This window comes from Armatimonadota bacterium (genome assembly GCA_031432545.1).
GTDB classification, from domain to species: domain Bacteria; phylum Sysuimicrobiota; class Sysuimicrobiia; order Sysuimicrobiales; family Sysuimicrobiaceae; genus Caldifonticola; species Caldifonticola tengchongensis.
Genome location: JAVKGX010000001.1, coordinates 57,509 through 169,297, shown reverse-complemented (window position 1 = coordinate 169,297; position 111,789 = coordinate 57,509). Strand labels below are relative to the sequence as shown.

119 protein-coding genes, 1 tRNA gene and 1 other RNA gene (2 of these 121 only partly in view) are annotated in these 111,789 nt (G+C 69.3%); 49 read left to right on the top strand and 72 right to left on the bottom strand.

The annotated features are described in order from the left end of the window. Positions 1–486: the 3' portion of a hypothetical protein gene (locus QN163_00870; protein MDR5682570.1), read on the top strand. Its footprint begins 30 nt before the window's first position; only the last 486 of its 516 coding nucleotides appear in the window; the start codon falls outside the window, past its left edge; its stop codon occupies positions 484–486. A gap of 71 nt (positions 487–557) precedes the next feature. Further along, positions 558–929, top strand: coding sequence for an ACT domain-containing protein (locus QN163_00865; GenBank protein MDR5682569.1), 372 nt, complete (start codon positions 558–560; stop codon positions 927–929). Positions 930–959: 30 nt separating this feature from the next. On the opposite strand, the gene QN163_00860 is transcribed toward QN163_00865, so the two are convergent. The 4 genes from QN163_00860 to QN163_00845 form a co-directional block, all read right to left on the bottom strand. Beyond that, positions 960–1,784, bottom strand: coding sequence for a QueT transporter family protein (locus QN163_00860; GenBank protein ID MDR5682568.1), 825 nt, complete (start codon positions 1,782–1,784; stop codon positions 960–962). Positions 1,785–1,841: 57 nt separating this feature from the next. After that, positions 1,842–2,621 carry an energy-coupling factor transporter transmembrane component T gene (locus QN163_00855; GenBank protein MDR5682567.1) on the bottom strand — a complete coding sequence of 260 codons (780 nt, stop codon included), beginning with the start codon at positions 2,619–2,621 and terminating at the stop codon, positions 1,842–1,844. Positions 2,622–2,634: 13 nt separating this feature from the next. Continuing rightward, complete coding sequence (locus QN163_00850; protein ID MDR5682566.1) at positions 2,635–4,350, bottom strand: energy-coupling factor transporter ATPase; 1,716 nt, start codon at positions 4,348–4,350, stop codon at positions 2,635–2,637. 76 nt (positions 4,351–4,426) lie between these two features. After that, positions 4,427–4,627, bottom strand: coding sequence for a hypothetical protein (locus tag QN163_00845; GenBank protein MDR5682565.1), 201 nt, complete (start codon positions 4,625–4,627; stop codon positions 4,427–4,429). 148 nt (positions 4,628–4,775) lie between these two features. On the opposite strand from QN163_00845, the gene QN163_00840 reads away from it, so the two are divergent. After that, a complete protein-coding gene (locus QN163_00840) occupies positions 4,776–5,084 on the top strand; it encodes a cupin domain-containing protein (protein MDR5682564.1) in 309 nt (102 codons plus the stop codon). 35 nt (positions 5,085–5,119) lie between these two features. On the opposite strand, the gene QN163_00835 is transcribed toward QN163_00840, so the two are convergent. After that, positions 5,120–5,875, bottom strand: a complete 756-nt coding sequence (locus QN163_00835) for a thermonuclease family protein (GenBank protein MDR5682563.1) — start codon at positions 5,873–5,875, stop codon at positions 5,120–5,122. A 64-nt stretch (positions 5,876–5,939) separates the two neighbouring features. Beyond that, positions 5,940–7,160 carry a S8 family peptidase gene (locus QN163_00830; GenBank protein ID MDR5682562.1) on the bottom strand — a complete coding sequence of 407 codons (1,221 nt, stop codon included), beginning with the start codon at positions 7,158–7,160 and terminating at the stop codon, positions 5,940–5,942. A gap of 217 nt (positions 7,161–7,377) precedes the next feature. On the opposite strand from QN163_00830, the gene QN163_00825 reads away from it, so the two are divergent. Beyond that, entirely contained in the window at positions 7,378–8,025 is a 648-nt protein-coding gene (locus QN163_00825; protein ID MDR5682561.1) for a class II aldolase/adducin family protein, read from the top strand. Between the two features lie 79 nt (positions 8,026–8,104). After that, positions 8,105–8,199: transfer RNA gene (locus QN163_00820), tRNA-Ser, on the top strand. 7 nt (positions 8,200–8,206) lie between these two features. Here QN163_00820 and QN163_00815 read toward each other — a convergent pair. The 6 genes from QN163_00815 to QN163_00790 all read right to left on the bottom strand — a co-directional run bounded on the left by QN163_00815 (position 8,207) and on the right by QN163_00790 (position 14,354). Next, positions 8,207–9,286, bottom strand: a complete 1,080-nt coding sequence (locus QN163_00815; protein ID MDR5682560.1) for a calcium/sodium antiporter — start codon at positions 9,284–9,286, stop codon at positions 8,207–8,209. Between the two features lie 16 nt (positions 9,287–9,302). Then, positions 9,303–10,073: an amino acid ABC transporter ATP-binding protein gene (locus QN163_00810; GenBank protein ID MDR5682559.1), complete on the bottom strand. Its 771-nt coding sequence runs from the start codon at positions 10,071–10,073 to the stop codon at positions 9,303–9,305. Then, on the bottom strand, positions 10,073–11,296 hold the full coding sequence (locus tag QN163_00805; GenBank protein MDR5682558.1) for an amino acid ABC transporter permease: 1,224 nt from the start codon (positions 11,294–11,296) through the stop codon (positions 10,073–10,075). Before QN163_00805 ends, QN163_00810 begins: the two co-directional genes overlap by 1 nt. After that, positions 11,293–12,471: an ABC transporter permease subunit gene (locus QN163_00800; GenBank protein ID MDR5682557.1), complete on the bottom strand. Its 1,179-nt coding sequence runs from the start codon at positions 12,469–12,471 to the stop codon at positions 11,293–11,295. Before QN163_00800 ends, QN163_00805 begins: the two co-directional genes overlap by 4 nt. A 24-nt stretch (positions 12,472–12,495) precedes the next feature. Further along, positions 12,496–13,548: an amino acid ABC transporter substrate-binding protein gene (locus tag QN163_00795; GenBank protein ID MDR5682556.1), complete on the bottom strand. Its 1,053-nt coding sequence runs from the start codon at positions 13,546–13,548 to the stop codon at positions 12,496–12,498. Between the two features lie 116 nt (positions 13,549–13,664). Next, positions 13,665–14,354 (bottom strand): MarR family winged helix-turn-helix transcriptional regulator, encoded by a 690-nt coding sequence (locus QN163_00790; GenBank protein ID MDR5682555.1) that lies wholly within the window; start codon positions 14,352–14,354, stop codon positions 13,665–13,667. Between the two features lie 193 nt (positions 14,355–14,547). Between QN163_00790 and ffs the strand changes: the two genes are divergently transcribed. Continuing rightward, positions 14,548–14,813: signal recognition particle sRNA large type (gene ffs, locus QN163_00785), an RNA gene on the top strand. A 252-nt stretch (positions 14,814–15,065) separates the two neighbouring features. Continuing rightward, positions 15,066–16,022 (top strand): hypothetical protein, encoded by a 957-nt coding sequence (locus tag QN163_00780; protein MDR5682554.1) that lies wholly within the window; start codon positions 15,066–15,068, stop codon positions 16,020–16,022. A 60-nt stretch (positions 16,023–16,082) separates the two neighbouring features. On the opposite strand, the gene QN163_00775 is transcribed toward QN163_00780, so the two are convergent. Continuing rightward, positions 16,083–16,964, bottom strand: a complete 882-nt coding sequence (locus QN163_00775) for a CPBP family intramembrane glutamic endopeptidase (protein MDR5682553.1) — start codon at positions 16,962–16,964, stop codon at positions 16,083–16,085. A gap of 88 nt (positions 16,965–17,052) precedes the next feature. On the opposite strand from QN163_00775, the gene dnaX reads away from it, so the two are divergent. The 4 genes from dnaX to QN163_00755 all read left to right on the top strand — a co-directional run bounded on the left by dnaX (position 17,053) and on the right by QN163_00755 (position 20,209). Beyond that, positions 17,053–18,705, top strand: coding sequence for a DNA polymerase III subunit gamma/tau (gene dnaX, locus QN163_00770; protein MDR5682552.1), 1,653 nt, complete (start codon positions 17,053–17,055; stop codon positions 18,703–18,705). A 25-nt stretch (positions 18,706–18,730) separates the two neighbouring features. Then, a complete protein-coding gene (locus QN163_00765; GenBank protein ID MDR5682551.1) occupies positions 18,731–19,045 on the top strand; it encodes a YbaB/EbfC family nucleoid-associated protein in 315 nt (104 codons plus the stop codon). A 30-nt stretch (positions 19,046–19,075) separates the two neighbouring features. Next, positions 19,076–19,672 (top strand): recombination mediator RecR, encoded by a 597-nt coding sequence (recR, locus tag QN163_00760; protein ID MDR5682550.1) that lies wholly within the window; start codon positions 19,076–19,078, stop codon positions 19,670–19,672. 66 nt (positions 19,673–19,738) lie between these two features. Further along, positions 19,739–20,209, top strand: a complete 471-nt coding sequence (locus QN163_00755; GenBank protein ID MDR5682549.1) for a ribonuclease H-like YkuK family protein — start codon at positions 19,739–19,741, stop codon at positions 20,207–20,209. A 12-nt stretch (positions 20,210–20,221) separates the two neighbouring features. On the opposite strand, the gene QN163_00750 is transcribed toward QN163_00755, so the two are convergent. The 8 genes from QN163_00750 to QN163_00715 all read right to left on the bottom strand — a co-directional run bounded on the left by QN163_00750 (position 20,222) and on the right by QN163_00715 (position 29,629). Beyond that, on the bottom strand, positions 20,222–21,928 hold the full coding sequence (locus QN163_00750) for an HD domain-containing phosphohydrolase (protein MDR5682548.1): 1,707 nt from the start codon (positions 21,926–21,928) through the stop codon (positions 20,222–20,224). Between the two features lie 147 nt (positions 21,929–22,075). Continuing rightward, entirely contained in the window at positions 22,076–23,563 is a 1,488-nt protein-coding gene (gene gcvPB, locus QN163_00745) for an aminomethyl-transferring glycine dehydrogenase subunit GcvPB (protein MDR5682547.1), read from the bottom strand. Positions 23,564–23,579: 16 nt separating this feature from the next. Then, on the bottom strand, positions 23,580–24,959 hold the full coding sequence (gene gcvPA / locus QN163_00740; protein MDR5682546.1) for an aminomethyl-transferring glycine dehydrogenase subunit GcvPA: 1,380 nt from the start codon (positions 24,957–24,959) through the stop codon (positions 23,580–23,582). Positions 24,960–24,972: 13 nt separating this feature from the next. Next, the gene (gcvH, locus tag QN163_00735; protein MDR5682545.1) at positions 24,973–25,353 is read right to left on the bottom strand and encodes a glycine cleavage system protein GcvH; all 381 of its coding nucleotides are present in this window, start codon (positions 25,351–25,353) and stop codon (positions 24,973–24,975) included. Positions 25,354–25,423: 70 nt separating this feature from the next. Next, entirely contained in the window at positions 25,424–26,980 is a 1,557-nt protein-coding gene (gcvT, locus tag QN163_00730) for a glycine cleavage system aminomethyltransferase GcvT (GenBank protein ID MDR5682544.1), read from the bottom strand. Then, positions 26,970–27,635 carry a phosphoribosyltransferase family protein gene (locus tag QN163_00725; GenBank protein MDR5682543.1) on the bottom strand — a complete coding sequence of 222 codons (666 nt, stop codon included), beginning with the start codon at positions 27,633–27,635 and terminating at the stop codon, positions 26,970–26,972. Before QN163_00725 ends, gcvT begins: the two co-directional genes overlap by 11 nt. Before the next feature lie 36 nt (positions 27,636–27,671). Continuing rightward, entirely contained in the window at positions 27,672–28,133 is a 462-nt protein-coding gene (locus QN163_00720; GenBank protein ID MDR5682542.1) for a DUF4446 family protein, read from the bottom strand. A gap of 68 nt (positions 28,134–28,201) precedes the next feature. Continuing rightward, positions 28,202–29,629 carry a pyridoxal-dependent decarboxylase gene (locus tag QN163_00715; GenBank protein ID MDR5682541.1) on the bottom strand — a complete coding sequence of 476 codons (1,428 nt, stop codon included), beginning with the start codon at positions 29,627–29,629 and terminating at the stop codon, positions 28,202–28,204. An 80-nt stretch (positions 29,630–29,709) separates the two neighbouring features. Here QN163_00715 and QN163_00710 point away from each other — a divergent pair, with 80 nt between their 5' ends. Continuing rightward, the gene (locus tag QN163_00710) at positions 29,710–30,960 is read left to right on the top strand and encodes a GGDEF domain-containing protein (protein ID MDR5682540.1); all 1,251 of its coding nucleotides are present in this window, start codon (positions 29,710–29,712) and stop codon (positions 30,958–30,960) included. On the opposite strand, the gene QN163_00705 is transcribed toward QN163_00710, so the two are convergent. The 10 genes from QN163_00705 to rpmH all read right to left on the bottom strand — a co-directional run bounded on the left by QN163_00705 (position 30,957) and on the right by rpmH (position 37,680). After that, positions 30,957–31,523: an HDIG domain-containing protein gene (locus QN163_00705; protein ID MDR5682539.1), complete on the bottom strand. Its 567-nt coding sequence runs from the start codon at positions 31,521–31,523 to the stop codon at positions 30,957–30,959. The two genes, QN163_00710 and QN163_00705, sit on opposite strands and share 4 nt — an antisense overlap. 64 nt (positions 31,524–31,587) lie before the next feature. Next, positions 31,588–32,805 (bottom strand): Xaa-Pro peptidase family protein, encoded by a 1,218-nt coding sequence (locus tag QN163_00700; protein ID MDR5682538.1) that lies wholly within the window; start codon positions 32,803–32,805, stop codon positions 31,588–31,590. Between the two features lie 57 nt (positions 32,806–32,862). Continuing rightward, positions 32,863–33,747: a ParB/RepB/Spo0J family partition protein gene (locus QN163_00695; GenBank protein MDR5682537.1), complete on the bottom strand. Its 885-nt coding sequence runs from the start codon at positions 33,745–33,747 to the stop codon at positions 32,863–32,865. Between the two features lie 2 nt (positions 33,748–33,749). After that, positions 33,750–34,577, bottom strand: coding sequence for an AAA family ATPase (locus tag QN163_00690; GenBank protein MDR5682536.1), 828 nt, complete (start codon positions 34,575–34,577; stop codon positions 33,750–33,752). 134 nt (positions 34,578–34,711) lie between these two features. After that, positions 34,712–35,320, bottom strand: a complete 609-nt coding sequence (gene rsmG, locus QN163_00685; GenBank protein MDR5682535.1) for a 16S rRNA (guanine(527)-N(7))-methyltransferase RsmG — start codon at positions 35,318–35,320, stop codon at positions 34,712–34,714. Then, positions 35,317–36,060 carry an RNA-binding cell elongation regulator Jag/EloR gene (gene jag / locus QN163_00680; GenBank protein ID MDR5682534.1) on the bottom strand — a complete coding sequence of 248 codons (744 nt, stop codon included), beginning with the start codon at positions 36,058–36,060 and terminating at the stop codon, positions 35,317–35,319. Before jag ends, rsmG begins: the two co-directional genes overlap by 4 nt. Beyond that, on the bottom strand, positions 36,057–36,863 hold the full coding sequence (locus QN163_00675) for a YidC/Oxa1 family membrane protein insertase (protein ID MDR5682533.1): 807 nt from the start codon (positions 36,861–36,863) through the stop codon (positions 36,057–36,059). The genes jag and QN163_00675 overlap by 4 nt, the downstream gene beginning before the upstream one ends. Before the next feature lie 28 nt (positions 36,864–36,891). After that, a complete protein-coding gene (yidD, locus tag QN163_00670; protein MDR5682532.1) occupies positions 36,892–37,146 on the bottom strand; it encodes a membrane protein insertion efficiency factor YidD in 255 nt (84 codons plus the stop codon). Beyond that, complete coding sequence (gene rnpA, locus QN163_00665) at positions 37,124–37,531, bottom strand: ribonuclease P protein component (GenBank protein ID MDR5682531.1); 408 nt, start codon at positions 37,529–37,531, stop codon at positions 37,124–37,126. Before rnpA ends, yidD begins: the two co-directional genes overlap by 23 nt. A 14-nt stretch (positions 37,532–37,545) precedes the next feature. Continuing rightward, positions 37,546–37,680 (bottom strand): 50S ribosomal protein L34, encoded by a 135-nt coding sequence (gene rpmH, locus QN163_00660; GenBank protein MDR5682530.1) that lies wholly within the window; start codon positions 37,678–37,680, stop codon positions 37,546–37,548. Between the two features lie 503 nt (positions 37,681–38,183). Here rpmH and QN163_00655 point away from each other — a divergent pair. The 15 genes from QN163_00655 to QN163_00585 all read left to right on the top strand — a co-directional run bounded on the left by QN163_00655 (position 38,184) and on the right by QN163_00585 (position 51,442). Further along, complete coding sequence (locus tag QN163_00655) at positions 38,184–38,966, top strand: ATP-binding protein (protein MDR5682529.1); 783 nt, start codon at positions 38,184–38,186, stop codon at positions 38,964–38,966. An 81-nt stretch (positions 38,967–39,047) separates the two neighbouring features. Next, complete coding sequence (dnaA, locus tag QN163_00650) at positions 39,048–40,409, top strand: chromosomal replication initiator protein DnaA (protein ID MDR5682528.1); 1,362 nt, start codon at positions 39,048–39,050, stop codon at positions 40,407–40,409. A gap of 231 nt (positions 40,410–40,640) precedes the next feature. After that, positions 40,641–41,744 carry a DNA polymerase III subunit beta gene (dnaN, locus tag QN163_00645; GenBank protein ID MDR5682527.1) on the top strand — a complete coding sequence of 368 codons (1,104 nt, stop codon included), beginning with the start codon at positions 40,641–40,643 and terminating at the stop codon, positions 41,742–41,744. A gap of 6 nt (positions 41,745–41,750) precedes the next feature. Further along, positions 41,751–41,987, top strand: a complete 237-nt coding sequence (locus QN163_00640) for an RNA-binding S4 domain-containing protein (protein ID MDR5682526.1) — start codon at positions 41,751–41,753, stop codon at positions 41,985–41,987. Beyond that, positions 41,987–43,027 (top strand): DNA replication/repair protein RecF, encoded by a 1,041-nt coding sequence (locus QN163_00635; GenBank protein MDR5682525.1) that lies wholly within the window; start codon positions 41,987–41,989, stop codon positions 43,025–43,027. The genes QN163_00640 and QN163_00635 overlap by 1 nt, the downstream gene beginning before the upstream one ends. 14 nt (positions 43,028–43,041) lie before the next feature. Beyond that, positions 43,042–43,611: a DUF721 domain-containing protein gene (locus QN163_00630; GenBank protein ID MDR5682524.1), complete on the top strand. Its 570-nt coding sequence runs from the start codon at positions 43,042–43,044 to the stop codon at positions 43,609–43,611. A 6-nt stretch (positions 43,612–43,617) separates the two neighbouring features. Further along, positions 43,618–43,869 carry a DUF370 domain-containing protein gene (locus QN163_00625; protein MDR5682523.1) on the top strand — a complete coding sequence of 84 codons (252 nt, stop codon included), beginning with the start codon at positions 43,618–43,620 and terminating at the stop codon, positions 43,867–43,869. A gap of 235 nt (positions 43,870–44,104) precedes the next feature. After that, a complete protein-coding gene (gyrB, locus tag QN163_00620; GenBank protein MDR5682522.1) occupies positions 44,105–45,997 on the top strand; it encodes a DNA topoisomerase (ATP-hydrolyzing) subunit B in 1,893 nt (630 codons plus the stop codon). A gap of 71 nt (positions 45,998–46,068) precedes the next feature. Next, the gene (gene gyrA, locus QN163_00615) at positions 46,069–48,504 is read left to right on the top strand and encodes a DNA gyrase subunit A (protein MDR5682521.1); all 2,436 of its coding nucleotides are present in this window, start codon (positions 46,069–46,071) and stop codon (positions 48,502–48,504) included. A gap of 70 nt (positions 48,505–48,574) precedes the next feature. After that, positions 48,575–48,847 (top strand): HU family DNA-binding protein, encoded by a 273-nt coding sequence (locus QN163_00610; GenBank protein ID MDR5682520.1) that lies wholly within the window; start codon positions 48,575–48,577, stop codon positions 48,845–48,847. A gap of 125 nt (positions 48,848–48,972) precedes the next feature. Continuing rightward, complete coding sequence (locus QN163_00605; protein MDR5682519.1) at positions 48,973–49,797, top strand: hypothetical protein; 825 nt, start codon at positions 48,973–48,975, stop codon at positions 49,795–49,797. A gap of 23 nt (positions 49,798–49,820) precedes the next feature. Next, positions 49,821–50,522 carry a GNAT family N-acetyltransferase gene (locus tag QN163_00600; protein ID MDR5682518.1) on the top strand — a complete coding sequence of 234 codons (702 nt, stop codon included), beginning with the start codon at positions 49,821–49,823 and terminating at the stop codon, positions 50,520–50,522. Next, positions 50,519–50,710 carry a hypothetical protein gene (locus QN163_00595; protein ID MDR5682517.1) on the top strand — a complete coding sequence of 64 codons (192 nt, stop codon included), beginning with the start codon at positions 50,519–50,521 and terminating at the stop codon, positions 50,708–50,710. Before QN163_00600 ends, QN163_00595 begins: the two co-directional genes overlap by 4 nt. Before the next feature lie 19 nt (positions 50,711–50,729). Further along, positions 50,730–51,188 carry a DinB family protein gene (locus QN163_00590; GenBank protein MDR5682516.1) on the top strand — a complete coding sequence of 153 codons (459 nt, stop codon included), beginning with the start codon at positions 50,730–50,732 and terminating at the stop codon, positions 51,186–51,188. Next, positions 51,188–51,442 carry a hypothetical protein gene (locus tag QN163_00585; GenBank protein MDR5682515.1) on the top strand — a complete coding sequence of 85 codons (255 nt, stop codon included), beginning with the start codon at positions 51,188–51,190 and terminating at the stop codon, positions 51,440–51,442. Before QN163_00590 ends, QN163_00585 begins: the two co-directional genes overlap by 1 nt. 29 nt (positions 51,443–51,471) lie before the next feature. Here the strand turns inward: QN163_00585 and QN163_00580 are convergent, their stop codons facing one another. Next, positions 51,472–52,692: an FAD-dependent oxidoreductase gene (locus tag QN163_00580; GenBank protein MDR5682514.1), complete on the bottom strand. Its 1,221-nt coding sequence runs from the start codon at positions 52,690–52,692 to the stop codon at positions 51,472–51,474. A 79-nt stretch (positions 52,693–52,771) separates the two neighbouring features. Here QN163_00580 and QN163_00575 point away from each other — a divergent pair, with 79 nt between their 5' ends. The 3 genes from QN163_00575 to QN163_00565 all read left to right on the top strand — a co-directional run bounded on the left by QN163_00575 (position 52,772) and on the right by QN163_00565 (position 54,832). Then, positions 52,772–53,173, top strand: coding sequence for a putative metallopeptidase (locus QN163_00575; protein MDR5682513.1), 402 nt, complete (start codon positions 52,772–52,774; stop codon positions 53,171–53,173). A gap of 66 nt (positions 53,174–53,239) precedes the next feature. Continuing rightward, positions 53,240–54,175: a ribosome small subunit-dependent GTPase A gene (rsgA, locus tag QN163_00570; GenBank protein ID MDR5682512.1), complete on the top strand. Its 936-nt coding sequence runs from the start codon at positions 53,240–53,242 to the stop codon at positions 54,173–54,175. Between the two features lie 12 nt (positions 54,176–54,187). Next, complete coding sequence (locus QN163_00565; GenBank protein ID MDR5682511.1) at positions 54,188–54,832, top strand: histidine phosphatase family protein; 645 nt, start codon at positions 54,188–54,190, stop codon at positions 54,830–54,832. Between the two features lie 22 nt (positions 54,833–54,854). Here the strand turns inward: QN163_00565 and QN163_00560 are convergent, their stop codons facing one another. The 6 genes from QN163_00560 to QN163_00535 all read right to left on the bottom strand — a co-directional run bounded on the left by QN163_00560 (position 54,855) and on the right by QN163_00535 (position 60,454). Continuing rightward, a complete protein-coding gene (locus QN163_00560; protein MDR5682510.1) occupies positions 54,855–55,835 on the bottom strand; it encodes a hypothetical protein in 981 nt (326 codons plus the stop codon). Beyond that, positions 55,819–56,310 (bottom strand): cytochrome c-type biogenesis protein CcmH, encoded by a 492-nt coding sequence (locus QN163_00555; protein ID MDR5682509.1) that lies wholly within the window; start codon positions 56,308–56,310, stop codon positions 55,819–55,821. Before QN163_00555 ends, QN163_00560 begins: the two co-directional genes overlap by 17 nt. Next, complete coding sequence (locus QN163_00550; GenBank protein MDR5682508.1) at positions 56,307–58,442, bottom strand: heme lyase CcmF/NrfE family subunit; 2,136 nt, start codon at positions 58,440–58,442, stop codon at positions 56,307–56,309. Before QN163_00550 ends, QN163_00555 begins: the two co-directional genes overlap by 4 nt. Then, complete coding sequence (locus tag QN163_00545; protein MDR5682507.1) at positions 58,439–58,918, bottom strand: redoxin domain-containing protein; 480 nt, start codon at positions 58,916–58,918, stop codon at positions 58,439–58,441. Before QN163_00545 ends, QN163_00550 begins: the two co-directional genes overlap by 4 nt. A 190-nt stretch (positions 58,919–59,108) precedes the next feature. Further along, entirely contained in the window at positions 59,109–59,570 is a 462-nt protein-coding gene (locus QN163_00540) for a hypothetical protein (GenBank protein ID MDR5682506.1), read from the bottom strand. 86 nt (positions 59,571–59,656) lie between these two features. Beyond that, the gene (locus tag QN163_00535; GenBank protein ID MDR5682505.1) at positions 59,657–60,454 is read right to left on the bottom strand and encodes a DnaJ domain-containing protein; all 798 of its coding nucleotides are present in this window, start codon (positions 60,452–60,454) and stop codon (positions 59,657–59,659) included. Positions 60,455–60,570: 116 nt separating this feature from the next. Here QN163_00535 and trxB point away from each other — a divergent pair, with 116 nt between their 5' ends. Continuing rightward, positions 60,571–61,491 (top strand): thioredoxin-disulfide reductase, encoded by a 921-nt coding sequence (gene trxB / locus QN163_00530; protein ID MDR5682504.1) that lies wholly within the window; start codon positions 60,571–60,573, stop codon positions 61,489–61,491. A 10-nt stretch (positions 61,492–61,501) separates the two neighbouring features. Here trxB and trxA read toward each other — a convergent pair whose 3' ends face one another. Continuing rightward, the gene (trxA, locus tag QN163_00525; GenBank protein MDR5682503.1) at positions 61,502–61,840 is read right to left on the bottom strand and encodes a thioredoxin; all 339 of its coding nucleotides are present in this window, start codon (positions 61,838–61,840) and stop codon (positions 61,502–61,504) included. 148 nt (positions 61,841–61,988) lie between these two features. Here trxA and QN163_00520 point away from each other — a divergent pair, with 148 nt between their 5' ends. After that, the gene (locus QN163_00520) at positions 61,989–63,113 is read left to right on the top strand and encodes a site-2 protease family protein (protein MDR5682502.1); all 1,125 of its coding nucleotides are present in this window, start codon (positions 61,989–61,991) and stop codon (positions 63,111–63,113) included. Between the two features lie 21 nt (positions 63,114–63,134). Here the strand turns inward: QN163_00520 and QN163_00515 are convergent, their stop codons facing one another. The 6 genes from QN163_00515 to QN163_00490 all read right to left on the bottom strand — a co-directional run bounded on the left by QN163_00515 (position 63,135) and on the right by QN163_00490 (position 69,495). Next, positions 63,135–63,674 (bottom strand): tetratricopeptide repeat protein, encoded by a 540-nt coding sequence (locus QN163_00515; GenBank protein ID MDR5682501.1) that lies wholly within the window; start codon positions 63,672–63,674, stop codon positions 63,135–63,137. Position 63,675: 1 nt separating this feature from the next. Then, positions 63,676–64,962, bottom strand: coding sequence for a serine--tRNA ligase (serS, locus tag QN163_00510; GenBank protein ID MDR5682500.1), 1,287 nt, complete (start codon positions 64,960–64,962; stop codon positions 63,676–63,678). A 13-nt stretch (positions 64,963–64,975) separates the two neighbouring features. Continuing rightward, entirely contained in the window at positions 64,976–66,613 is a 1,638-nt protein-coding gene (gene serA / locus QN163_00505) for a phosphoglycerate dehydrogenase (GenBank protein MDR5682499.1), read from the bottom strand. Further along, a complete protein-coding gene (locus QN163_00500) occupies positions 66,610–67,767 on the bottom strand; it encodes an alanine--glyoxylate aminotransferase family protein (protein ID MDR5682498.1) in 1,158 nt (385 codons plus the stop codon). The genes serA and QN163_00500 overlap by 4 nt, the downstream gene beginning before the upstream one ends. 380 nt (positions 67,768–68,147) lie before the next feature. Continuing rightward, positions 68,148–68,561 (bottom strand): archease, encoded by a 414-nt coding sequence (locus QN163_00495; GenBank protein MDR5682497.1) that lies wholly within the window; start codon positions 68,559–68,561, stop codon positions 68,148–68,150. A gap of 4 nt (positions 68,562–68,565) precedes the next feature. Next, the gene (locus QN163_00490) at positions 68,566–69,495 is read right to left on the bottom strand and encodes a LysR family transcriptional regulator (GenBank protein ID MDR5682496.1); all 930 of its coding nucleotides are present in this window, start codon (positions 69,493–69,495) and stop codon (positions 68,566–68,568) included. Positions 69,496–69,581: 86 nt separating this feature from the next. On the opposite strand from QN163_00490, the gene selD reads away from it, so the two are divergent. Together selD and QN163_00480 are read left to right on the top strand one after the other, a co-directional pair. Next, the gene (gene selD / locus QN163_00485) at positions 69,582–70,667 is read left to right on the top strand and encodes a selenide, water dikinase SelD (protein ID MDR5682495.1); all 1,086 of its coding nucleotides are present in this window, start codon (positions 69,582–69,584) and stop codon (positions 70,665–70,667) included. 29 nt (positions 70,668–70,696) lie between these two features. After that, on the top strand, positions 70,697–71,161 hold the full coding sequence (locus tag QN163_00480) for a universal stress protein (protein MDR5682494.1): 465 nt from the start codon (positions 70,697–70,699) through the stop codon (positions 71,159–71,161). On the opposite strand, the gene QN163_00475 is transcribed toward QN163_00480, so the two are convergent. From QN163_00475 to QN163_00430, 10 genes are all read right to left on the bottom strand, one after another. After that, complete coding sequence (locus QN163_00475) at positions 71,158–71,577, bottom strand: NUDIX domain-containing protein (GenBank protein MDR5682493.1); 420 nt, start codon at positions 71,575–71,577, stop codon at positions 71,158–71,160. The two genes, QN163_00480 and QN163_00475, sit on opposite strands and share 4 nt — an antisense overlap. Before the next feature lie 116 nt (positions 71,578–71,693). Next, positions 71,694–72,584, bottom strand: a complete 891-nt coding sequence (locus QN163_00470) for a DNA glycosylase (protein MDR5682492.1) — start codon at positions 72,582–72,584, stop codon at positions 71,694–71,696. After that, positions 72,575–73,153 carry an NUDIX domain-containing protein gene (locus QN163_00465; protein ID MDR5682491.1) on the bottom strand — a complete coding sequence of 193 codons (579 nt, stop codon included), beginning with the start codon at positions 73,151–73,153 and terminating at the stop codon, positions 72,575–72,577. Before QN163_00465 ends, QN163_00470 begins: the two co-directional genes overlap by 10 nt. Then, positions 73,146–73,451: a monovalent cation/H(+) antiporter subunit G gene (mnhG, locus tag QN163_00460; protein ID MDR5682490.1), complete on the bottom strand. Its 306-nt coding sequence runs from the start codon at positions 73,449–73,451 to the stop codon at positions 73,146–73,148. Before mnhG ends, QN163_00465 begins: the two co-directional genes overlap by 8 nt. Then, positions 73,444–73,713 (bottom strand): monovalent cation/H+ antiporter complex subunit F, encoded by a 270-nt coding sequence (locus QN163_00455; GenBank protein ID MDR5682489.1) that lies wholly within the window; start codon positions 73,711–73,713, stop codon positions 73,444–73,446. The genes mnhG and QN163_00455 overlap by 8 nt, the downstream gene beginning before the upstream one ends. Then, entirely contained in the window at positions 73,710–74,036 is a 327-nt protein-coding gene (locus tag QN163_00450) for a Na+/H+ antiporter subunit E (GenBank protein MDR5682488.1), read from the bottom strand. Before QN163_00450 ends, QN163_00455 begins: the two co-directional genes overlap by 4 nt. A 9-nt stretch (positions 74,037–74,045) precedes the next feature. Further along, complete coding sequence (locus QN163_00445; protein MDR5682487.1) at positions 74,046–75,500, bottom strand: proton-conducting transporter membrane subunit; 1,455 nt, start codon at positions 75,498–75,500, stop codon at positions 74,046–74,048. Next, a complete protein-coding gene (locus QN163_00440) occupies positions 75,497–75,799 on the bottom strand; it encodes an NADH-quinone oxidoreductase subunit K (protein ID MDR5682486.1) in 303 nt (100 codons plus the stop codon). The genes QN163_00445 and QN163_00440 overlap by 4 nt, the downstream gene beginning before the upstream one ends. Continuing rightward, the gene (locus QN163_00435) at positions 75,796–76,188 is read right to left on the bottom strand and encodes an MnhB domain-containing protein (GenBank protein MDR5682485.1); all 393 of its coding nucleotides are present in this window, start codon (positions 76,186–76,188) and stop codon (positions 75,796–75,798) included. Before QN163_00435 ends, QN163_00440 begins: the two co-directional genes overlap by 4 nt. Then, positions 76,185–78,383 (bottom strand): proton-conducting transporter membrane subunit, encoded by a 2,199-nt coding sequence (locus QN163_00430; protein MDR5682484.1) that lies wholly within the window; start codon positions 78,381–78,383, stop codon positions 76,185–76,187. The genes QN163_00435 and QN163_00430 overlap by 4 nt, the downstream gene beginning before the upstream one ends. Positions 78,384–78,463: 80 nt before the next feature. Between QN163_00430 and QN163_00425 the strand changes: the two genes are divergently transcribed. Next, complete coding sequence (locus QN163_00425) at positions 78,464–80,416, top strand: cation:proton antiporter (GenBank protein MDR5682483.1); 1,953 nt, start codon at positions 78,464–78,466, stop codon at positions 80,414–80,416. A gap of 29 nt (positions 80,417–80,445) precedes the next feature. Here the strand turns inward: QN163_00425 and QN163_00420 are convergent, their stop codons facing one another. The 8 genes from QN163_00420 to QN163_00385 form a co-directional block, all read right to left on the bottom strand. Next, positions 80,446–82,377, bottom strand: coding sequence for a S9 family peptidase (locus tag QN163_00420; protein ID MDR5682482.1), 1,932 nt, complete (start codon positions 82,375–82,377; stop codon positions 80,446–80,448). A gap of 13 nt (positions 82,378–82,390) precedes the next feature. Then, on the bottom strand, positions 82,391–83,707 hold the full coding sequence (locus QN163_00415; protein ID MDR5682481.1) for a hypothetical protein: 1,317 nt from the start codon (positions 83,705–83,707) through the stop codon (positions 82,391–82,393). Beyond that, positions 83,704–85,020, bottom strand: coding sequence for a hypothetical protein (locus QN163_00410; GenBank protein MDR5682480.1), 1,317 nt, complete (start codon positions 85,018–85,020; stop codon positions 83,704–83,706). Before QN163_00410 ends, QN163_00415 begins: the two co-directional genes overlap by 4 nt. After that, positions 85,020–85,946, bottom strand: a complete 927-nt coding sequence (locus QN163_00405; protein MDR5682479.1) for an ABC transporter permease — start codon at positions 85,944–85,946, stop codon at positions 85,020–85,022. The genes QN163_00410 and QN163_00405 overlap by 1 nt, the downstream gene beginning before the upstream one ends. 72 nt (positions 85,947–86,018) lie before the next feature. Further along, positions 86,019–87,647: an ABC transporter substrate-binding protein gene (locus tag QN163_00400; protein MDR5682478.1), complete on the bottom strand. Its 1,629-nt coding sequence runs from the start codon at positions 87,645–87,647 to the stop codon at positions 86,019–86,021. A gap of 30 nt (positions 87,648–87,677) precedes the next feature. After that, complete coding sequence (locus QN163_00395) at positions 87,678–88,571, bottom strand: ABC transporter permease (GenBank protein MDR5682477.1); 894 nt, start codon at positions 88,569–88,571, stop codon at positions 87,678–87,680. Next, positions 88,568–89,764 (bottom strand): Xaa-Pro peptidase family protein, encoded by a 1,197-nt coding sequence (locus tag QN163_00390; GenBank protein ID MDR5682476.1) that lies wholly within the window; start codon positions 89,762–89,764, stop codon positions 88,568–88,570. Before QN163_00390 ends, QN163_00395 begins: the two co-directional genes overlap by 4 nt. Then, on the bottom strand, positions 89,761–90,900 hold the full coding sequence (locus QN163_00385) for a Xaa-Pro peptidase family protein (protein ID MDR5682475.1): 1,140 nt from the start codon (positions 90,898–90,900) through the stop codon (positions 89,761–89,763). The genes QN163_00390 and QN163_00385 overlap by 4 nt, the downstream gene beginning before the upstream one ends. Positions 90,901–91,033: 133 nt before the next feature. Between QN163_00385 and QN163_00380 the strand changes: the two genes are divergently transcribed. The 12 genes from QN163_00380 to QN163_00325 all read left to right on the top strand — a co-directional run bounded on the left by QN163_00380 (position 91,034) and on the right by QN163_00325 (position 103,014). Next, positions 91,034–91,939: a LysR family transcriptional regulator gene (locus QN163_00380; protein MDR5682474.1), complete on the top strand. Its 906-nt coding sequence runs from the start codon at positions 91,034–91,036 to the stop codon at positions 91,937–91,939. A gap of 424 nt (positions 91,940–92,363) precedes the next feature. Continuing rightward, positions 92,364–93,398, top strand: coding sequence for a 3-deoxy-7-phosphoheptulonate synthase (gene aroF, locus QN163_00375; protein ID MDR5682473.1), 1,035 nt, complete (start codon positions 92,364–92,366; stop codon positions 93,396–93,398). An 8-nt stretch (positions 93,399–93,406) separates the two neighbouring features. Continuing rightward, positions 93,407–94,261 carry a prephenate dehydrogenase/arogenate dehydrogenase family protein gene (locus QN163_00370; GenBank protein ID MDR5682472.1) on the top strand — a complete coding sequence of 285 codons (855 nt, stop codon included), beginning with the start codon at positions 93,407–93,409 and terminating at the stop codon, positions 94,259–94,261. A 26-nt stretch (positions 94,262–94,287) separates the two neighbouring features. Then, entirely contained in the window at positions 94,288–95,745 is a 1,458-nt protein-coding gene (trpE, locus tag QN163_00365; GenBank protein ID MDR5682471.1) for an anthranilate synthase component I, read from the top strand. Between the two features lie 37 nt (positions 95,746–95,782). After that, positions 95,783–96,424, top strand: a complete 642-nt coding sequence (locus QN163_00360) for an aminodeoxychorismate/anthranilate synthase component II (protein ID MDR5682470.1) — start codon at positions 95,783–95,785, stop codon at positions 96,422–96,424. Positions 96,425–96,466: 42 nt separating this feature from the next. Then, positions 96,467–97,486: an anthranilate phosphoribosyltransferase gene (gene trpD, locus QN163_00355; protein ID MDR5682469.1), complete on the top strand. Its 1,020-nt coding sequence runs from the start codon at positions 96,467–96,469 to the stop codon at positions 97,484–97,486. Further along, positions 97,483–98,304 (top strand): indole-3-glycerol phosphate synthase TrpC, encoded by an 822-nt coding sequence (gene trpC, locus QN163_00350; protein MDR5682468.1) that lies wholly within the window; start codon positions 97,483–97,485, stop codon positions 98,302–98,304. The genes trpD and trpC overlap by 4 nt, the downstream gene beginning before the upstream one ends. Next, positions 98,304–99,350 carry a tryptophan--tRNA ligase gene (trpS, locus tag QN163_00345; GenBank protein ID MDR5682467.1) on the top strand — a complete coding sequence of 349 codons (1,047 nt, stop codon included), beginning with the start codon at positions 98,304–98,306 and terminating at the stop codon, positions 99,348–99,350. Before trpC ends, trpS begins: the two co-directional genes overlap by 1 nt. Before the next feature lie 80 nt (positions 99,351–99,430). Beyond that, on the top strand, positions 99,431–100,081 hold the full coding sequence (locus tag QN163_00340; GenBank protein ID MDR5682466.1) for a phosphoribosylanthranilate isomerase: 651 nt from the start codon (positions 99,431–99,433) through the stop codon (positions 100,079–100,081). After that, positions 100,078–101,307, top strand: a complete 1,230-nt coding sequence (gene trpB, locus QN163_00335) for a tryptophan synthase subunit beta (protein MDR5682465.1) — start codon at positions 100,078–100,080, stop codon at positions 101,305–101,307. Before QN163_00340 ends, trpB begins: the two co-directional genes overlap by 4 nt. Beyond that, on the top strand, positions 101,304–102,104 hold the full coding sequence (trpA, locus tag QN163_00330) for a tryptophan synthase subunit alpha (protein ID MDR5682464.1): 801 nt from the start codon (positions 101,304–101,306) through the stop codon (positions 102,102–102,104). Before trpB ends, trpA begins: the two co-directional genes overlap by 4 nt. Positions 102,105–102,189: 85 nt before the next feature. After that, a complete protein-coding gene (locus QN163_00325) occupies positions 102,190–103,014 on the top strand; it encodes a trypsin-like serine protease (protein ID MDR5682463.1) in 825 nt (274 codons plus the stop codon). 32 nt (positions 103,015–103,046) lie between these two features. Here QN163_00325 and QN163_00320 read toward each other — a convergent pair whose 3' ends face one another. After that, a complete protein-coding gene (locus tag QN163_00320) occupies positions 103,047–103,271 on the bottom strand; it encodes a hypothetical protein (GenBank protein MDR5682462.1) in 225 nt (74 codons plus the stop codon). 120 nt (positions 103,272–103,391) lie between these two features. On the opposite strand from QN163_00320, the gene QN163_00315 reads away from it, so the two are divergent. After that, entirely contained in the window at positions 103,392–103,892 is a 501-nt protein-coding gene (locus QN163_00315; protein MDR5682461.1) for a CAP domain-containing protein, read from the top strand. Between the two features lie 29 nt (positions 103,893–103,921). Here the strand turns inward: QN163_00315 and QN163_00310 are convergent, their stop codons facing one another. The 4 genes from QN163_00310 to QN163_00295 all read right to left on the bottom strand — a co-directional run bounded on the left by QN163_00310 (position 103,922) and on the right by QN163_00295 (position 106,396). Next, positions 103,922–104,401, bottom strand: coding sequence for a reverse transcriptase-like protein (locus QN163_00310; GenBank protein MDR5682460.1), 480 nt, complete (start codon positions 104,399–104,401; stop codon positions 103,922–103,924). A gap of 62 nt (positions 104,402–104,463) precedes the next feature. Further along, on the bottom strand, positions 104,464–104,643 hold the full coding sequence (locus QN163_00305) for a hypothetical protein (GenBank protein ID MDR5682459.1): 180 nt from the start codon (positions 104,641–104,643) through the stop codon (positions 104,464–104,466). Continuing rightward, complete coding sequence (gene lexA / locus QN163_00300; protein MDR5682458.1) at positions 104,640–105,275, bottom strand: transcriptional repressor LexA; 636 nt, start codon at positions 105,273–105,275, stop codon at positions 104,640–104,642. Before lexA ends, QN163_00305 begins: the two co-directional genes overlap by 4 nt. Before the next feature lie 164 nt (positions 105,276–105,439). Beyond that, positions 105,440–106,396, bottom strand: coding sequence for a threonine/serine dehydratase (locus QN163_00295; protein MDR5682457.1), 957 nt, complete (start codon positions 106,394–106,396; stop codon positions 105,440–105,442). A 37-nt stretch (positions 106,397–106,433) separates the two neighbouring features. Between QN163_00295 and QN163_00290 the strand changes: the two genes are divergently transcribed. Next, complete coding sequence (locus QN163_00290; protein MDR5682456.1) at positions 106,434–108,233, top strand: SLC13 family permease; 1,800 nt, start codon at positions 106,434–106,436, stop codon at positions 108,231–108,233. A gap of 14 nt (positions 108,234–108,247) precedes the next feature. Here the strand turns inward: QN163_00290 and QN163_00285 are convergent, their stop codons facing one another. The 4 genes in view from QN163_00285 to QN163_00270 are tightly spaced (at most 13 nt apart) and all read right to left on the bottom strand, a layout consistent with a single transcriptional unit that may run on beyond the window. After that, a complete protein-coding gene (locus QN163_00285) occupies positions 108,248–109,213 on the bottom strand; it encodes a DUF72 domain-containing protein (protein MDR5682455.1) in 966 nt (321 codons plus the stop codon). After that, positions 109,200–110,072, bottom strand: coding sequence for an alpha/beta fold hydrolase (locus tag QN163_00280; GenBank protein ID MDR5682454.1), 873 nt, complete (start codon positions 110,070–110,072; stop codon positions 109,200–109,202). Before QN163_00280 ends, QN163_00285 begins: the two co-directional genes overlap by 14 nt. Positions 110,073–110,085: 13 nt before the next feature. Then, positions 110,086–111,507 (bottom strand): DUF4129 domain-containing protein, encoded by a 1,422-nt coding sequence (locus QN163_00275; protein MDR5682453.1) that lies wholly within the window; start codon positions 111,505–111,507, stop codon positions 110,086–110,088. Continuing rightward, positions 111,488–111,789: the 3' portion of a DUF58 domain-containing protein gene (locus QN163_00270; protein MDR5682452.1), read on the bottom strand. 925 nt of this gene lie beyond the right edge of the window; the window shows 302 of its 1,227 coding nt (coding positions 926–1,227); its start codon lies beyond the right edge, outside the window — the gene reads right to left on this strand; it ends in the stop codon at positions 111,488–111,490. Before QN163_00270 ends, QN163_00275 begins: the two co-directional genes overlap by 20 nt.

Sequence of the window (111,789 nt, the reverse complement as noted above, 5' to 3'; positions counted from 1 at the left end):
ACGGGGCTCACCTGCGCCACCTGCGGCACCCCGATCTGCCCGGACTGTCTGGTGCAGACACCGGTGGGCATGAAGTGCGGGCGGTGTGGGATCGCCCCCGTACCGGAGACCCTGAGGGTCGGGTCGCGCCTGCTCGCCGTGGTGCTGCTGACCGGTACGGGGATCGGTGCCGCGGCCGGGGCGGTGGGGCTATCCATCCTGTCCGGATATGTGCTCTTGCTGATCCTCATTGGCCCCGCCGTGGGCACGCTCGCCGGCGAGGGCATCCGCCGCGTCGTAGGGGGGCGCACAGGCTCTCCGGTCGCGATCGCCGCCGCTGCCTCGGTGGCGATCGGGCTTACGCTGGTCGCCCCCAACGTGTTGGCCGTGGGCCAGGCCGGATCGGTGATTCCCGTGGACAGCCTCCTGCTCGGGCTTGTGCAGCGTCCGTCCTACGTGCTGTTCGTCGCCGGAGCGGCAGCGGGCGCGTTCTGGCGTCTGCGCTGACAGCACGTCGCCAGGAGTCGAAGCCACCGTGTCAAACGCCTTTCACCAGATGACACCCAGGAGGGACAGCGATGGCGAAGGACCTCACCGTCGTGCTGGAAGACCGGCCGGGCACGCTCGCGGCCCTGGGCGAGACGCTGGGCAGAGCCGGCATCAACATCGAGGGCATATGCGGGTTCACAGCGGCGGGCAAGGGGATCCTCCACGTGCTGGTCGATGATGCCGCCGCCGCCCGCGCCGCCCTGGAGGACGTGGGCATCGAGGTGCGCGGGGAGCGCGACGTGCTGGTGCTCGAGGCTGAGGACCGGCCGGGCGCTCTGGGACAGATCGCGCGCAAGATCGCCGCTGCCGGCGCGAACGTCGACGTCGTCTACCTGGCGACAGCCAACCGTATCGTCATCGGCGCCGACGACCTCGACAGGGTCCGCGCGGCCGTCTCCTGAGCGCGGGACCGACCGGCGGTCGTCAGCATCTCAGCTGCGCGCGTACAGTTCCGGGCGGGGGCGGCAGGTCAGCAGCGCCAGCGCGAGCGCCGCCATGAACGGGGTCACACCCCAGACCACGCTGGCCGCCCCACCGCGGCCGAACTGTCCGAACCCCGGCATGCCGAACGCGCCTCCCAGGCCCGCTGCGACAACCATGCCGACCAACCATCCGCCGACGGCGCCGATGACCATCAACGCGGTCCCCAACCCGGCCGGCCCGGCGCCGATGTCCGCGGAAGCCATGATGTCGGTCCACAGCAGCCCCATGCGCCGCACGCGGTCGTACAGCAGCCGCAGCAGGAACGGCCCGACGACAGCCGGCAACAACGAGTTGTTGATCGCGATGATGGTCCCCAGCACCGTGAATGGGAAAATCCCCAGCACTTCCAGACCCCAGGCGATGATCCCAGCGCACGCGAGGGCCGACAGCACCACCAGCACGACGAACTCCAGCACCTGGCGGCCGTCGCGCATCGCGGGAGGCCCGCCCGCGCTCAGCGGGCCCAAGCGTCCCCACAGGACGTAGGGAAGGGCGCCGAGGAAAAAGTTGCCGACGAAGCCGAACAGGCTGCCCAGACCGAAGGTGCCGAAGAAGTCGGCGATCAGATTCCCAAACGCGCTACCCCAGGCGGCGGCTGGGCCGAACAGAAGCGAGGCGACGGGCGGAACGACCTGCGCCACACGGATCTCGGTGAACCCCGGAACGAGTGGGATCGCCTTGAACGGAATTAGCACCGCGGCGTAGATGGCCGCCGTGAGCACCGCGAGGACGATCATCCTGGTGCTCTTCCACATCGTCACCAGTTCGCGCACGCTCCTCCCCCCTTCCGAAACCGGCATCGACATCCCCAATACGGCGCCGGCGGTCGGTTACCTGTACAGGCCGGGCAGGCGGCCATACCCGCCAGCGGCGATCCACACCGACGCGGCGGCCGCTGCCGCGGCCAGCCCCACCGCCAGCCAGTCTGCGCCGTGCATGCGCAGCTGCAACAGGTACGTCCGCTTGGGCTGAGCGCCGAACCCCTTGGCCTCCAGCGCCATCGCCATCTGGTGGGCCGACCGCAGCGCGGCGGCGAACACCGGCACCATCATGGGCAGGTAGTTGCGCATCCGCCGCACCGGCCCGCCCCGTTCGACGTCCAGCCCGCGCGCCCTCTGCGCCTCGATGATCGTCGCGCCGGCGCCCACGAACGTCGGCACCATGCGCAGCGCCGCGGAGAACGCGAACGCCATCCGGTACGGGACGCCCATGCGGATCAATCCCGCCGCGATCTCCTCGTTGCGTGTCGTCGCCAGCCAAACCACGCTGGCGGTGATCGTCGCCGACAGCTTGAGTCCCGTCGACAGCCCGAACAGCACCGACTCCAGCGCCACGAAGCCCACCAGAGGGGTTGCGCCGCGCGACAGCAGCGTCCACACGAGGACCGAAAAGCCCGTGATGACGACGAGCAGCGCCCGCACGCGGCGCAGGGACGACCAGGCCCCGGCGACCGCGATGCCGAGCAGGGCCAGCGCCTGCAAGGCGGCCGGCAGCGCCGGGTGCTCGGCCGAGACGGCCAGCAGGATCACCGCGATCACCGAAAGGAGTTTCGGGCGGGGATCCAGCCGGTGCAGCACCGAGTCGCCGTCGACGTACAAGTACAGCTTCATGGTGTCGCCCGCCTCACGCTTCGTCCGCACCGGTCGGCGCTTTTCGCGTCAGCACCTCGGCCACTTCCCGGCGGTCCAGCAGCGTACCCCCCAATCGGTTTGCAATCCGCACCATCTGGGGCGGGCGAAGCCGCGCGGCGGCGAGGTCGCCTTCCCTTGCGAAGACCTCGCGGGCCGTCCCGTCCATCCACACCTGCCCGTCCTTCATGACGACGACCCGGTGCGCGTACTCGGCGGCAACCCACATGCTGTGCGTGACGCAGACAATGGTATGTCCCCGCTCGTTGAGCCGGCGTACGAGCTCCATCATGTTCCGTTGCTCACGGTCGTCCAGCCCCGTCGTCGGCTCGTCCAGAACGATCACCTGAGGGCGCGTCGCCAGCACCGACGCCACCGCAACGCGCTGCCGCTCCCCCTTGGTCAGCACGAACGGATCGTCGCCCTCCCGCCCGGTCATTCCGACCGCCGCGAGCGCCTCGGCCACGCGAGCATGCACCTCCTCGGGTGCGAGCCCGTGGTTGCGGGGGCCGAACGCGACCTCATCGAACACGGTTTCCGCAAAGATCTGGTGGTCGGGATTCTGGAACACGTACCCGACGACACGGCCCAGGCGGCTGACGCTCTGTCTGCGTGTCGACTGGCCGCCCACCCGCACCTCGCCGGCCGTCGGCTGGAGCAGCCCGTTGAAGTGCTTGACGAGCGTGGTCTTGCCCGATCCGTTCTGGCCCAGCACGGCCACGAACTCGCCCCGCCGGATCACCAGGTCCACCCCGCGCAGGGCTTCCACCCCGCCCTCGTAGCGGTGCACCAGACCCTCGACGACCAGCACGGGATCGCCGTAACGTGCCGACCGGGCGGCGTCGCGCCGACGCAGAGCCTCCAGCACCCCGAGCGGGATGCGACGGCCGAGCCTACGCAGCCGCGCGGTTGCCTCGTCCTCGTCCAGGATTGGTTCTTCGCCCAGCAGAGCCAACAGGTGGGCCGCACCCGGGGGCCGCACACCGACCTTTTCAAGCCAGTGGCTTCGCACGAGGACTTCCGAGGGTGGACCTTGCGCGACGATCCGCCCGCCGTCGAGCACGACGACTCGGTCGGCAGCGGTGACCTCCTCGGTTTCGTGCTCGACGACGAGAAGCGTGGTGGCTTCACGGCGGAGACGGCGACCGACCTCGAACACTGACTCCTTGCCGAGCGGATCCAGGTCGGTGGTCGGCTCGTCCATCACGAGGATTCCTGGCTGCAACGCGAGCACCGAGGCAATCGCCAGGCGTTGTTTTTCGCCGCCCGACAGCGTCGCCGGTTCGCGGCGCTCGAACCCCGTAAGTCCTACCGTCTGCAGCGCGTGGGCGACGCGGCGGCGAATCTCGTCGGGGGGCACGGCGAAGTTCTCCGGACCGAAAGCAACTTCGAGTTCCACGCTCGTGCTGAACAGCTGCGCCTCGAAGTCCTGGAAAACCAGCCCGACATCGCGCGCCAGCTGGCTCACCGTACGATCCCGCGTCGGGGCGCCAAACACTTCCACGCGTCCCGACAGAGTACCCCGGACAAAGTGGGGAATCAGGCCGTTGGCGCAAAGGCACAAAGTCGACTTGCCGGCACCGCTCGGCCCGACCACGGCCACCATTTCGCCACGGTGGACGGCGAGGTCGACCCCGTCGAGGGCAGGAGACGCCGCGTCGCGGTAGGTGAATCCCACGCCGCTCAACCGCAGCGCCGGGGTGCTGGCCATGTCGCCCGGGCCCTAGGGAGAGGGACGTCGCGGCGGTGGGGACGGGGGATTGGGGCGGTCGTCCGCCGATCGCAGGTCACTTCGACCGGACGAGTTCGTCGATCGAACGGCCCAGCAGCAGCCGGCCGAGTTTGCGGTGACCGATCTTGAGGTAGTGCTTGCGCCAGACCGCGACGACCTCGTCCTTGGTCTGGGCCGCACCCAGTTCTGCCTTGACGGCGCTCAGGTAGGACCGCTCTTCCTCAGGACTGGCGAAGACGCCCTCTCGCGCGGCCATCGTCTCCTCCGATCGGACCCCCACGTGGGGACGTTCGATCTCACGGCTGCGGTTCGACAGGCGGCCGCCGGTCTCCTATGCTGAAGCTGGCCGGAGGGGACACGCACCCGTGGTGCGAGGGGGCGTCGTCCCGGGGGGAAGGCAGACGATGAAGCATGTGGACACCCAGCCGATGGCCGGTTTCTTCGAGGTCGTGGCCGGCACGCACAGGTCGCAGGCGGCCACGATGGTGCTAGAACCCGGGGAGTCCACCGGAGGGCCGGACAACGTCCACCCCGACTCCGACCAGTGGCTCTACGTCGTCTCCGGTGAGGGGCAAGCCGTCGTGAGAGGGAAAACGGTGCGGTTGCGGCCCGGTTCGCTGCTCCTCATCGAAGCCGGCGAGCCGCACGAGATCCGCAACACCGGCACGCGGTCGCTGCACACGGTCAACGTCTACGCGCCGCCCGCCTACTGACGACCGGATCCGCGCACCGCCCTCCTCACCGTGGGTCAGTTGCCCGCCGCGAAGCAGCTCTGGTCATAGTTCCCGTCCGCGTCCTTGGGGCACTTCGTGTAACCGGCGGCGTGTGCGTCGTTCTCACTCCAGAAAAAGATTCGGTTGTTCACGTGGACCTTGCCCCAGTCCGCCGGATCCACGTACTTCTTCGTGAAGTAGTCCCCGACCGGCTTGGACAGCGTGCAGTTGTTGATCCGGCACCGGTAGACAAAGGGCAGCTCGGTCAGGGGATGGCTCGGATCCCAGATGTTCCGGCTGTTCTGTTGCGCCTCGATCTGAGCCTGCCGGTAGTCTTCGAAGTAGGCCTGGTTCGGCCAGATCACGTAGGTGACCGCGTGCCCCATGCGCAGCTGCTCCCGGTTGGTGTTCAGCGCGTCCTTTTCGCGCCGCACGTGGCCGAGGATCCGCCCATAGGCGTCCTTCGCTTCCACGTCTGTCTCAATAGTGATCTTCGTCCGCTGGGGCAGCAGCTGGCGCAGGTGATCGCGCGAGCGGGTCGCCCACGGTTCCTGCGTGTCGCCGTCCATCTCAGGGGCGTCGATGTTCAGAAAGCGTACGGACTTCGACCCGCTGATCGCCGGATAGAACTGCAGCGTGTCGCCGTCGTTCACGTACTCGACCGACCGACCTGTGTAGGTGGTCCCCGCGACGGCCGCGCGGTCGGAGGGGACGACCCCCGACGCGGCGCAGCCGGCCACGAGCACCGCCGCGATCAGGGTGCTCAGGACTCGGATCGACAAACGCGCCATCTCGATGCCACACTCCTTTCGGCGGTGTCGCGGTGGATCGTGCTGCCTTCCCGCCCCGGTGTTCTCATCGGTTCAGCGTCCGTGTCGTGCTGTCGGCCATCTCGCAGGTGCCGTCTCCCTTGAACGCCTTGGCGTTCACGAACAGCAGGGGTTCGGGCAGGCCGTCCGGGTCGCCCGCAAAGCCGCAGTCGTGGGTCTGCGGGATACCGGCGTCGACGATGGCCTTGCGGATGGACTCGACCCCGCGGCGGTCCCGCGCCGGTGGGCGGCGGTTCGCGGCGAGGTACAGCGCCACCGCGCCGGTCACGTGCGGGGTGGCCATCGAAGTCCCAGACAGCGTCGCGTATCCGCCACGCACGTAGGTCGACAGGATGCACACCCCCGGCGCTGCGATGTCCACCGGTGGGCCGAAGTTGCTGAAGTTGGCGAAGGTGTCGTCCTCGTCGCTGCGGCACGTGGGGGCAGCACCGCCCCCGGCCTTGCCGTTGAAGTCGGCGATGGCCGACACCGTGAAACTCTCCGGGTAGGCCGCCGGCGTGACGTTCGTCGCGTCGGCGGACTCGTTGCCCGCGGCCACCACCACGACGATCCCGGCGTCGACGGCCGCGCAAACCGCAGTGTGAAACGGATCGCCCTGCGTCAGGCCGCAGTTGTCGTCCGACGAACCGCCGCCGCCGAGGCTCATGTTGATCGCCGCGAAATCGACCCGGCCGTTTCTCTTCTGCTCGATCGTCCAGTCGATCCCGGCGATGATGTCGCTCAGCAGGCAGATCAGCCCTTTGCAGACCTTGACGCCCCACACCGGAGCCCCCGGGGCGACGCCCACGACGCCAAAGCCGTTGTCGATGGCGGCGGCTGTTCCGGCGACGTGGGTGCCGTGGCCGTCGCGGTCCTGCCAGTCGTCGCGCCGCATGGTGGTCGCGTTGTAGCCCCCGGCGATGTTCAGGTCGGGATGCCCACGATCGAGCCCGGTGTCCAGGATCGCAAGGTGAACGTTTACTCCGTTGCGCTTCTGGCTGATCGCCGCGGTGGGATTGCGGTCGGCCTCCACGCGGTCGATCCCGGTCGGCAGTTGTTGCTGGAAGGTCCGCAGCAGGCGGTCGGGCGCGACGAACCGCACCCGAGGGTCGGCGGCGAAGGCGTCGTGGTTCACACCCGCCGGCGGCAGCAGGGCGGCGCCCGGAAAGACCGAGGCGTAGACATGCACCAACTGGGCCCCGGTGCGCGCCGCTAGGTCGCGTCCCGCTGCGCCGGGTGCTGTGCCGGGCCGGAACACGACGATCACCCGGCCCGCCTCCCCCTGCGCAGGGCCGGCAACCCGCCCGTCAAGGAGGCCTGTGCCCCTTCCGCAACCCGACAGCGCCACAGACGCGACGACCAGGAAGAGCCATCTGCGTCGCATATCGATATCACCCCCCGATGGACTGTTGCGCGCCGGCGCGCCCTTTTCCTGCTGCGGAACGCAGCAGGGGTGCCGGCGGGGTCGCGCGAATGGCTGTCGCGTGCGACTGGAGCATCTGCGCACGCGGGTCGTGGCCGCGGCCAGGAGCATGGCGGCTTACGGCCTCGTGGCTGGTACTGCCGGCAACGTCAGCGGCCGGGATCCGGGAACCGGCCTGGTCGCGATCACACCCAGTGGTCTGCCCTACAACACCCTGGAGGCCACAGACATCGTGCTGATGGACTTGCAGGGCAACGTGGCCGAGGGAGACCGCCGCCCGTCCACGGAGTTTCGGATGCACCTGGCGATCTACGGGTCGTCGGCCGAAGTCGGCGGGGTCATCCACACCCACTCCCCCTACGCGACCGCGTACGCGGTGGCGCGAAAGCCCATTCGGGTCGCCATGGCCGAAGGGGCGGCAGTGCTGGGAGCGGCCGTCCCCGTCGCACCGTACGCGACCACCGGCACGGCGCAACTCGGCGAGGTTGTCGCGCGGGAACTGCGGGCGGCCCGGGCGGTGCTGCTGGCCAACCACGGCCTGGTGGCTGTGGCCGAAACCGTCGAGGAAGCACTGTTCCGGGCGCGGATCGTGGAAGAAGTGGCACGCGTCCAGCTGTACGCGGAGGTCCTGGGCGGCGCCGTGCCGCTGGCGTCCCACGAAATCCAGAAGGTGCGGGAAGCGTACGAGCGCGGCTACGGGCAGCATTAGCCCGGCGGACCGACGCCGCCGCTCACCGTCCGGATTTCACGGGCGACCGTCCTTCCTGTACACTGTCTTCTGCCAGGCCGGAGGGGTGCGGGAGTTCGGCTGATCCGGCACGCCTGGAGAGCGTGTAGGCGGGCAAAACCTGCCTCGTGGGTTCAAATCCCACCCCCTCCGCCAGCGGGCCTCACCGCTGGTTCCTCCTCACGTGGCGCACCCCCACCACGACGAGCGTGATCACGGTGATCGGCAGGACGAACGCGGTCATGACCGCACTGAACACCGGCAGCGCGTCGTGCTCCGCGGCCTCCAGGACCACGTACAGCGCGTAGGCCACGTAGTATCCGAAGAACAGACCGCCTTCCCAGCGGTCGATCCTGTGTCCGCGCGCGAAGATCGGCAGGCAGGCCACCGCCACCGCCACCATCACCGGCATGTCGAACCGCAGCGCGCCCTCGGGGATCGCGAGCCCGGCCGGTGCGACCAGGGCGGTCGCCCCCGCTACGGAGAGGACGTTGAAGATGTTGCTGCCGACCAGGTTGCCCACCGCGATGTCGCGCTCTTTGCGCAGCGCCGCCACGATCGACGTCGCCACTTCCGGCAGCGAAGTGCCCGCGGCGACGATCGTCAGACCGATCACCAGCTCGCTCACGCCTACGGAGCGGGCGATCGCCACCGCTCCGTCCACCAGCCACCGAGACCCCACCGTCAGGAGGGCCAGACCGGCCGCGCACAGCAGCCCGTTGCGCAACCACGTCGCAGGCACCGCCGGTGGAGGATGTCCAAATTCCTTCTCGTACTCCTCGCGGACGTGTTCGCTCTCGCGCCGGCTGGCACGGATCTGGAAGGCGGTGTAGGCGACCACGCCGGCGACCAGCACCGCGCCCTCCCACCGCCCCACGACGCCGTCGAGCCCCATCACGAACAGGACGACGGAGACACCGATCATGACGGGGACGTCCAGCCACACCAGCTGCTGGTCCACCCTCAGCGGCGTGATCAGAGCCGACAGCCCGAGGATGAACAGGATGTTGAAGATGTTGCTGCCGACGATGTTGCCCACCGACAGTCCGGCCTTACCGGTCAAGGCCGCCTGCAGGCTGATGGCGAGTTCCGGCGCGCTGGTGCCATAGGCGACGACCGTCAGACCGATCACCAGCGGCGAAACACCCACAGCGCCGGCCAAGCGGGACGCACCCCGCACGAGCGCTTCGGCTCCCGCCACCAGCGCGACCAGACCGGCGACGAACAGGGCTGCCGTCGTCATCCCGTCCGGCACGCGCCTACAGGATCTGGGAGAGGAACAGTTTCGTGCGTTCTTGCTTGGGGTCGGCGAAGAACGCCTGGGGGGGCGCCTCCTCGACCACGACGCCGGCGTCGAAAAAGATGACGCGGTCGGCCACCTCTCGGGCGAATCCGACTTCGTGCGTCACGACGATCATCGTCATGCCCGAGTGCGCCAGCTCCCGCATCACGTCGAGGACTTCCTTGATCATCTCCGGATCCAGCGCTGAGGTGGGCTCGTCGAACATCATGATCTTGGGCTCCATCGCCAGCGCCCGCGCGATCGCGACGCGCTGCTGCTGTCCCCCCGACAGCTGCGCCGGATGCTTGTGGGCCTGCTCGCGGATGCCCACACGCTCGAGCAGCTCCCACGCCTTTGCCTCCGCTTTCCGGCGCGGCCAACGGCGCACCCACATCGGCGCCAGCGTGATGTTCTGCAGCGCCGTGAGGTGCGGGAACAGGTTGAACGACTGGAACACCATCCCCACCTCGCTGCGGATGGCTTCGATGTTGCGCATGTCGTGCGTGACCTCGATGCCGTCGACGACGATGCGGCCACCCTGGTAGTCCTCCAGCGCGTTGATCGTCCGCAGCAGCGTCGACTTGCCGGACCCCGAGGGGCCCATGATCACCACCTTCTCCCCCGGCCACACCGCCAAGTCCACGCCCCGCAACACGTGGAAGCTGCCGAACCACTTTTGCACGCCCTCCATCACCACGATGGGATCATCCGTCGGCCTGCCGCCAGGTCTGGCCTGTCGGACCTCCATCAGCGCTCCCCCACGCCCAGCGCCTTCTCCAGGCGCCGGCTCCCGTAGGACATCACATAGGTGAACAGGAAGTACAGGGCCGCCACAAAGACATACACTTCCACGTACCGCCCCAGAAAGCGCGGCTGCGCGAGGATGGATCGGGCCACACCCAGCAGATCGACCAGCCCGACGATCGCGACCAGCGAGGTGTCCTTGAACAGTGCGATGAACTGACCGACGATCGCCGGGATCACGGTGCGCAGCGCCTGCGGCAGCACCACCAGTCCGAGCACCAGCGGCCCGCGCAGCCCCAGGGCCTGCGCCGCCTCGATCTGCCCTCGCGGGATCGCCGCCAGCCCCCCGCGCACGTTCTCCGCCAGGTAGGCGGCGCTGAACAGCACGAGCCCGGCCATCGCCCGCAGCACGCGGTCGGGCCGCATCCCCTCGGGCAGGAACAGGGGCAGCATCACCTGTGCCATGAACAGCACGGTGATCAGCGGCACGCCACGGACCAACTCGATGTAGGCGATGCTGACCAGGCGCATCGCCGGCATCTGGCTACGGCGGCCGAGGGCGAGCAGAACACCCAACGGAAACGAGGCCACGATCCCCACCACGGCGAGCAGGACCGTCAGCAGCAGCCCGTTCCACAAGTTCGTCCCGACCGGTGGCAGCAGGGCGCTGCCCGGCACACCGCGCAGCAGCAGGATCGAAACGCCAAACCAGCCTAGCCAGGCCACAAGCAGCCAGCGCCCGATCCGGGGCGCGCGCGCACCGATCCAAAAACCGACACCGACCAGCGTGCCGGTCGCCACCAGCCACAACCGGGTCTCCGGACGTAGGGGCACAGCGGCCAGTGCGAACGTCGCCGCGGCGACCGCGATCGCCGCCGTGCGGCTGGCGCGTCCCCACACCGCCCACGACATCCCCGACAGCAGGCCGGTCAGGGCCACCGGGAGCCAGACGCGCCAGATGTGAGCCTGCGGGAACCCTCCCACGAAGAACAGGCGGAAATTCACCTGCACGACGGTCCACTCCGCCGAGTACAGCGCCCACCCGACGACCGCGCGGCCGGCGGCGTAGGTCGCCCACAGGGCGGCCAGCGTCAACAACGCGTTGTACCACGTGCTGAACAGGTTCTGCCGCGCCCACGCGACGGCCGCCCCGGCAGGCTCCGAAAGGCGCCGCGCCGGCGCCGCTGCCGCTGCGACCATCTCTGCCTGCCCGACCGTACGCCTCATCGCTCCACCAGCTGCACGAACCGGTTGTAGAGGTTCATGAGCAACGACGTCAGGAGGCTGATCGTCAGGTACGTCGCCATGATCAGCGTGACGACTTCAACAGAGCGACCGGTCTGGTTGAAGGTCGTCTGGCCCACGAAGAAGGCGTCCGGATAGCCGATCGCCACCGCGAGGCTGGAGTTCTTCGTGAGGTTGAGGTACTGGCTGGTCAGCGGCGGCACGATGACGCGCAATGCCTGCGGGAAGACCACCAGGCGCAGCACCAGGGCGGGCCGCAGGCCGACCGCCCGGGCTGCCTCCACCTGACCGCGGGGCACCGATTGGATCCCGGCGCGCACGACCTCCCCGATGAACGCCGAGGTGTAGACCACCAGCCCGATCAGCAGGCCGCTGAATTCCGGGCTCAGCCGGAGTCCGCCGCGCAGCGCGACGCCCTCCACGTAGGGCGCGTCGACCACGATCGGAGCACCGGGCGCGAGCAGCCAGCTCAACCCGGCGATCGACGCGAAGGCCCCGAGCCCCGCCAGCGCGGGGCTGCCCCCGCCGCCGGTCTCCAGCCGGACCGACAGCCGCCATCGGTACACCGCCGCGCCGGCAACCAGCGCGACCAAGAAAGCCACAATCCAGGCATCGAACGACGGGCCACGGGCCAGCCACGGAACGGCCAACCCGCGGTTGCTCAGGTAGACGGGGCCCGGCCACACCACCGCGTCCTCGATGCGCGGCAACCGAATCAGGACCGCGAAGTACCAGAAGAACAACTGCAGCAACAGGGGCGTGTTGCGCAGCAGTTCCACGTAGACCGCAGCGAACTGCCGGATCAGCCAGTTGCTCGACAGCCGTGCGATCCCCACCGAACACCCCAGCACCGTCGCCAGCACGATGCCGGCTCCCGCCACGCGCAGCGTGTTGGTCAGGCCGACGAGATAGGCGCGGAAGTAGGTGTCGGCGGGGCGGTAGGGAATGATCCCCTCGCCGATGTCGAACGCCGCCGGCTGGCGCAGGAATCCAAACCCTAGCGCCAGCCCGATGCGGCGCAGATTGGCCTGCAAATTCTCGTAGACCAAGTACAGGAGCGCGGCCACCGCTAGCAAAAACAGCACCTGGCCGGCGATCGTCCAAAACCGGGTGTCCCGCCAGAACGCCGGTACCCGCCGCACAGAGATCACGCGCACCCCTCTCGCTCGGCCATCCGGCGTTCAGCGGAACGGCGGCGAGTACAGCAGCCCGCCTTCTGTCCACAACCGGTTCAAGCCCCGCGGGAGGTTGAACGGCGTGTTCGGTCCCAAGTTGCGGTCGTAGATCTCCGCATAGTTGCCGACATGTTTGATGATCCGCACCGCGAAGTCGTTCGCCACACCCATGCCCTGCCCGAGATCGCCTTCGACCCCCAGGAACCTCCGGATGTCGGGATCCTGGCTCTCCCGTGCGATCCGCTCGACGTTCTGGGACGTGATGCCGAACTCTTCGGCCTGGAACGTCGCGAAGGTCACCCACTTCACGACGTTGAACCAGCGGACATCGCCCTGCACGACGACCGGTCCCAGCGGCTCCTTAGACATCACGACGTCGAGAATCACGTGGTCGGCCGGGTTGCGCATCACCGTCCGTCGCGAGACCAGACCCGAGATGTCCGTCGTCACGCCGTCGCAGCGCCCTTCCTCGTAAGCGGCGAACGTCGGGTCGGGTTCATCAAACACCACCGGCTGGTAGTTGACGTTGCGCTTGCGCATCTGGTCGGCGAGGTTGAGCTCGGTGGTCGTGCCCGTCTGCACGCACACGCTGCGGCCCTGGAAGTCTTCCAGGCGCCGGATCCCACTGGCGCGGCGCACCATCATCCCCTGACCGTCGTAGAACGTGGTGGGGCCGAAGGTCATGCCCACGGTGGTGTCGCGGGACATCGTCCACGTGGTGTTGCGGAACAAGACGTCCGCTTCACCGGTCTGCAGCGCAGTGAACCGCTCGGCGGGCGTCAGCGGCCGGTACTCTACCGCGTTCGGATCGTCGAACAGGGCCGCCGCCAGTGCCCGGCAGAAATCCACATCGAACCCGGAATAGTTGCCGGCCTCATCCAGAAAGCCCCAGCCGGGCAGCGCTCGGTTCACTCCGCAGATCAGCCTGCCGCGTTGCAGGACGGTGTCGAGCCGGCTGGCGGCCGGCTGCTGTTCTTGCGCTCGCTGCGGAGCACACGCGGCAGCCAGCAGCGCCAAGGCGACCGCCAACGGAGCGAACGACCGAACACGCACGTTCATGATGCACCTCCTGTTGGGACTTGGAGGGCCACAAACACCCTTATGCAGTCTTACTCCCTGGGCGGTGCCCTCCCCTGCGCGAGGCGTGTGACGGCCAACAGCGGCGACGGAGGAGACTAGCTTCGAGTGGATACGCGAGTGAACGCGACCCACAGTTGGCGACGCCGCACGGCGTCGGCCGTCTCGTGGTCCGGACAGTCCACCCGCAGGTGGGCGTCACCGAACGGCGCGTCCACGAAGGCGCAGTGATGGGGGCGCCGAGGATCGGGGTGCACATAGGGCCGGAAGAAACGGCAGGTCAGGCACATGCGCGAGACCGGAATCTGGCCGCGGTCTTGGAGGTGGCGGATCGTCTTCACCAGCGCCCGCAAAAACGCCGCCTGTTCGGGTGGGGTCAGGGTACGGACGGCCTGGAGCAAAAACTCCGGCCACGCCGCGGCCCGGTCGGCCTCCCGGCGGCCCGCCTCGGTGAGTGTGACGACGCGGGAGCGGCGGTCGCGGACGTGGCGGGCCTTGCGGATCAGGCCCTTGTGCACGAGCGCAGACACTGCCTCGCTGGCGGTCGCTCGCGTCACCGCGAGGGCGTCGGCGACTTCCGACAGCCGCGCGCCGCCGGCTGCGCCAAACCGTAGGTAGGACAGGATCTGCGACTGCGTGGGCGTCAGCGCACGCGGCTGTGCGTATTGCCAGGCCGCGTGGCGCAAAGCCATCGCGACCTTCAGCAGGCCCTGCACCACACGCTGCCCGGTGTGGGCACCTCCGTTGTCGAACGGCCCGTGACCGCGGCCTGAGCCTGTCCGCTGCAACAACCCCTCCCCGGCGTTGCGATCAAGCGGCCGGACCCCGCCGTCGACGTACTTGGGATCCGCTGCGACACCAAGTCGGCACCCCTAACTATACGACCGGCTGGCGCGACGAGGAAATCGGCGCGCCTACCCCATCGTCCGGTGCGGGTGCCGCCCGAGGACCGTGGCTGCCGGTGGTATACTCGGTGGGCGGCCGTGCTAGGCGGGGAGCTGGCGGTTCCCTGTACCCCCGATCCGCCACAGGGGGGCGGAATCCCCGCCCGAGGCGGCGCGCCTACGGGCACCGGCCCGCGCGTGCAGCGAGGACGGCCGGGTCCTGCGCTACGAGAGCCTGCGAACCCCGCCAGGTCCGGAAGGAAGCAACGGTAAGCAGTCCCTCTCGTGTGCCGCAGGGATACCTGGTCGGAGCCGGCTGCGCGGAAACCGCCGCGGGCGTGTGCGTCGACGGCGGGTGCACGGCCGTGACCGCACCCCTTTCCCCACGATGACAGCTGCGCTCCGGAAGGAAGACGCACACGGGTGGCGTATTGCCAGTATTGGACAGCAATATCGCCCCCCCGACCAACACCGCGTGCCTGTTCAAACCAACGGCGGTCGACACCAAAACCGATGAAGGAGGTGGTCGCAGGACGCCACGGCCAGCAACGACGCTGGGTCAGGCCTAGTATGCGGTGCGAAGACCGCGGAAGGAAGGATTGGACAATGGGTCTGATGAAGGCGGCATCTCTGGCACTGGCAGCCCTTCTCGTAGCTGGCTGCGCGGGTTCCGGAGTCATGTCCCATCGGCCGGGTACGAACCCCGCCACCCGAACTTCGATCGCGGCGACGTCCTCGGAGGGCGACCTCCAGCGTCCGAGGATCGACGTGACGAACTGGGAGGATCAGAGGACGCTCATCCCGCTCCATCTGTTTGTCCCCGAAGCCGCGCGCAACATCGGTCCGGGCTCGGCCATCGTGATCACCATACCCGGCGAGGGTCGATTCGGCTGTACCGCGAACTTCGTCTGGGAAGCCCGCGGCAGGCGCTTCCTCGGCTCTGCGGGTCACTGCTTCCTGCCGGCGGCGGCCAGCGCGACCCACGGACCGGGTGCCGACTACGATGCCTCCGGTGTGGTGGTCGAGGTCTGCGTCGAGGCTTGCGAGGGGAACTTCCGTTCCAACCTGCTGCTCGGCACGTGGGTCCGACTGGGCAAGGTCGCCTACGCCCGACAGCAGAACCTGGAGGGCAGCGGAGTCGGCCACGACTTCGGCGTCGTGGAGATCCCCCGGGAGTTCCGCGACTACGTGCGGGCCGAGATGCCCGTGTGGAGGGGTCCCAACGGTGTCCAGGAACTGCATCTCGGCGACTATGGTTGCCACTACGGCCACGGGCTGGTCGTCGGCGAGACCTTCCTGACCAAGGCGCGCGTCGGCATCGGCGGCGGGAGCGACCCGGACGCCTGGTCCGGCGACTTCGCTGGGGCCTTCGGCGACTCGGGGTCCCCGATGGTCGGGTGCGTGAACGACGGGTTGGGTTTCCACGGCACGGGTGCCGTCGGCGTGATCACCCATCTGGGGATCCGCCTCAGCACCTCCGGTGAGCACGGTGTGATCTTCGGCACGACGGTCCGGCGCGCAGTTGAGATGGCCCGGGAGGCGAACCTGCGACTGAGCTTGGTGCTGCCCTAGCCGTTGGCCCGCAGGACCGCACAGCCGACGCGGAGTCGCGCCACCTCCGGGCGCCGCAGGCTAGCGGGCCACATAACTCGCGATCAGGGCTGCCAGGTTGTTCAGCCCGTGCAGCACGATCGCGGGCAGGAGTGATCCTGTGCGCTCGTACAGGACCGCCAGGATACAGCCCAGCAGGGTGATCGGCAGGAAGTTGACGATCTGAAAGTGCGCGGCGCCGAACACCACCGCCGTGACGACCATGGCCAACGGCGCGCCGTAACGACGCCGCAGCGGAGGGTAGGCGAGCCCACGAAAGAACGTTTCCTCGGCGACTGGGACCAGCACGCAGACCAGGAAGGCGAACCACGCCACGCCCACCGGATCGTCCAGCGGGGGCAGCGCCTGGACGATCGGGTTCATCCTCTCCTCGTGTTCGGCCAGCAGGCGCGCCTGGTCCTGGCCGATGAACAGCCCGAGCAGGCGGACGGCCGCCGGCTGGACGACGTAGTGCGCACCCGCGACCACCGGGACGCTCAGCAACACCGCTCTGCCCACCAGGACCGGCCACCGATCCATGCGGTAGCCGAGCGCCGTGACCGGCAACTCGTAGCGCCGCGCCACGTACAGGCAGCCCGCCAACAGCACCGCGCTCTGCGCGACGACGAGCACGCCCACCGATGCGACGTCCATCCCCGACACCCTGGCGACCGCGACGGCGAGCGGGAGCGTGAGGACGATCACCACCCCCAAGCCCACCACCTCGGGGACGTCCCATTCCGATGCCTCCGGGTCGCGGGGCCGCACGGTGAGGACGTAGATGGGAAAGACCGCCGGGAAGACCAGTGCGGTCGCAAGCCCCCACAGCGCCGCCGACCCCAGGCCGCGTGCCATGCGGTCCCGGTATACCCACAGCCCCCCGTAGGCGGCCGCGGCGACGTAGATCAACCCCGATGGACTCACACGCTGCTTCCGGCGGTGATTGGCTGCCGTCGTCCCGCTTCCCCCTCAGGAGTAGAATAACAGTGTTTGACGTCCGCACCCGGTGACCATGGCGCACATCTCCCTGTACCGCAAGTGGCGTCCCCAGACGTTCGACGACGTCGTCGGCCAGGAACGGGTCACCCGGACGCTGCGCAACGCCGTGGCCGCCGGCCGTGTGGCGCACGCCTACCTGTTCAGCGGCCACCGCGGGACCGGCAAGACCACGACGGCACGGATCCTGGCAAAGGCGCTCAACTGTGAGCAGGGTCCAACCCCCGATCCATGCAACGTCTGCGAGCAGTGCCGTTCAATCGGCGACGGGTACTCGCTGGACGTGATCGAGCTCGACGCGGCCAGCAACCGGGGCATCGACGAGATCCGCGAGATCCGCGAAAAGGTCCGCCTCAGCCCCGCCGCCGGGCGGTACAAGGTGTACATCCTCGACGAGGCCCACATGCTGACGACGGAGGCCGAAAACGCCCTGCTCAAGACGTTGGAGGAACCGCCGTCCCACGTCGTCTTCGTGCTGGTCACCACCGAACCGCACCGGCTGCCGCCCACGATCCTGTCGCGCTGTCAGCGGTTCGAGTTCCGTCGCATCCCCACCGCTACCATCGCCGGGCGCCTGTCGCGCATCGCCGCCGGTGAGGGGATCCCGGCGCAACCCTCCGCCCTCTACCGGATCGCGCAAAGCGCCGACGGTGCCCTGCGCGACGCCGAGAGCCTCCTCGACCAGATCGCCGGCACGATCGACGGCGAGATCACCGACGACGCCGTCGTGCGTCTGCTCGGAACGCCCGACGACGAGATGCTCGACATGGTCACGTGCGCCGTGCGAGACGGCGATGTGGCCTCTGCGCTGCGCATCGCGAGCGAGGTCGCCGACAGCGGGCAGGACGTCCGTCAGGTCCTGCGCCGGCTGGTGGGACACTTCCGCGACCTGCTCATCCTCCGCACAGTGCCCGACGGGCGCGATCTGGTGGACGTGACCGACGAGCGCTACGAGCGGCTTCGAGACGACGCGCAGGCATACTCCGCCGAGGAGATCCTGCGCGCGATCTCGGTCCTCAGTGCCGCGGAATCGGAAGCTCGCTGGACCACCCAGGCCCGTCTGAGTTTGGAGATGGCCCTGCTGCGCCTGGCGCGTCCAGATCTGGACCCCACCCTGGAAGGGCTGCGGGGCCGCATCCTGCGCCTCGAGCAGCAGGTCCGAGGACAGAGCCCGGCGATGACCGACCCGCAGATGCAGGCACCGGAGCCGACACCCGCCGACCGCTCGCCCGCCGACGCGGCCACCTACCGGCCGGCACCGACCCTACTTCCGCTGGAGACGATTTCGCTGTCGATCGAGCAGGTGGTCTCGCATTGGCCCCGGGTCCTCGAGGAGATCAAACAGCGGCGGGTCTACACCTACGCGCTCGTCGCCGACGCCCGACCGCACGAGATCCGCGGCGACATGCTGACGCTGCACCTGCCGGTGGGCAGCGACTTCGCCGCAGAAACCCTCCGCGATCCACGACACCGCACGCTGATCGAGGAAGCGTGCCGGATCGCCCTGGGGACACCGGTCCGCGTGCACTTCGTCCTCGAACAGAACCCCGGCATCCAGAACGCCACCCCGCGCCCGGACCGCCGGATGCGGGATCCGCTCGTCGAGCAGGCTACGCACCTGCTCGGCCCGGCCGTGTCGTTTCGTTCCTTCGATACCCCCGAGCAGTGAAAGCAGCCCCGCGGGAGGGACGGCCATGATGAACATGGGAAAGATGCTCAAGCAGGTTCAGAAGATGCAGGCCGAGATCGCCCGCATCCAGGAGCAACTCAGCGCCGAGCGTGTGGAGGGGACGGCAGGTGGCGGCGCGGTCCGGATCGTCGCCAACGGGCACGGCGAGCTCCTGGAGGTTCGCATCGCTCGGGAAGCCGTCGACCCCGATGACGTCGAGATGCTCCAGGACCTCGTTCTGGCGGCGGTCAACGAGGCGCACAACCGGGCCAAGGAACTCGCCGCCGCCCGCATGCAGAGCGTGACCGGAGGCCTGCCGCTTGCGGGAATGATGGGATGATGGATCGTCCAGCCGCCGCCTGCCGCTCCCATGCAGCTGCCTGACCCGCTGGCCAGACTCGTCGACCACCTGTCACGCCTGCCAACGGTCGGCCCGAAGACCGCCCAGCGCCTGGCGTTCCACATCCTCCGGATGGACGAGGACGCCGTGCACGCGCTGGCCCAGGCGATCGTCGACGCGAAGGCGCAGATCCGACCCTGCTCGATCTGCTTCAACCTGACCGACAGAGACCCGTGCGCGATCTGCGCCAGCCCGACGCGCGACCCGTCGGTGATCTGCGTCGTCGAGGATCCGCGCGACGTCGTCGCGATGGAGCGCACCCGCGAGTTCCGCGGGCGCTACCACGTCCTGCAGGGAGCGATCTCGCCGCTGGACGGTGTGGGCCCCGACGACCTGCGGATCCGCGAACTCCTCCAGCGCCTCCACGCCGGAGGGGTCCGCGAAGTGGTCGTCGCCACCAACCCTCGAGTCGAAGGCGACGCGACCGCCCTGTACCTGGCCCGACTCATCCGTCCGCTGGGCATCCGCGTGACCCGCATTGCCCGAGGGCTTCCGGTCGGTGGCGACCTGGAGTATGCGGACGAGGTCACCCTCGCCCAGGCGCTGGAAGGCCGCCGCGACCTGTAGCCAGCCTGCAGGGGCCGCCATATACTCAGGCTGGGCCACCGCGCGGGCGGCAACGCAGGTGAGGGGATGGAGTACACGAGCCCGACGTACGGTCGGGTGTCGTTCGAGCGTATGTTTCAGCACCTCGTCGAGTTCGTCGCCGAGGAGCCGCAGCACCAGTACAACCTCATCATCGGCACCGACTCGCTGCTCGGAGACCGCACCTGCTTCGTCACAGCGATCGTGATCCACAGGGTCGGGCACGGCGGACGCTACTTCTACCGGAAGCAGTTCAACCGGAAGATGGAGAGCCTCAGGCAGCGCATCCTGTACGAGACGTCGCTCAGCCTCGAGGTGGCGTCGCGGATCTCCGGCGAACTCGCGCGCAACGGCCACTCCCTGCTGCCGATCGAGATCCACCTGGACGTCGGCGACCGCGGGGAGACCAAGAGCATCATCCGCGAGGTCGTGGGCATGGTGACCGGATCGGGCTACGCCGCCAAGACCAAGCCCGACGCCTACGGCGCCACCAAGGTCGCCGACAAGCACTCCAAATAGGGGATCGCCGCGTCAACCCGCGGCCGAGGCGGTCGGCAACACCTCGTTCAGGAACACGCGGACCACTTCCGGATCGAACTGACGTCCCGCCTGCTGGGCGATGTACGCCCGCGCCATCTCATCGCTCCACGCGCGACGGTAGGGGCGATCCGAACGCAGCGCATCCCACACGTCGACCACGGCGAACACACGGGCGGCCAAGGGGATCTGCGGACCCCTCAGGCCCCCCGGATATCCCGTGCCGTCCCACCGCTCGTGGTGGGCGTAGGGGATGTCCAGCGCCGGACGCAGGTGGGCGATGGGCGACAGCATCTCGTACGCGTACACGGGGTGGCGGCGCATGACCTCCCACTCCTCGTCCGTCAGCGGAGCGGCCTTGAGGAGGATGCGGTCTGGCACGCCGATCTTGCCGATGTCGTGCAGCAGCGCGCCTCGGCGCACGTGCACGATCTCGTCGTCGCGCATGCCCACGGCCCGCGCCAGTCGGACGGTCATCTCGGTCACCCGCAGCGTGTGGCCTTCGGTTTCGCGGTCCCGCAGGTCCAGGGCACGCGACCATCCTTCCAGGGTCGTCTCGTAGACCTGCGCGACCTCCGCGTGCGAGCGCTGCACGTCCGCCAGTAGGGCGCGCAACCGCTGCTCGCGGTCCGCCAGCGAGGATGCCATCTCGTCGAACGCCCGCGCCAGTTCTCCGATCTCGCCTCGCGGGTACGACCCGCTCGCGCGGATCCCGGTGACGCCGTCGCGCTGGCGCGTGACGACACGCAGCAGTTCGCGCACCGGCCGCATCACCAGGATGCTGCCTCCGGCCCATGCCGCCACGATGGCCAAGACGCTGACCCCCAGCAGGCCAAGGAGGTTACGCCGCAAGCCCTCGTTGATCTCCGCCAAAGCGGCGTCGGAATGGATGCCGACGACGACACGGAGCCCCTCGGCGACGCCGTCGGTCGCCGTAAAGCCGTACAGGCGCCGCACCCCGTCCGGCCCCGTGATCTCCGCCGTTCCGTCCGGTCGATCGGCCATCTCCGACAGCAGCGCCGGCTCCGGCAAACGCCTGCCCAACCAGGGCTGAGGGTTCGGCCGGCGAGCTATGATCGTCCCGAGCCGGTCGGTCACGGCCAGCAGCGCGCCGGCGGGCATCTCGAAGTCACCGATTAGGTCGTTCAGCCGTGCCACGTCCAGCGCCGCATAGACGATCGCCCTGATGCGTCCCCTGTCGAGGACGGGAGCCGCCAGGTACAGCACCGGCCTACCATCCGCGGCCACCGCGTATGCGCCGACGATGAACCGGCGCTCGGTCAGCACCGCGCTCAGCGGAACGTGCTGGCCGATGCGGTCGTCGACCGCCACCGCTGCGCACACGGCCCGCCCCGCGACGTCGAGCACGCCGAGGTTCGCATACAGCGGATTGTTCGCCACCGTGCGCACGAAGCGATCGCCGCAGCGGGCGGCGTCGGGTTCCCGCACGCTGTCGATCTGCGACAGCATCACCAACAGCTGCCGGGTCTCCCGGATCAACCGGTCCTGGGTCGCGGCGACCGCGCGGGCGAGCCGCTGTGCGTCGCCCTGCACACGGGCACGTTCCGCGTCGCGCTGGCGCGAGGCCGTATGGAGGAGCAGGCCAGCAACCGGGAGCATCGCGAGCAGGATGACCGCGAGGACGCCGGCCCGCAGGGACGGCAGCGGCTGGCCCCGCACCGAAACGCCTCCGGGAATCACCCGATGCCCACCTCCCGAAGTCGACTGCCTCTGCTGGACGTGCCCCGAGGCGTCGTGACGCTAAGATCGTGCGCTGGTCCTCCGCGTGCAACGCAGCGGCGAACCCGGCGGTTCCCCCCTCCGAGCACAGGCGTTCGCCACCCCTCCTCAGCGGCGCTCCGTCGGGGAAAACGTCGGTGGCTGCCAGCGCAGGTTGAGCTCGCGGGCGGCGCGCACCTCGTCGAGCCGCCGGACGGGAGTCGTGTGCGGCGCCGTCCTGACCAACTCCGGGTCCTCCTGCGCTTCTCGGTCGATCGCGATCATCGCTTCGGCGAACGCATCCATTGTCTGGAGGCTCTCGGTCTCCGTGGGCTCGATCATGATCGCCTCGTCCACGATCAGCGGGAAGTAGATCGTCGGCGCGTGAAAGCCGTAATCCAGCAGCCGCTTGGCGATGTCCTTCGTCGTGATCCCGTTCCGCTTCTTCTGCCGTGCGCCCGACGCCACGAACTCGTGCTTGCAAACGCGGTCGTAGGGCATGTCGAAGTACGGCTCCAGGCGGCAGCGCAGGTAGTTCGCGTGCAGGACCGCGTGCTCGGCGACCGCCCGGAGCCCCGCCCCGCCCAGCGTGCGGACATACGCATACGCCCGCACCAGGTTTGCGAAGTTCCCCCAGAACGCGCGGATCTTGCCGATGGTGTGAGGGCGGTTGTAGTCCCACACGTACCGGTCACCCTCGCGCGCCACGCCCGGCACCGGAAGGAAGGGCTCCAGGTGCTTTCTCACGCCCACCGCGCCGGCCCCCGGGCCACCCCCGCCGTGCGGGGTCGAGAAGGTCTTGTGCAGGTTCATGTGCATCACGTCGAAGCCCTGGTCGCCGGGCCGGGTGATCCCGAGCATCGCGTTGAAGTTGGCACCGTCCAGATACATCTGGGCGCCGGCGGCGTGGGCGATCTCCGACAGGGCCTGCACCTGCTCCTCGAACAGACCCAGCGTGTTGGGGTTGGTGAGCATGATCGCCGCGACCGACTCGTCCATCGCCTCCCGCAGCGCTCCCACGTCCATGTTGCCGCGCGCGTCGGAGCGAACGGTCACCACTTGGTAACCGGCCATCGCGGCGGTCGCGGGGTTGGTCCCGTGGGCGGAGTCGGGGACGATCACCCGGGTGCGCCGCTCGCCGCGCGACGCGAAGTACGCCCGGATCATCAGCAACCCAGCGAGCTCGCCGTGCGCGCCCGCAGCCGGCTGAAAGGTGACTCGATCCATGCCGCTGATCTCGGCGAGCGCCTCCTCGAGTTCCCACAGCAGCTGCAGCGCTCCCTGGACGCACTCGTCCGGCGCATATGGATGCAGACGCGCGAAGCCCGGCAGGCGGGCCACTTCCTCGTGGAGCTTTGGGTTGTACTTCATCGTGCACGAACCCAGCGGGTAGAACCCCTCGTCGATCGAGAAGTTGCGGTGCGCAAGGCGCGTGTAGTGGCGGACCACGTCCAGTTCGTTCACCTCGGGCAGCGCCGGTGGGGTCGCGCGGAGTTCCACCTCGGGCAGGATGTCGCCCAGCGGCACCTCCGGTACGTCGGGCTCGGGGACCCCGTGCGCCCGGCGGCCCGGCGTGCTCAGCTCGAAGATCAGAGGGAAGTCAGTGGCGTCCGGCATGGGCATCCCCGGGCGCTCACCGCACCGTCACCACGGCCTGTCGGCGTCGGCGTGCGCCCACGCGTCCCAGTGCGTCGACGAAGCGGTCCATCTCCTCCCGCGTCCGCGACTCCGTGACGCTGACCAGTAGGTGATTGCGCATGCCGCGATATAGGCTCCCCAGCGGCAGCCCGCCCAAGAACCCCTCGCGGAGGAGGGCGCGCGCGACCGTGTCGGCTGGCCGCGGCGTGCGAACCACGAACTCGTGGAACGTAGGCGCCTGGAAGGCGATCGCGAATCCGTCCAGCGCCGCGATCCGACGGCGCAGGTAGTGGGCCTTGCGCGCGCACGACTCCGCGACCCTCCGCACCCCGTCCGGTCCCATCAGGCTCAGGTAGATGGCGGCGGCCAGCGCATTCAGGGCCTCGTTCGTGCAGATGTTGCTCGTGGCCCGCTCCCGCCGGATGTGCTGCTCGCGGGTCTGCAGCGTGAGCACGAACCCGCGCCTGCCGTCCGCGTCGGTCGTCGCGCCGACCAGACGCCCAGGCATGCGGCGGACGAACTCCCGCCGGGTCGCGATGATCCCCAGGTACGGCCCGCCGAAGTTCAGGTGGTTGCCCAGCGGCTGGCCCTCCGCCGCCACGATGTCTGCGCCCAGCGCGCCGGGCGGACGCAGCAGCCCGAACGCCAGCGGGTCCGCCGTGGCGACGATCAGCAGCGCGCCCACGCTGTGCGCCGCCTCGCCCATCGCCTGCACGTCCTCCAGGCACCCGAAGAAGTTCGGGTGCTGCACGATCACCGCCGCTGCGGCGGTGTCCAGCGCGCGGCGCACGTCTTCGGTCGTGGTGACCCCCCGGGTGTGTCCGATCTCGTCGATCCTGATGCCCAAAGGCTCCGTGTACGTCCGCAACACCTTCCGGTATTCGGGATGCACGGCGCGGCTGACGACGACCCGATCGCGCCGCGCCAGATCGCGTGCCATCACCGCCGCCTCCGCCAGCGCCGAGGCGCCATCGTACATGGACGCGTTCGCGACGTCCATCGCCAGCAGTTCGCAGACCATCGTCTGGTACTCGTAGGCCGCCTGCAGTTCGCCCTGCATCAACTCGGCCTGGTAGGGCGTGTACGCGGTGAGGAACTCCCCCCTTCCCGCCAGCTGCCACACCGCGGGCGGTACGAAGTGATCGTACGCGCCAGCGCCCAGGAAGCACACGAGACGGTCCGCATGGCCGTTGCGCTCGGCCAGTGCCCGCAGCGCCGTCAGCACCTCCGGATCGCTCAGCGCGGGGCGCAGCGCGAGCGGGCGGTCCAGCCGCACCTCGGCGGGAATGTCGGTGAACAGCTCCTCGATCGTTTCGACACCGATCGTGCGCAACATGTGCTCGCGCTGTTCAGGGGTGGTCGGAATGTAGCGCATCGCCCCTCTGCCGTTATCCTTCCCCGATGTGCTTCTGGTAGGCGGCCGCGTCCATCAGCTTCTCCAGCTCCGACGGGTCCGACGGTTCGACGACGATCATCCATCCCTCGCCGTGCGGGTCCGTGCCCACAATCTCCGGCCGCTCCTTCAGCGCATCGTTCACCTCAACGACCTTCCCCGATACCGGTGCGTACAGGTCCGACGCAGCCTTCACGGACTCGACGACGCCGAACGGCTGCATGAAGGAGACCTCCGTGCCCACCGGGGGGAGCTCAACGTAGACGATGTCGCTGAGGCGGTCGGCAGCGAACTTCGTGATGCCGACGCGCACCCTTCCGTCTTCGACCTTCGCCCACTCGTGCTCGGTGCTGTAGCGATAATCCGTCGGATACACGGCCTCCCTCCTCGCACAGCCCCTGCCGTTCCGCCGTTCTCCCCCAGTCTAGCAACCCGGTCCACTATCCCTACGTACGCGGCCGCCTGTAGAAGGGGAGCTTCGTGATCTGTCCGGCCACGCGGCGGGCGCGGATCTCGATCTGGACCTCCGTGCCGGGTCGGGCGACCGACGGCGGGACGTAGCCCAGCGCGATGTTTTTGTCCACCCACGGACCGTATGACCCGCTCGTCACGGCGCCCACCCGCTCACCTTCATGAAAGATCGGGCTGCCGTGCCGCGCGATCGCGCGGTCGCGCACGACCAGCCCGCACAGCTTCTTGCGCAGCCCCTCCGCCTTCTGCCGCCGCAGGGCTTGTGCGCCGATGAACTCGCGCCCCGGCTCTCTCACGGTCCACCCGAGCCCCGCTTCCAGGGGCGTGGTGTCCTCGTCCATGTCTGCCCCGTACAGCAGGTAGCCTGCTTCCAACCGCAGGGTGTCGCGCGCGCCCAAACCGCATGGCTGCACGCCGGCTTCCACCAGAGCGTCCCAGACCACTGCTGCCTCATCCCAGGCGGTGTAGATCTCGAACCCGTCTTCGCCCGTGTACCCGGTGCGCGACACGATCGCGCGCACACCCGCCACCGTGGCCCCCCGCATGAAGTGGTAGTAGGGGATCTGTGCCAAGTCGATGCCGGTCATGCGCTGCAGGACCTGCTCGGCGAGGGGCCCCTGCACGGCGAGCAGCGCGGTCCTGTAGGTGGCGTCGTGGACCCGACAGTTCTGGGCGTGGGACTGCACCCATTCCAGATCGGGCCAGTGCCGCGCGGCGTTGACCACCATCAAGAACCGCTCCGCGCTCACCCGGTAGACGATCAGGTCGTCAAGGATCCCGCCGGCTGGGTTGCACATCGGCGAGTACATCGCTTGCCCGTCGGTCAGGCGCCTGGGATCGTTGCACAGCAGCCGGTCGATGGTCTCCAGCGCTCCGGGTCCCGTGATCCAGAACTCCCCCATGTGCGAGACGTCGAAGATCCCCACGCCCCCCCGCACGGCCCGGTGCTCTTCGACGATGCCCCCGTACTGAACCGGCATCTCCCACCCGGCGAACGCCGTCATCCTCGCACCCAGCGCTACGTGGCGCGCGTACAGCGGCGTGCGTTCCAACCGTTCGGGAACGTGGGCCCCGCGCTCTCGCGCCCACTGCGCCAGGCGCCGGGCGTGTGAGACGTAGTCGCGCGCCAAGGCCCGCACCGTCTTGCGGACCGTCCCGTGGCCGCCTCCGACGCCGGCGTCCCATGCACCCGCCGGCAGCCCCCGCAGGTAGTCTTCGAGTTCGCGCATCGACGCGTCGAGTTCGCCCAGCAGCACCCTTCGGTCGGTAGTGGCGTAGCAGCGGACCGACTCCGCGTTCACGTTGGCGAAGTCGTGCGCGGCATCTTGCAGATAGAAGGGGAGCTGGCCGGCGCGGATCTGCTCGCAACCGGTGACCGTGTGCCGGTTCCAGCCCACGAGATGGGCGACGACGTCGCGCGGTGTCCAGTTGCGGATCTTCCGCTGGAACAGATCGTCGGGCAGGGCCGCCGCGACGCCGCGGAAGTCTTCGTAGGCGGCCCGCAGATCTTCGAGTGTCGGCTCAGTGGACATCCGATCGGCTCCGCTCGCGCTCCCAGGCCGCCCGGAGGATCGCGCGGACCTCCTCGTCGGTGACCTGGGAGAAATCGGCGTAGAACTGCCCCACGGCCATGAACATCGGATCGGTGTGCACGCAGACGACTTCGAATCCCTCCTGGCTCAGCCGCCGCACGCCCTCGGGCGGGGCCACCGGGATCGCCGCGATCACGCGACCGGCGCCCCGGGCGCGGATCGACCGCAGGGCGGCGAGCATCGTCGAGCCCGTGGCGATCCCGTCGTCCACCACGACCACGGTCCGGCCGGTGAGTGTTGGCGCGGGCCGGTCGCCGCGGTACGCACGCCGGCGGCGCTCGATCTCCGCCATCTGGTAGTCGGTCTCCTGCGCGAGGTAGTCCGGGTCCACGCGCAGCGCCGCCACGGTCCGCTCGTCGACCAGCACGCCTCCGTCCTCGGCCACCGCACCGATCGCCAGTTCCGGGTTGGCGGGCGCGCGGAGCTTGCGCGGCACCGTGATGTCCAACTCCGCGCCCAGGCGCCGTGCCACCTCGTCCGCCACGACGACCCCGCCGCGGGGAATGCCCAGCACCAGACTCCCGCTGAGTTGTCCCGCCGAACGCACCACAGCCTCAGCGAGGTCCCTGCCTGCCTGGCGCCGGTCCGAGAACACGGCCCACCGCTCCTGCGCCGCGAACGGTCTGCGGGGTTACCCGTCGATCCGCATCGCCGCGGCGATTGCCTGCTTTTCCTCCTCGGACAACGGGTGCGAAGACGTACCGTTGCGGACGGCCTTGGCGTAGGCCCGCGCGGTCTCGCGCCCGTTCAGTACGCTGAGGACGACCCCGTTCCCCCTGGCGTCGAGCAGCGCCAGGCTGAACGAGATCCGTCCTCCGATGTCTTCGAACGCGTCGAACCGCACGACCCCGACGCGCTGAACGCTGCCGGCCAGTTGGCCTGCCAGGTCCTGCACGGCCGTCCGCATGCGCTCGACATCCGTGCGCAGCGCCTCCAGTGCGGCCTGGTGGGTGGCCAGATGCTCCGCCGCCGGCTGGGCGCCGGCCGCCTGCAGCGCGCGCTGCAACCGCCCCGTACGGCGCGCGAGGACGATCGTACAGGCCGCCAACACAGCCAGCGAAGCGGCGAGGACGTACGACAGCGCTTCGTGCAACGCTCCCTCCGCCCCTCGGCGATGAGCACATTGAGACTTCCGCGTCCCGGCCGGCCTTCCCTCCGGTACTATCGGAGGCCGAGCCGCTGGGCGTGCTCTCGCAGCAACGCCCAGCACCGCGCGACGTGGCGCTCCTCGGTGCGCAGGTGCCCGACCGCCAGGCGCAGCACGAACCGACCGCCCAACCGTGTGTGCGACAGGTACGCTTGGCCGGTGGCGTTCACGGCGTCCATCAACGCCTCGTTCAGCCGGTCGGCCTCGGTGTCGCAGACGCCCCCAGGGCGCCAACGGAAGCACACCGTCGAGAACGGCACCGGGGCCACGCGCTCGAACTCCTCCGAAGCGTCCACCCAGGCGGCGAAGGTCTGTGCGAGCGCGACGTGGCGGCGGATCGCTTCCTGCAGCGCGCGGACACCGAACATCCTCAGAACCATCCACAGCTTCAGAGCCCGGAACCGCCTGCCCAGCTGGATGCCGTAGTCCATGTAGTTCGTGACGTCGTCCTCAAAGGTGCGGAGGTAGTCGGGGACCAGGCTGAACGCGCGGCGCAGGATCTCGGGTCGGCGCGTGTAGAACGCGGTACAGTCCACCGGCACGAACAGCCACTTGTGCGGGTTGACGACGAACGAGTCCGCGCGGTCACAGCCGTCCAGCACCGCGCGCATCTCCGGGACGATCCCGGCCGCTCCGCCGTACGCCGCGTCGACGTGCAGCCACAGGTTGTGGCGGGCGCACACGTCCGCAACCGCTGCCACCGGGTCGATGCTCGTGGTCGAGGTCGTCCCCACGGTGGCGACCACGCAGACCGGGCGCCATCCGTTAAGCAGATCCTGCTCGATCGCGTCGGCCAGGGCGTCGGGGCGCATCCGGAACGCGTCGTCGGTGGGGATCTTGCGCAGCCCCTCCTGTCCGAAGCCGAGCACGATCGCGGCCTTGTCGACCGACGAGTGCGCCTGTTCTGAGGCGTACACCCGCAGGCGCGGAACGTCGGCCCGGCCGGACAGGCCGCGCTGCCGGATGTCCAGATCGAGCGACTCGCGTGCCGCCGCCATCGCACCCAGTGTCGCCATCGAGGCAGTGTCCAGGATCATGCCGAACATCGCCGGCAACCCCAACATCTGCCGCAACCAGTCCAGCGTCACCTCCTCCAGTTCGGTCGCGGCCGGGCAGGTCTTCCACAGCATCCCGTTGACGTTGAGGGCCGCTGACAGCATCTCGCCGAGGACACCCGGACCCGACCCGGTGATCGCGAAGTAGGCGAAGAAACCGGGGTGGTTCCAGTGCGTCACCCCGGGCAACACCACCCGTTCGAAGTCGCGCCACACCGCCTCGAACGGCTCCGGATCGACCGGGGCGGACGGCGGCAAGGCACGGCGGACGTCCCCAGGGCGCGTGCGTGCCAGCACGGGGTAGCGCTCGCTACTTTGCAAGTAGTCGGCGATCCATCGGCCCACCCGTTCGCAGTCCCGTCGGAAGTCTTCAGCCGTCGTGTCCATCTCTGCCTCCTGGGCACCACCCCGTGCCTGGCACGGATATTGCTTCAAGGATCCCGCAAGGCCCTGCGCGGAGGACGCTGTTGAGCAACCCGACACCTCCTGCGGCGCCACGCGACGCACCCGCGGGCGCGCACTCGCCCACGTACAAGGCGTATGCGGTCGCCTGGGCCGGATTCGGCGCGGGTCTGCTCGTCGTGGCGCTGCCGGCCGTCCCGCATCTGCCGGCAGCCTACCTCCTGTTCGTCGCCCTGTCCGTCGCCGGGAACTTCATTTCCATCCGGCTGCTGCCCGGGATCACCCTCTCGATGCAGGCTTCTCTCGCCCCGGTGTGGCTGTTCGGGTGGCAGGCGGGGCCGCCGCTGTACTTCGTTGCCGCGATCGTGCTCGCCACCTGCCAGCGCATCACCCTGTGGCGCGCAGCACTGTTCTTTGGCAACGCGAGCGCGTGGGTGGTGGCCGCCGGTCTGCTCTTCCGCCGCCTGCAGCCCCTGCCGGCCGGCAGCGCCTCATGGGAGGACCTGCTGGCTGCGGTGCTGTCCGCCGCGCTGTTCGTCGCCGGCAACGTCCTCACGGTCACCCTCAGCCGCCTGCTGGACAGCGGCGACCGGGCATGCTTTCACACCCGCCGCCTGGCCTGGTTGGGCGGGATCACGTTCGCGGGGCTGATGCCCCTTTCCTACCTCCTGACGATCACGCACCAGACCGGACCTGCCCCGCAGGTCCTGACGGTGACCGTTTGGTTGCTGGCCGCCGTCGCACTGAAGGGTTTCGTCGAGACGCGCGAGGCCAACCGGCGCCTGGAGCAGGCGTTGCGAGAGGTCCACGAGCTGTCGATCACCGACCCGCTGACCGGATTGTTCAACCGCCGCCACTTCAACGAAGTGCTGGCACGCGAGGTCCAGCGCCACCTCAGACACGCTCAACCCCTGTCGCTGCTGATCATGGACCTCCGGGGGTTCAAAGGCGTCAACGACACCTACGGGCACCCCGCCGGCGACGACGTCCTCGCGCAGGTCGCTGCGGTGATCCGGGCTCGTCTGCGCCACAGCGACGTGGCGTTCCGAATCGGAGGGGACGAGTTCGCCGCGCTGCTGCCGCAGACCGACCGCGAGGGCGCCTTGCGCGTGGCCACCACCCTCTCCCGCCAGATCGCCAACGCCTCCTTCACCGTCCGCGACGCACCCGTCGCCCTGGCCGCCGCCATCGGCGTGGCCACCCTCCCAGACGACGCCACAACCTCCGAAGCGTTGATGCAGGCCGCCGACGGCGCCCTGTACGCGACCCGCCGCGCCGACTCGGAAGCAGCGGCCGAACGTTCCCTCGCCTGCTAGATGGCAGGTCCTTCCAGACCCAACTGCCCGGCGACGGTGGCCATCGCCCGGATGACCAACGCGATGTGGTCGTCCAGCGGCACGCCCAGATCGGCCGCCCCCCGCACGATGTCGTCGCGGTTGACAGCCCGGGCGAAGGCCTTGTCACGCATTTTCTTCTTGACGGACTCGACGTCGGTGTTCGCCAGCGACCGGCCCCGCACCAGGGCTACGGCGACGATGAAGCCGGTGAGCTCGTCACAGGCGAACAGCGCCTTCTCCATAAGGCTCTCCCGGGCAACGCCGCTGTAGTCTGCGTGCGAGAGGATCGCTCGACACCACTCCTCAGGCACCCCGCGCCTTCGGAGTTCTGCGACACCGACGAAGGGGTGACCGGCCTCCGGGGACGGGTGCCGCTCGTAGTCGAAGTCGTGCAGCAGGCCCACGATACCCCAGGCCTCCTCGTCGGCCCCGAACCGGCGAGCATAGGCGCGCATCGCCGCTTCTACCGCAAGCATGTGTTTGCGGAGATTGGGGTTTTGCGTCCACTCGCACATCAGCCGGTAGGCCGCCTCCCGATCCACGCCGCAGTCCCCCAAGGTGGCAGTGGGCGAACGTATATACGTATAGTCCTTCGCGGGTGCCCGCTCAGATCTCCAGGTGCATCGGGTAGTCCGTGAGATTCACGAAGTTCTCACCTTCGTCCAAATACCAGACATCCTCGAGTCGCACACCGATACCTTCGTCGGGGTAGTACAGACCCGGCTCGATCGTGACGACGCAGCCGGGCTCCAGTACCGCGTCGTTGCCCGGCACGTCGCTCAGCCTGGGCTCTTCGTGCACATCCAGACCCAGACCGTGGCCGATGCTGTGCACGTAGCCGACCTGCGTGGTGGGATCGGAGCAGGAAGTGGGGTGGCCACGCCGCTCGAAGAATCGACAGGCGATCTGCTGCAGCTCCGCGCAGCGCATCCCCGGCCGTAGCGCGTCGGTCACGGCGCGGTAGCAGTCCAGCACGTCCTGGAACACCACGCGCAGCCGCTGTGGAGCCTGCCCGACACACCAGGTGCGCGTCATGTCGAAGTGGTACCCGCCGCTCGCAGGCCGGGGGAAGATGTCGAAGACGATCGGCGATCCCTCGACGATCTCCTGATCGTCCTCTCCCCGGGAGTGCGGAAGCCCCGCGTCGCGCCCCAGCGCGAAAATGGTCCCCATGTCCTCCAGACCGTGCTCGAGCAGGGTCGATCGGATCCGGCGCTTCACCTCCCCCACCCGCATCGGCTCCCCGGATTCGTTCAGCAGCCGGCCGCCCTTCCGGGCCGCGCCCCGGAGCATTCGCTCGATGTCCCCGACCACAGATTGCGTCGCCGATCCCGTGCGGCGGATCGCGTCGACCTCCGAGCGATCCTTGGTCCGTCGCGCGGTCATCAGGACGCCGCCGTCGAACTCGCCGACGACCTCCAACCCCGCGATCTGGCTCTGCATGGCCGTCAGCAGCGCGTAGGCGCCGCCCTGATCCATCTGCCCGTAGAACGCCACGCGCCCGGTCACGCCCTCGTCGGCGAACAGCCGCTCGAAGAACAACACGCGGGCCCGCAGTCGGTCGCCCTCAGCCCGGGCGAAGATTTCCCGCATGTTGTACAGCCCGTAGTTGCGACACCGCAGCCCGGTCTTGAGGGCGTCGCCGCGTTCCATCGTGCCGTGGCACACCACACCTGGCTCGCCCCGCTTCTGGATGTACACCGCGCCTCCGATGGCCACGCCGTTGAGCACATACAGGAGGCTGGAGTCGGAACCCTGAGCACTGGATACGACGATCGCGTCGTACCCGCGTTCGGCCATCAGACGGTCGATGTCGCGCCTCATCCGGAGACCTCCTGAGGTGCACCTGAAGACCTTATTCGCCGGGAAATATCGTGCCGCCTACTCGCCCCACATCGCCGCACCTAGGATCACGTCGCAGATTCTCGCTAGGTCTTCGTCGGAGTAAAATTCGATGTCCACGGTACCCTTGTTGCGACCCCGATGGATGCGCACCTGGGTTTTCAGGCGCTGGCGGAGGGCTTCTTCCAGTGCGAGTACGTTGGGGTCCGGCCTTTGTGGCTTCCTGCCCCGCCGGGCTGTCGTGCCAGGCACATGGTGCCTGGCACCGCGTGCCATGTCGGCCAGCTCCCGGACCGAAAGGTTCCGCTCCAAAACGACCCTGTGGAGCCGCCGCCGGGCCTGGGGATCGTCCACCCCCACCAGGATCCGCGCGTGGGCTTCCGACAGCGTCCCCCGTTCGACCGTCTCCAGGATCTCCGGCGGCAAAGTCAGCAGCCTCAAAGCGTTGGCCACCGACGGCTGACTGCGGCCGACGGCATCGGCGACTTGCTGTTGGGTCAGCCCGAACTCTTCGATGAGCCTCCGGTAGGCTCGCGCCCGCTCCACGGGATTCAGATCTTCCCGCTGCAGGTTCTCGACCAGCGCAACCTGCAGCGCTTGCAGGTCCGTCAGCGGGCGGACCACCGCTGGGACCGTCTCGAGCCCTGCCTCCCGGGCGGCCCGCCAGCGGCGCTCACCGGCCACGATCTCGTAACCGGTGCCAACCGGACGGGCCACGATCGGCTGCAGGATCCCGTGAGCCCGCACCGACGCCACGAGTTCTTCGAACGCCTGGCCGGCGATGCCGTCCCGGGGCTGGTGACGGCCGGGGCGAAGGCTTTCCACCGGCAGCCGTTCGACCGGCTCTTGCGCCCGTGACGCGTCGGCACCCGGTATCAGGGCTCCCAGGCCCCTGCCCAGTCCCCGCCTGCGCACCTCGGGCATGGTCATCCTCCTTCGCGGGCTTGGCCGCCTGCCGCCGCCAACTCGTGCTCCGGTGCTCTATGCCTCAGCCGACTATCGAACTCAATCGCCACAGCCTCGTAGGCGACCGCGCCTCGGGAGTGGGGGTCGTACAGCATGATCGGCTTGCCGTGGCTGGGCGCTTCTGCCAGGCGCACACTGCGCGGTATTGGGGTCTGGAAGACAACCTCGCCGAAGTGCGCCCGGACGTCGGCGGCCACCTGCTCGCTGAGGTTCGTCCGGCCGTCGTGCATCGTCAGGATCACCCCACCGATGTGCAGCGAGGGGTTGAGCTGGCGCTGGATGAGTTCAATGGTCCGCAACAGGTGGGACAGGCCTTCCAGGGCGTAGAACTCGCACTGGATGGGGATGAGGACCTCGTCGGCGGCGGCCATCGCGTTCACTGTCAGCAGCCCCAGGGAGGGAGGGGAGTCCACCAGGACGACTTCGTAGGCTGCCCGCACCGGCTCCAGCGCCTCCCGGAGCCGCAGCTCGCGCCGGTCGGCTGTGACGAGCTCGACTTCGGCCCCGGCCAGGTCGACACTGGCTGGCACGACGTCCAGCCTGTCCAGTTCGGTAGGCAGAGCCGCATGACGCACCGGCACGCCCCGGATCAAGCAGTCATAGCTCGACACGCGCACCAAGTCCTTGCGGATGCCCAGACCGCTGGTGAGATTTCCCTGGGGATCGAGGTCGACGAGCAGGACCTTGCGGCCCAATCGCGACAGGTAGGCACCCAGGTTCAGGAGGGTCGTGGTCTTGCCGACCCCGCCCTTCTGGTTGACCACCGCTACGATGCGTGCTGCGTCCATGTGCTGCGTCTACGGGTTGTGCGTGGTACGGTCTTCGCGGGTCGGTGCGGGAACTCCTGTTGGTCGGTGCCAGGCACGGCTAGCGGCTAGCACATTTCTCGCGCAATATTGGTCTGACCATCAGACCAAGTTATTCACGGCACCCGCCAGGTCGCCGCCCTCCGCATGCGGCCCGGAGCCCAAGGAACCGGCATCTGCACGATCTTGGCTGCCGGCGGGGTTGCATCCGGAGGCAAGGCCACAAAGACGGTACCCCCGGGCCTGAGGAGAGGCACGGCCAGGCCCACGACCCGAGCCCACCTAGCCACGGCCCTGGCGGCCGCCATGTCGTACGCCGCGCCGTGGTCTGGGTCCCCGCGCAGATCCTCCGCACGCCGGGCCACCACCTGGGCGTTGTGTATGTCGGTCTCGAGCAGGACGCGCTCGAGGAACGCCGCCCGCTTTTGGCGTCCCTCGATCAGGGTCACGCAAAGATCCGCACGTACAGCCGCCCACACCAGCCCCGCAAAACCGGCGCCGCTGCCGATGTCGGCCACCCGCCACCCCCATGCCGGGCGCGCCATCACGAGCAACAGCAGGCTGTCGAGGAAGTGGTCTTCGACGATTCGTTCGGGCGGGGCGTGCGCCACCAGGTTCATGCGGCGGTTCCACTCGATCAGCAACCGCAGGTGGCGGTCCAGGCGGGCCGTTTGCTCCGCGCTCAGGTGCAGACCCAGCGCGGACGCACCTTCTTCGAGGGTCATCTGCTGGGCTTGGACCCGGCCGTGCCGTCGGTTCTGCGCGCCTGTCCGGGGTGCCGCTTGGGGACGGGCTGGATCACAACGTGCCTGGCCGCGCCTTCACCCTCACTGTGCGTCGTGACCCTTACGTCTTCGCTGAGCGTGGAATGCACCGTCCTGCGGTCGCGCGCGTCCATCGGCGGCAGGTGGACGGCCGTCCCCTCGGTGACCGCGCGCCGTGCCGCGCGGCGCGCCATCTCCGCCACCCGCTCGCGCCGCCGCGTCCGGTACCCGGCGACGTCCACCTCCACGTGTGTGCGAGCACCGGTGGACCTGGCCAGCATCAGCGACACCACCGTCTCCAGTGCCTCGATCCCCTGGCCATGACGGCCGATCAAGGCGGCCAGGCCCTCGCCCCGCACATCCAGGTGGAGCCCTCGCTCGGTCGCATGCCCCGTCGTCGTCGCGTCGAATCCCATTCGTTGAACCAGCCCGCGTGTGATCTCGATCGCCGCCGCGATCGTAGCCGCATCCGCCGGTTCGCCCTCCGGCAAGGCCGACTTCGGCGCCACCCGGACCCGTGCCTCTCTGCCGCCCAGACCGAACACGCCGCGGGACCCCTCGTCGAGGACGTGAATCTCCACGTCCTCCCGGGTCAGCCCGACCCGCTCCAGCGCGGCAGCGATCGCCTCCTCGACCGTGCGCCCGGTGGCCACGACCTCCCGCGCGCTGTTTGGGCCCGGTCGGTGTTCGCTGCGGCTCACGACTGGCTCGACGCGCCCCCGGTGCGTGCGGCCTTCACCCGGTTTCTGCGCCTTCTGCTGCGCCCGGGGCTCCCGGCGGCCTCGGCCGGCCTTGCCGCTTCCACGGGCACCGCCTGGGGCGGCTTGGGCAAACCCACGACAAGCAGGTACTCCGCGATGTAGGTGAGCGTGGAGACGAACCAGTACAGCGAGAGGCCGACGGCGAAGTTCAAGCTGAAGTAGCCGATCAAGAACGGCATGAAGATGAACATCCTGGCCTGCTGCGGGTCGGTCACCGAAACCCTCTGCTGAACGTACGTCGACAGTCCGATCAGGACCGGCACCGCCGCGTACGCGACCACGGCCCCCACCCCCGCGCCGCCCGCGTTGGACAGGACCGTCATCGGGTGCACGAGTAGGTCCCACGGTCCGAACGGCACCGCGGTCAGCGCCTCGCCGTTGGGTTTGACGAAGTTCTGCGCGTTGTTGAGGACCTGGAACAGCGCAAATAGGATCGGCATCTGCAGCAGCATCGGCAGGCAGCCCCCGAAGGGATTGACGCCGTGCGCCCGGTACAGATCCATCATCTCGCGGTTCAGCCGCTGCGGATCGTCCCTGAACTTGGCTTGCAGGGCCCGGAGGTGGGGGCCGAGTTTTTGCATCTCCTTCATCGACCGCAGCTGCTTGCGCGTCAGCGGGTGCAGCGCCAGCTTCACCGCCAGCGTCAGGGCGATGATCGCCCACCCGTACGACCCCGTAATGCCATAGAAGAACTGCAGCGCCCCATTGATCACCGAGACGATCGCATTGAACCAACCGAACAAGGTTGCCTCCCTCGTCAGACCTCGGTGCTCAGGGCACCGGGTCGTGACCGCCCGGCGCGAACGGATGACACCGCACGATCCGTCGCGCCGCCATCCACAGCCCGCGCACTGCGCCGTAGCGCGTCACCGCCTGCGCCGCGTACTCCGAGCACGTGGGGTAGTACCGGCACGTGCGCGGCGTCCAGGCCGAAATCGTCTTCTGGTAGACGCGGATCAGCGCCACCACGGCCTTTGCAACCGACGCCGCCGCGCCACCGGCTTCAGCTCCCACCCGAGCGCCCATCGTCTCCCTCTGCACGGCCCCGTCCCTCCGACGGCGCGCGCAGCGCCCCGCTTTCCCTCACCAGCGCTTCCAGCTGCGACCGCAAGGCTGCGAAGTCCGCCCGCGCGGCCTGCGGGCGCACCACGACCACGACCTCCTGACACCGCCCCAGGGGGATGTGTCGCAGGATCTCCCGCACCCTCCGCCGCACCCGGTTGCGCACCACGGCCGTTCCCACGCGGCGCCCGACCGAGATCCCCACGCGCGCCGGACCCGGCAGCGGACGCCGGTAGAGGACAAAAAGATCGGCGACATGCCGCCGACCTTCATCGTACACACGGCGGAAGTCCCGCGGGGTCCGGAGGCGATCGATGCCGTGCTCGGGTTGCCCCCCGACCGCCGTCACCGTGCTCGGGCCCGCTAACCGGCGATCCTCCTGCGCCGGGCGGCGCGCCGCCTGCGCAAGACGTTGCGGCCTCCGGGCGTGCGCATCCGCGCCCGGAACCCGTGGACGCGCGCGCGGCGGCGCTTCTTCGGCTGATAGGTGCGCTTCACCTTCGACTCCCGTCAAACGAAATCCCCACGGCGGCAAAAGCCGCAATGTAGTATACCAAGAAAGCCGCATGCCGGCGGCACCCTACGACGTGCCGGCAGACGATGCGGTACACCCACCTGTGGATAACTTGTCCGCAAACCGGGGGGTTTTCCACAGAATGCCCATGCCACGGTGCCCTCGAACACATGAGCCTGCCCCCGACTGTCTGGCGACCGACGGCTGCACGTGGCGGTGCAGAAGCAAGTTGTCAACAGCTTTTTCACCTTCTGTGGACAATCTCTGCGGACCGGCAAAACAACCCTTCCACGCAGGTTCCCGCCAATCCCGCCGGCTGACCCTCGCCCTCGGCCAGACGGGTTTCACCGCAGATGGCGTACTTTTCGGCGACCCTCTGACATCGGCAAGAGTTCCCGCGGAAGGTGCCGAAAACCACACCGGACCAGCCCGTCGGCGGAGGAGTCGGTGGGCGCATGGCCAATTCGCCTGAGGGCATGCAGACACCATGTCACTGCGCGACCTCCTCAACGAGATCCTCGGCGAGCGGGAGGCAACGCAGGCGTCCGACGCGGCCCCCGAAGTCCGGCTGGCCGTATACGACTCGCCGCTGGCCGAGCCGCGTGTCATCTCGCTGTCCAGCGATGACTTTCACGACCTGGTGGCCAAGCTCGCAACGAGCACGTTCGACCACGCCCAACGCCGTGGCAGTCGTATCCCGTTCGTCGTGATCCGGGAGATCGTCGAGAACCTCATCCATGCACACTTTCGCAACGCCGTGATCACCATCACCGACGAGGGCAACACCATTCGCATCTCGGACCAAGGCCCCGGCATCCGCGACAAGGAGCGCGCGATGCAGCCCGGCTTCACCACAGCGACGTCGGCGATGCGCAAGGTGATCCGGGGCGTCGGATCGGGATTGCCGGTGGCGCGGGAGCAGCTGACCTTTCTGGGCGGCGCAATTACGCTGGAGGACAACCTCGACGGCGGCACCGTCGTCACGCTCCGCATGGCCCCGGAGCGGACCACGCCCCCTTCGGCTCCGAGCCGACCCACCCTCGCGAAGACCACCGAACGCCAAAACCGCGTACTGCTCCTGGTCGCCGAGATGGGAAGCGCGGGCCCGACGACGGTTGCCAAAGAACTGGACATCAGTCTGAGCACGGCGTACCGGGAGCTCGCCGCGCTCGAACGGCTCGACTTGCTCCGCGCGCATCCGGGCGGCCGCCGCACCCTCACCGAGCAGGGCGTGCGGTTCGTCGACGAGATCTTCAAGTCGAATTCGTGATCGGTTCCCGGCCCGCGCAGCCGGTGCTAGTCTGGGATCACCGACCCCGAGGAGTTCGCCACCATGGAGACCACCTCGCGCATGCCGCAGTCCCGCGTGCAGCAGGTATGGCAAGACACCCTCAGCCGGCTGCAGGAACGCCTCAGCCGGCCGGGTGTGGGTGTCGAGATGTTCCTGAAGAGCGCCCGCCCGCTGCTGCTGGAAGACGACGCCATCCTGCTGGCGGTCCCTAACGCGATGGCCAAGCAGTGGGTGGAGGAGAGGTACCTCGCCACGATCCGCGAGGAACTCCACCGCCTGCTCGGCCGGGAGATCTCGGTCCGCCTGCTGGTCTCCGACGACGGCGGCTACCAGGACGAACTGCCGTCCGATCCGCGCGCCAGCCTGGACGGACCGCGCACGGTGCCGCCCGACGGCATGCACCTGTCCCCGCGCTACACCTTCGACACGTTCGTCGTGGGGTCGGGCAACCGCTTCGCTCACGCAGCCGCCCTCGCCGTCGCAGAGTCCCCCGCACGCGCCTACAATCCCTTGTTCATCTACGGAGGCGTCGGTCTGGGCAAGACGCACCTCCTACAGGCCATCGCCCACAAGCTCGTTGCCCGGCGGGGCGAGATTCGGATCTTTTACTGCACCGGCGAGAAGTTCACCAACGAGGTAATCAGCGCCATCCAGGGCGGCCGCACCGAGGACCTGCGCCGCAAGTACCGCAGCGTCGACGTCCTGCTGATCGACGACATCCAGTTCATCGCCGGCAAACCCAGCACCCAGGAGGAGTTCTTCCACACCTTCAATGCGCTGCACGATGCCGGCAAACAGATCATCCTGACCTCGGACCGGCCGCCCAAGGACATCCCCACCCTCGAAGATCGCCTCCGATCGCGCTTCGAGTGGGGCCTCATCGCCGACGTCCAACCCCCCGACTACGAAACCCGCGTGGCCATCTTGCGCAAGAAGGCCGAGCTGGAGCGCATGAGCGTGCCCCACGACGTGACGGAGTTCATCGCCCAGCACTTCCAGTCCAACATCCGCGAACTCGAAGGAGCCCTCGTGCGCGTCGTGGCCTACGCTACGCTCACGCGCGTGCCGCCGTCGGTGGACCTGGCGCGGACCGTCCTACGCGACCTCCTCCCGCAGACTCGGCCGCAGCCGATCACCATCGCCGCCATCCAGAAGGCGGTGGCCGAGAAGTTCGGGCTCCGGCTGGACGACATGAAGGCCAAAAGACGCACCAAGGGCGTGGCCTTCCCCCGCCAGGTCGCGATGTACCTCGCCCGCGAACTGACCGACTCGTCGCTTCCCAGGATCGGCGACGAGTTCGGGGGCCGCGACCACACAACCGTCATGCACGCCTGCGACCGCGTCCGAGAGCAGATGCAGCGCGATCCCCATCTGGCAGCCACCGTCCACGCTCTCATCCAGCAGTTCCAGCGCATCGGGTAAACCCACCTGGGGACAGCCCGCCCTCCGCCCACACCCTCCCGCCCATACCCCTTGGGGCCGGGGACGGTGGGGACGGGCCGCGGCCCGTTGTCCACAGCTTTCGGCAGGACGCAACGCCGCGTCGTAGAATCAGTTCGGGGATTTTGCACACCGCACACACCCCCTACGACGGTTGCTACGACCTGATACACAGTGGCAATCCGTCCCGCCCGGCGGAGGAGGCTTGTGGGTATGAGGATACGGTGTTCGCAGGAGGATCTGTCGCGGGCGGTGCACACCGCGGGTCGGGCTGTGTCGTCGCGGACGACGATGCCGATCCTGGCCAACCTGCTGCTGGAGACGACCCGCGATGGGGTGCGGGTGTCGGCGACGGACCTGGAGCTGGGCATCCGCACGGAGGTGCCGGCGCAGGTGGACCGGGGCGGGATGGTGACGTTGCCGGCGCGGTTGTTGACGGAGATCGTAAGCAACCTGCCGGCCGCCCCGGTGGAGATCCGGGTGGAGGAGGGCGCCAGCCAGGCGGAGATCCTGTGCGAGCGATCGGCCTTCGAGATCCTGGGCCTGCCGGCGGGGGACTTTCCGCGGCTGCCCGACACGGAGGTGGATCCGGTCTGTCGGGTGGACGCAGGGCTTCTGCGGGGGATGATCCGGCAGACGATCTTCGCGGTGAGCACCGACGAGACACGGCCGTTTTTGACGGGGGTCTACGTGGTGGTGGAAGGTGGCGAGATGCGTCTGGTGGCCACGGACGGCGGTCGGCTGGCGCTGCGCACCGCCAGGATCGGCAAGGGCGCAAGCATGGCTGCCATCGTGCCCGGCAAGGCGATGCACGAGCTGGTGAGGTTGCTGGCCGGAGCGGACAAGGAGGTCGCGATCGGGTTGGTGGACAACCAGGTGGTCGTATCGGTGGGTGAGGTGCGTGTGGTGTCGCGCGTGATCGGCGGGCAGTTTCCGAACTACCAGCAGGTGATCCCCAAGGAGTTCAAGCAGAAGGTACGCGTCAGGACGGAGCGGTTGCACGCAGCGGTGCGGAGGGTGTCGATCACGGCGCGGGACTCGGCGACCGTGGTTCGGTTCAGCGCGGTGGGCGACGTCCTGCGGCTGCAATCGAACACACCGGAGGTGGGTCGGGCGCAGGAGGAGATCGAGGTGCACACGGAGGGCGAGGGCATCGAGGCAGCGTTCAATGCACGCTACCTGATGGACGCGCTGTCGGTCATGGACGCCGACGAGGTGTCGTTCGACCTGACGGGACCGCTGTCCCCGGGCGCGCTTCGGCCCGTGGGGCGGGAGGACTACGTGTACGTGCTGGCACCGGTTCGTGTGTACGGGTAGTCGGCGATGTCCGCCTCGGCGCGTGGGGGACGGTGGGTGGCGATTCGGGGTGAGCGGATCGAACTGGGCGCGTTGCTGAAGTGGGCCGGTGTTGTGGGCACGGGGGGCGAAGCCAAGAGGATGGTGCAGGAGGGGCGGGTACGTGTGAACGGAGCGGTAGAGACCCGCCGGTCGCGGGCCGTGGTGCCGGGCGATGTTGTGGACGCCGCCGGGGTTCGCCTGGTCGTGGTGGCGGAGGTCTGATGCGCGTCCGGTCCGTGTTCGTGGTGGACTTCCGGAATCAGGCGCGCGCAGAAGTCGCGTTTGAGCCCGGGCTCAACGTGATCGTGGGGCCCAACGGGGTCGGCAAGACGAACCTCCTGGAGGCCGTGGACGTGACGGCTACCGGCCGCAGCCACCGGACCGTTCGAGAGACGGAGGTCATCCGGTTCGGTGCGGAGCAGGCCGTGGCGCGGGCGGCCTACGAACGGGCGGGGGGCGGGCACGTGGCGGAGGTTCGGCTGTATCGCAGCGGGCTCAAGCACATCCGCATCAACGGTGCGCGGACCAGCCGCGCCGGGCTGCTGGGCCGGGTGGTGCGCGTGCTTTCGGGTCCGCAGGACAGCGAGGTCGTAGCCGGACCGGCCGGACACCGTCGGCGCCTGATGGACGGGGTGCTGTGCCAGCTCAGCGCCTCCCACTACCGGAACCTGCTTCGGTACGCACGGGTGCTGCAGCAGAGGAACCGCCTGCTGCGGGCCGGCGCGCCGGCGCAGCTGCTTGAGGTCTGGGATGAGCAATTGATCGAGCTGGGCACAGCGATCACGGATCGCCGTGCGTCGCTGGTGCGGCGGCTGGCACAGCATGCCTCGGAGGCAGGGGCGGCGCTGGGCTGTGGCGGGGTCGGGCTTCGCTACCTGCCGTCATGGAGCGGGGAGGCGGAGGGGGCGAGGGTGGCGCTGCTCAAGGCCCGGCGGGAGGAGTACCGCCGCGGGGTGACGCTGACCGGGCCGCACCGGGACGACCTCGAGATCACCCTGGACGGCATCGCCGTCCGGGCGTTTGGTTCCCGCGGCCAGCAGCGCGCCGTGGTGGTCGCGCTGAGATTGGCCGAGCGGGAGGTGGTGCGGAAGGAGATGGGGGAGGATCCGGTGCTGCTGTTCGACGACGTGCTGTCGGATCTTGACCGGGCCCGCGCCGCGAGGCTGTTGGAGATCGTATCGAGCTGCGGTCAGGCGGTATTGACGGCGACGGACCGGTCGGCCGTGCACACGGCGGCGACAGTGGTCGTGGTGGGGCCGTGAACAGAAGGCGGCCTGTGCCGATCGCAGACGTACTGCGGGACCTGGCCAGGGAGGGCACGCTGGGGGCAGGACTGGAAGGCGCGAAAGCCCTCGCCGCGTGGGAAGCCGTGGCCGGACCACTCGGCAGCCTCTGTCGGGTGGAAGGGTTTCGAGCGGGGGAGATGCTGCTGGCCGCCCGGAGTCCCGCCGCCGCCCAGGAGGTCAGCCTGCGGCGCGAGGCCATTCGCCGCAAGATCAACACCCGTCTGGGGCGGGAGGTGGTGCGGTCGATTCGGGTGGCTCACCGCGCCGATGGATGGGAGACAGGCGAGGGGGTCGGGCGGGCGGCGGAGGGGGCGCGGGCGTCCGAGCCGCCCGTGGCAGCCGGCGAGGCCGAGCAGATCGACCAGCAGGTGGCCCGCATCGGGGACGCCAGCACCCGGGAGGCCGCACGCAGGGTGCTGATGCGGGTGGCGCGGTTGCGGGCGGCGCGGCTGGCTATGGGATGGCGGCCGTGTCCGAGGTGTGGAACGCTCACGGATCCCCACCGCCGAGAGGTGTGCCCGTTCTGCCGGCCAGCCAGCGACGCCCCACCGCTGCGGTAGGACGCCGTGTACGTGCACATCGGGGAAGATGTGGTCGTGCGGGCAGACGAGATTGTGGCCATCGTCGATGCGCGGCTGGCGCAGACCGCTGAGGTGAACCAGGAGTTCTTTCAGCGGGCCGCGGCAGCCGGGTGGCTGCGCGGGGAACGCCTCAGCGACGCCCGTTCGGTCGTCGTGACCACCCGCGGCCTGTACCCGTCTCAGATCTCGCCCTCGACCGTCGCCACCCGGGTGCGCGAACTGTATCAGGGGATGTAGCCGAACGTACGCAGTAGAACATACGATCGCCTCCAAGCATCCAGTAGCGGTCGACGGCGGCAAATCGGCTTCCCAAGCGGGATTGCGCCGTTGACGACCGCCGGACCTGGGTGATATCTTTCATCTATATAGGGTTAGGGGCACGCGCTCTGATGGGCGGGTGCCCGTTGAATGTCGTGAGCAACTAAACCCCCGCCCGGGGTAAGCCGGGCACACGGAACACGATCGAGGAAAAATGGCCGAACAGACGTACGGAGCTCAGCAAATCCAGGTTCTCGAGGGTCTTGAGGCAGTCCGCCGCCGACCGGGGATGTACATCGGGAGCACGGGCAGCAGCGGTCTGCACCACCTGCTGTACGAAGTCGTGGACAACGCCGTCGACGAGGCGCTGGCGGGTCGATGCAGCCGGATCGACGTAACGCTGCACCCCGACGGCAGCGCGACCGTGGCCGACGACGGCGGCGGAATCCCCGTGGAGGTCCATCCGCAGACCGGCAAGTCCACGGTCGAGACGGTGCTGACGATCCTCCACGCCGGCGGCAAGTTCGGGACCGGCGCGTACAAGGTGTCCGGCGGGCTGCACGGCGTCGGGGTCTCGGTCGTCAACGCGCTGTCGGAGTGGCTGGAAGTCGAGGTGCGCCGTGACGGCAAAAGGTGGCAGCAGCGCTTCGCCCGGGGCAGGGCGACGACGCCGCTGCGCGCGGTTGGAGAGGTGAGGGGCACCGGGACGCGTGTCACCTTCCTGCCCGACCGCGAGGTGTTGGTGGAGAGGGACTTCCACTACGACACGATCCGCCAGCGTCTGGAGGAGCTCGCGTACCTGAACGCCGGCCTGCTGCTGACGCTCACCGACGAGAGGACGGGGCGTCGCGAGGAGTTCCGGTTCGCGGGCGGGATCGCGGAACTGGTCCGCACGGTGAACCGCCACCGGAGGGTCCTCAACGATCCGTTCCACGTCCGGCGTGAGCGGGACGGCGTGGAGGTCGAGGTCGCCATCCAGTACAACGAGGGATACGTCGAGCACGTCCTATCGTTCGTGAACACGATCCCCACCACCGAAGGCGGCATGCACCTGGTTGGATTCCGCTCCGCGCTGACGCGCGTGGTGAACGAGTACGCGCGCAAGTCCGGTTTGCTCAAGGACGCCGACGGCGCCCTGGCGGGCGAGGACGTGCGCGAGGGGCTGACCGCGGTGGTGAGCCTGAAGATGGCCGACCCGCAGTTCGAGGGGCAGACGAAGACCAAGCTGGGCAACACGGAAGTCAAGGGCATCGTGGAGTCGATCACCGGGGAGTTCTTCGGAGACTACCTCAACACGCATCCCACCGAGGCCCGGCGGATCGTGGGGAAGGCGATCCAGGCGATGCGCGCGCGGGAGGCGGCCAAGCAGGCGCGCGACTTGGTGCGCCGCAAGGGCGCGCTGGACATCAGTACGCTGCCGGGCAAGCTGGCCGACTGCGCGGAGCGCGATCCGCTGCGCAGCGAACTGTTCATTGTCGAGGGCGATTCGGCGGGGGGGACGGCAAAGCAAGGCCGAGACCGGCAGTTCCAGGCCATCCTGCCGATCCAGGGCAAGATCCTCAACGTCGAGAAGGCGAGGCTGGACAAGATGCTCAACCACGACGAGATCCGCGCGATCATCACAGCGCTGGGGACAGGGATCGGCACGGAGTTCGACATCAACAAGCGGCGGTACGACAAGGTCATCCTCCTGTGCGACGCTGACGTCGACGGGTCGCACATCCGGACGTTGCTGCTGACGTTCTTCTACCGGCACATGAGGGACCTGATCGATCACGGCAAGGTCTACGTCGCCCAGCCGCCGCTGTACCTGGTGCGCAACGGCAAGCACAAGCGCTACGCCTACTCCGACGAGGAGCTGGCCGCCGCCCTGAAGGAATTCGGCGGCAACAGCGAGGTGCAGCGGTACAAGGGTCTGGGCGAGATGAACGCGGACCAGTTGTGGGAGACGACGATGAACCCCCAGACGCGGACGCTGCTGCGCGTGGAGATCGAGCAGGCCGAACAGGCCGACCGGATCTTTCGGACTCTGATGGGGGACGAGGTCGAGCCGCGGCGGGAGTTCATCGTCCGCTACGCCCGCGAAGTGAGGAATCTCGACATCTGAGGCGTCGGCCGTCAGCGATGCGCTGTCACACCCCTCGCGCGGCGGCTGACCGCTGATCCGGAGGGTTCCCCTTGGCCATCGAGGAACGGATCGTCCCACGCCCGATCGAGCGGGAGATGCAGGAGGCGTACCTCGACTACGCGATGTCGGTCATCGTGTCGCGGGCGCTTCCCGACGTGCGCGACGGCTTGAAGCCTGTCCAGCGGCGCATCCTCGTGGCGATGAACGACCTGGGGCTGGCGCCTAACCGCCCCTACCGGAAGTGCGCGAAGATCTGCGGCGACACCTCGGGCAACTACCATCCGCACGGTGAGGCCGTCGTCTACCCGACCCTCGTGCGCCTGGCCCAACCGTGGGTGATGCGCTACCCGCTGGTGGACGGACAGGGCAACTTCGGCAGCATGGACGACGACCCACCGGGCGCGATGCGGTACACCGAGGCGCGCCTGACGCCGATCGCCATGGAGATGCTGGCAGATCTGGACAAGGACACGGTGGATTTCGTCCCCAACTTCGACCAGACGCGCAAGGAGCCGGTGGTGCTGCCGGCGCGCATCCCCAACCTGCTGGTGAACGGGGCCAGTGGCATCGCGGTGGGGATGGCCACCAACATCCCCCCCCACAACCTCACCGAGATCTGCGACGCGCTGGTGGGTCTGATCGACGAACCCCAAATGCCGGCCGAAGCGCTGGCGAAGATCGTCAAGGGTCCGGACTTCCCGACCGGTGGTTTCATCCTGGGCCGCGAGGGCATCCGGGAGGCCTACACGACCGGCCGCGGGTCGATCGTGATGCGTGCCCGAGCGGCGTTCGAGGAACTGCGCGGAGGGCGGACGGCTGTCGTCGTGACCGAACTGCCCTACATGACCAACAAGGCCGCACTGATCGCGCGCATCGCCGAGCTGGTGCGCAACAAGAAGATCCAGGGGATCGCGGACCTGCGCGACGAGTCCGACCGGGAGGGCATGCGGATCGTCATCGAGCTGCGTCGGGAGGCCAACCCGCAGGTGGTGCTCAACCAGCTGTACAAGCACACGCAGATGCAGGCCAACTTCGGCGTGATCCTGCTGGCACTGGTGGCAGGCGTGCCGCGGCAGCTCACGCTGCGCGACATGCTCTCGCACTACCTAGATCACCGGCGAGCGATCGTCACGCGGCGGACGCGCTACGAGCTGGCGCGGGCCGAGGAGCGCGCACACATCCTCGAAGGCCTGAAGATCGCCCTGGATCACCTAGACGCGGTCATCGGACTGATCCGGAAGTCGAAGGATGTTCCCGCAGCGCGCGCCGACCTGACCAAGAACTTCAAACTGACTGAGCGGCAGGCCGACGCGATCCTCGAGATGCGGATGGCGCGCCTGACGGCGCTGGAGCGCAGCAGGGTGGACGAGGAGTACCGGGAGCTGCTGAAGGCCATCGCGTACTACCAGGACGTGCTCAGGGACCCGCGCAAGGTGGACGGGATCGTCCGCACGGAACTGGAGGACGTCAAGCGCCGGTACGGGGACGCACGGCGCACCAAGATCATCTCCGGTCGCGAGGCGGAGTTCGAGGAGGAGGATCTGATCGCCGACACCGACGTCGTCGTCACGTTGACGCGGGAGGGGTACATCAAGCGCGTGCCGCTGGGCACCTACCGCGCGCAGCGTCGCGGCGGCCGGGGGATCATCGGAGCGGCGGCGAAGGAAGAGGACTTCGTCGAGCACGTAGTGGTTACGAACAACCACGCGTTCTTGCTGTTCTTCACCAACCGCGGCAAGGTCTACAGGCTGCGGGCGTATGAGGTCCCCGAGTCGGGCCGGACAGCCCGGGGTACGGGGCTGATGAACCTGATCGGGATCTCGCAGGCCGAGCGCGTGAACGCGATCATCCCGATCCGCTCGTTCGAGGACGCGGGGACGCTGCTGATGGCCACCAAGCGCGGCATGGTGAAAAAGACGGGGCTGATGGAGTTCGTCAATGCCCGACGCGCGGGCATCGTAGGGATCACCATGAAGGGGACAGACGAACTCGTCGGCGTGCGACTGACCGACGGGCGTCAGGAGATCATCCTCGGCACGCGCGAGGGGCAGAGCATCCGGTTCAAGGAGTCGGGTGTGCGAGAGATGGGCCGGACGGCCGCAGGTGTGATCGGGATCCGGCTGCGCCAGGGCGACGAGGTCGTCGGAGTCGCGGTGGCGGGCGAAAAGCCCGAGATCCTCACCATCACCGACCTCGGCTACGGCAAGCGCACCCCGGCCTCGGAGTACCGCCTCCAGTCACGGGGCGGGTACGGCGTCCGCAACATCCGGCTGACGAGCAAGAACGGCAAGGTGGTGGCGATCCGGGCGGTGGACAGCGCCGACGAGATGCTGCTGGCCAGCCAGAGCGGGAAGATCGTCCGCATGCTCGTGCGCGAAATCGGGACCGTCGGCCGCGCCGCGCAGGGGGTACGGGTCATGAAACTCGACCCGGGCGAGCGGATCTCGGCGGTGGCCGTCATCGAGGGCGAGAAGTCCGAGGGCTGAAAAGGAGTCAGGACGCGGATCGTAGAATCCCAAGGGCCGGACGGAGCACACGACAGCGGGAGGGGAGAAGATGAACAAGGAGCAGTTGATCGAGCGGGTGGCGGCGAAGGCGGACCTGAGCAAGAAGCAGGCCAACGAGGCGGTCGACGCGATCGTGGAGGCGATCACGGGTGCGCTGAAGAAGGGTGAGAAGGTGACGCTGGTCGGGTTCGGGAGCTTCGTCGTGCGCAAGCGCAAGCCGCGCGAGGGCCGCAACCCGCAGACCGGAGAGAAGATCCGTATCCCCGCGCGCCGCGTCCCCGCGTTCACGGCGGGAAAGGAATTGAGGAACGCGGTCAAGTAGGCAAGGGCTGTTCGGTCGCAGCGCAGGCGGTCGACTTCCCGTCCAACGCGCCGGGAAGTACGCCGGCGCCCTCGGCGCCCGGAGTGGGTTCCTCCGGGCGTCTTCATCTGCGAGGGTCGCGTTCGATGGGGCTGCGGGTGCGTGAGTCCGAACCGGGCGACGGTCCCGACCTCGCGGAGCTGGACCGGAGTCCGGGCGCGGGTGCGTTGCCCGCGGAGTGGGACCTCTGGGCCGACGAACCGCACCGCACGATCGTCGCGGTCCGGGGCGGACAGGTCGTGGGGGCGGCGCACGTCGCGATGGTCGGTCGTGCGGAAGGGTGGGTGGAGGGCGTGCGCACGCGCACGCCGGGCGAGGTGGAGACCGAGGACGCGCTGGTCCGGGAGGCCCTAGCGCTGGCGCGGCGGTACGGGGCCCTCGTCGTACGCGCCTGTGCGCCGGCATCCGCCCCATCCGGGTGGCTGCGGCGTCACGGGTTCGAGCAGGTGGCCGCGTTCGACGTCCTGGTGGCGGATGCCTCGCCCGTGACGGCGCCGCCGGATGTCGAGATCGTCCGACGGAACGACGGCGCAGCCTGGATCGGGTGGTTGCGCAAGGAGCTCGCGGAGCGGACAGGGGGGCTGATGGCGCTGGGGTGGAGGTTCCGGCGGTTTGCCGACGAGATCGCCGCCGGTGCCGCCCGTGAAAGCCGTCTGCTCGCACAGCGAGACCCGGCGGGGGTGGCGCTCTTTTTGCGGCGTGGAGTGGACCGCGTGGTGAATGTGCTCGTCTGTGCACAGCCATGGCGCCTGCTCGATGCGGTTTGCGCAGACCTGCCCGCAGAGGGCCGGGTGGCCACGTTCGCGCCGAGGGAGTCCGAAGAGAGCCGACGGCTGCGGGAGGAGGGGTTTGCGTCCCACCAGTGGTGTACCCAAGGGCTTGCGGTGTTCGCGCGGACAGACGTCCGTTGATCTGGATGTGGCAGGGGTCCGGGATGCGGTGTGGTGGCGCGGATCCCATCGAGGAAACCATCGCCGTGCGAGAAGCCCTGCCCTCCGACGCGGACGCGGTGGTCGGGATCTGCCGCAGCATCGACCCGGACGACTACGTGCCGCAGGCGTTTTCGACCTGGCTGGCCCAGCCTCGCGCCTTCACGCTGGTCGCCGAGCATGCAGGCCGCCCCGTCGCAGTGATGCATGTGCGCATGGTCTCACCACAGGATGCGTGGGGAATGGGTGTGCGGGTCCACCGCGCCTTCCAGCGCCGGGGGTTCGGTCGCGCTCTGACGCGCTACTGGCCGGCGGAGGCACAGCGCCGCTTTGGGGCGCAGCGGGCCCTGGCGGCCACCCACGTCGACAACGAGGCTTCGCAGCGCATGTTCTTGTCGTGCGGATTCCGGGCCGTCGCCTTCCCAGTGCGCTATCGGTGGGAGCGCGGTCTGCCGCTTCCGGCGGCCGCCGGTCCGCAGCCGCACCGTGCGGGCTGTCCACAAGACCTCTGGCGTCGCTGGTCGGCCAGCGTGTACGCCACCGCACACGGGGGGATCCTTCGGGGTCACGACGGCCACCATTCGCTGGTGGCAACGCCACAGGAAGCGGCGCGGTACGTGCGCGAGGGCCGGGCGCTGGTGGTGGGTGCGGGCGCGTTCTGTCTGTGGTCGGAGCGGGTCGACGTCGCGGGCAGGTCACGGGGGTGATCGGTGCGATCGACGGAGGCGCCCCGGAGGTGGGGGCACTGCTGCGCGCCGTGTTCGAGGGTCGGAGGTGGGACCGCGCCGAAGTGGACGCGCGCCGGGATCGCCGATTGCTGGGGATCCTGGACCGGCTTGGCCTCCCCCGCCGCGAGGCATGGGGCGAGATGGTGATCGTCCGCAAAGACCTGTGAGGGCACGGAGGAAAAGCGAATGGGCCACTCACAACGGCTGTTGGACTACCTGGAAGAACTGCGGGAGGCGGTGCGGGAGGCGGTCGCACCGCTGGACGAAGCCCAGCTCAACACGCAGCCGCGGGGGCTGGTGAACACGCCCGGAGTTCTGCTGCGGCACCTGGCCGGGTCGGAACGGGAGTGGATCCATCGGCTGGTCGGAGGCGACGCATACCGGCGAGACCGCGCCGCGGAGTTCGATCCGGCCACGCCGGTCCGCAAGGACGCTGCCCTGGCGGAGTTGGAGGCTGTTGCGCGGCGGACGCGCGAGATCCTCCGCGCTCTTCCGGACACCGCGCTGGACGAGGAGGTGGTGACCACACGCGCGGGTCGCACGATGGAAGTCTCCAAGCACTACGCGATCCTGCATACGCTGGCGCACTACGCCTACCACCACGGGCAGCTGCGCATGCACGTGAAGTTGATCCGGGGGAGTTGATGCGAGCGGGGCTGGCGGCCTTCTGGGTACTGGCCGCGGCGTTGGAGATCTACCGGCGCCTGAGCGGCGGACTGCCCGAGTTGCTCGGGGTGATCGGGCCGTGGTCGGTGCTGGTGATGACGATCCTTCCGGTGGTCGAAGCCGCACGGGAATTCCGTTACCACGAACCGGTGGAGGGCACCAAGAGTGCCCTGTGGGCCCTGCTGGGCATCGTGACGCTGCTGGCGGGGCCCCAGTGGCTGCGGTTCGGATAGCGAAGGCGCGGCCGGAACAGGCGGAGCGTTCAAGGCACCAGGCGCTCGGGAAAGAGGATGCGCGGATACTCGGTGTCGCCGTCGACGATCAACTGGGCGATCATGCGCCCGGCGAGGAAGGCGAACGCGAGCCCGTGCCCCGAGTAGCCGCCGGCGAGGTAGAGGCCGGGCCGGTCGACCACCGGGCCGATCAGCGGCATGCGGTCCGGCACGAATCCCATGATCCCGCTCCAGCGGTGGGTCACCCCCACGTGCGGCGGAATGCCCAGATCCCGCAAGTAGCGGGTGAGAGCATCCTGGATGCGCGGGTGCAGCGTGTCCAACGTCCCCACTTCCTCAGCCGGTGCGAGATGGCGCAACCCGCCCAGCACGATGCGCCCGTCGGGCAGCTGGCGCCAGTACTCGAATCCCCGGTTCGCGTAGAGGAGGTGCGCGAACACCTCCCTCCCCACCGGCGCCGTCGCGAGGGCCTGGCCCCGCACCGGCTCGATGAGGCCGTACCACGTCGGGTCGACCGTCGCGGCGTACGCGTTCAACCCCAGCACCACGGAGGTGGCCCGCACCGAACCGGAGGGGGTTGTGACGGACCAGTGGTTCCCGTGGCGGACAAGAGAGCGGACGGGGCTTCCTTCGAAGATCCGTGCCGCCGCCTGCTCGGCGACGGTGGCTAAGCCGCGCACGAACCGCACCGGATGCAGCCCGGCGTCTTGCGGGTTGTACACCGCGCCGAAGAAGCCCCCCACGCCCTCCAGGCGTTCCAGCATCGCGGCGCGATCCCAGATCTCGCGCGGGAAACCGCTGGCGTTCAGCGTCTGTGCGTGTCGTCGCAGGTCCTCGAACTCGGCGGCCGATGACGCGGCGACGACGCTGCCGCAGCGGATGCACTCGCAAGCGATCCGTTCGTCTTGGCAGGTCTGGATCAACCGCTCCCGGTTCTCGACGGTGAACTCCCACACCGCGGAGGCCGTATCCAGCCCGTAGCGTTCTGCGAGCGCGTCGTAGGGAGGGACCGTGCCCTCCAGGAGGAACCCGGCGTTGCGCCCGGTCGCGCCGCCGGCGAGGACGTTGCGTTCCACGAGGACGCAGGCGCAGCCGGCCCGCGACAGCCAGTACGCGGTCGCGACGCCGCTGATCCCGCCCCCGAGGATCGCCACCGGTGCCGTGAGGTCGCTCGCCAGCGGTGGGCGCGGCGTGTAGGGTTCGTCCAGCCAAAAGGATACGGTCATGACCCGGTTCTCCAGCTTGGCCACCGGGGCTGCCGCCCCCTTCCCGTCCAGCAGGAGAAGGCGGCGGTGTGTTTCGAAGGGAACACACAGGATGCCTGCCCAGATGACCTGGCTGCCAGCTCCCGATCTGCAGGCGCGGCTCAGGCGCATCGCCACGGCCTTGGAGTTCGTGCACGTGGATCCCGGGCGGGTGCACTGCGTTCGCGTGTACGGATCGCGCGCGAACGCCTGGGCCCGCATCTGGGGCTTGCCGCCGATCTTCCAGCATGCGCTGGGACTTCCCGCCGTGTACGTCATCGAGTTCCTCCAACCGGCGTTCGATCGGCTCCCCCCCGGCCAGCAGGACCGGGTGATCATCCACGAGCTTCTGCACATCCCCACCACGTTCAGCGGTGGCATACGGCCGGAGCGGTCGCTGTCGCTGCGGATCGACCGCCGCACCGTCGAGCGCTACTACCGGCGCTACCTGGCCGCCGTGGGCCGCCAGGCAACCCGGCGCCCCTAGGTGCGGCGGCCGCCGGTTGCGCTGCGGTGCGGTGCGCCAACGCCACAGCGGGAGATTGCGTCGGGCATGGCAGACCGCGAAGGCCTGACGGGGATCGTCACTAAGGTGCTCGGCGGCTTCTTCTTCGTCTACCACGAGGGCAGGATCTACCGGTGCGTGGCGCGCGGCCGCCTGCGGCGCCGTGACCGGGAGGCCGGCGTGCGCACATCGCAGATCGTGCCCGGGGATCGCGTGCGCTTCGCGCCGCTGTCGCTGCAGGAGGGCGTGATCGAGCAGACGCTGCCGCGGCGTCGCGAGCTGTCCCGGCCGCTGCACGGCGACCCGGATCGCCTGCAGGTGATCGCGGCGAACGTGGACCAGGCTTGCGTCGTGTTCGCGGCGCGCGCACCGGATCCGGAGCCGCACGCGATCGATCGATTCCTGGCCCTGGCGGAGGCCTCAGGGCTGGGACACCTGCTCTGTTTCAACAAGTGTGACCTCGCCGATGTGAGTCCTCTGTCGACCCTGTACGAGCGGGCCGGTTATCGGGTCCTGCGGACGAGCACGCGCACCGGCGAAGGGCTGGACGCGCTGCGACGGGCGCTGTCCGGGCACCTGACGGTCATCGCCGGGCCCTCGGGAGTCGGCAAGAGCAGCCTGGTCAACGCGCTGGCCCCGCAGGCGCGTCGAACGGTCGGGGAGGTGGGTCGCCGCGGCCGCGGGCGCCACACCACCACCACCGCCGAACTGTTGCCGGTCGGCGCCGACGCGTTCGTCGTAGACACGCCCGGCGTCCAGGTCTTGGAGCTGGTGCACCTCGATCCCAACACCGTGCGCCGGGCGTTTTTGGAGATCCGGGAGGTGGGGACGCAGTGTGCGTTCGCCGACTGCCGACACCGCCAGGAGCCCGGCTGCGCGGTGCGGCGGGCGGTCTTGGAAGGCCGGATCGCAGGCTCGCGGTACGACAGCTATCTGACGCTGCTCGCTGAGGCCGAGGAAGGCGAGCGTCGACGCTATCGCTGATCGGGGGTCCACATGACCCGCGTCTACCTGGTACGCCACGGCCAGACGGTTTGGAACCTCGAGCGCCGCTATCAGGGACAGAGGGAATCGGCCCTCACCGACTTCGGGCGCGAGCAGATGCGCCGCCTCGCTGCGGCGCTGGCCGCAGAGCCGGTGCGCGCGGTGTACACCAGCCCCCTGCAGCGGTGCCGCTGGAGCGCGGAGCGCATCGCCGCGCACCACGGGTTGCGCCCGGTCGTCGAGCCGAATCTGATCGAACTGAACCACGGGCTGCTGGATGGGTTGCGCATCGACGAGATGGAAGAGCATCTGGGGGAGGTGGTGCGGCGCTGGTGGCGCGATCCCGCCAACGTGGTGATCCCACAGGGGGAACCGCTGGCCTCCGCTCGCGATCGCGCCTACGCCGCCTTCCGGCGCATCCTCGCGTCGCACCCGAATGAGACGGTGGTGGTCGTGGCGCACGGAGGGGTCAACAAGCTCATCCTCCTCACGCTTCTGGGCGCGCCGCTGGACTCGTACTTCCGCCTGCAGCAGCACAACGGCGCCATCAATCTGGTGGAGTACCGAGACGACGTGGGTGTCAGGGTCGTGGCGATCAACGACACCTGCTACCTGAAGCTCCCATCCACCGACCCGGCCGTCATCGGCCAGGAGTAGGCGGCGTCGGGCGCAGGAGGTCTTAGGTGGGCGTGCGGAGGGTGCGCAGCCAGGGAAGGGCCGCAGCCCAGAAAACCAGCAGCGCGAGGGTGGCGATGCCGACGGCCGGCAGCACATTCGCGGTCGGTCGGGTCGGGCCGGACAGCCGCAGTTCGATGGTGGTGCCGGGTGGGAGATTCGCGCCGGCGAGCCGCAGCACGCGGCGCTGCTGCACCGTGCGCTCCTCACGGCGTGGGAGCGCGTCGCTGTGCGCGGACAGCGGTGCGGCCACGAACACGTCCGCGGCCAGCGTGGGCAGCTGCACCGGGATGCGCAGGGCGACCCGAGTCCCGCGAAACGGGACGCGGTAGGTGAGCACGATCTGCCGTTCGCCGGGCGTGATCGGCAGCGAATCCACCACCGCGCCCTCGGCATCGAGCCCCAGCGGTGCCATGCCCTGGCGCACCGAGACGCCCTGTGCGCCGGCGGGCAGGGGCAGACGCAGGGTAGCGCGGCCGTCGCCTTCGGGCTGGCCGACGTAGGTGCGGGGCAGCGCATTACCCACGACGACGACCTCGCGTATGTCCAGCGCGTGCGGCTCGGCCTGCTCGACCAACAACGCGCGGCGCGCGATGTACAGGCCACCGGGGTCGTCGGTGACCTCGTATACGCGGAGCGTTGCGTCCAGCGTGCGGCGATCTGCGGGATGGGGGCCTGAGGTGTAGACCACGCCGCGGTACTCCGTTTGGATCACGTAGGTCCGGCGCAAGACGTCCACGCGCAACGTGAAGCGTCCGTCTGCGCCGGTGCGGGTGAGGCGCTCGACGGGTTGCTGTCCGGTCTCCATCCCGAGCACGCGCACCTGTGCGCCGGCTACCGGTCTGCCGGTCTCTCCCTGCAGGACGTGGCCGGTGACGACCACCCCGCCTGTCGCGGCGCCGGCATGCGCGGCGAACACGGAGGTCGCGAGGACACCCACGAGGGCCGCAAGGGGGTGCGGCCCCTTGTCAGCTTGGTACGCCATCGTCTTCGGGCTCGGCCTCCCCCAGCAGACGCCGAAGGTGTCGGCCCTCCTCGCTGCTGAGCGCAGGCCCTACCAGGTGGGCAGGGGCGTGATCGGTGCGGAAGCGCAAGAACAAGAACAGCGCGCCGGCCGCGATGGCGAAGGCCGGCGCCAGCCAGACCAGGAGGCCGAAGCCGCTTCGGGCAGGAGCGGCGAGGGCTGCGGGCCCGTAGCGGTCCACGAAGTAGGCGACGATCTCCTCCGGCGACTCACCCGCCCGCAGCTTCTGCCGGATGATCTCGCGCATCTGACCGGCCAGTTCGGAGGGCGAGTCCGCCACCGTTCGGCCCTCGCACACCGGGCACATCAACTGGGACGCGATCTCCCGAACCCGGTCGTCGAGCGTCTGGCCGAGCGCGGGTGGCCCGACCCCGACCAGCAGCGCCAGGACGGCCGCCACGGCGGAGCCGGACAGGGGATGTCGGCGTCGGTTCATCCTCCCTCCTTCTGTGCGGACGCACCCGCGCGCTCCTCCTCGGCGGCGCGCAGCAGGTGGCGCTGTGCTTGCGGGACGGTCTGCTCGTAGTCCCGCTGCGACAGCTTACCGGTCCTCCAGTCGGCCTCCAGGTCGCGCAGTGTCTGCAGCGGCCATCGTGTCCGGGTGCCCGCACGCAGCCGGTCGGGCCAGGCCGCGACGGCCGTGCCCAGCAAGAACGCGATGCCGCCGATCCAGATCCACCTCACCATCGGGTTCACCCACACGCGCAAGGTGGCGCGCCCGTCCGGTTCGAACGCCGCCAGCACCGCGTAGACATCGTCTTGCAGCGTGGACCGGATGCCCGGCCGGCTGACCGGCTGGTTCCATTTCGGATAGAACAGGCGCAGCGGCTCCACCGTCCAGGCGCGCCCACCGCCGCGGACCTCGAGCAGACCCCAGGTGGCCGTGGCGTTGGGAGCAGTCCCTCGGCGCAGGCCGTGGTAGGTCACGGTGTACGACCCCACCCGAAACGATTCGCCAGGCCGTACGGTGACCTCGCGCTCGCGGACGTACGCGTGGCTGGCGACGACGCCGACGACGATCACCAGCGTCGCCAAATGGACCAGATACCCGCCGTACCGCCGGCGCTGGTGGACGAACAGGTGGGCCAAGCCCAGGAGGTATGCCCCCACCCCCCCGGTGGGAGAGTCAGGCGCGAAACGCCCCCTCGGAGGAACCGTGGACTTCGCCCCGCGGTGGTATTCCTGGAGCGTCGCGCCGAGTGCGAAGGCGACGGCGGCCAGCGCCAGCACCACACCGGGCCTGCGCAGCAGGACCGCGGCCGCGACGGAGGTGCACAGCGTCACGAACAGGGGGAAGCGGAACTGAACCAGCGTGCGCACGGTGGCGCGCCGCCACGGGAGCAGCACGCCGACGCCCATCAGCACGAGGAGGGCGATCCCGATGGGCGCGGAGATCTGCCGGAAGTATGGCGGCCCGACGAAGATCTGCACGCCGCGCACCGCCTCGCTGAGGATCGGGAACAGGGTACCGACCAAGACGGCGAACGCGAATCCCAAGAACAGGACGTTGTTGAACAGGAACGCCCCTTCCCGCGAGGCCAAAGAATCCAGCGGCGCTGGGTCCCGCAAGTCGTCCCACCGCCATGCGAGCAGCCCGAACGATCCCAGCAGGAGCACGGCCAACAAGGCCAAAAAGTACGCGCCGATCTCGGACTGCGCGAAGGTGTGCACGGAGACGACCAGGCCGCTGCGCGTGAGGAACGTCCCCAAGAACGCCAGCGCAAACGTCAGGATCACGAGGGTGACATTCCACGCAGCGAACAGCCCCCTGCGTTCCTGGATGATCGCGGAGTGGACGTAGGCCGTGGCCACCAGCCAGGGCATCAGCGCGGCGTTCTCCACGGGGTCCCAGCCCCAGTAGCCGCCCCAACCCAGCGTGCGGTACGCCCACCAGCCGCCGACCAACAGCCCGGCACCCAGCGCAGCCCAGCTGAGCAACGCCCAGCGCCGCGTGGCTGCCAGCCATTCCGGATCCAGCCGCCCGGTGGCCAGCGCCGCGAGGGCAAACGCAAAGGGTACTGCGAACCCCACGTAGCCCAGATACAGCAAAGGCGGGTGGATCACCATCCCGGGATCTTCCAGCAGCGGGTTGAGTCCCCGGCCGTCGGTCGGCGGGAACGGCAGGGTCCGGAAGGGGCTCTCGACTGCAGCCACGATGAACGCAAAAAACGCCAGGATCGCCATCAGCACGATGGCGGCAGCCGGCATCAGTTCGGGGTCCGCGCGGCGGTGCCGGTAGACCACGACCGCGGCGAGGACCGCCATCATCCACGTCCAGAACAGCAGCGACCCAGCCTGACCTCCCCACAGCCCACTGACGCGGTATAGGAGAGGGGTCTCGAGGCTGCTGTTGCGTGCGACGTAGACCAGGCTGAAGTCGTGAGTGACGAGCGCGTGCACCAGAATGGACGAGGAGACAGTCAGCAGTACGGCGGGCATGACGGCTGCGTTCATGCCGCTGTCGATCCAGGTCCGCTTGCGCGCGGCGAGCCCGTAGGCCAGCGCTCCGATGGCGTACACGGCCGACAGCAGCGCGATCCACACCCCCGCCGCTGCGAGCGCGGTCACGGCGCAACCCCCAGGGGGTCCAGCACTTCCCGCAGGCGCGCGGGGTCGAGGGGTCCGGCGAACCGGTGAACGATGCGGCCTGCACGGTCGACGACGAACGTCTCCGGAATCCCGCGCACGCCGAAGGCGACGGCGACGCGGCCGTCGCGGTCGGGGCCGGTCGGGAACGTCAGGCCGTAGTGGCGCATGAACGCGCGCGCATCCGCCTCGCGGTCCCAGACGTTGACGCCGACGACGACGAGGCCGGCGCGTCGGGCCGACTGCCACAGCGCCTGGAGGATCGGCGCCTCGTCACGGCACGGGACACACCACGAAGCCCAGAAATTGACGACGACGACATTGCCGCGCAGCTCCCCCGACGACAGCACCCCGCCGTCGAACAGCGGGAGTACGAATGCCGGGGCTGGACGCCCTGCCAGCGACGGGGCGGGGGTTGTCGCACGGGGGCGCATCGCGTACGCGAAGGCGACGATCATCGCCACAACGACGACAAAGACCGCGCCGGCCCTCAGCCAGCGGCAGCTGGGGGGCGGTGCGGTCGTCGTGCCTCGCGTGGAGCTCCCGGCGACCGAGGACACAGCAATCTACATTATCCCACGGCGGGTCGCGCCGGGAGCAGCGTCGGGATGCCGCGACCGGGAGCGGGCTGTGGACGTTGCGCCGCACTCACCTCGATTCGGCGATCAGCTTCATCAACTCGCCTACGCCCCGGGCGGCGTTTTTCATCTGTGCGAGGTCCTGGGTGCGCACACCCGCCACGGCCAGCTCGCCGGCGGCTTCGGCCACGAGCAGCCACGGTTGCCCGTTGCGGTCCGCACGCAGGTCGACCAGGATGCCGTTGCCCTGTCCCTGGCAGACGTGCCCCCACTGCGCGTTGAAGTTTCTGCCCCGGGCTCCTTCGATGCAGTTCAGCGCGTGGCCGAGGTGCTGCCGGACGCTGGCGACGGCGTCGGCGGCGGCCGCGAAGCCGGCGTGCTGCGCCGCGGTGCGCGCCTGGACCCGCCACGCCGCCTCCCCCCGCGGCGGTGGCGTGGGTGAGGAGTACTCTCCGCCGTATTGCGCTGGAGCCGTCGCCACGACCAGCGCGAGCGAGACGATCACTGCGAGCAGCGTGCCCGCAACGCGCATACAATCACCCCCTTGGCTGACACGCAGACTGTAGCGGGGCACTTTCACGGTTGTGTCACGCGTCGCGCCCGCGTTCGGAACGGGTGTCACAGGGGGTAGGCGGCGAGGGTCAGGCCGGTGCGCTCGCCTTCCCGGGTCACGCAGGCGAGCCACAGGTCCACGGCCTTGGTGCGGCGGCGGGGTTCCCCGGTGTCCAGGTAGGTGACCGCATGCAGCAGCCTGGCCAGCGACTGGGTGTCCAGCCCGCCACCGGAGATCTCCGCCGCGAACGCAGCGACTAGCCCTTCCTGTTCGATGGCCTTGTGGGGACCGGTCAGCAGCCCCGCGGTGATGGTGCTGCCGACCGCGACGACCAGCATCCGCACGTCGGTCCGGGGCTGCGCGTACGTGCGAAAGTCCATCCCCGCCCCGAACCGCTCTTGGGTGTCCCGCAGCGATCCGGTAAAGCGGAAGCCGAAGCGATCCGACAGCGGACCGCCTTCCAGCACGCCGACCTGACCGCGGCAGAACAGCGGGGCGGATCGACGCGGCGGCCACGCCGACAGGGCGGTCATGGCGTCCTCGAGTTCGACGATCAGGTCCTGGAACACCTTGGGGTCGGCGGCCGGGGCAGACGCGCCGGTCCGGACCGCCCCCGGCGCCTCGCTGTGCAGCCCCGCGTCCAGGCGGAACCGGTCGTACGCGCGCCTGCGATCCGGATCGGAGAGCACAGCGAACGCCTCGTTGATCAGTTGTGCGGTCTCGATGTGCCCCCCCAGGTCAGGATGGTTTTTCAACTCGAGCATCAACACGTGGTAGACTTTGCGGATGACAGCCGGATGGGCGTGCGGGTGGACCTGGAGGACTTCGTAGTAGTCGACGTCGCGTCGGAAGGGCTCGCTCATCGCAAGATTGTATGCGCCCTTGGAGGGGCAAAACCCTGCCGGCCGGTGCCCTGGCCGCAAATGGAATGGGTAGCCCGCCGTCGGCGTTTGTCAGGGTGCCGAGGGAGAAACAGACGATGCGCAAACTGATCATTCTGGGATCGGGCCCCGCAGGCCTGACGGCCGCGATCTACGCGGCGCGGGCAGCGCTCGGACCGCTCGTGCTCGAAGGCTCCCAGCCCGGCGGGCAGCTGATGTTGACAACGGAGGTCGAGAACTACCCGGGTTTTGCGGACGGGATTCTGGGCCCGGAGCTGATGCAGCAGATGCGCCGCCAGGCCGAGCGCGTGGGCGCGGAGTTCGTGCCCGACGACGCGGTGGAGGTGGACTTCCATGCCAGGCCCTTCAAGGTCAAGGCCAGCAGCGGCGAGGTGTACGAGGCACGCTCGGTAATCCTCGCCACGGGGGCGCGCGCCAAGATGCTCGGCTTGCCCTCCGAGCAGCGGTACCTGGGCTACGGCGTCTCGACCTGCGCGACGTGCGACGGGTTCTTCTTTAAGGGCAAGCGGGTCGTGGTCGTCGGCGGCGGGGATACCGCGATGGAGGAGGCGCTGTATCTGGCGAACCTCGCCGAGTCGGTCACGGTCGTTCACCGCCGGGACGCCCTGCGCGCGAGCAAGATCATGCAGGACCGGGCCTTCCGCAACCGCAGGATCTCGTTCATCTGGAACCACGTGATAGACGAGGTGCTCGGCGCGGACTCCCGTGTGCGGGGCGTGCGCCTGCGGCACGTGCAGACGGGCGAAACGCACGAAATCCCCGCCGAGGGGTTGTTCGTGGCGATTGGCCACCTCCCCAACACGGAGCCGTTCCGTGGGCAGGTGGAGCTCACCGAGGGCGGCTACGTCGTGCTCAAGCAGGGGATGATGACCAGCGTCGAGGGTGTGTTCGCGGCCGGGGACGTCCACGACCACACGTACCGGCAGGCCGTCACCGCCGCCGGCTACGGCTGCCAGGCAGCGATGGAGGCCGAGCGCTGGCTGGCCGCGCAGGAGTAGCGAGCCCGGGTCAGGCTCGCGTGCCGACGGCCGCCTCGATCCGCCTCTTCAGTTCGGGCTTGGGCATGTAGCCGATGATGCGGTCCACCATCTGGCCACCCTTGAACACGCCGAGCGTGGGGATGGACATCACCTGGTAGCGCATCGCGGTCCCGGGGTTGTGGTCCACGTCCAGCTTCGCGAACTTCACCCTGCCTTCGTACTCCGCCGCCAGTTCCTCCACGATCGGAGCGATCATGCGACACGGGCCGCACCACACGGCCCAGAAGTCCACGACGACCGGGGTTTGAGACTCGAGCACCTCGGTGTGAAAGTTGGCGTCGGTGGCTACGACGGTCTTGCCCGCCATACACAGCCTCCTGTCGTTCGCGTCGATGTTTTTGTAAACCGCCCGGCGGCCTGAGATATTCCTAACAGGATCCTATGGTCGCGCGACCGAACAGGGGCACAGGGGCGCTTGGCGGAAACACCGCGGCGGGCGCCGGGGAGGAGTTCCCGTGGGAGGATCGATTCGGCTGGGGCGGCTGTTCGGGATCGCGGTCCAGATCCACTTCACGTGGTTCATCGCGGTGTGGGTCATCTCCTGGTCACTGGCGCAGGGGGTGTTCCCGCAACAGATCCCGGGTCTGCCTTCGGGCACCTACTGGACGATGGGGGTGGCGGGCGCACTGCTGCTGTTCGCGTCCGTGCTGGTGCACGAGTTCGGCCACGCGCTGACGGCGCGCACACTGGGCATCCCCACGCGCAGCATCACGCTGTTTTTGTTCGGTGGCGTGGCACAGATCGCCCGCGAGCCCGAGCGCCCGGCGCACGAGTTCTGGGTGGCGATCGCCGGTCCCGTCACCTCCGTGGCTCTGGCGGGACTGTTCTGGTTCGCCACGCCCCGCGCCGAACCGGTGCCGGCGACCGCCCTGATGGGATATCTGTCGTGGGTCAACCTGCTGCTGGCTGGGTTCAACATGATCCCCGCCTTTCCGCTGGACGGCGGCCGGGTGCTGCGGGCGATCCTGTGGAACTTCCTGGGCCTAGAACGCGCCACGAGGGTCACCACCACGCTGGGGCACGCCACCGCCGCAGCGTTCGTCGTCCTGGGTGTCTTTGCGATCTTCACCGGGCGTGTGATCAATGGGCTGTGGCTGGTCCTCATCGGGTGGTTCCTGGACCAGGGTGCCGGTGCCTCCTACCAGCAACTGGTGCTGCGCAACGCCCTGCGCGGCGTGCGCGTCGAGGACATCATGACCAGGGACGTCATCGCGCTCGACGCCAGCCTGACCATCGAAGACGCCGTGTCGAACTACTTCCTGCCCCACAAGCACGGAGGATATCCGGTGACGTGGGGCGACCGTCTGGTGGGCATCCTGACCCTGCACGACGTCAAGCAGGTGCCGCGGGACAGGTGGAACCAGACGCGCGTGCGTGACGCCATGACCCCGATCGCCCAGGTGAAGACGGTCCGGCCGGGTACGGGTGCCTACGATGCGCTGGCGCGGATGGTGCAAGCCGGTGTCGGACGGCTGCTGGTCGTCAATGCCGACGGCGAGCTGGCCGGGATCCTCACCCGCAGTGACCTCATGCACCTGATCCGGCTGCGCACCGAGCTCGGCGCGGACGTGCCGGCCTGAGCGGCCGAGCGAGCCCGCCGGCTATCCGCCCCTGCCCGCCACGAGCCATGCCGCAGCAATCACCGCGGGCAGGGCGACAGCCGGCAGACAACCTGTGCGGCGCGGCACGTCGCCTGTATGCGAACGGCGCTTGGGGTCGGCCTTGGCGGCGAGCCGGGTCGCCTTCTTGATGTGGCGGACGAACTCGACGTAGTTGCCCTGCCTCTTGTACAGCGCGGCGAGGTTCTGGTGGGCGACCCAGTAGTCCGGGTCTACCTCGATCGCCTTGCGGTAGGCGGCCATCGCCTCTTCGGTCCGACCTTGCTCCTGGTAGACGGTGCCGAGGTTGGAGTACGCCGGGGCGTGCAGGGGATCGGCTTCCAACGACCGCCGGAACTGCTCGATGGCCTCCTCGTACCGCCCCTGGCGCGCGAGCGCCACCCCCAGCTTGCTGCGGGCACGAGCCGAGTTGGGGTCGAGCTCCACGGCCTGGCGCAGCGAGGCTTCCGCCTGCCGGAGGTCGTCTTGGTCGAGGAGTTCCTCCCCGCGCGCCAGCGCCTCAACGAACTCGAGCGACGGCACCCTAGCCCTCCCGCCCCGGGGCATGCCGCGGAGCGATGCGGTCGAAGCCCGTGTAGGGAACCAAAGCCCGGGGGACATCCACACTGCCGTCGGCGCGCTGACCGTTCTCGAGGATGGCGAGGATCGCGCGGGTCGCGGCAATGGCGGTCCCGTTCAGCGTGTGCACGAAGTCTACCTGCGCACCGTCGCGGAAGCGAATCCGCAACCGCCGCGCCTGGAAGTCCGTGCAGTTGCTGCACGAATGCGTCTCACCGTAGTCTGCACGCCCCGGCATCCACGTCTCCAAGTCGTACTTCTTGGCGGCTGGGTCGCCCAGGTCCCCCCCGCAGATGTTCACGATCCGGTAGGGCATCCCCAGCCGCTGCATGATGCGCTCCTGGAGGGCCACGAGGTGGTCGTGCTCTTCCCACGAACGGTCGGGGTGCGCGAACGAGACCATCTCGACCTTGTCGAACTGGTGTACGCGATACAGCCCGCGGCTCTCGCGCCCGTACGTTCCCGCTTCCCGTCGGTAGCAGGTGGAATATCCCACGTACCTCAGCGGCAGGTGCCGGGCGTCGAGCACCTCGTCCATGTGCATCGCGACGATGGGATGTTCCGAAGTCCCGATCAGTGCCAGGTCGTCGTCGGCCAGGTGATAGACCTGCTGGGTGTCCATCTCGGCCCCGCCCATCGCCCCGAGGACCACGTGCGGCCGCACGAGAGTCGGGGGGAAGACCGGCACGAACCCCTCCTGCACCAACGACTCCATCGCGAACCGCATGAGCGCCTGCTGGAGGATCACGCCCTCGCGGGTCAGGAAGTAAAAGCGCGAACCCGACACCTTCGCCGCGCGCTCGAACTCCAGGATGCCCAGCGCGGTCCCCAGTTCGATGTGGTCCCGTGTGGGGAAGTCGAACCGGGGGGGATGTCCCCAGTAACGCACGGGCACGTTGCCGCGCTCGTCCTCGCCGGGCGGGACGTCCGGGTGGGGGGGGTTGGGGATCTGCAGCAGGATCCGGTCGAGCGCCTCGCGCAGGGCCCGGACTTCGGGTTCCTCGGCGCGGATCTGCGCCGCGATCTGCTTGAGCTCGTCGATGCGGCGCTGGCGTTCGGTGCCATCGAGCCGAGGAATCTCCTGGTTCGCTCGGTTCTGTTCGGCGCGCAGTCCTTCCACGCGTGCCAGCGCCGCCCGCCACGCACGGTCGGCTTCCAGCGCGCGGTCCACCAGGGCCGGGTCGCGTTGCTTGTGTCGCAGCGCCCACCGGAAGTACTCGGGGTCCTCGCGCAGCCGCTTGAGGTCGATCATTGGATGCCACTCCCTACAGTTGCGCCACCTTGACGTCGTAGATCCCGTCTACGGACTGGATCTCGGCGACCGCCGCCGCCGGCACGGGGTCGTCCAGGGTGAGCACCATCACGGCGACGCCTCCCGGGTTCTGGCGGCCCAGGTGCATCCCCGCGATGTTGACGCCGAAGCGCCCCAGAATCGTGCCGACGCGCCCGATCATGCCGGGGCGGTCGGTGTTCCAGGCGAACAGCATGTGCGCGGCCGGCGCCAGGTCGATGCGATACTCTCCGATGCGCACGATGCGCGGCTCGCGGTGGCCGAACAGGGTCCCGGCCAGCGAGAGTTCCCCCACGCCCGTACGCGCGGTGACGACCATGAGGCTGGCGAAGTCGTCGCTGCTGTCCTGTCGGCTCTCGACGACGCGCAGCCCGCGCTCGGAGGCCACCAGCGGTGCGTTGACGAGATTGACGGTCTGAGCGGTGACGCCTCCGAGCAGGCCAGCCAGCACGGACGAGGTGAGCAGCGACGGCTCGGCGGAGGCGAGTTCACCCTCCAGGCGTACCTCCACGACCTCAGCCGGCCCGGGGCCGAGCTGGCGCGCGAGGGCGCCGAGCACCCGCGCCAGCTCCAGGTGCGGGGCCAGGCGCTCCCAGGCCTCGGGGCGCAGCGCGGCGACGTTGACGGTCCCCCGTGGAAGTCGGCCCTCCAGCGCCTGGAGGAGTTGCTCGGCCGCGTCCAGGCCAATGGCCTCCTGGGCTTCGCGCGTGGACGCCCCCAGGTGCGGGGTTGCGATCACACGGGGGTGGTCGATCAGCCTCCGGTCGAGAGGTGGCTCGGATTCGAAGACATCCAAGGCGGCACCTGCGACCCGCCCGTCCTCCAGGGCCTCGTGCAGCGCTGCCTCGTCGATCAGGCCGCCACGCGCACAGTTGACGATCCGCACGCCCGGCTTGATGTTCCACAGCACGTGGCGGTCGATCGTCCCTCGCGTCTGGGTGTTGAGCGGCAGGTGGAGGGTGATGAAATCGGATTCCGCCCACAGCCGATCGAGCGGGACGAGGGTGGCGCCCGACTGCGCGGCGCGATCTTCGGTCACGTAGGGATCGTGGGCGATCACGCGCATGCCCAGCGCACCGGCAAGGCGCGCCACCTGCCCGCCGATGCGTCCCAGGCCGACGACGCCCAGGGTCTTGCCGTAGATCTCGGTGCCCACGAAGCGCTCGCGCTGCCACTCCCCACGGACGACGGAGGCGTGTGCCTGCGGGATGTTGCGGCAAAGCGCCAGCAGCATCGCGATCGTGTGCTCGGCCGTCGCGCGTACGCTGCTGTCCGGGGTGTTGATCACCAAGATGCCGGCCCGCGTGGCCGCATCGAGGTCGATGTTGTCGGTGCCCACGCCGGCGCGTACGATCACCCGCAAGCGGTCTGCGGCTTCAATGACGCGCTGCGTGACGCGCGTCCGGCTGCGGACGACCAGCGCGTCGCGACCGCCGATGTGCGCGATGAGCGCGTCTTCTTCCAGATCCGAACGGACTTCGAGGTGGGTGCGGGCCTGCAGATGCTGCAGCCCGGCCTGCCCGATGTCGTCGGTGACGAGCACGCGGAAAGGCTCGCCGTCGGACGTGAGCGGTCGATCCGCGATGGGCGCAAAGCGGTGTGCCGTCTTCACGCGACCCCCGCGGCCTCCTCGTCGAAAACCCGTTGGGCGGCACGCACGCCGGCTGCCTCCGGCACCGCTAGACCGAGAGAGCGCAGCACGCGTTCGAGCGCCTCCATGCACCGCAGGATGTCGGCGGGGTAGACAGCGCCGAGATGGCCGATGCGGAACACCTTGCCCTCCAGTTGGCCCTGCCCGCCAGCCAGGACGATGCCGTATCGGTCGCGCATGGGGCCGACGACCTGCCCGGCGGAGATACCCTCTGGGAGCCAGACCGCGGTGACCGCCCACGACGCGCAGCCGGCTTCGGCGACCGGCCGCAGCCCCATCGCCTCGATGCCCGCGCGGGTGGCCCGGCTGAGCAGACGGTGCCTCGCGAAGCCCTCGGGCAGGCCCTCGTCGCGGATCAGGCGCAGCCCCTCCTGAAGCGCGTAGAAGAGGGAGACCGGGGGCGTGAAGGGCGTCTGCGTGAGGCGCTGCTCCAGGGCGTTGCGCGTGATCGAGAAGTCCCAGTAGTAGCGGGGCATGCGGGCTTGGCGGTGCGCCGCCCAGGCCCGTTCGCTCGCTGCGACGAAGGCCACACCCGGCGGGCACCGAAGCGCTTTCTGCGACGCGCTGGCGACGACGTCGACACCCCAGGCGTCCATCTCCAGCGGGATCGCCCCCAGCGATGACACCGCGTCCACGAGCAGCAGGGCTGGATGGTCCTTGCGGGCGGCGGCGATGGCCGCCAGATCGTTCTGCACGCCGGTGGACGTCTCGTTGTGCGTGACGAGCACGGCCCGGTATTCGTCCCGTTCCAGCGCGTCACCGACCCGTTCGGGCGGAACCGCCGTGCCCCACTTTGTGTCGATCCTCCGAACCTCGGCGCCGTACGCCTGGGCGATGCGGGCGAAGCGGTCTCCGAACGCGCCGCAGACCAGCGCCAGCACGCGATCGCCGGGCGAGAGCACGTTCGTCACCGCCGCCTCCAGGGCGCCCGTGCCGGAGGATGCGTACGGCAGCACGGGTTGCTGTGTGACGCACAGCCACCGCAACCCGTCGAGCACCTCGCGCAGGATCTGGGCGAACGGCTCGCTGCGGTGGTTCATCATCGGGCGTGCCTGCGCCTCGCGCACGGACCGGGGAACGGGCGTCGGTCCGGGAATCAGCAACAACTCATCCACGGTGCACCTCCGTAGACCTGCGGCGGGTTGCCGCCCGCTGCAGGAAGCCATCTTGGGTCCTCCTGCCCCCAACGAAAATGCCTCCGACGTCTGCTCAGAGACGGGAGGCCTCCCGCGGTGCCACTCTGCTTCCGGGATCGGGCGACGGTCCCGCGATGGCTCGCGCTTTGCCGTCGACCCGACCACGGCGCTCTTTGTCGCTGTCACGGGCGCGCCCGCCGGCTCTCGCCGGAGCTCGGAGGATGGAAACGTCCGCAGCCACCGGCCGGCTCGCACCCACCGCCGGCTCGCTTTGCGGCCGCCGCGAACCCGTCCCCTTCGTCGCGTTCGTCTGAAGGGCCACGCGGCCGGGTTATTCCGTACGATACCGTGGCTGCCTGTCAGATGTCCAGATAGACCACCGCCGTCCAGGTCCCGTCAACGGAGTCGACCCGGAGCTGGTGGTAGGTGGCAGCCTTGACCTCGATGCCGCGCGGGTGACGCTGCGGGTCGAAGGGCTCCCCGTGCAGTGTGGCATGCAGGTGGGTCGGCGAGACCTCGTGGACGCAGACCTCTGCGGCCAGCGCGCCGTCCCGCGCATGCAAAAACAGCAACTCATTCAGCCAGTCCACCACAACAGACGGCAGGTCCGGGGAAGCCACCTCGACATCCCAAGTCCGGACGCGGCGCACCGTCTGCACGTCGGTGATCAGGGAGAACAGGCCCATGCCCAGGTCGGCCAGCAGCGCGGGCAGCGTGGGAGCCTCGGCCCGCAGGCCGACCTCGGCGGTGTGCTCGAGGATCTCGAACGGCAAGACCCTAGCGCAGGCCCGCGTCGGTGAGGCCGGACCCGGCCGCCTGTACGAGCTGCGGGTCGCCCAGCATCTCGAGGAAGGCCCGCAGCAGCGACGTCAGCCGCTTCTCGCGGTGTCGCACGACCCACAGCGTGCGCACGGCCCTCAGGTCGGCCACCGGTATGACCCGGACGCGCCCGGCACGCTGGGTGTCCTCGACGGCGAGTTGTGAGACGATCCCGACCCCCAAGCCGGCGGCCACGGCATTGACGATCGTCTCGTTGCTCGAAATCTCCATGGCGGGCGAGGGAACGAGACCGAGCGAGCGGAACGCCTGCTCCACCGCCTCGCGCGTGCCGCTGCCGCGCTCGCGCAAAATCAGCCGCTCGCGGAGGACGTCGGCCGCGCGGACTTCCCCGCGATGCGCCAACGGGCTGTCGGGGGCGGCGATGGTCACCATCTCATCGCTGCGGTAGGGGAAGGCGACCAGGGAATCGTGCCGCATGCCCGTGCCGACGACACCGACGTCGAGTTCGTTGCGCAGAATGCGCTCGTGGACGCGCCGGGTACCGGCGATGTCGAGCGTGATCTCCGCGTCGGGGACGCGCCGGCGCAGCTCGCCCAGCAGCGGGGGCAGCAGGTACGTACCCGGCGTGTTGCTGGCACCCACGCGCAGGGTCCCTCCAGCAAGCCCCCGGAGATCGCGGATCGCGGCCTCGGCTTCCTGCAGCAGGCCCAGCACGCGTACCGCGTACTCGTCCAGCACGCGCCCGGCCTCGGTCAAGAAGATCCGCTTGCCGATCTGGTCGAACAACTCTACGCCCAACGTCCGTTCCAGTTCGCGCACCTGGATGCTCACGGACGGCTGCGTGATGCGCAACTCTTCCGCCGCGCGGGAGAAAGATCCCGCCCGCGCCACCGTGTGGAAGATCTTGAGCTGGTGCACGTTGAGCATTCCACATCCACTATACCTGGCCGCGCGGGTCGCCCCAAGCCTCCCGCCCACGGCGCCCCGGTCGTGCCGCCGCAGCAGGCCGTACAATGGGAGTGCGTCTGCGAAAGGAGGAACGGACGGTGACCGAGCGGGAGCGGGTGCGGCTCACCAGCCTGGTGGACTGCGCCGGCTGAGCGTCGAAACTGGGTCCGGAGGACCTGGCCGCCATCTTGGCCAACCTGCCGGCCGCGGCCGATTCGCGGCCGCTGGTCGGACTGCGCACACGCGACGACGCGGCCGTCTACCGCGTGAGCGGGGATCGGGTGCTGGTACAGACCCTCGACATCTTCACCCCCTTCGTGGACGACCCGTACGCCTACGGGGCGATCGCTGCGGCCAACAGCCTGTCCGACATCTACGCCATGGGAGCGGATCCGGCGCTCGCCCTGAACTTCCTGGCGTACCCGCGGGCGCACCTGTCCCGGGAGGTCGTCGTTCAGATCGTACGGGGCGGTGCGGACAAGATGACCGAGGCGGGCGTGGTGATCGGCGGCGGTCACTCGATCGAAGACCGCGAGGTGAAGTTCGGGTATGCGGTGACCGGGTTCACAGCCGCCGATCGCATCGTGACGAACGCCGGCGCTCGACCGGGCGACCGCCTGGTGCTCACCAAGCCGATCGGACTCGGCGTCGTCACGACCGGCATCAAGTACGGACGCACGTCGGAGGAGACGGTGGAATCCGCAACGCAGGTCATGCTCCAGCTCAATGGGCCCGCGGTTGCCGCGATGCTCGCAGTCGGCGTGCACGCGTGCACCGACGTCACCGGGTACGGTCTGATCGGGCATCTGCGGGAGATGGCGGAGGCGTCGCGGGTGGCCGCACGGCTGCGGGTAGGGGCCGTGCCGGTTCTGGAGGAGGCGTGGGTGCTGGCGCGGGCGGGCGTGGTGCCCGGCGGCAGTCAGCGCAACCGTGCCGCGGCCGAAGGCTACGTGCGCTGGAGCGATGCCGTGTCCGAGGAAGCCCGTGTGCTCCTGTGCGATGCGCAGACAAGCGGGGGTCTGCTCATCGCCGTGGCGCCCGAGCGTATCGGGGCGTTGCGGGCGGCACTGACCGCGCGCGGCGTCCGCGTGGCCGCGGAGGTGGGTGAGGTCCTGGATTCGGGGGAGGGATGGATCGAGGTCGTGGCGTAGGCGTGCAGAAGCACCCAGGAGGCAAAGGGATGAAGATTTCGCGGATCCTCGTTCCCACGGATTTCTCGGAGGCATCGTCGGCGGCGCTCGAGTGGGCCCGAACGCTCCAGGAGGCGTTCGGCGCGGAGGCGCTGGTGCTCCACGTGATCGACACGGTGGCGGTCGCACCGGCCGTGCCTCCCCTCGGCCCGGTGCCGGCCGCCGGGGCAGACCCCCAGGCGGTCACAGAGATCCTCCAGCAGGTTCGCCGGCAGGCCGAGGGCGAGATCGCGCGCGTCAGCGCCGCATTCCGTCACGCCCGCACTCTCCTCGTGGACGGGACCCCGGGCCCGAAGATCGTGGAGGTGGCTGCGCACGAACGGGCGGACGTGATTGTGATGGGCACGCACGGGCGGAGTGGACTGGCCCGCGTGCTCTTTGGCAGCGTGGCCGAACACGTCGTGCGCCACAGCGACGTGCCGGTCCTGACGGTGCGGCACAGGGCGGCTCGTTAACGGGGGGCGGTCTGCGGATCGTCCAGCAGACCGCGCAACGCGCGGATCGCTTCTTGCCCGTTGCGGAAGGCCAGCGGGGCCGGGGAGCTGACGGGAAACCAGGCGACCGCGTCCACGTCGTCAGCCGGATGCGGCTCGCCGGAGCCCAGCTCGCACCAGTACGACAGCACCAGGGTGTGCTCGCCGCCGTAGGTGTCGGCCGAGATGCTCACCAGCCCCCTTATTCGCACCTCGACGCCGAGTTCTTCCGCGCACTCGCGGATCACTGCCTCTTCGGTCAGCTCTCCGATGTCGACGAAGCCGCCGGGGGTGTCCCACATGCCCTTGTGTGGCTCCACCGCCCGCCGCGTCAGGAGCACTTTGTGGCGGGTTCCGCCCCCCGATCCGGCGCTATCCCGCACGATGAGGGCGTTCACGCACGGCTTGGGGTTCTGCCACAGGACGAACCCGCATCCCGCACACACCGGGGTGGCGGGAGCGACCGAATGCCCGGACTTCGAGCCGGCCCCCGCAGCGCGAGCACGCGCGCAGGTCAGACAGCGCTACGGCGGACGATCCGCGCGAAGTGGAATAGGTGTTGCTGGGCTAGTCCGGCCAGCGGACCGAAACGGTCCCGGGCGAAGGTCTGGATGTCCCGCGGTCTCCGCCGGTGCCCGCCGAAGTAGAGGGATTCGACCGCCCTCTGCACCCACACGTCGACCGGGAACGCCTGGCGGTGTCCCAGCCCGAACAGCAGTACGCACTCGGCGACCTTCTCGCCAACGCCGGGCAGGTCCAGCAGCGCCGCGCGCGCCCGGTCGAACGGTGCGGCCGCCAGGTCCTCCAGGGTCGGATCGCCCTCGGCGATGCGACGTGCCAATGCGCGAAGGTACGGGGCGCGGTAGCCGACGGCCGCATCGCGCAGCAACCGCTCCGGAGCATCCGCCAGGCGAGCAGGATCCGGGAACGCAAAGTAGGCGTCTTGCCCCGTCCCCGAGGGCTCGCCCAGCGCTGCGCACAGCCGGTCCACGCTGAGGCGGATCTTGGGGATGTTGTTGTTCTGAGAGATCACGAAGGTGGCCAGCGTCTCCCACGGATCCTGCCCGAGAATGGAGATGCCCCGGGTGTGCGGCAGGACGGCCGCGAGGACCGGATCGCGCGCGAGGTCGCGTTCCAACGGCCGAATCGGGCCCCAACCCCACAGGTAGCGCTCGACGTGCTCCGCCGGCATGCGGCTTCGTACGTGCAGACGCCATCGGTCCGAACGGACGCGCAGCACCGCGGCGCCGGCGACGATGACCGCGGTGCCGTCGGCCCACCGGTAGCGAAACACCTGCCCGCACTCCAGCGTACGCCGCAGGTCGAGGCCGCGCCGCGGCAGCGAGAAGGAGGTTCCCTCAAAGGTCGTGGCTTCATGGTCGGCAATCGGCGGTCTCACCGCCACCCCATGCCCTCCATCACGAGCTGCGACCACGTCTCCATCCGGTCGTACTGCTCCCGGACGACCGACACCGGCACGAACGCGCCGGCAAGCACGTCCGTCTCCCGCACCGACACCTCCCCGTCGGTATGCGCCTCGTACACGAGCCCGAAGTGGACCCGCCCCACCGGGTTGCGGTCGTCGTTCAGCACGCCGACCAGACGCGCCGTCCAAGGCCGTTGAAAGACGAGTTCCTCTTCGGCCTCGCGCGCAAGCGCCGCCTCGATCGGGTCCACGCCGGCGACGTCGGAGCGGTTGACGTGGCCGCCGATGCCGATTGAATAGCGGTGGTGGAGCCGCACGTCGCCACCCCGATCCGTGCGCCGGAACAGAAAGATCGTCTCGCCGCGCCGGACCACGACGTAGGGGATGATCTGCTTGAGGGACGGGTCGTCTTCGACCGCGCCGCGCCGTCGGAAGAAAGCGCCGGAGCGGATGCGCTCCAGGTAGACCGGCAGAGGTGGGCGCATCCCGCAAAACGTCCCCTCCGCGAGGAGGGTGTTGCGCGGCACGACGAGGACTTCTTCATCCATCTTGCTCAACACCGCCCTCCTCCGCCGGTTCTCCTTCTGCCCGGTAGATGGCCTTGGACAGGATGTGAGCCCCCGCCGGGACGGTCAGGAACAGAAAGACGATCACCGCGACTTCCTTCAACCCCCAGCCGAAGTTCGCCAGCGAGCCGATCAGCGCGCACGCGGTCCCCAGCGTGGCCACCTTGCTGGAGACCTGCAACCGGCTGAACGTGTCACGAAACCGCAGCAGGCCGAAGCTGGCGATGAGGGTGAACGCGGCGCCGGCCAGCAAGAACACACCCGCGACGAAGTCAGGCAAGGGGTCCTCCGCGATGGATGAACTGCGCGGCCGCGATCGTGGCGACGAAGCTCAGCGCGGCCAGCACGACCGCTACGTCCAGGAAGTGGCGGGTGCCCACCAGGACGTCCACGGTGACGACGATGTTGATCAAGGCCAGCACCAGAGTATCCGTCGCGACGACGCGGTCTGCGAAGTCCGGACCGAGGGCCAGCACGGCCACACAGCACGCAACGGCGACGTGCAGGGCCACGAGGGCCACCGAGGCCATCTCTGCGATCACTCGAAGACCTCCCGGACGACGGCCTCCAGATTCCGCTTGATCGTCCGGACCTCGGCGTCCGCATCGGGGAGGTCGAAGACGTGGACGATCAGGGCTCTGCGGTCGGCCGTGAGATCCACGGTCATCGTGCCCGGGATCAGGGTGATGATGTTCGCCAGGGTGGTGATGGCGAGGTCCGTACGGACCTCCAGGGGCAGGCGGATCAGCCCGGGACGGATGCGCCGTCGCGGATTGAGGATGATCGCTGCCATGATCAGGTTGGCCCGGATCATCTGGACGGTGACGGTCAGTACGAGGCGCGCGAACGCCCAGACCCTGCGCATCGAACCCTCCTAGCGCCCCAGCACCGCGCCGCCGTACTCGGCCGGATCCAGCAGGTGCCGCGCGGCGATCTCGGTCAGGTCGAACAGACTCTGCCCACCCAGGCCCCAGGCGACCGACAGCGCCGCGATGGCGGCCACGGGCGCGAGTGTGGGGAAGCGCACGGGCCTCCGGGGAGCGACCGGCGCTCCCCAGAAGACGTTCACGAAGATCTTCACCATCGACAGCAACGTGAGCAAGCTGACGGCGATCGCCACGGCGGTGACCAGGGCCTGGTCGGCTTCCAGGCCCGCCCGCACCAGCGCGAACTTGCCCAAAAAACCGCTGAAGGGCGGTACGCCCGCCAGCGAGAGCGCCGCGACGACGAACAAGATGCCCAGGGCCGGGTGCCGTCCGGCCAGACCCCCCACCGCCTCCAGTTTCCCACTGCCGTAGGCGCGCTCGACCGCGGCGCCGACGAGGAGCAAAGACGTCTTGGCTCCGATGTTGTGCAAGACGAAGAAGATCCCGGCCGCCAGGGCCAGCGGTGTCTGCAGCCCCAGCGCCATCACCATGTAGCCGATCTGGCTGACGATGTGGAAAGACAGGATCCTCCGAATCTCCTCCTGCGCCAGCGCTCCCAGCACACCCAGTGTCATGGTGAACCCCCCGACCACCAGCAGCAGCGGATCGGCCCCCCCCAACGGTTGGATCGTCGTGAACAGTCGGAACAGCGCATACACGCCGACCTTCGTGAGCATGCCGCCGAAGTATGCGGCGACGCCGCCGGGGGGGATCGCGTAGGCGTGTGGCAACCAGAAGTACAGGGGGAAGACCGCCGCCTTGACACCGAACGCCGTGGCCAGCAGGGCGAGTCCGGCGCGCGCGGTCGCCGGGGGAGCCTCGGGCAGGCGGCGCGCCAGGTCGGCCATGTTCAACGTGCCGGTCGCCGAATACAGCAGCGCGACCGCGATGAGGAAGAAGGCGGAGGCCGTGAGGTTCATGGCCACGTAGGTGAACGCCTCGCGGGCCTGTGCGCGCGTGTTGCCGAGCGTCAGCAAGAAGTACGATGCGAGCAGCATGATCTCGAAGAACACGTACAGGTTAAACAGGTCGCCGGTCAGAAACGCGCCGTTCATCCCCGCCAGCAGCAGGTGCCAACCGGCGTGTAGGAAGCGCTCCCGCCGCGGATCGGGTTCGGCGGCCACGAACAGCAGCGTGACGAGCGCCACGAAGCTGGCGATGGCACACATCAAGGCGGCCAGCATGTCCGCGACGAACGGGATGCCGAACGGGGGCGGCCAGCTCCCCAGCGGCACGACGTGGATGCCGGCTTCCCTCACGGCTCCGACGAGTCGCACCGACGCCGCCAGCGTCAAGGCGGCTGACGCCAGGCTGATTGTCCACCGCAGCCGCCGCCGCCCGACCGCGGCGAGCATGGCACCTGTGAGCAGCGGGAGGACGACCGGGACCACGGGGGCGTTCACGGCTCCTCCTCGAACGCGTGCATGCGGTACCCCAGCGCCAGGACGAAGGCGATCACACCGAAGCCGATCACGATCGCGGTCAAGATCAGCGCCTGCGGCAGCGGGTCGGCCAGCGGCGCGGGGTTGCCGAGGATCGGCGGACTGCCGCGCCGGACGCCGCCGGCGGCGAGGAGCATGAGGTTGGCGGCGTGGCTGATCAGCACCAACCCGATCACTTGACGCAGGAGCTGACGCCCGAGCAGCAACCAGACGCCGGAGCCGACCAGCAGCCCGATGAGCGCCGGCAGGAGGATCCTCACCGCCGGACCCCGGTCAGGGCCTGTACTGCGGCCAGCACGGCGGACGCCACGGTGAGGTAGACGCCCATCTCGAACAGCAACGAGGTCGACAGTTTCAGGCCTCCCAAAGACACCAGCGCGTGCGTCAGGAAGGGTTCGCCCGCCAGGATCGCCCCGATGCCCGTTCCCGCCGCGAGCAGCAGCCCAGCCGACACGCCGCGCAGCCACCGTCTGCGGAACACGTCCGGGCCGAACGCGAGGGTCCAGACGATCACGGCGAGCGCCGTCATCAACCCCGCCACGAACCCGCCGCCGGGGCTGTAGTGCCCCGACAGCAGGAGGTACCAGGAGTAGGCCACGATCGCGGGCGTGACCCAGCGGGTGACCGTCTGCAGGATCGGGGAGGTCATCTCGGCCTCCGCCGTTGCGCCAGGGCGAACACCCCCAGCGCCGCGATGCCCAAGACGGTGATCTCGCCGAGCGTGTCCAGACCGCGGAAGTCCACGAGGATCAGATTCACCAGATTCGTGCCGCCGGCGGCCTGTGCGTGTTCCGCGAAGAACGTCGCCAGCCGCGTGTCTTCGGACCGGCGTAGGATCTGGGATGCCAGGCCCGCGGCGGTCAGTCCGGCTCCCACCGCCAGCAGCGCGTCGACCGCCATCCCCGGGTGGCGGTTGGGCTCGTCGGGGGTGAGCAGGTGCGTCACGACGGTCAGGAACAGGACCAAGGTGACGGTCTCGACGAGGACCTGCGTCAGAGCCAGATCGGGTGCCAGCAAGGAGAGGAACAGCAGCGCGACGGTGTAGCCGACCGCGCCCAGCGCGATCACGACGGCCACGAGACTGCGCACGACCGTCGCGGTGACGACCGCCGCGATGGCGAGGACGACCACCATGACCTCGTGGGGAAAGGGACGGAAGGGATCCGTGCCCGACCAGTCCCCGAAGCGCCACAGTGCGAAGCCCGCCCCGGCGATCGCGGTCACCAGCACCGCGGCGAGGTAGTCGCGCAGGACACCGGTGATCGTCCGCCGGGCGAGGAACTTTGCGAACGCCATCAGCATGTCCATCCAGCGATCGAAGATCCTGCCGCCTTCGACGGGCAGCGCCGGCGCGCTCCCCCACCGCGCGAGCGCGGCCCCCAACGCCAGCGTGAGGATCGTCAGACCGAGCTTGTCGGGCTTGAGGCCATGCCACAGGTTCACCGTCCCCGCAACGGGCGCGACGACCTGCTCCAGCGACGCGGGCCACAACCCGAACAGCACACCGGTCGCCGCCAGCACGGCGGCCGGCGCCAACAGCGTCGGCGCGTCGTGGGCGCCCGGCTCGGCGTCCGGCGGCCTCCAGAAGATGGACAAAAACCGGAAGCCGTACGCGGCGGTGAAGACCGACCCCGCCGACAGCAGCGCGGCCTCGACGGTCGGCAGAGCTGCAGACGCGGCTTCCTTGGCCCAAAACCCCCCAAACCCCGGGATCCCCAGCATCGACATCGCCGCTGCGCCGGACAGCACGGCGGTGATCGGCATCGTCCGGGCCAGGCCACCGAGCCGGCGGATCGAACGGCTGTGGGTTTCGTGCTCCACGGCGCCGGCCACCAAGAACAGGGTGCCCTTGTAGGCGGCGTGCGTGAGCAAGACCAGCAACGCCGCGTCGCGGCCGGCGACCGTGCCCGTCCCGGCCAGTGCCGTCGCCAGGCCGAGCGCACTCACCGTCGCATAGGCCAGCAGCGCCTTCAGGTCGTCCTGGAAGACGGCGACCGCAGCGGCGAACAGGAACGTGGCCATCCCGACCGGGACCACCCAGGCGCTCCACGTTTGGGTTCCGCCGAGTACGGGGCCCAGGCGCAGCAGCAGGAACACTCCGGCTTTGACCATCGTGGCCGAGTGCAGGTAGGCGCTCACCGGAGTGGGTGCGACCATCGCGGAGGGCAGCCAGAAGTGAAACGGAACCTGCGCCGACTTCGTGAACGCGCCGGCCAGCAGGAGGCCGACGATCCATGGGTACACCGTGCTGGCCTGCACCGCGTCGGCCCGCCCGACGAGCGCCGAGACGGCGAACGTGCCGGCGGTGGTACCCATCAGCACGATTCCCGCGAGCATGGCGAGACCGCCCAGGACCGTGACGACCAGCGCACGGATCGCCGACCGGCGGCTTTCGGGGTCTTCGTGGTGGAAGCCGATGAGCAAAAACGACGCGACCGACGTCAGCTCCCAGAAGACGTACAGGACGATCAGGTCGTCGGCCAGCACCAGCCCCAGCATCGATCCCATGAACAGCATCAAGAACGCGAAGAACGTGCCCAGCCGCGCTTCCTTGGGCAGATAGCCGATCGCGTACGCGACGATGAGGATGCCCACGCCCGCGATGAGCAGCGAGAACACCGACCCCAGCCCGTCCAAGGCCAGCGCGTAGCGCACGCCGAGGGCGGGCAACCACTGTGCGCCCGCCGAAACCGGCAGAGCCTGTCGCGAGAGGGCACCCAATAGGGCCAGGGTGACGGCGCAGACCCCCAGCGCCCCCGCAGCGGCCGCCCGCCTCGACAGCGGGGCGATGAACGCGGCGCCGACGATCGGAATCAGAGGGACCCAAAGAAGAGCGGTGGACATCTGCGCGACGAACCGGATCGTCCTCAGGCTACCGGACGCCGCCGAAGGCCGTCAAACCAGCGCCGTGATATGAAAGAAGTGTGGAAGCCCATGCCGCCCGGCTGTTTGCCGATCTCGGGCTGCTCATGCTGGCCGCCCTCGGTGGGGGACTGCTGGCCCATGCGCTCCGGCAGCCGCTGATCGTCGGCTACATCCTCGGGGGTATTGCGGTCGGTCCCTTCACGCCGGGTCCTACGGTCACGGACGTCCGCGCGTTCGAACTGTTCGCGGAGATCGGCGTCGTGCTGCTGTTGTTTTCGGCGGGTGTCGAGTTCTCGATCCGCGAACTGTTCCGCGTGCGGCGTGTGGCCCTGCTGGGGGGTCCTGCAGGCATCGCGCTGACCGTCTTGCTGACCGTGGGTGTCGGCTGGCTGCTGCGCTGGCCGCTTGCCCAGTCGCTCGTCGTGGGCGGTGCGATCAGCGTGGCCAGCACCATGGTCCTCATCAAGTTCCTCCAGGAGCGCGGCGAGCTGGGTGCCCCGCACGGCCGCGTCGCCGTCGGCATCACCCTGGTTGAGGATCTGGCGGTGGTCGCGATGACCATCCTGCTGCCGGTGCTGGCGCTCGGCGGCGAGCACCGGCTGGCGCTGTTCGGCCGCGGCCTGCTGCAGGCGGCTTTGCTGTTGATCCCGCTGCTGTGGCTGGCCCGCCGGGTCGTCCCCAAGGTGCTGGCGCGGGTCGCGCGCACGCGCAACATGGAGCTGTTCCTGATGGTCACCCTCGCGATGGCCATCGGTACCGCGACGCTGACCGCGGGCCTGGGGCTTTCTCTGGCTTTGGGGGCCTTCTTGGCCGGACTGGTGATCAGCGAGTCCGAGTTCGCGCACGAGGCCCTCGCGCGGATCTTGCCCGTGCGCGACATCTTCGTGGCGGTGTTCTTCGTCTCGATCGGGACGTTCGTCCGCCCCGCCTCCCTGCTCGCAGAGGCGCAGGTGGTCGTCCTGCTGGTCGTGCTGATCACTGTCGGCAAGTTCTTGGTGTGGTCCGTCATCGTCCGGGCCGCCGGATACGGCGCGCGCACGGCCATCCTGGCGGGTCTGGGCCTCACCCAGATCGGTGAGTTCTCCTACATCCTCGCCGGTCTGGGCCGCGCTCAGGGTCTGGTCAGCACAGCGGTGTACGAGGCCGTCTTGGCCTCCTCGCTGCTGACGATCCTGCTGAACGCGCTGCTCTTCCGGCGCGTGCCCTCCTGGCTGGAGCGTCGGATCGCGGGTCTGGAGCCCGCGCGGGAGGCGCCATCGGCCGCGGTGACGGCCAGCCCGCGCGTGGTCGTCTGCGGCTTCGGGCGGGTCGGGCGGGGCGTCGCCGACGCACTCGACGCCTTCGGCCTACCCTACGTCGTCGTGGATCTGGATCCGGAGGCCCTGCGGGCGGCCCGTGCGCGGCGTGCGGGCGCGGTCTTCGGCGACGCGGGCAATCCCGCGGTCCTGCAGCGGGCCGCAGTCGACCGCGCCGAACTCCTCGTCGTCGCGATCCCGGAGTTCCAGACTGCTCACCGGTGTGTGCGAGCGGCGCGACAGATGCGCCCGGACCTGCCGATCCTTGCTCGGGTCCACCAGGAGCGGCATCGGGCGTCGATGGTCGAAGCCGGCGCCACCGAAGTCATCCAGCCCGAGGTCGAGGCGGCGCTCACGATCGTCGGCCACAGCCTGGTGCGGCTGGGGGTGGACCGCCCGCAGGTCCGCCATTATCTGGAGCAGGCCCGCAGCAGGTGGCCGGGGGCGGACGAGGGTGATGGGCCGGAGCCCGCGGGGCGGCTGGAGGCGCGGGAGATCGTGATCCGCAGCCCGCAGGTCGCCGACCGTCCGCTGTGGCGGGCCCGGATCCCGGAGCGCACGGGCGCGGTGGTCGTCAGCGTGGTGCACGAGGGCCGCGAGGTCATCAACCCCGAGCCTGAGCAGCCGCTCCGGCGCGGAGACCGCCTGCTGGCGATCGGCAGCGGCGATCAACTCGACCGGCTCGAGCGGCTGTGCACTGACGAGGGCGCCGAGTGATCCGGTTCGCGGGGCCGCGGGCCCCCCGCTCACTCCGCCACATCCCGACTGACCGGGCCGGTCCATCCGCGTGTTCGCTGGCCGCCGTGTCCGCCTCCGGCGGGTGCGCGGTCGCGGAGGTAGAGGTCGAACCACTCCAGCATGTCCAGCAGCATCTGCCGGACGTTGGGTGTGGAGAGCACGTAGTAGTTCTCGTTCGGGTAGACCTTGTATCGAAAGGTCTTGTACTCCCGCTCCAGCGCCCGGGCGAACTCCAACCCGGCGTCGCTCCACGGCCACTTCCCTTCCCCGTGCAGGACGAAGCACGGCGTCGTCGCCTGCGAGACTTTGTAGATGGGCGAGCACCGGTAGTAGACGTCCTCGTTGCCCTGAAGCGGTCCACCGAACTCGTACTCTAGGAGTTTGATGTGCCGCAGTTCCAGTTCGCGGTAGTGGCGCACCCAGTTCGCATAGCCCGAACACGCCACCGCGCACTGAAATTCCTCCGGCGCGTAGCAGACCGCCGACATCGTCAGGCAGCCGCCGTAGCTGGTGCCCGTGATGCCGGTGCGGTCGGGGTCCACCTCGGGTAAGGTGGCCAGGTACCGTTTTCCGGCGATCGCGTCGCGCAGGTCACCTCCGCCCCAGTCCCTGTTGTTGAGGTCCTCGAACGCGCGCCCGTAGCCGGAGCTGCCGCGGATGTTGGGCAGCAGCACCGAGTAGCCCTGGCCGGCGAAGAACTGCACCGACGGCTGGAAGGTGTCGAGGAACTGCGAGGTGGGACCGCCGTGGATCCACAGGATTCCCGGACTCTTCTCGCCCGGTCCCAGACCCCGGCCGGGGTACAGATAGGCCGAGATCGTCAGCCCGTCGTCGGTCGGATAGCGGACCTTTTTCGGTCGCACCAGCGCTGGGGCGGCCCAGGCCGGCACCGACGTGGTCAGCGCACGGGTCTGTCCGCTGTCCACATCCACGACCCACAGGTCCTGCGGAGCCGTCGTGGTCTGGAAGAGGTAGCAGATCCGGGCACCGTCGGGCGACCACTGCGGAAACGAACACACGCCCTCGTCGGGATCGACCAGCACCCGCGGTTCGCCTCCGGAGGCCGGAGCGATCCGGATCTGCAGCGTGCCGTCGTGGTTCTCGACGTAGGCCACCGACCTCCCGTCGGGCGACCAGACGGCGTCGCTCTGATCGGCGGCGGCCGCGGCCACGGGGCGCAGGTCTCCGCCGGCCAGCGGTGCGATGTAGTAGTTGAACCAACCCGACCGCTGGGAGCGGATCAGCAGGTGGGTTCCATCCGGCGATGGCTGCGGCGTTCCGAAGGTACGGCCGTAGTGGTAGTCGAACATATCCGTGTCGCGCACCACGACGCGAGCGTTGCCTCCGTCGGCATCCATCAGCACCACGTCGTGATCGGTCCACGCCTCATTGAGCCGTACGTAGACGATGCGGCCGTCGGGAGTGAACGCAGGGTACACCTCGTAACGCGGATCGCGCGTCAAACGGGTCGCCTCGCCCGAGGGGACGGCCACGCGGTAGATGTCGTACTGGCCGTAGCGGTTGCCGGCCAGCACGATCGCACGCCCGTCGGGGGCCCAGCGGAAGGCCTCGATCGCAGCACCCAGACGCGTCAGCCGCCGGTCCGGACCGCGGCCGGTCCAAAGCCAGATCTCCGGCGTCCCGCTCTTGGCGGAGATGTAAGCGATGCAATCACCGGTGGGCGACCACTGCGGCATCCGCGCGCCCAAGAAAGGGATCTCGCCCATCCCGGTCGTCAGGCGGGTCGGCAGTCCGCCCGACGGGGACACCGTCCACAGATCCGGTTCGCCCGACATCGCGGACACGAACAGAATCGCCGAGCCGTCCGGCGCCCACTGGGGTGCCTCCGGCAGCACCGCCGGTCGGATGGCCAGGAGCTGGTCGATGCTGAGTGGCGGTCCGGCGTGCGTCGCTGTTTGGGGACTTGCTGCCCGGTCCATATTGGCCTCCTCGTTACAGCGGTCTGCTGACTTCCACCATCTCGGGTGTCGGCGCCGGCGCCGCCGCGGTGCGTCCACCCCACCACAGCGCGCCCATCTCGGCCACGCCCCCCGACAGGATCGCCAAGGCACCGAAGACCGCCCCCGACAGGGGGCCGAACGTCAACGCCCCCGCCACCGCGCCGGCCACGACCGCCAGGTTCGCCAGCATCGCGCGCTGCACGACGCGGGTGCGTCCGTCGCGGATCAGCCGGCCGCGGAAGTATGACTGCAGGGCCATCACCAGAGGGATCACCGAGAGCAACCTCGCTGCGGGCGTCGCCAGCGCTGCCAGCGCCGACGAGATGCCGAACGCTTGCCGAAAGAGCACGTCCAGCAGCGCGGTGTGCGTGACCAGCACGAGGGTCGCAGTCAGTCCGCCCCCGATGGCCAGGACGAACCGCAGCACACGGCGACGGTTCGCCTCGTGGTCGGCCACGGCGATGATCACCTGCTGCAGCGCGTTGAGCGGCCCCCAGCTGAACATCGATATGCTGAGCACCACCGGCCACGCAGCCAGCGACAGGGCGCCGTCCCGGGCCGCGGCGACGCCGGTGGTGATCAACGGCCGACTGGTTTGCTGGAGGAGCGTGGTGCCCGCCAGCGGCCAGTAGTACGACCACAGCGCGCGCCAGGGGCGCTGCCCCGTTGCCCCCGGGCGAGGCCCCAGCAGCGTCAGAGCCGGGATCGTGACGACGACCGCCTCTACCGTGACGCCGACCACCATCGCCAACGCCCCCAGCACGGCGCCGTCAGCCGTGCGGAACACGCCGCTGAACAGGACAGCGGCGAGGATGAGCAGTCGGATGCCCGTCGCCACCGAAATGATGCCCGCGCGCTCGTAGCGGATCAGCACGCCCTGATGCAGCCGGCGCCAGCCGATCGGCAGCGGCCAGAACGTTAGGATCATCAGCGCCGGCCGTGCTGCGCGGGCGATGGGCTCGGGGATGCCCATCAGGTGCGCGGTGAGCAGATCGTAGACCGGGGTGAAGAAGACCGCGATCCCCAGCGCCGTCAGCGCGCCCCCCAGCAGCAGGTAGGCGCGCCGCAACCGCAGGTAGGCCGCCCAACCGTCGGTGAGGGCGATGGAGGCCTCCAGGACCATGATGACGGGCGCCTCGTAGATCAGCGCGATCGCGAAGGCGACGCCGAACGCGGCGAGGAACAGCTCCGCGGCGGGCTGGCGTGCGATGCCGGCGACGATGAGCGGTGCCTCGAGGGTCATCAAAAGGCCGCTGAGCATCAGCGGGACGTACAAGGCCAGCAGGGAGCGCCACGACACCGGCGTCATCGCCCCGCCGCCTCCGGGAGCGACACGCCGGGCGATGGATCCATCCGCAAGAAGGCCACCAGGAGGGCCACCTCGGCGGCCTGCGCGATGAGCGTCGCCCAGGCTGCGAGCACGATCCCCGGCACCGCCGCTGCGGCCCCGACAATCAGTACGACCGCCAGCGTGACCAGGTTGCCGGCCATGGCCTGCTGCACGCGCGCGGTCCGCCGGCCGGCGATGAGCGCCCCGCGGAACAGGTTCCGCAGGGCGAGCAAGGCCGGCAGGGCCACCAGGGTGCGCAATGCGGTGACGACCGCGTCGCGCAGCGGGGCTGACAGCTGGAGGATCCGCACGACGTAGACGTCCGCCAGGGGCGTGAACGCGACCAGCGCCAGCACCGCGGAGAAAATCACACCGGTGCGCGTGACGAACCGGGCCACGGCTCGGTAGCCGGCGGTGTCCCGGACGGCCACCACCATCTCCTGGAACGCCATGACGGCCGCGGTCAACAGGTGGACGAACCCGCTCGTCACCGGCCACGCCGCCAGCGAAATGTCCGGCAGCGCCGCGCGGGCGACCCCAGCCGTCACGATGGGGCGCGAGACCACGCGCATCACGTCGGTGGTGGCCAGCGGCACATAGAACCGCGCCACGTCGCCCATCGTCAGGGTCTCCCGCGCGCCGGCCGGGAGGGCGCGCACCACCGGCAGCGCCCACACGGTGACGACAAGGGCCTCGACAACGACGCTGGCCGACAGCGCGATCGCGCCCATCGTCGCTCCGGGCAACCCTGCGGCCGTGCCGGCGACGACCGCACCGGCGAGGGCGGCCAGCCGGAACGCGGTGCCGTAGCCGATCCATCGGGGCATGTCCGCCCGCAGCAGCGGACCCTGGTAGAACCGCCGCCACGCGATCGCCGGCACCCACGGCAGCAGCCAACGCAGCGCGGTGCGCGCTTCGGCCGCCACCGCCGGCGGCACGCCGATGAGGCCGGACAGCACGGCGTCGGCGAGGGGCGTGAAGGCGACGACCGCGAACAGCGCCGTCAGCCCCACCGCGAAGATCAGCATGAATCGGCGCAGCAGCCGGTAGGTCGCCTCGTCCTTCGTCAGGGCGACGGACGCCGAGAAGAGCATGATGATCGGACTCTCGATGAGCACGGCCAAGTCCAGCGTGACGCCGTAGGCGGCCAGATGGACCTCGGCGTTCGCGAGGCGGCCGATGCCCGCGGCGACGATCGGCTGTGCGAGCGACATCATCAGCCACGACAGGGCCAGCGGCAGCCAGAACGCGACCAGCCGGGACGTGGACCCAGAAGGCGGGGTCGTCGGCATCAGTCGTACCGGATGCGCGGATCGAGGTAGCCGTACAGCAGGTCGACGGTCAGGTTGACGATCACGTAGATCGCCGCAATGAACAGGACGCCGCCCTGGACGACCGGGAAGTCGCGGCTCTGGATCGCTTCGACGAGCAGCCGGCCCACGCCGCGCCGGGCGAAGACCGACTCCACGATGACCGTGCCGGAAAGCAGCCCGCCGAACTGCAGGCCCAGGATCGTCACCACAGGGATGAGCGAGTTGCGCAACCCGTGGCGCACGATCACGCTCCACGGGCCCAGACCCTTCGCCCGCGCCGTGCGCACGTAGTCTTCGCTGAGGACTTCCACGAGGCTGCTGCGCACCATGCGGGCGATGATTGCCGCCGCGCCGAATCCCAGGGTGACGGCCGGCAGGATCAACCCCTGCAGTCCCGGTCCGCTGGTCACCGGGAGCAGCCCCAGCCAGATCGCAAACACGTAGATGAGCAAAAAGCCCAACCAGAACGACGGGATCGACACACCCAGCAGCGCCACCAGCATCGTCACGTTGTCGGCCAGACGCCCGCGGTGGATCGCCGCGAGCACGCCCAGGGTCGTGCCGATGAAAATCGCCGTCCCCATGGCCGCCACCGCCAGCTGGAAGGTCGGTGGGAACCGTTCGAGGATCAACTCGGCCACCGGATGGTTGCCCCAGATGGACCGACCCAGGTCGCCCTCCAGCAGGCGGACGAGGAACCGACCGTACTGCACCGGCAGCGGCTCGTGGAGACCGAGGTTCCTGCGGATGGCCTCCACCTGCTCGGCCGTGACACCGCCGCTTTCGACGAACATCGCCAGTACGGGGTCGCCCGGCACGAAGTGCAGCATCGAGAACGTCAAGACGGTGACCCCGACCAGCACAGGGATGGCCGTCAGCACGCGGCGGAGGATGTACTTGGACATGACGTGTTGACCGGTGCGGCGGGGGATCGGGGATCGGGCCCCGGCCCCCGCCGCCGTCGTGCGGTTGGGCGGCTACCGCAACCGCGTCGCGTAGAAGTAAGGGAACGCCACCTCGTTGAACTGCAGGTTTTCGACGTTGGCGCGGGCCGCGAAGACGTAGTCCTCCTCCCAGCCCATCACCCCGACGGCATTCGCGAGGATGATCCGCATGGCACCGATCAGGTTGCGCCACCGCGTCTCCGGGTCGGCGGAAGCCACCGCGGTGTCCAGCATCCGGTCAAGTTCAGGTGAGCTGAACCCGTACCAGTTGTAGACCGACCCGGTTCGGAAGAACGAGGACAGGATGCCCGCGCTCTCGTACCCGGAGTCGCTCATGATCGTGGACCGGTATTCGCCCTTGCTCACGGTCCCGATCCAGAAGTTGAAGTCTCCGATCCGGAAGCGCAGTTCGATGCCGACCTGCCGCAGCATCGCCTGCAGCGGCTCGGACTCGCGCACGGCTGTCCCCTCGGGGATGACGTGGTCGAGGACCAGCCGTTCGGATCCCCGCACCCGGATGCCATCGGGGCCGACCCGCCAGCCCGCTTCCTCCAGCAGCTGCCGCGCACGGTCCGGGTTGTACTCGAGGTCCACCGGCTGGAGCTGGCTCCGGTACAGCCCCTGGAAGGCCCGGGGCACCATGTTCGTGGGCAGCGGACCCAATCCCGGTCGTCCCGTACCGCTCCACGCGGGCAGCCGCATTAGCAGCGGCTTGTTGATCGCGTGGTTGATGGCCCTCCGGACGCGGATGTCGTTGGTCGGGCTCTCTTTGGTGTTCAGCAGCATCATCCGTGCGGTCCCGGCCTTCGGGACGAGGACGATGCGTACCCCCGGCTTGCCGCGCAGCACGGCGATGTCCGGCGGCGTGATTTGGCTGCTGGTGGCCTGTCCGGTCTCCACGACCGCCGCGCGCGTGGCGGCCTCCGGCACCTGCCGGTAGACGAGCCGTTCGACGAAGGCGGGGCCGGTGTGGCCGAACACCCTGGCGCCCCACCGGTAGTCCGGATTCCGTTCGAGCACGGCTTCGGCGCCGCGCGTCCAGCTCACGAGCCGGAACGGCCCGGTGCCCACCAGCTCTCGGGAACCGTAGTCGTCCCCGAGCCGGCGCAGCGCGGCGGGCGAGTCGATGCCCAGTCCGCCGTCGCTGAGGTAGGTGAGGAATCCCCCGTGCGGTTCGCGGAAGACCACGCGCACCGTGAACTCGTCGACGACCTCGGTGCGGATGTATCGAGGGCCGCCCATCGCGAGGTAGCGGAACCCCCGCCGCGGCCGGTCGGGGGACATCGTCCACTCGAAGTTGAACCGGACCGCTTCGGCGTTAAACGGGGTGCCGTCGTGGAAACGCACGCCGCGGCGCAGCCGGAACGTGTAGATGCGGCCCCCGGCCGTGATCTCCCACGATTCCGCCAGCCACGGGTGCACCGTGCCGTCGGCGGGGTTGACGGCCACCAGGTTGTCCAGCACGTGCCGTGCCACCATCCGGCAGGGTGTGTTGTTCGACAGGTGCTGGTTCAGCGTGTCGGCGCACACGGTGCCCTGGGCGTGGATGAGCGTCCCGCGGGCTTCCTGCGCCGGCGCGGGTAGGCTCAGCACTACCGCCAGAAGTCCCGCCGCGAGCCCGGCGATCTGCCCGCGGCGCCCGGTCCGTAGGTCGCGAAGCATCGTTTCCACCTCCTCCATGTGATCCGGCGGCTAGGCCCGCCGCAGCTTCGGGTCGAGCGCGTCGCGCAAACCGTCTCCGAGCATGTTCATGCCGAGCACAGTCAGCATGATCGCGAGTCCGGGGAATGTCGTGATCCACCATGCCTGGCGCAGATAGGCACGGCCTGACGACAGCATCGCGCCCCACTCCGGTGTCGGCGGCTGTGCGCCCAGACCCAGGAACGACAGGCCCGACGCCGCCAGGATGGCGGACGCCAGCCCCAACGTCGCCAACACGATGATGGAGGGCAGCACGTTGGGGAGCACGTAACGCCAGATCACCCGCGCGTTCGTGCAGCCGATGGCGCGCGCGCCGACGACGTAGTCCATCTCGCGCACGCTGAGGGTCTGTCCGCGCGTCACCCGTGTGAAGGAGGGCGTCGCCGCGATGCCGACCGCGATCATCACGTTGAACAGGCCTGGGCCCAGGACCGCGACGATGGCCAGGGCCAGCAGGATGCCCGGAAACGCCAGCATGAGGTCCATCACGCGCAGGATGACGTCGTCCAGTCGGCCGCCGTAGAACCCGCTGACCAGCCCCAGCGTGACGCCGGCGGTGCCGCCGATGCTGACGGAGATGAGGCCCACGCTCAGCGAGATGCGGGAGCCGTAGATGACCCGGCTGAGGATGTCCCTCCCGACCTCGTCGGTGCCGAACGGGTGCTTGCGAGACGGAGGCTCCAACGGTGCCAACAGATCCTGGTAGGTCGGATCGTACGGCGCCAGCCAGGGCGCGCCCACGGCTACGCCGATGGCAAAGACCAGCAGCACCAAACCACCCACCGCGCCGCGATTGCGCAGCAACTGCGCCCGCACGATCGCGGCGTACGTCTGCGGGCGTTCGGACACGACCGCTGCGGTCAGCGACGTCGCCCGGGTGCTCATGCAATCACCAGGGGAGCGTAGGTGAACCGCGTCAGGGGCGTGCTGCCCTCGGGACCCACGACCACGACGTCCTCGCTGCGGACGTAGTACCGTCCGTGGCGCCAGATCTTCGGCTCCAGCGTGAAGCACATGTTCGTGCGCACCGGCTTGTCGAATCCGGGTCGAATGCGCGGGTCCTCGTGCACCTCTAGGCCGATGCCGTGCCCCAGCCCCAGGTACCAGTACGCGTCGCCGAACCCCCGTGCGCCGACATATTCGTTGAACCACTCGCACATCCCGGCCGGGCTCATCGCGCCGTCCTTGAACAGGGCGCAGGCCTCCCGAACACCCTCGGTGATCACCGCGTACGCGCGCAGCGCCTCCGGGTCGGGCGGGTCGACGAACGCGCTGCGGCCGAAGTCCGAGCAGTAACCTTGGTAGAGCACACCGAAGTCGAAGGCGATCGACGTCCCCGGCGTCAGCACCAGGTCCGTGTTGCGGGTCAGGACGCTGCGGTGCGTCTCGCTGCCCGGCTTCACGCAGATGATGCCGGGCTGGAAGGAGTAGCCGTCCCCGCCGAACCGGCGGATCTGGTACTCTACCTCGACGGCGACGTCCCGCTCGGTCATGCCGGGGCGCAGCTGCCTCAGCGTCGCCCCCATCGCGAGGTCTGTGATCTCGGCGGCTTTGGCCATCATCCGCAGTTCAAAGGGGTCCTTGATCATGCGCAGGCCGTCCATCATCGACGGCGTGAGGATCACCGGCTGGGCCTGCGGGAACGCCTCCCGCAGGTGGTGGGCGGTCTGTGCCCACACTTTGTCTGTCGTGCCGATCGAGCGGACTGAGCCGACGCTGCGGGCGGCCGCGTTGAAGAACGCGACCGGATCCTCGTCGGTGCGCAGTTCGTTGAAGTCCCGCCCGCCGGGTCCGCCGATCACGCGGAGGTCGGAGATCCACGTCTGCTCCGCGGCGTCGACGGCCATCGAGCGGGACAACGTCAAAAACGGGGCACCGTCGCGCGGCAGCCACAGTCCGCTCACCCAGTCGGCCGCACTCTTGAGGATGAAGTAGTAGCGCGGCGTGAGCACCCCGGACAGGTAGTACAGATCCGGCCCGAAGTTCAAGAACAACAGGTCGACGCCCCAGCGGTCCATCGCCGCCCGGTAGCGGTCCACCCGTGCCTCGTAGACCGTCGGGTCGGGGCGCTCGATCATTCGATCACCGCCAGGGTACGGGGCGCAGTCGTCAACGGCTCCGCGCCCTGCGGGGTCACGACGACCACGTCCTCTATGCGGCAGGCATACCCGTTGGGCACGCGGCTGCTGGGTTCCACGGTGAACGTCATGTGTTCGAGCAAGACGGTGCGGTCCCCGCTGTCCAGGTAGGGCGGCTCGTGCACGGTCATGCCGATGCCGTGGCCCGTGCGGTGGGTGAAGTAGTCGGCGTAGCCGGCTTCCTGCAGCACGCGTCGTGCCGTCTGGTGGACGTCCTCCGCGGTAACGGCTCCGGCGCGCATCGCGGCCATCGCCGCGTGCTGGGACGCGAGCACCGCATCGAACATGGTCGTGAACTCGCGGGGCGGCTCACCCACGAATGCGGTGCGGCCGAAGTCCGAACAGTACTCTTCATGCACGCAGCCGAAGTCGAACGTCACCGCGTCCCCCGGCGCCAGCGTCCGGGCGCCGTGCCGCAGGGCGTGCGGGCGGTCGCTGTTTGGGCGGGTGAACCGGACGCCGGTCACGAACGAAGGGTAGTCGGCTCCCCCCAGGGCGAACCGGTAGTCGATTTCGTGGGCGACGTCCAGCTCGCTGGCGCCTTCGCGCAGCACCGCCAGGGCCTGAGCGTACACGTCGTCGGCCAGTTGGGCAGCCTTGCGCATCGCGTCGAGTTCCTCCGCCGACTTGACCATCCGCATGGGATCGATCAGACGACGGGCCGCGGACACCTCGAGGCCCGCGGCGTGCAAGGCTTGAACCACTGGGGCCCAGGCCCGGTCGTCCACGGCCACCCGGCGGGCGCCGGGGGCCACCTGCTGGAGCACGTCGCGCATCACCGCGGTGGGATCTTCGCCTTCCAGGACGACCCGGACGTCGGTGATCCACGGCTTGCCCCGCGCTTGCTGCAGGAAGAACTCCGAACCCATCCGGGGGGCGACGAGGACCGCACGGTGGGCCCCGAGGTAGACGCCCTCGATCCAGTCCGCGTAGGCGTTGGTGTCGGTGTGATGGGGCTGCTGGCGCCGGATCCCGGTCAGGTAGGTCAGGTTGGCACCGGGGCGCAGGTAGAGCGCGTCGATGGCCTCGCCGTCCATCGCCTGCCGGATCGCCTGGAGCCGGAGACGAACGTCCACGAGAGTCCCTCCAAACTCGAAAGCCGGCGACAGGCTGCCAAGCCGCGCCCGCAAAGAGGTTTGCGCGACAGTTTACGGAGGCGTTGTTAGAATGTCTAATACTAACTCGCAATGGGCCCTATAAAAACGGCTTATGCCTGTGGGTGGGAACGCCTCACTCAACCTCCAGCGCCTGTGGACGTTCCGGCGGGTGGCACACGAGCGCAGCATCACGCGCGCGGCCGCGGCCCTCTTTCTGTCTCAGCCCGCCGTCTCAGCGCAGATCAGAGCGCTCGAGCGCGAGGTCGGGCACCGTTTGTTCCGTCGGACGGGACGGGGCGTCGAGCTCACACCCGCCGGGGAGGCTCTGCTCGCCCACGTCGAACGCGGCCTGGCCGCGATCGAAGACGGTCTGGCGGAAGTGCGTGCAGACGGGGCGGTGCAGACGCTGGTCGTCGGAACGGTGGTGTCGGTCAGTCTGGACATGCTGCCGACGATCCTGGATCGGTTCCACGCCCGCCACCCGCAGGTCCACGTCGTCATGCGGACGGGGCACTCCCGTGCCGTGGCGCAGATGCTGCTTGAGGGTACGATCCAAGTCGGCTTTGTGGTCGTCCGTCCCCAGCACGAGGAGATCTCCAGCCGGTTGATCCTCGAAGACCCGGTGACCCTCGTGGGACCGCCGACGCACGAGCTGGCCGGCCGGCAGGTGCCCTTGGAGGCTTTGAGCCGGGAGCTCGTGCTGCTCGCGCGGTGGGGAGAGGGCTTCCAACCGCTCCAGCAGGCGCTGCGCACGCGACTGGGTGAGGAGTTCTCACCCGCCGTGCAGGTGGATCCTGCGGAGGCGGCCAAGCGCATGGTCCTCCAAGGTGTCGGGCTGACGTTCCTCGGAGAGAGCACGGTGCGCCACGAGCTAGAGGCCGGGCAGCTGGCGCGCATCCACATCACCGATCTGCCGCCCCTTTTCCGTCGGGTCTACGTCATCTGGCGTGGGCAGGTGCCTGAGGGATCTGTGGAGGAGAAGTTCCTGTCAGCCGTCGGTTCGGGTGTGGCGGGCTGACGGAACCGACGGATTGTCGCCGTCTTGACGGGCGTGGTATGATGCGCGCACAAACCCGATGACCGGGGCGAGTACGCCGGTGGTGGGCTCGCAGAGAGCCGCGCACGGGTGGGAGTGCGGCAGCGCCAAGCCGGCGGAATGGGCCCGGGAGGGGCGGACCGAAAGGCTGCCGACCGCCGACCGTTTTGCGCGGCGGGTTTGCGGGATGCGGCGCGAGTAGGCTCCGACGGGGTTCCTGGCCCGTGATCACAGCAGGCGGAATCGGGCACGTGCCCCGTTCCGAACAGAGCCGGGCGGCCGGTCGGGCGACGGCCGTCGGGAAGTCGGGTGGCACCGCGGGAAGGATCTGAACCTCCCGTCCCAACGGGGACGGGAGGTTTTGCATTTTGAGGCAGAACGGGCGCGAAGCCAGGGGGCGACGGCGATGATCATCATCATGCGATCGAAGGCGACCCGCGAGCAGGTGGACGCCGTGGTCGCACGCGTACGCGAGGCCGGATTGGGGGCGCACCTGTCCGAGGGCGTCCTGCGGACCGTGATCGGGGTCATCGGTGACGACAGCACCAAGGAGCAACTGCGCGGCATGCTGGGTGCGATGGAGGGCGTCGAGCGCATCGTCAAGGTCCTGCAGCCGTTCAAACTCGTCAGCCGTGACTTCCAGCCCGAGGACACCGTCGTGCGGGTGGGGGCGGCCCGCATCGGGGGCGCGGAGCTGGCGGTCATCGCCGGCCCGTGTTCGGTCGAGAGCCGGGAGCAGCTGATGGCGACCGCGCGCGCGGTCCGTGCGGCCGGTGCGGTGATGCTGCGCGGCGGTGCGTTCAAGCCGCGGACGTCGCCGTACTCTTTCCAGGGCTTGGAGGAAGAGGGTCTGAGGCTGCTCGCCGAGGCACGCGAGGCGACCGGCCTGGCCGTGGTGACCGAGGCCATGGACGCGCGCCAACTCGAACTCGTCGTGCGCTACGCCGACATGGTGCAGATCGGCGCGCGCAACATGCAGAACTACACGCTGCTGCGCGACGTCGGGCGATCGGGTCACCCCGTGCTCCTCAAGCGCGGACCCAGCGCGACGCTCGAAGAGATGCTGCTCGCCGCCGAGTACATCGTGTCGGAGGGCAATCCCAACGTCGTGCTGTGCGAGCGCGGCATCCGCGGGTTCGACAACACGCACACGCGATACACCCTGGACATCAGCGCCGTCCCGGTTCTCAAGCGTCTGACGCACTTGCCGGTGCTGGTCGACCCGAGCCAGGCCGCCGGCAAGCGCGACATCGTGCCTCCGCTGGCCCGCGCGGCGGTTGCCGCGGGAGCCGACGGGCTCATCGTCGAGGTCCACCCCGACCCGGAGCGTGCACTCAGCGACGGCCCCCAGCAGCTGCGGCCGGTGGAGTTCGCCGCGATGATGAAGCACGTGCAGCAGATCGGCGCCGCGATCGGGCGGCCGGTGGCCGCACCGGTGTAGCGACGACCATGTCGGGGCGGCGCGCACGCTTCGGGCACGCGGCGGTGGTCGGCACCGGGCTGATCGGCGGGGCCCTGGGCATGGCGCTGCGGCGGGGAGGTCTGGCACGGCGGGTGACCGCGGTCGACCGCGACCCCACGGCAGCGGTCCGTGCCGTCGAGCGGGGAGCCGCCGACGCAGCGACCTCGGATCTCCGCGAGGCGGCAGACGCGCAGATCGTGTTCGTCGCGGTCCCTCTCGAGCAGATCGTCGCGGTGTGCAAGGCGCTGCTGTCCTACCTTCCGGCGGGCACCATCCTGACGGATGTCGGCAGCGTGAAGGCGCCGATCGTGGCGTCGGTGGAGCGCCTTGCCCCGCCGGTGCGATTCGTGGGAGGGCACCCCATGGCTGGAAGCGAGGGAGCGGGCATCGAGGCGGCAGACCCGGACTTCCTGCGGGGGCGTCCGTACGTGTTGACGCCGACGGGCTTCACGGATCGTCAGGCCGTGTCGGAACTCGCGGAGGTGGTGCGTGCGATCGGGATGACGCCGGTCGTGATGCAGCCCGAGGTGCACGACAGGCTGGCGGCGCTGATCAGCCATGCGCCGTACCTGGTGGCCTGTGCGGTGGTGCTGTCCGCGGGGGACGAGCCGGAGTCGTTCCGGATGGCCGGGCCGGCGTTCGAAGACCTCTCCCGCATGGCGCGCAACCCGGTGGCGATGTGGGACGCGATCACGCGCATGAACCGGGATGAGGTCGTCCGCGCCCTGCGCGGGGTTCGCGCGCGCCTGGACGAGATCGAGGACGGGATCGCGCAAGACGCGCTGCGCCCGCTGCTGGAACGCGCGCACCATCTGGGGCGCACCGTCGAGAGGAATCGATGAGGATCCGCACGAGGGTGCACGAGGTAATGCCGACGCCGCGCGCCTACGAGGCGGCGCTGGGCGAAGGCAACTTGGTGCCAGTGTCGCGCGAAATCGTCGCCGACCTGGAAACGCCCGTCTCGGCGTTTCTCAAGATCCGCGACCTGCCCGAACCGTTTTTGCTGGAAAGCGTGGAAGGTGGGGAGCGGCTGGGTCGGTATTCGTTCCTGGGTGCCCGCCCCCGGGAGAGGCTGACGTACGACGGACAGTCGGTGCGCATCGAGGGTGCCGGCAGCCGCACGCGGCCCGGCCCGTTCTTGACGGCCGTCCGGGAGGTGCTGCGGCCGTACCGCGCAGTGGCGGGTGCTGACCTGCCGCGCTTTGCCGGTGGCCTGGTCGGCTACCTGGGCTACGACCTCGTACGCGACTGGGAGCACCTCCCGGCCCGCCCGCCCGACGACCTGGGCGTTCCCATCGCGGAGATGGGGCTGTACGACACGGTCCTGGCCTTCGATCACGTGCGCCGGCGCATCCGGATCGTCGCCCATGCGTTCGCCGAGGAGGGCGCCGCGGCTGCCTACCGCGCCGCCTGCGAGCGCATCGACGAAATGCTGGAGCGGCTGCACCGTCCGTTCACCCCGCAACCCGCCGCCGGTGCTCCGCCGGCGGCGGTGACATCGAACCTGACGCGCACGGCGTTCGCGGAGCGGGTGTTGCGCTGCAAGCGCTACATCCGGTCGGGCGACGTGTTCCAGGTGGTCCTCTCGCAGCGGTTCGCGGCCGACATCGGCGCGCTGGACTCCTTTCTCCTGTACCGGGCCGCCAGGGCGATCAACCCCTCGCCGTTCCTCTTCTACCTCGAGTTCGGCGGCGCCCGCCTGGCTGGGTCGTCTCCGGAGCTGCTGGTGCGGATGGCCGATGGCGAGGTGTGCATGCGCCCGATCGCGGGCACACGGCCGCGCGGAGCCGACTTCGCCGAAGACGCGGCGCTGGAGCACGGTCTGCGGACGGACGAAAAGGAACGGGCCGAACACGTCATGCTGGTGGACCTGGCCCGCAACGACCTCGGGCGGATCTCCAGGTACGGAAGCGTGCGAACCACGGAGCTGATGGTCGTCGAGAGGTACTCGCACGTGATGCACATGGTCAGCACGGTACGAGGCGAGCCGCAGCCGGGGCGGGATGCGTTCGACGTGCTCCAGGCCGTCTTCCCCCACGGCACCGTCACCGGGGCGCCCAAGGTCCGCGCGATGGAGATTATCGACGAACTGGAACCGGTCGCCCGGGGCCCGTACGCGGGGGCGGTCGGGTACGTGGGATTCGACGGGACGATGGACACCTGCCTGGCGATCCGCACCTTCGTGATCCACGGGGGCACGGCCTACGTGCAGGCCGGCGCCGGCATCGTCGCCGACTCGGATCCCCACCGCGAGTACGAGGAGACGGTGAACAAGGCCAAGGCATTGCTCGGTGCCGTGGAACTGGCGGGGTCGGGCAGCCTGTGATCGACGACCGAAGGGAGAAGGTGATGGGAGCGGAGCCGTGGTCGTCGTGATCGACAACTACGACTCGTTCGTCTACAACGTCGCCCAGTACCTCGGCGAGCTGGGGGCGGAGGTGTGTGTGTTCCGAAACGACGCGATCACGGCCGAATCGGTCGGCGCGATGCAACCGGAGGCGGTCGTGCTGTCGCCGGGTCCGTGCACCCCGGACGAGGCGGGCGTGTCCAACGACGTGCTGCGGCAACTGGCGCACCGCGTGCCGGTTCTGGGCATCTGCTTGGGGCACCAGTGCATCGGGCAGGTCTTCGGCGGGCGTGTGGGGCTGGCGCCACGCGAGGTCCACGGCAAGGCGTCGCAGATCCGACACGACGGGCGAACGATCTTCGCGGGCCTGCCCAACCCCTTTGCTGCGACGCGCTACCACTCGCTCGTGGTGGAAGACGACGGACTGCCGGCGGATCTCGAGGTGTCCGCGCGCTCGCCTGACGGTCTGGTCATGGGGCTTCGCCACCGGACGCTGCCGGTGGAGGGCGTGCAGTTCCACCCAGAGTCGATCCTCACAGAAGGCGGACGTGACCTGCTGCGCAACTTCCTCGAGCTGGTGCGTCGGTGGCACGCGACGGGTGTGTGGGGCGCGCACGCAGGCCCTGTCGGGGTGGAGGGGAGGCCGCGACGCGGGTAGAGGACCACCGCGCCGGGGGAGGTTGTTTGCCTGAGGCGGGACATGATTCGAGAGGCCATACAGAAGGTGGCAGACGGCGGGTCGCTGGGTCGTGACGAAGCGGCCCGGGTCATGGGTCAGATCATGGATGGAGAGGCGACTGCGGCGCAGATCGCCGCGCTGATCACCGCGTTGCGGATCAAGGGGGAGACGCCCGAGGAGATCGCCGGATTCGCCACCGCGATGCGGGCGCGCGCCGAGACGATCCGACCCCGCGTGCCCCTCGTGGTCGACACCTGCGGCACCGGGGGCGACGGCGCCGGCACCTTCAACATCTCGACCGTCGCGGCGTTCGTCGTGGCAGGCGCGGGTGTGCACGTCGCCAAGCACGGCAACCGAGCAGTCAGCAGCCGGTGCGGCAGCGCGGATTTGCTCGAGGCTCTGGGGATCCGGGTCGACGCCGCTCCGGCGCGTGTGGCCGAGGCGATCGAGCAAATCGGCATCGGCTTCTTGTTCGCCCCCCGATTCCACCCCGCGATGAGGCACGCCGTGGGACCGCGGCGGGAGATCGGACTGAGGACGGTGTTCAACGTGCTGGGGCCGCTCACCAATCCGGCCCACGCGCGCCGTCAGGTCGTCGGGGTGTACGCTTCCTCGCTGGTGGGACGGATCGCGGAGGTCCTGCGGGCCCTGCAGGCCGAGCATGCGCTGGTGGTGCACGGGGGAGGACTCGACGAGATCTCGATCAGCGGCCCTTCGCTGGCGGCGGAAGTGCGCGGGGATACGATTCGAACCCTCGTGCTGTCGCCGGACGACGCCGATCTGCCGCGGTATCCTCCGGAAGCCATTCGCGGCGGAGACGCGTCGGACAACGCCGACATCGCGGTGCGCGTGCTGCGGGGTGAGCGGGGCCCGTACCGCGACGTCGTCGTGCTCAACGCCGCGGCGGCGCTGATGGTCGCCGGGGAGGCTGCGGACCTTCGGGAGGGCGTGGCCCGTGCGGCGGAGGCGATCGAGACGGGAGCGGCGTACGGCAAGCTCGAGGCTCTGCGGGCCTTTCTGGCCCCTTCGGTGACGGCATGACGGCGAGGCGAAGGCACGGCGCCCAAACGGCGCCCCGCGGGTTCTGGGTGCTGGAGGCGATCGTCGCGCACAAGCGGCAGGAACTCCGCCGGGCGGCCGCGGACGTACCGGAGGCCATCGTGCGCACACGCGCGCTGCAGGCACCCGCACCGCGCGACTTCGCCGCCGCCCTGCGCACCGGGTCGGTCGCCGTGATCGGTGAGATCAAAGCGGCCTCGCCGTCGGCCGGCGTCCTCCGTGCCGGAGCGGATCCGGTTGCGCTGGCGCGCGCGTACGAGGAGGGGGGCGCGCAGGCGATCTCGGTGCTGACGGACGGAAGGTTCTTCGACGGAGCGCCGGAGCATCTGATGCAGGTGCGCCGGGCAGTGTCGTTGCCGGTTCTGCGCAAGGACTTCACGCTGGCGCCCTACCACGTGTACGAGGCGAGGGCTCTGGGCGCCGATGCTGTGTTGCTGATCGCGGCGATCCTCGACGACGGATCGCTGCTGAGACTCCGACAGCTCGCGGAGTCCTTGGGGATGGCGGCGATCGTCGAGGTCCACACGGAGGCAGAGGTGCGGCGGGCGATCGGTGCCGGTGCCCGCATCGTGGGCATCAACAACCGCGACCTGCGGACCTTCTCCGTGGATCTGCAGACGACCCTGCGGCTGCGGCCCCTCATCCCGGACGACGTGCTGGTGGTGAGCGAGAGCGGCATCGGGAGCCCGGTGGACCTCGCACGCGTTCGGCAGGCCGGTGTGCATGCGGTCCTGATCGGGACGGCGCTGATGGCAAGCACCGACCCCGCGGCCACGCTGCGGGCGCTGAGGAGGGTCTGATGGAACGGACGGCGACGAGGTCGGCGGCGACGACGCCGGCGGGTGTCGGCGTGCGGGTCTTCTCCGGCATTCAGCCTACGGGCGTCGTCCACGTGGGCAACTACGTCGGAGCGATCCGGCAGTGGGCCGAGCTCCAACGCGACTACGAGTCCTTTTTCTGCATCGTGGACCTGCACGCGATCACCGTGCCTTACGAGCCGCAGGAATTTCCCCGTCGGGTCCTGGACGCGGCCGTGGCCAACATTGCGGCCGGCATCGACCCGGCGCGCTCGGTGCTGTTCGTACAGTCGCACGTCCCCGAGCACTGCGAGCTGATGTGGCTGCTGAACACGGTCACACCGGTCGGTCAGCTCGAGCGGATGACGCAGTACAAGGAGAAGGCGCGTCAGCTCGGCGGCAAGGTAGGGGTGATGGCCGGTTTGCTGAACTATCCGGTCCTGCAGGCGGCGGACGTCCTGCTCTACAAGGCGAGGCTGGTGCCCGTGGGCGAAGACCAGGTGCAGCACATCGAGCTGATGCGGGACATTGCAGAGCGATTCAACAAGCAGTTCGGGGAGACGTTCCCCCTGCCCGAGGTCCGACTGGTTAAAGGTGCCCGGGTCATGGCGCTCAACGACCCCACGAAGAAGATGAGCAAGAGCGTGCCGGGCAGCGTGATCGCGTTGGTGGAACCACCGGAGGCGATCCGCAAGAAGATCCGGGCAGCCGTCACCGATCCCGGTCCGCCGGCCAAGGGCTCGAAGATCGAGGATGCGAGCCCGGGCATTGCCAACCTTTTCACGCTGCTGGAAGTCTTCGCGCCGGAGCGCCACGCGGAGTTCGTGGATGCGTACCGGCAGGGCACCATCCGGTACAGCGAGATGAAGGATGTGCTGGCCGAGGCGATGATCCGGGCCTTCGCACCCATCCGGCAGCGCTACGAGGAGTTGATGCGTTCGCCCGACGTCGTTCGCGACGTCCTCGCCGAGGGCGCCCGCCGGGCCCGCCCCATTGCGGAGGCGACGATGGACGAGGTGCGGGCCCGCATGGGGCTGCGCGGTCTGTGATCCCGAACGACGCCGCACATGCCGTCCCCCCTCAGCCGATCCCGCTGGGCCCCCGGCTGCCGCGGGGCCGTTGGACGAGGGTGAAGATCTGCGGCATCCGAACGGTCGCAGCCGCGCTGGCCGCGGCGGACGCGGGGGCGGACGCGGTGGGCTTCGTCTTCTGGGAGGGTAGCCGCCGCAGGGTGTCTCCCGAGGAAGCGGCCGCGATCGCGCGGGTGTTGCCGCCGTTTGTCGTGCGAGTGGGCGTGTTCGTCGACGGGGACCCCGAATGGATCGACCGGATCCGCCGGGACGTCGGGCTGGATGCGCTCCAGCTTCACGGGAACGAGCCACCTGCGGTGTGCGCGCGGATCGGCGGCCGGGTGATCAAGGCCCTCCGGGTGCGCGACGGCACCGTGGTGCAGCAAGCCCGCGACTACGACGTTGCCGCGATCTTGCTCGACACCTACCTGGAGGGGATGGTCGGGGGCACCGGTCGGAGCTTTGACTGGTCGCTGGCCGGTGACGTGGGTCGACCACTGATCCTCTCCGGCGGGCTGACCGCGGCCAACGTCGGGGACGCGATCCGCCGCGTGCGGCCATACGCGGTGGACGTCAGCAGCGGGGTGGAAACAGACGGCCAGAAAGACCCCGCCAAGATCGCGGCGTTCGTCGCCGCGGTCCGAGCCGCCGACGCGGTTGCGGCTTGGGCTCCGGGCGGCGTGCCGCCGAGTCGGAGGCCGCTGGGATGAAAGCGGCGCACTCGCATCCGCTTCCCGACGCCCGAGGACGGTTCGGGCCGTTTGGGGGCCGCTACGTACCGGAGACGCTCATCCCGGCGCTGGAGGAACTGGAGCGGTCTTATGCGCGCTTGTCGGTCGATCCCCGGTTTCAGGACGAACTGACGGCGCTGCTGCGGGACTACTGCGGCCGTCCCACGCCTCTGTACTTCGCCCGCAGGCTCAGCGAGCGCGTCGGCGTCCGAGTGTACATCAAGCGCGAGGACCTGCTGCACACCGGTGCCCACAAGATCAACAACGCCATGGGCCAGGTGCTGCTCGCGCGGCGCATGGGCAAGCGGCGGATCATCGCCGAGACGGGCGCAGGGCAGCACGGCGTGGCGACGGCTACCGCGGCGGCGACGGTGGGGCTGCCGTGCGAGGTCTACATGGGGCGTGAGGACACCCTGCGGCAGGCGCTCAACGTCTATCGGATGCAGCTTCTGGGCGCCCGCGTGATCCCGGTGGATGTGGGCACGCGTACATTGAAGGACGCGATCAACGAGGCGCTGCGTGACTGGGTCACCAACGTCCGTGACACGTTCTACGTCATCGGGTCGGCGGTGGGGCCGCACCCGTATCCGCGGATCGTGGCCGACTTCCAGTCGGTGATCGGACGCGAGGCGCGACAGCAGATCCTCGCGCGGGAAGGCCGGCTGCCCGACGCGGTGGTGGCGTGCGTGGGCGGAGGCAGCAACGCGATCGGGCTGTTTAGGGCGTTCGTGGAGGATGAAAGAGTCCGCTTGATCGGCGTGGAGGCTGGTGGGGCGGGCCTCGGAGCCGGCCGCCACGCCGCCAGCCTGACCGCGGGGTCACCGGGCGTGCTGCACGGCGCATACACGTATCTGCTGCAGGACGAATCCGGGCAGGTCCTCGGCACGCATTCCGTCTCGGCTGGACTCGACTACCCCGGCGTGGGCCCCGAGCACGCCTACCTCAAGGACAACGGCCGGGCGGAGTACGTGGCGGTGAGCGACGCGCAGGCGCTGCGGGGGTTTTACCTGCTGGCCGGGCTGGAGGGCATCCTCCCGGCGCTCGAGCCTGCGCACGCCGTCGCCTACCTTGAAACCCTGGCCCCGCAACTGGGGCAAGACGCCGTCGTCCTCCTGGGGCTGTCCGGGCGTGGCGACAAGGACGTCGAAACGGTGCGCAGGCACGAGGCTGCCCCGGCGAAGGGCGCTGACGCCGGGGAGCCATGAGCCGATTCTCGGAGATGTTTTGCGCCCTCCGCTCGCAGCGCCGCGCGGCACTCATGCCGTTCCTCCAGACGGGCTACCCCGACCTGCCTACGATCGAGCAGATGGTTCCGGCGATCGTCGCATCCGGCGCGGACGCCGTGGAGCTGGGTGTGCCGTTCTCGGATCCCATCGCCGACGGGCCCACGATGCAGGGGGCCGCCTTCCGTGCGCTGCGTCGTGGCGTGAGGCTGGCCGACGCGCTCGATCTGGTCCGCCGGCTGCGGGTGGGGGTCGACGTACCGATCGCGCTGATGTCGTACGCGAATCCGCTGCTCTCCTACGGCGTGGAACGGTTCGTCCGGGACGCCGCCGACGCGGGTGTGGACGGGGTGATCGCCGCGGACATCCCCGCCGACGAGGCCGGTTCGCTGATCGCGGCCGCGCGGGAGATCCGGCTCGACACGATCTTCCTCGTGGCACCCACGAGCACCGAGCAGAGACTGCGGGTCGTCGTCGAGGCGACGACGGGCTTTCTGTACTGCGTGTCGGTGACCGGGGTCACGGGCGCGCGCGAGCACCTCGGCGACGAGGTCGGCAAACTGATCGGGAGGGTGCGCGAGGTGACCGACCTGCCCGCGGTCGTCGGCTTCGGGATCTCGACGCCCGATCACGCCCGCACCGTCGCCCGGATCGCCGACGGAGTCATCGTCGCCAGCGCGTTGTATCAGGCGCTTGAGAACGCACGCGACCCGGTGGAGGCGGCGGTGGCCTTCCTGCGGCCGTTCGCACAGGCCCTACGGGCCGACCGGAGACCGTAGCGCAGGAGACCTCCGACCGGTCGACAAACTCTGTAGGTGCGTCGAAGTAGGTGCGTCGAAGAGCTCCACGGGAGGGGGTGTTGGGATGCGCGGGTTGGGCGCGGTGGCATGCGTGCTCGTGGTCTTCCTCGCGGCGGGATGTGGTGCGGGGACCGTATCGCGGGTGACCAGCCAGATCACCTACGGCACTCCCGACGACGACGGGCATCCCTTCGTCGGCGCGCTGGTCGCAGAGTGGCGTCAGGCCGGCAAGAAGGACATCCTGTGCTCGGGCACTCTGATCTCCCAGAATGTCTTTCTGACCGCGGCGCACTGCACCGCGTTCCTGGAATCCCGGGGCATCACCCAGGTCTGGGTGACGTTCGTTTCGCGATACGACGAGACGACGCCCGAGTCGGCGCTGCAATCGGGGACGATGCACACGAACCCGAACTACACATTCCGCCAGGACGACCCCGGCGACATCGCGGTCGTGGTGCTCGACGCGCCCGTCGGGGGAATTGCGCCCGCCGCGCTCCCCGCGGCGGGATTGCTCGATCTGTTGAACGACAAGAACGGGCTGCGCGGCAAGAAGTTCACCGCCGTCGGCTACGGCGTACAGGAACCCCAACTGGGAGGTGGCCCGCCGACGTTCCCGTTCTCTGGTGAGCGCAGGCGGTCGGTGTCGGAGTTCCGTTCGCTGCAGCCGGCATGGCTGACGCTGTCGCAGAACGCGCACACCGGTGATGGCGGGACCTGCTACGGGGACTCGGGAGGCCCGAACTTTTTGGGGGCCGGCGCGGACGAGACCAATATCGTTGCCGCGATCACGGTGACCGGCGACGCGATGTGCCTGGCGACGAACAAGACCCATCGCGTCGACACGCCGGCTGCGCGGGCGTTTCTGGCGAACTTCGTCACGCTGCCCTGAGCCGAACCCGCGGCCGCTGCGGGAACGTGGCGTCAATCGGCGCGACGCTTGCTGGCGATTGCTGCCTCGACGTGCTCGGCCAAAAGCAGGATACCGCGGCGTCGGCCCTTTGTCGCCTTGCCGATGGACGCGAAGGGAATCTTGCGCGTCCTCAACCAGTTGACGGCCCGCCCGAAGTCGTCCGGGTTGTCCGGGTCGAGCCCGGCCTTGTGGATCAGGTCCCGAATCCCGACGATCCGATCCCAGCTTCCGGCCATGGGTGACCTCCTTATGGCTGTCCTGAGGACGGGGGTTCGGTCCGTGGTGCCCGTGTCCCTGTCAGCTGGCACGGTCGAGGGTCCGGTGGCCCGCCGCTTGCTCCAAGAATCCAGGAAGCCATGAAGGCCACCTTGCTGCTCGCAACGTCCCTGCTCGCGGCGGGCCTGGGCGCCCCGGTGCTCGCACACCCCGGGCATGAGGCGTCCCGGGTGATCGTGCTTGTCAACGAGGCCCGATCGCGGCCGCGCCCGTGCGGCCACGGGCACTTCGGACCGGCGAGTGCGGTGACGGCCGAACCCCGGCTGGCCCGCGCCGCGGAGGGGCACGCCGCGGACATGGCCAAAAACGGCTTTTTCTCCCACATCGGATCGGATCGCAGTGACCCGCGCGAGAGGGTCACGCGCACCGGCTACATCTGGACCCTGGTGGGGGAGAACATCGCCGCCGGGTATCCGGGTGCCGCCGAGACGGTGGCGGCCTGGCTGGGCAGTCCGGGCCACTGCCGCATCATCATGGACGCGCGGTTCAGCGAGGCCGGAGCGGCGCGTGTGACGGGAGGCAGGTACGAGACGTACTGGGCGTTGGTGATGGCACGGCCACTCGGCGCCGCGCGCCGGTGAGCCGCCCGTGACGGAACGAGGCAGCCGGATCAGCCGGCACCGCTCCACAAAGGCAGGAGGCTGTCCGCCTCTTGTGCACCGACCTGCGCGGGAGACGCCCGGCGTTCGGCGACCGCCCGGACGGCCCGGTGCTCCTCCTCGGTCGCCTGTGCGATCTCGACCCTGCGATACGAGTGGGCGAGCGCGCGGATCTGCACGAAGGTTGCGAGGAACCCATCGTCCGGTTCGGCCCTCCGGTTGAGCCAGTCCACCACCTCAGGCTGATCCGCGGCGACGCGCACGGTGCGGCCGAACCGGCGTGCGACCCACAGCGCGCGCAACATCGCCGCGAGCACCGCCCCGCGGGGGTCGGTATGGGCGGTTCGGCGGGCCAGCTGGTGCAGCGTCCTACCCGCACCGTCGCGGAAGACGACCCCGTAGGCAGTGCCACCCGGAATCGGGATGGCGCCGATTAGGATGTGGACTGTGGATCGCCGAGCCATCTCCGTTACCTGAACGCCCGCCAGCACCGCGGAGTTCCCGCAACAGCCCTGCTGGACCCTTGACGCCCGCTTCCCGTCGCCCCCGTCGATCAGACGGCCCGCTCGAGGACTCCGGCCACCACGAACAGCAGTCCGAGCGCGATGAGCTTCAACCGGATCAGGCTGCGGTCGTCCCGCAGTTTGCGCCACAGGGTCGGCCGGGTGCTGGCGGAGCGGCCTCGCGGGGCCGGCTGCGCCGATACGGCATGTGCGGGCAGCGTCAAGCTCACGACACCGGCCCTCGATGCCTGAATCCGTCGTATCGGCGGATGAGACCGACGACCTGGCCGAGGATCGAGAACTCCTCGCGGATCGGCGGGTAGGCGGGATTCTCCGCCACCAGGACCGGCGTGCCGTCCTCTAGGTGCAGGCGCTTGACGGTCGCTTCTTCCCCGATCAGGGCGACGACGACCCGACCGGCGGGCACGCTGTCCTGCCGCCTGACGATGACCATGTCGCCGTCGAAGATGCCGGCCCCGATCATGCTGTCGCCCCGCACCCGCAGGATGAAGCACCCTTCCTGCCAGCCCAGGTGCCGCGGGACGGGCAGGAATTCTTCGACGGCGTCGTCCGCCACCGCGCCCCGGCCGGCTGTCACCCGCCCCAGGACAGGCAGTCGGACTACGGCCGTCCCTGCGACCGCGAAGTGGGGGTGCAGGATCTCCAGCGCCCGCATGCGGTCTGGCAGGCGTCGGAGGTAGCCCTTGCGGATTAGACCGTCGATGTGCTGCTGGGCGGTGGCCGCCGACCGCAGGCCCAGCGCGGAGGCCACCTCTCGTACGCTTGGGACGATGCCGCTCCGTTCGATCGAACTCCTCAGGAAGTCGAGGACCTGCCTTTGCCGTCTGCTGAGCCGGGTCATACCACACCTCCGGCTGCATAATAGCGAACAAGCGTACGCCTCTGCAAGTCACCCCTGGGCCGGCGAAAGGGCACCACACCCGCGCGGCTTCTTGGATCACTCGATTGCTCGTGTTTTCCTATCTGCGAACGTACGTACGAATTTCTTGGAACAGGGCGGTGGGCTCAGGGTCCTGCGATGTCACGCAAGAGGGTCGGGTCGATGTTGCCGCCGCTGACGATGGCGACCGCGCGGCGGGGGTCTGGGGCGGCGAAGGCCGCGGCGGGTGCGACGGCGCCGGAGGGTTCTGCCAGGACCTTGACTTCTGTGAGCAGGCGGCGCATCGCCGCGCGGATGTCCTCCTCGCTCACGGTGACGAACTCGTCCACGTACCTCGACGCACAGGCCCAGGTCAACTCCCCGGGCTCGACCGCTCGCAGCCCGTCGGCGATGCTGTGCACGCGGTCCAGGCGGACGCGACGTCCGGCCTTCCAGGAGGCACAGAAGCACGCGGCGCCCTCGGGTTCGACGCCGACGACCCGTACGTCCGGACGCAGCGTCTTGATCGCCAGTGAGACGCCGGAGATCAGGCCGCCCCCGCCGCATGGGACGTAGACGACTTGGACTTCGGGGAACTCGTTGAGGACCTCCAGGCCGATCGTGCCCTGACCGGTGATCACGTCGGCGTCGTCGTAGGGCGGCGCGTAGTGCAGCCCACGCTCGTGGGCCAACTGCAGCGCGAAGGCCATCCTGTCCGCTGTGGTCAGACCATGTCGGATCAACTCCGCGCCCAGGCGCTCGATCGCCTCGGCCTTGACGGCCACGACGTCCTCCGGCACGACGACGGTCGCCTTCAGCCCGAGTTCGCGGGCAGCGTAGGCGACCGCCTGCCCGTGGTTGCCCGACGAGGCCGTGATCACGCCGTTGCGGCAGACCTGGAGGCGGCGCAGCAGGTGGTGGAAGGCTCCCCGGGGCTTGAACGACCCGGTGACCTGCAGCGACTCCAGCTTGGCGCGGATCCCCGCGCTCCACATCTGCGCGAGCGGGGTGCGCAGTACGTAGGGGGCGATGCGCCGTTCGGCATCGAGGACGTCCTGCAGGGTGGGCGTGTGCATGGCGTTCCGGTTGAGAGTGTATACCATGGCGACCTGCGGCAGGAGTCCTCGGGTCGTCGGCCAAATGCGACCCTCGATGGTGGTCCTGTCGGAAGGGGCGGCCGAGTTCGTGGTGTTCGTCGTGCTCGTCGCCGCCCTGGTCGGGTTCCTCGTCGGGCACTGGCGCTACGACCTCGTTGCGCTGCTCGCCCTGCTGACGCTGACGCTCGTCGGGATCGTGCCGGCGGGTCAGGCGTTCGGCGGATTCGGGCATCCGGCGGTCGTCACCGTCGCCGCGGTGCTCATCCTCAGCCGGGGACTGATGCACTCCGGCGCCGTCGGCGCGATCGCCGGCGGCATCCTTCGGATCGGCAATCGTCCGCTGGTGCACCTGGCAGGGGTCACCGTCCTGGTCGCCTTCCTGTCGGCGTTCATGAACAACGTCGGCGCGCTCGCCCTGCTGATGCCCGTGGCCGTCCGCCTCGCACGGCAGGCCGGCGCACCGCCGTCGATGTTCCTCATGCCGCTCGCCTTCGGATCGTTGCTCGGGGGGATGACCACGCTGATCGGCACGCCGCCCAACATCATCATCGCGACCTTCCGTGCCGACGTCGCAGGGCGTCCGTTCGGGATGTTCGACTTCACGCCGGTGGGTGCTGGGGTGGCGCTGGCGGGCATCGCGTTCGTGGTCCTGGTGGGCTGGCGCCTGATCCCGCAGCGCAAGGGCCAGGTCGCAGCCAACGAGTTCCACGTACGGGACTACGTCGCCGAACTGCGCGTGCCCGAAGGATCCAACATGACCGGGCATAGCGTCGGCGACCTCGAATCCATCGACGAGCTCGAGGTGGACGTGCTCGAGATCGTGCGCGGGGGCAGGCGAATCCCCACCCCGCGTCGGACGGAGCCGCTCCAAAGCGGTGACGTGCTGGTGGTCAGAGCGGACTCGAACGATCTGGAGGGATTGCTGCACAGAGCCCAGCTGGAGCTGGCGGAGAGCAAGCCCGTCGGGGAGGCGGGCCAACCGTCCTCGGACCCGATGGAACTGATGGAAGCGGTGGTGATGCCGCGGTCGAAGTTGGAGGGCGCCACCGCCCGCAGTCTGAATCTGAGGTGGCGCTACGGGGTGAACCTGCTGGCTGTGGCACGGCAGGGCGCGGAGGTTCGGCAGCGCCTGAAGAGTCTGCGGCTGCGGGCCGGTGACGTCATGCTCCTCCAGGGAACCGCCGACGGCCTGGCCGGGGTCGTCGCAGATCTGGGCTGCCTGCCCCTCGCCCAGCGCGGCGTGCGCTTCGGGCCCCGGCGGATGCTGCTCTCGGTGGCGGTGTTCGGCGGTGCGATCGCGGCGGCCGCAACCGGGCTGCTGCCGGTTCAGGTAGCTGTGGTGGCCGGCGCAGCCGCGTTCGTGCTGTTGGGGATCGTGAAGCTGCAGGAAGCCTACGACAGCATCGACTGGTCGGTGATCGTCCTGCTGGCGACGATGATCCCGGTCGGTCAGGCACTGGAGGCCACCGGTGGCGCGGAACGCATCGCCGGATGGATCCTCGGCGCCGCCGAGCAGATGCCGGGGCCTGTGACGCTGGTGATCGTTCTGGTCGGCACGATGTTCCTCTCGGATCTGGTGAACAACGCCGCCGCCGCCGTGCTGATGGCGCCGATCGCCATCCGGACGGCACAGGGGATTGGGGCGTCCGCAGACCCGTTTTTGATGGCCGTGGCGGTCGGCGCATCGTGCGCCTTCCTGACGCCGATCGGACACCAGTCCAATACGCTCGTGATGGGACCGGGCGGCTACCGGTTCGGGGACTACTGGAGGATGGGCCTGCCCCTGGAGGGGATCATCGTCGCCGTCGGCATCCCCCTCGTCCTTTGGGTGTGGCCGCTGTGAGCCCGGTGGGCCCGTCAGGGCCCCGCAAGGAGTTGCAGGATCATCTGGGCGTTGCGTGCAGAATTTCCGCGCACATGGTTGTTGAACATCATGAACACCCGGTCCACCCGTCCGGCGATCTCCCGGGTCCGCTCGGCCCACGCGCGCAGTTCCTTTTCGGAGTATAGGTAGTCGTAGACCTCCTTCGTCTCCGCCCCGCGCTTCGCCCACGCCTGGGCGTTCCGCCCATGGAACCGTACGACCGACCAGTCCGAGGTGATCTCGACGTCGGGGGGAACCGTCCAGTCCAGCTGCGGTTCGTCGGGCACGACGTAGATCACGCCGTGTTCGCGCAGCGACCGCAACACCGCATCGCGGTGGGCCGGGTCCAGCCACGAGCGGTGCCGGAACTCCACGGCCATGCGGTACCCTTCGAGCATGCGCCGCAGGTAGCTCGCGCGCCGGGGCCACTTCTCGTAGTACTTCTGCCACGGGGGGAACTGGAACAGCACGTATCCGAGTCGGTCCGCGTCCCGCAGCCCGCGCAAGAACTCCAGGAAGTACTCCCAGCACATCGTCTCCACTTCCTCGGGCAGGTCTTCGTCGGCGATGCGGCGTCGACCATACAGCTCGGCGGGCAGGAATTCGGCGATGTGCCGCGGGAGCCGCCGCGGGTCCGCGCCGTGGCCGGTGAACAGCCCGAAGGCCTTGACGTGGAACACGAACCCGTCGGGGGTCCACTGCGCGTAGCGTCGGGCGTACTCGGGCGGCAGCAACGCGTAGTAGGTCGCGTCGATCTCCACGGTGGGGAAGACCGTCGCATAGTACTTCAGCCGCGCGTCCGGTCTGCTGCGCACGCCCTGCGGATAGAACTCGCCTTCCTTGACGAAGTGCGGGTCGGCCCACGAACACGTACCGGCGTAGACCTCGGTGCCGGCGATCCGCAACGGCCGGGCCGCAGGTCCGGGTTCGAACAGCGTGTGCTGGCTAGCGGCGGGCAAGGGAAGGCACTCCTGCTCCGTCGAGGAAATCTGTCAGCAACCGGTTGAACTGCCCCGGGCGCTCGCGAGGGGGCCAGTGGCCGCAGCCCGCGAGGATGCACAGGCGCGCGTTCGGCATGCGCGCGGCGGCCCGTCGGGCCCACTCGACCGGGACGAGGCGGTCACGCTCACCGTGCACGATCAGCGTGGGGACGCCGACCCGGTGCAGCCGCTCCCCGTAGAAGGTTCGCAGCCTCCCCACCTGCAGTTCGGTGCGCAGCCACGCGTAGAAGACCCGCGCCGCGTTCTGGGACCGCGCCGCCTCCGAGACGTCGGAGAGCAGATCGGGCGTAATCGCCCGCTTCTCTCCGACGACGAACCGCAACCCCAGGCGCACGATGGGGGTGATGCGGCGCAGCCTCGCCCAGGCAAGGACCCGCTCGAACCCGGGCAGGCGGGCCAGCAGCCAGACGGGTGCGTGCAGCGGTGCGCGCTGCTGCAGTCCGTAACTGCTCACCAGGACCAGCCGCTCGGTGCGCTGCGGGTGGGTGAGCGTGTGTCCGAGTGCGATCGCCCCGCCCAAAGACAGGCCGACGAGGCGGACGCGCCGTAGGCCCCACGCGTCCAGCGTGCGGGTCAGCCATTCGACGAAGGCCTCGGTCGTGGGCGGACCGGGCAGCATCCTGCTGCCTCCGTGGCCGGGCAGGTCCGGCGCGTAGATGTGCGCCACCTGGCTGAGCGGGCCGAAGGTGTGTTTCCAGCTCAGCGCGGCGCTGTCCGCACCGGCGCCGTGCAGCAGGACCAGCGGATCTCCCCTGCCCCCCTCGAGGTACCGGACCTGCAGCCCGTCGACGTCGATCCACCGCTGAGCAATGCCCATGGAGACGGCCCTTTTAGCGTTCGGCGTCCGGCTGTTCGATGAGCATCGCCAGCCACTCCAGGGCTCGGCGCGCGTCGGCTTGATCTGCAATCTCCCCGTATCGGGCGCGCTGGTAGAGGTCGGTCAGGGATCGAGCCGCCGATTGACCCCCCGCGAGGAAGGTGTGCACCGAGGCGAGATACTCCGTCGGTGTGCTGGCCGGATCCCGCGGGTAACCCACCGTCGCCATGTGCAACAGGAAGGCCCGATACGCGCGCCGGACCGCGCCGACCGCACCGGACGGGGCTTCCGGGTCGCGCGGGTGGGGCGCGCGGCGGAACAGCGAGCGCAGCTCGGCCAACAGCAACTCGCCGGAGAAGACCGATTCGCGCTCTTCGGTCTGCTCACCGTGCGCCGCCGTGCGCCGACGCAAGACGTACAGCGCCATGACCGCCAGCAGCAGTCCGAACACGACGAGAAATGCGGTCCAGCGCAACGCCACCACTGCCGTTGCGTCCTGCGCCTGCAGAGACCTCAGCCACGCGGCGATCTCGTCCGCGGGCGAAAACGCTTCTCGCTGTGGCAGTGTCCTTGGGCGCCACGGCAGGGCGGACAGCACGCGGTGCACCAGTTTGACGATCGGCACCAAAATCGCGAACACGACCTCCAGCACGCGCAGCAGGAGCCACTCGGCTGCCGCGCCGACGGGGCGCAGTAGCCACCCCACGTCCTGGGCTGCCAGAACTCCGGCGGCGACGGACAACACCAGGATCGCCGCGATCACGCCCGTGAGCACCGCGTACCAGTTGCGGTTCAGCTGCAGCGCCTGGGCATGTGCGGTGCGGCTTTCCTCCCACACCGCTACGAGCCGGGCCGAGGCGAGGACCAACAACGCGACAATCCAGAACGCCAACAACGCCCAGCCGCCGCGGTCCAGCGACCAGACAACCACATCGCTGCGACCGGCGAAGACTACGACGAAGGCGAACAGCACCAGCATCACCAACCCCCACACGAATCGCCGGCCGACGAAGGCGAAGTCGTGGGGCTCTGTACCCAGCACGATGCCGCGCCACCACAGGTACATGCCCAGCCCACCGCCGAGCGGCACCGCGGGGCCTTGCCTGCCGAGCGTCACGGTGTCGAGGAGTTCGGCCACCCACCCCCAGTCCGTGAGCGGGCGGTGGGAGAAGTGCGTGCCGTGCAGGGACAGAAATCCGAGCACGGCGCCGCACGCGAGGATCGCCCCCCTCGCTGCGCGCAGGTCGGCGCGCCCGAGGATCCAACGCGTTCCGTACGTGGAAGCCCCCAGCAAAACCAGGATCCAGGGCAGATCCAGCAGCGGCCGAGCGCTCCCGCTGGCGTAGCCCAGCGCCAGCGCCCACGGCCACACCCAGCACGCCTCCATCAGCAGCGTGCCGGCGGGCAACCAAGCCCTAAGCCGGTGGTAGCTCATCGATGCGGTCCCACCGGTCGTCCGCGACGCGATGCACGACGTCCACGTGGCGCGGCGCGTACCGCGCCGCCCGCCGCCCCACCAGAACCGCCGCGATCCCGAAACCGCGCCGCGCGAGATCGCCGAGAGCCACGTCCTTGGCCTGGTCCGGCGTGGAGGTGATCAGCACCGCCGTCGCCCCGTACGGCAGCCGCCTGGCCTCTTCGGCGAGCAACGCGTCCGCCGGCAGCATGGGGGTCGGCAGCAGCTTCGCGAGCGCCTCCAGGATGCGTGCCAGTTGAG

Bases quoted from the DNA above. Each gene is read 5' to 3' on its own strand.
- QN163_00865 (MDR5682569.1), top strand. From the start codon at position 558: ATGGCGAAGGACCTCACCGTCGTGCTGGAAGACCGGCCGGGCACGCTC.
- QN163_00855 (MDR5682567.1), bottom strand. From the start codon at position 2,621: ATGAAGCTGTACTTGTACGTCGACGGCGACTCGGTGCTGCACCGGCTG.
- QN163_00850 (MDR5682566.1), bottom strand. From the start codon at position 4,350: ATGGCCAGCACCCCGGCGCTGCGGTTGAGCGGCGTGGGATTCACCTAC.
- QN163_00845 (MDR5682565.1), bottom strand. From the start codon at position 4,627: ATGGCCGCGCGAGAGGGCGTCTTCGCCAGTCCTGAGGAAGAGCGGTCC.
- QN163_00840 (MDR5682564.1), top strand. From the start codon at position 4,776: ATGAAGCATGTGGACACCCAGCCGATGGCCGGTTTCTTCGAGGTCGTG.
- QN163_00835 (MDR5682563.1), bottom strand. From the start codon at position 5,875: ATGGCGCGTTTGTCGATCCGAGTCCTGAGCACCCTGATCGCGGCGGTG.
- QN163_00815 (MDR5682560.1), bottom strand. From the start codon at position 9,286: ATGACGACGGCAGCCCTGTTCGTCGCCGGTCTGGTCGCGCTGGTGGCG.
- QN163_00810 (MDR5682559.1), bottom strand. From the start codon at position 10,073: ATGGAGGTCCGACAGGCCAGACCTGGCGGCAGGCCGACGGATGATCCC.
- QN163_00805 (MDR5682558.1), bottom strand. From the start codon at position 11,296: ATGAGGCGTACGGTCGGGCAGGCAGAGATGGTCGCAGCGGCAGCGGCG.
- QN163_00795 (MDR5682556.1), bottom strand. From the start codon at position 13,548: ATGAACGTGCGTGTTCGGTCGTTCGCTCCGTTGGCGGTCGCCTTGGCG.
- QN163_00780 (MDR5682554.1), top strand. From the start codon at position 15,066: ATGAAGGCGGCATCTCTGGCACTGGCAGCCCTTCTCGTAGCTGGCTGC.
- dnaX (MDR5682552.1), top strand. From the start codon at position 17,053: ATGGCGCACATCTCCCTGTACCGCAAGTGGCGTCCCCAGACGTTCGAC.
- QN163_00765 (MDR5682551.1), top strand. From the start codon at position 18,731: ATGATGAACATGGGAAAGATGCTCAAGCAGGTTCAGAAGATGCAGGCC.
- recR (MDR5682550.1), top strand. From the start codon at position 19,076: ATGCAGCTGCCTGACCCGCTGGCCAGACTCGTCGACCACCTGTCACGC.
- QN163_00755 (MDR5682549.1), top strand. From the start codon at position 19,739: ATGGAGTACACGAGCCCGACGTACGGTCGGGTGTCGTTCGAGCGTATG.
- gcvPB (MDR5682547.1), bottom strand. From the start codon at position 23,563: ATGCCGGACGCCACTGACTTCCCTCTGATCTTCGAGCTGAGCACGCCG.
- gcvPA (MDR5682546.1), bottom strand. From the start codon at position 24,959: ATGCGCTACATTCCGACCACCCCTGAACAGCGCGAGCACATGTTGCGC.
- gcvT (MDR5682544.1), bottom strand. From the start codon at position 26,980: ATGTCCACTGAGCCGACACTCGAAGATCTGCGGGCCGCCTACGAAGAC.
- QN163_00715 (MDR5682541.1), bottom strand. From the start codon at position 29,629: ATGGACACGACGGCTGAAGACTTCCGACGGGACTGCGAACGGGTGGGC.
- QN163_00700 (MDR5682538.1), bottom strand. From the start codon at position 32,805: ATGAGGCGCGACATCGACCGTCTGATGGCCGAACGCGGGTACGACGCG.
- QN163_00695 (MDR5682537.1), bottom strand. From the start codon at position 33,747: ATGCCCGAGGTGCGCAGGCGGGGACTGGGCAGGGGCCTGGGAGCCCTG.
- QN163_00690 (MDR5682536.1), bottom strand. From the start codon at position 34,577: ATGGACGCAGCACGCATCGTAGCGGTGGTCAACCAGAAGGGCGGGGTC.
- rsmG (MDR5682535.1), bottom strand. From the start codon at position 35,320: ATGACCCTCGAAGAAGGTGCGTCCGCGCTGGGTCTGCACCTGAGCGCG.
- yidD (MDR5682532.1), bottom strand. From the start codon at position 37,146: ATGGGCGCTCGGGTGGGAGCTGAAGCCGGTGGCGCGGCGGCGTCGGTT.
- QN163_00655 (MDR5682529.1), top strand. From the start codon at position 38,184: ATGTCACTGCGCGACCTCCTCAACGAGATCCTCGGCGAGCGGGAGGCA.
- dnaA (MDR5682528.1), top strand. From the start codon at position 39,048: ATGCCGCAGTCCCGCGTGCAGCAGGTATGGCAAGACACCCTCAGCCGG.
- dnaN (MDR5682527.1), top strand. From the start codon at position 40,641: ATGAGGATACGGTGTTCGCAGGAGGATCTGTCGCGGGCGGTGCACACC.
- QN163_00640 (MDR5682526.1), top strand. From the start codon at position 41,751: ATGTCCGCCTCGGCGCGTGGGGGACGGTGGGTGGCGATTCGGGGTGAG.
- QN163_00635 (MDR5682525.1), top strand. From the start codon at position 41,987: ATGCGCGTCCGGTCCGTGTTCGTGGTGGACTTCCGGAATCAGGCGCGC.
- gyrB (MDR5682522.1), top strand. From the start codon at position 44,105: ATGGCCGAACAGACGTACGGAGCTCAGCAAATCCAGGTTCTCGAGGGT.
- QN163_00610 (MDR5682520.1), top strand. From the start codon at position 48,575: ATGAACAAGGAGCAGTTGATCGAGCGGGTGGCGGCGAAGGCGGACCTG.
- QN163_00605 (MDR5682519.1), top strand. From the start codon at position 48,973: ATGGGGCTGCGGGTGCGTGAGTCCGAACCGGGCGACGGTCCCGACCTC.
- QN163_00600 (MDR5682518.1), top strand. From the start codon at position 49,821: ATGCGGTGTGGTGGCGCGGATCCCATCGAGGAAACCATCGCCGTGCGA.
- QN163_00590 (MDR5682516.1), top strand. From the start codon at position 50,730: ATGGGCCACTCACAACGGCTGTTGGACTACCTGGAAGAACTGCGGGAG.
- QN163_00585 (MDR5682515.1), top strand. From the start codon at position 51,188: ATGCGAGCGGGGCTGGCGGCCTTCTGGGTACTGGCCGCGGCGTTGGAG.
- QN163_00575 (MDR5682513.1), top strand. From the start codon at position 52,772: ATGACCTGGCTGCCAGCTCCCGATCTGCAGGCGCGGCTCAGGCGCATC.
- rsgA (MDR5682512.1), top strand. From the start codon at position 53,240: ATGGCAGACCGCGAAGGCCTGACGGGGATCGTCACTAAGGTGCTCGGC.
- QN163_00565 (MDR5682511.1), top strand. From the start codon at position 54,188: ATGACCCGCGTCTACCTGGTACGCCACGGCCAGACGGTTTGGAACCTC.
- QN163_00560 (MDR5682510.1), bottom strand. From the start codon at position 55,835: ATGGCGTACCAAGCTGACAAGGGGCCGCACCCCCTTGCGGCCCTCGTG.
- QN163_00555 (MDR5682509.1), bottom strand. From the start codon at position 56,310: ATGAACCGACGCCGACATCCCCTGTCCGGCTCCGCCGTGGCGGCCGTC.
- QN163_00545 (MDR5682507.1), bottom strand. From the start codon at position 58,918: ATGATCGTCGCCTTCGCGTACGCGATGCGCCCCCGTGCGACAACCCCC.
- QN163_00540 (MDR5682506.1), bottom strand. From the start codon at position 59,570: ATGCGCGTTGCGGGCACGCTGCTCGCAGTGATCGTCTCGCTCGCGCTG.
- QN163_00535 (MDR5682505.1), bottom strand. From the start codon at position 60,454: ATGAGCGAGCCCTTCCGACGCGACGTCGACTACTACGAAGTCCTCCAG.
- trxB (MDR5682504.1), top strand. From the start codon at position 60,571: ATGCGCAAACTGATCATTCTGGGATCGGGCCCCGCAGGCCTGACGGCC.
- trxA (MDR5682503.1), bottom strand. From the start codon at position 61,840: ATGGCGGGCAAGACCGTCGTAGCCACCGACGCCAACTTTCACACCGAG.
- serS (MDR5682500.1), bottom strand. From the start codon at position 64,962: ATGATCGACCTCAAGCGGCTGCGCGAGGACCCCGAGTACTTCCGGTGG.
- QN163_00490 (MDR5682496.1), bottom strand. From the start codon at position 69,495: ATGCTCAACGTGCACCAGCTCAAGATCTTCCACACGGTGGCGCGGGCG.
- QN163_00480 (MDR5682494.1), top strand. From the start codon at position 70,697: ATGAAGATTTCGCGGATCCTCGTTCCCACGGATTTCTCGGAGGCATCG.
- QN163_00465 (MDR5682491.1), bottom strand. From the start codon at position 73,153: ATGGATGAAGAAGTCCTCGTCGTGCCGCGCAACACCCTCCTCGCGGAG.
- QN163_00450 (MDR5682488.1), bottom strand. From the start codon at position 74,036: ATGCGCAGGGTCTGGGCGTTCGCGCGCCTCGTACTGACCGTCACCGTC.
- QN163_00435 (MDR5682485.1), bottom strand. From the start codon at position 76,188: ATGACCTCCCCGATCCTGCAGACGGTCACCCGCTGGGTCACGCCCGCG.
- QN163_00430 (MDR5682484.1), bottom strand. From the start codon at position 78,383: ATGTCCACCGCTCTTCTTTGGGTCCCTCTGATTCCGATCGTCGGCGCC.
- QN163_00420 (MDR5682482.1), bottom strand. From the start codon at position 82,377: ATGGACCGGGCAGCAAGTCCCCAAACAGCGACGCACGCCGGACCGCCA.
- QN163_00415 (MDR5682481.1), bottom strand. From the start codon at position 83,707: ATGACGCCGGTGTCGTGGCGCTCCCTGCTGGCCTTGTACGTCCCGCTG.
- QN163_00410 (MDR5682480.1), bottom strand. From the start codon at position 85,020: ATGCCGACGACCCCGCCTTCTGGGTCCACGTCCCGGCTGGTCGCGTTC.
- QN163_00405 (MDR5682479.1), bottom strand. From the start codon at position 85,946: ATGTCCAAGTACATCCTCCGCCGCGTGCTGACGGCCATCCCTGTGCTG.
- QN163_00400 (MDR5682478.1), bottom strand. From the start codon at position 87,647: ATGCTTCGCGACCTACGGACCGGGCGCCGCGGGCAGATCGCCGGGCTC.
- QN163_00395 (MDR5682477.1), bottom strand. From the start codon at position 88,571: ATGAGCACCCGGGCGACGTCGCTGACCGCAGCGGTCGTGTCCGAACGC.
- QN163_00390 (MDR5682476.1), bottom strand. From the start codon at position 89,764: ATGATCGAGCGCCCCGACCCGACGGTCTACGAGGCACGGGTGGACCGC.
- QN163_00380 (MDR5682474.1), top strand. From the start codon at position 91,034: ATGCCTGTGGGTGGGAACGCCTCACTCAACCTCCAGCGCCTGTGGACG.
- aroF (MDR5682473.1), top strand. From the start codon at position 92,364: ATGATCATCATCATGCGATCGAAGGCGACCCGCGAGCAGGTGGACGCC.
- QN163_00370 (MDR5682472.1), top strand. From the start codon at position 93,407: ATGTCGGGGCGGCGCGCACGCTTCGGGCACGCGGCGGTGGTCGGCACC.
- trpE (MDR5682471.1), top strand. From the start codon at position 94,288: ATGCCGACGCCGCGCGCCTACGAGGCGGCGCTGGGCGAAGGCAACTTG.
- trpD (MDR5682469.1), top strand. From the start codon at position 96,467: ATGATTCGAGAGGCCATACAGAAGGTGGCAGACGGCGGGTCGCTGGGT.
- trpC (MDR5682468.1), top strand. From the start codon at position 97,483: ATGACGGCGAGGCGAAGGCACGGCGCCCAAACGGCGCCCCGCGGGTTC.
- trpS (MDR5682467.1), top strand. From the start codon at position 98,304: ATGGAACGGACGGCGACGAGGTCGGCGGCGACGACGCCGGCGGGTGTC.
- trpB (MDR5682465.1), top strand. From the start codon at position 100,078: ATGAAAGCGGCGCACTCGCATCCGCTTCCCGACGCCCGAGGACGGTTC.
- trpA (MDR5682464.1), top strand. From the start codon at position 101,304: ATGAGCCGATTCTCGGAGATGTTTTGCGCCCTCCGCTCGCAGCGCCGC.
- QN163_00325 (MDR5682463.1), top strand. From the start codon at position 102,190: ATGCGCGGGTTGGGCGCGGTGGCATGCGTGCTCGTGGTCTTCCTCGCG.
- QN163_00320 (MDR5682462.1), bottom strand. From the start codon at position 103,271: ATGGCCGGAAGCTGGGATCGGATCGTCGGGATTCGGGACCTGATCCAC.
- QN163_00315 (MDR5682461.1), top strand. From the start codon at position 103,392: ATGAAGGCCACCTTGCTGCTCGCAACGTCCCTGCTCGCGGCGGGCCTG.
- lexA (MDR5682458.1), bottom strand. From the start codon at position 105,275: ATGACCCGGCTCAGCAGACGGCAAAGGCAGGTCCTCGACTTCCTGAGG.
- QN163_00295 (MDR5682457.1), bottom strand. From the start codon at position 106,396: ATGGTATACACTCTCAACCGGAACGCCATGCACACGCCCACCCTGCAG.
- QN163_00290 (MDR5682456.1), top strand. From the start codon at position 106,434: ATGCGACCCTCGATGGTGGTCCTGTCGGAAGGGGCGGCCGAGTTCGTG.
- QN163_00280 (MDR5682454.1), bottom strand. From the start codon at position 110,072: ATGGGCATTGCTCAGCGGTGGATCGACGTCGACGGGCTGCAGGTCCGG.
- QN163_00275 (MDR5682453.1), bottom strand. From the start codon at position 111,507: ATGAGCTACCACCGGCTTAGGGCTTGGTTGCCCGCCGGCACGCTGCTG.